This window comes from Olleya sediminilitoris, from assembly GCF_016785945.1.
GTDB classification, from domain to species: domain Bacteria; phylum Bacteroidota; class Bacteroidia; order Flavobacteriales; family Flavobacteriaceae; genus Olleya; species Olleya sediminilitoris.
Window position 1 is genome coordinate 57672 of record NZ_JAEMEF010000002.1, and the last position, 115343, is coordinate 173014.

General features: G+C 31.0%; 108 protein-coding genes and 1 other RNA gene (2 of these 109 cut by a window edge). 57 read left to right on the forward strand and 52 right to left on the reverse strand.

What is annotated here, in order from left to right; all coding sequences use genetic code 11:
* Together JAO71_RS02615 and JAO71_RS02620 are read left to right on the forward strand one after the other, a co-directional pair.
* A protein-coding gene (locus JAO71_RS02615; protein WP_202998620.1) for an NAD(P)/FAD-dependent oxidoreductase crosses the window boundary here: on the forward strand, positions 1–446 show its 3' portion. Its footprint begins 1012 nt before the window's first position; only the last 446 of its 1458 coding nucleotides appear in the window; its start codon lies off the left edge, out of view; it ends in the stop codon at positions 444–446.
* Positions 447–547: 101 nt separating this feature from the next.
* Complete coding sequence (locus JAO71_RS02620; RefSeq protein ID WP_162874836.1) at positions 548–685, forward strand: hypothetical protein; 138 nt, start codon at positions 548–550, stop codon at positions 683–685.
* Positions 686–708: 23 nt separating this feature from the next.
* Here JAO71_RS02620 and JAO71_RS02625 read toward each other — a convergent pair whose 3' ends face one another.
* The gene (locus JAO71_RS02625; RefSeq protein WP_202998622.1) at positions 709–1707 is read right to left on the reverse strand and encodes a metal-dependent hydrolase; all 999 of its coding nucleotides are present in this window, start codon (positions 1705–1707) and stop codon (positions 709–711) included.
* Between the two features lie 276 nt (positions 1708–1983).
* Between JAO71_RS02625 and JAO71_RS02630 the strand changes: the two genes are divergently transcribed.
* From JAO71_RS02630 to JAO71_RS02655, 6 genes are all read left to right on the forward strand, one after another.
* Complete coding sequence (locus tag JAO71_RS02630; RefSeq protein WP_202998625.1) at positions 1984–3291, forward strand: TolC family protein; 1308 nt, start codon at positions 1984–1986, stop codon at positions 3289–3291.
* Positions 3292–3402: 111 nt separating this feature from the next.
* Positions 3403–4479 (forward strand): efflux RND transporter periplasmic adaptor subunit, encoded by a 1077-nt coding sequence (locus tag JAO71_RS02635; RefSeq protein WP_116822971.1) that lies wholly within the window; start codon positions 3403–3405, stop codon positions 4477–4479.
* Positions 4480–4651: 172 nt separating this feature from the next.
* Positions 4652–7846: an efflux RND transporter permease subunit gene (locus JAO71_RS02640; protein ID WP_202998627.1), complete on the forward strand. Its 3195-nt coding sequence runs from the start codon at positions 4652–4654 to the stop codon at positions 7844–7846.
* A gap of 161 nt (positions 7847–8007) precedes the next feature.
* Positions 8008–8217: a YgaP family membrane protein gene (locus JAO71_RS02645; protein WP_116822969.1), complete on the forward strand. Its 210-nt coding sequence runs from the start codon at positions 8008–8010 to the stop codon at positions 8215–8217.
* A 93-nt stretch (positions 8218–8310) separates the two neighbouring features.
* Positions 8311–8865 carry a YeeE/YedE family protein gene (locus JAO71_RS02650; protein WP_202998629.1) on the forward strand — a complete coding sequence of 185 codons (555 nt, stop codon included), beginning with the start codon at positions 8311–8313 and terminating at the stop codon, positions 8863–8865.
* Positions 8866–8867: 2 nt separating this feature from the next.
* Positions 8868–9281, forward strand: a complete 414-nt coding sequence (locus JAO71_RS02655) for a DUF6691 family protein (RefSeq protein ID WP_202998631.1) — start codon at positions 8868–8870, stop codon at positions 9279–9281.
* Positions 9282–9340: 59 nt separating this feature from the next.
* On the opposite strand, the gene JAO71_RS02660 is transcribed toward JAO71_RS02655, so the two are convergent.
* On the reverse strand, positions 9341–11098 hold the full coding sequence (locus JAO71_RS02660; protein ID WP_236011145.1) for an alkaline phosphatase D family protein: 1758 nt from the start codon (positions 11096–11098) through the stop codon (positions 9341–9343).
* 156 nt (positions 11099–11254) lie between these two features.
* Here JAO71_RS02660 and JAO71_RS02665 point away from each other — a divergent pair, with 156 nt between their 5' ends.
* The 6 genes from JAO71_RS02665 (at position 11255) to JAO71_RS02690 (ending at position 20035) form a co-directional block, all read left to right on the forward strand.
* Positions 11255–11593, forward strand: a complete 339-nt coding sequence (locus tag JAO71_RS02665; RefSeq protein WP_028291002.1) for a DUF4870 domain-containing protein — start codon at positions 11255–11257, stop codon at positions 11591–11593.
* 180 nt (positions 11594–11773) lie between these two features.
* Complete coding sequence (locus JAO71_RS02670; RefSeq protein ID WP_236011147.1) at positions 11774–14626, forward strand: sensor histidine kinase; 2853 nt, start codon at positions 11774–11776, stop codon at positions 14624–14626.
* A gap of 7 nt (positions 14627–14633) precedes the next feature.
* Entirely contained in the window at positions 14634–15386 is a 753-nt protein-coding gene (locus tag JAO71_RS02675; RefSeq protein WP_202998635.1) for a LytR/AlgR family response regulator transcription factor, read from the forward strand.
* Positions 15387–15502: 116 nt separating this feature from the next.
* Positions 15503–16726, forward strand: coding sequence for a hypothetical protein (locus JAO71_RS02680; protein WP_202998637.1), 1224 nt, complete (start codon positions 15503–15505; stop codon positions 16724–16726).
* 189 nt (positions 16727–16915) lie between these two features.
* Positions 16916–19453, forward strand: a complete 2538-nt coding sequence (locus JAO71_RS02685) for a T9SS type A sorting domain-containing protein (protein WP_202998645.1) — start codon at positions 16916–16918, stop codon at positions 19451–19453.
* Positions 19454–19480: 27 nt separating this feature from the next.
* Complete coding sequence (locus JAO71_RS02690; protein ID WP_202998647.1) at positions 19481–20035, forward strand: hypothetical protein; 555 nt, start codon at positions 19481–19483, stop codon at positions 20033–20035.
* 68 nt (positions 20036–20103) lie between these two features.
* Here JAO71_RS02690 and JAO71_RS02695 read toward each other — a convergent pair whose 3' ends face one another.
* The 7 genes from JAO71_RS02695 to JAO71_RS02725 all read right to left on the reverse strand — a co-directional run bounded on the left by JAO71_RS02695 (position 20104) and on the right by JAO71_RS02725 (position 25937).
* On the reverse strand, positions 20104–20490 hold the full coding sequence (locus JAO71_RS02695) for a hypothetical protein (RefSeq protein ID WP_028290996.1): 387 nt from the start codon (positions 20488–20490) through the stop codon (positions 20104–20106).
* A 153-nt stretch (positions 20491–20643) separates the two neighbouring features.
* Entirely contained in the window at positions 20644–21762 is a 1119-nt protein-coding gene (gene dnaN, locus JAO71_RS02700; protein WP_028290995.1) for a DNA polymerase III subunit beta, read from the reverse strand.
* 85 nt (positions 21763–21847) lie between these two features.
* Positions 21848–23527: a gliding motility-associated ABC transporter substrate-binding protein GldG gene (gene gldG, locus JAO71_RS02705; protein WP_202998649.1), complete on the reverse strand. Its 1680-nt coding sequence runs from the start codon at positions 23525–23527 to the stop codon at positions 21848–21850.
* Positions 23508–23993 (reverse strand): hypothetical protein, encoded by a 486-nt coding sequence (locus tag JAO71_RS02710; protein WP_028290993.1) that lies wholly within the window; start codon positions 23991–23993, stop codon positions 23508–23510. The genes gldG and JAO71_RS02710 overlap by 20 nt, the downstream gene beginning before the upstream one ends.
* A gap of 1 nt (position 23994) precedes the next feature.
* Positions 23995–24708 (reverse strand): gliding motility-associated ABC transporter permease subunit GldF, encoded by a 714-nt coding sequence (gene gldF, locus JAO71_RS02715; protein WP_202998651.1) that lies wholly within the window; start codon positions 24706–24708, stop codon positions 23995–23997.
* A gap of 67 nt (positions 24709–24775) precedes the next feature.
* Positions 24776–25072, reverse strand: coding sequence for a putative quinol monooxygenase (locus JAO71_RS02720; RefSeq protein WP_028290991.1), 297 nt, complete (start codon positions 25070–25072; stop codon positions 24776–24778).
* A gap of 10 nt (positions 25073–25082) precedes the next feature.
* Positions 25083–25937, reverse strand: coding sequence for an SAM hydrolase/SAM-dependent halogenase family protein (locus JAO71_RS02725; RefSeq protein ID WP_054851241.1), 855 nt, complete (start codon positions 25935–25937; stop codon positions 25083–25085).
* A gap of 109 nt (positions 25938–26046) precedes the next feature.
* Here JAO71_RS02725 and JAO71_RS02730 point away from each other — a divergent pair, with 109 nt between their 5' ends.
* Both JAO71_RS02730 and JAO71_RS02735 read left to right on the forward strand, forming a co-directional pair.
* The gene (locus JAO71_RS02730; RefSeq protein WP_116822960.1) at positions 26047–27000 is read left to right on the forward strand and encodes a PhoH family protein; all 954 of its coding nucleotides are present in this window, start codon (positions 26047–26049) and stop codon (positions 26998–27000) included.
* 67 nt (positions 27001–27067) lie between these two features.
* A complete protein-coding gene (locus JAO71_RS02735) occupies positions 27068–28015 on the forward strand; it encodes a phosphoribosylaminoimidazolesuccinocarboxamide synthase (RefSeq protein ID WP_202998653.1) in 948 nt (315 codons plus the stop codon).
* Between the two features lie 263 nt (positions 28016–28278).
* Here JAO71_RS02735 and JAO71_RS02740 read toward each other — a convergent pair whose 3' ends face one another.
* From JAO71_RS02740 to JAO71_RS02770, 7 genes are all read right to left on the reverse strand, one after another.
* On the reverse strand, positions 28279–28962 hold the full coding sequence (locus JAO71_RS02740; RefSeq protein ID WP_202998662.1) for a haloacid dehalogenase type II: 684 nt from the start codon (positions 28960–28962) through the stop codon (positions 28279–28281).
* An 11-nt stretch (positions 28963–28973) separates the two neighbouring features.
* Positions 28974–29639 carry a peroxiredoxin-like family protein gene (locus tag JAO71_RS02745; RefSeq protein ID WP_202998664.1) on the reverse strand — a complete coding sequence of 222 codons (666 nt, stop codon included), beginning with the start codon at positions 29637–29639 and terminating at the stop codon, positions 28974–28976.
* Positions 29640–29679: 40 nt separating this feature from the next.
* Positions 29680–30324: a DsbA family oxidoreductase gene (locus JAO71_RS02750; RefSeq protein ID WP_202998666.1), complete on the reverse strand. Its 645-nt coding sequence runs from the start codon at positions 30322–30324 to the stop codon at positions 29680–29682.
* Between the two features lie 2 nt (positions 30325–30326).
* On the reverse strand, positions 30327–30641 hold the full coding sequence (locus JAO71_RS02755) for an EthD family reductase (RefSeq protein ID WP_054851235.1): 315 nt from the start codon (positions 30639–30641) through the stop codon (positions 30327–30329).
* Between the two features lie 79 nt (positions 30642–30720).
* Positions 30721–31269: a carboxymuconolactone decarboxylase family protein gene (locus tag JAO71_RS02760; RefSeq protein WP_054851234.1), complete on the reverse strand. Its 549-nt coding sequence runs from the start codon at positions 31267–31269 to the stop codon at positions 30721–30723.
* A 74-nt stretch (positions 31270–31343) separates the two neighbouring features.
* Entirely contained in the window at positions 31344–31907 is a 564-nt protein-coding gene (locus JAO71_RS02765; protein WP_028290982.1) for a TetR/AcrR family transcriptional regulator, read from the reverse strand.
* 85 nt (positions 31908–31992) lie between these two features.
* Positions 31993–33081: a heparan-alpha-glucosaminide N-acetyltransferase domain-containing protein gene (locus tag JAO71_RS02770; protein WP_202998667.1), complete on the reverse strand. Its 1089-nt coding sequence runs from the start codon at positions 33079–33081 to the stop codon at positions 31993–31995.
* A gap of 65 nt (positions 33082–33146) precedes the next feature.
* On the opposite strand from JAO71_RS02770, the gene JAO71_RS02775 reads away from it, so the two are divergent.
* Positions 33147–34523 carry an alanine/glycine:cation symporter family protein gene (locus JAO71_RS02775; protein WP_054851232.1) on the forward strand — a complete coding sequence of 459 codons (1377 nt, stop codon included), beginning with the start codon at positions 33147–33149 and terminating at the stop codon, positions 34521–34523.
* A gap of 130 nt (positions 34524–34653) precedes the next feature.
* Entirely contained in the window at positions 34654–35727 is a 1074-nt protein-coding gene (locus tag JAO71_RS02780) for a right-handed parallel beta-helix repeat-containing protein (protein WP_054851231.1), read from the forward strand.
* Positions 35728–35957: 230 nt separating this feature from the next.
* Here the strand turns inward: JAO71_RS02780 and JAO71_RS02785 are convergent, their stop codons facing one another.
* Positions 35958–36878 carry an AraC family transcriptional regulator gene (locus JAO71_RS02785; RefSeq protein ID WP_202998669.1) on the reverse strand — a complete coding sequence of 307 codons (921 nt, stop codon included), beginning with the start codon at positions 36876–36878 and terminating at the stop codon, positions 35958–35960.
* A gap of 173 nt (positions 36879–37051) precedes the next feature.
* Between JAO71_RS02785 and JAO71_RS02790 the strand changes: the two genes are divergently transcribed.
* From JAO71_RS02790 to acs, 10 genes are all read left to right on the forward strand, one after another.
* Complete coding sequence (locus JAO71_RS02790; protein ID WP_202998671.1) at positions 37052–38551, forward strand: aldehyde dehydrogenase family protein; 1500 nt, start codon at positions 37052–37054, stop codon at positions 38549–38551.
* 68 nt (positions 38552–38619) lie between these two features.
* On the forward strand, positions 38620–38973 hold the full coding sequence (locus JAO71_RS02795) for a DUF779 domain-containing protein (RefSeq protein ID WP_116822951.1): 354 nt from the start codon (positions 38620–38622) through the stop codon (positions 38971–38973).
* Positions 38974–39134: 161 nt separating this feature from the next.
* Positions 39135–39554, forward strand: coding sequence for a transposase-like zinc-binding domain-containing protein (locus tag JAO71_RS02800; RefSeq protein WP_028606281.1), 420 nt, complete (start codon positions 39135–39137; stop codon positions 39552–39554).
* Between the two features lie 106 nt (positions 39555–39660).
* On the forward strand, positions 39661–40908 hold the full coding sequence (locus JAO71_RS02805) for a hypothetical protein (RefSeq protein WP_202998673.1): 1248 nt from the start codon (positions 39661–39663) through the stop codon (positions 40906–40908).
* A 12-nt stretch (positions 40909–40920) separates the two neighbouring features.
* Positions 40921–41181: a DUF4212 domain-containing protein gene (locus tag JAO71_RS02810; protein ID WP_054851225.1), complete on the forward strand. Its 261-nt coding sequence runs from the start codon at positions 40921–40923 to the stop codon at positions 41179–41181.
* Positions 41182–41214: 33 nt separating this feature from the next.
* Positions 41215–42981, forward strand: coding sequence for a sodium:solute symporter family protein (locus JAO71_RS02815; RefSeq protein ID WP_202998675.1), 1767 nt, complete (start codon positions 41215–41217; stop codon positions 42979–42981).
* 355 nt (positions 42982–43336) lie between these two features.
* Positions 43337–46027 (forward strand): sensor histidine kinase, encoded by a 2691-nt coding sequence (locus JAO71_RS02820; RefSeq protein WP_202998677.1) that lies wholly within the window; start codon positions 43337–43339, stop codon positions 46025–46027.
* Positions 46028–46044: 17 nt separating this feature from the next.
* Positions 46045–46410 (forward strand): response regulator transcription factor, encoded by a 366-nt coding sequence (locus JAO71_RS02825; protein ID WP_028606278.1) that lies wholly within the window; start codon positions 46045–46047, stop codon positions 46408–46410.
* 292 nt (positions 46411–46702) lie between these two features.
* Positions 46703–48598: an acetate--CoA ligase gene (locus JAO71_RS02830; protein ID WP_202998685.1), complete on the forward strand. Its 1896-nt coding sequence runs from the start codon at positions 46703–46705 to the stop codon at positions 48596–48598.
* 17 nt (positions 48599–48615) lie between these two features.
* Positions 48616–50523, forward strand: a complete 1908-nt coding sequence (gene acs, locus JAO71_RS02835; protein WP_202998687.1) for an acetate--CoA ligase — start codon at positions 48616–48618, stop codon at positions 50521–50523.
* Positions 50524–50686: 163 nt separating this feature from the next.
* On the opposite strand, the gene JAO71_RS02840 is transcribed toward acs, so the two are convergent.
* Positions 50687–51301, reverse strand: a complete 615-nt coding sequence (locus tag JAO71_RS02840; RefSeq protein ID WP_202998689.1) for a fumarylacetoacetate hydrolase family protein — start codon at positions 51299–51301, stop codon at positions 50687–50689.
* Positions 51302–51443: 142 nt separating this feature from the next.
* Here JAO71_RS02840 and JAO71_RS02845 point away from each other — a divergent pair, with 142 nt between their 5' ends.
* Genes JAO71_RS02845 through JAO71_RS02855 form a run of 3 tightly spaced genes read left to right on the forward strand, consistent with a single transcriptional unit; the run spans position 51444 to position 54093 of the window.
* The gene (locus tag JAO71_RS02845; RefSeq protein ID WP_054851218.1) at positions 51444–52016 is read left to right on the forward strand and encodes a Crp/Fnr family transcriptional regulator; all 573 of its coding nucleotides are present in this window, start codon (positions 51444–51446) and stop codon (positions 52014–52016) included.
* A 60-nt stretch (positions 52017–52076) separates the two neighbouring features.
* Positions 52077–52811 (forward strand): acyl-CoA desaturase, encoded by a 735-nt coding sequence (locus JAO71_RS02850; protein WP_028290964.1) that lies wholly within the window; start codon positions 52077–52079, stop codon positions 52809–52811.
* A gap of 55 nt (positions 52812–52866) precedes the next feature.
* Positions 52867–54093, forward strand: a complete 1227-nt coding sequence (locus JAO71_RS02855; protein WP_028606273.1) for a class I SAM-dependent rRNA methyltransferase — start codon at positions 52867–52869, stop codon at positions 54091–54093.
* Positions 54094–54329: 236 nt separating this feature from the next.
* Here JAO71_RS02855 and JAO71_RS02860 read toward each other — a convergent pair whose 3' ends face one another.
* Entirely contained in the window at positions 54330–56231 is a 1902-nt protein-coding gene (locus JAO71_RS02860) for a DUF294 nucleotidyltransferase-like domain-containing protein (RefSeq protein WP_116822941.1), read from the reverse strand.
* A gap of 153 nt (positions 56232–56384) precedes the next feature.
* On the opposite strand from JAO71_RS02860, the gene JAO71_RS02865 reads away from it, so the two are divergent.
* Positions 56385–57017 (forward strand): MarC family NAAT transporter, encoded by a 633-nt coding sequence (locus JAO71_RS02865; protein WP_116822940.1) that lies wholly within the window; start codon positions 56385–56387, stop codon positions 57015–57017.
* Between the two features lie 4 nt (positions 57018–57021).
* On the opposite strand, the gene JAO71_RS02870 is transcribed toward JAO71_RS02865, so the two are convergent.
* The 8 genes from JAO71_RS02870 to JAO71_RS02905 form a co-directional block, all read right to left on the reverse strand.
* Entirely contained in the window at positions 57022–58233 is a 1212-nt protein-coding gene (locus tag JAO71_RS02870) for a multidrug effflux MFS transporter (RefSeq protein WP_116822939.1), read from the reverse strand.
* Positions 58234–58368: 135 nt separating this feature from the next.
* Complete coding sequence (locus tag JAO71_RS02875) at positions 58369–59910, reverse strand: acyl-CoA carboxylase subunit beta (RefSeq protein WP_202998691.1); 1542 nt, start codon at positions 59908–59910, stop codon at positions 58369–58371.
* Between the two features lie 60 nt (positions 59911–59970).
* Complete coding sequence (gene accC / locus JAO71_RS02880; protein ID WP_028290958.1) at positions 59971–61413, reverse strand: acetyl-CoA carboxylase biotin carboxylase subunit; 1443 nt, start codon at positions 61411–61413, stop codon at positions 59971–59973.
* Position 61414: 1 nt separating this feature from the next.
* Positions 61415–61900 (reverse strand): acetyl-CoA carboxylase biotin carboxyl carrier protein subunit, encoded by a 486-nt coding sequence (locus JAO71_RS02885; RefSeq protein ID WP_202998693.1) that lies wholly within the window; start codon positions 61898–61900, stop codon positions 61415–61417.
* Positions 61901–61966: 66 nt separating this feature from the next.
* Positions 61967–62644 carry a PrsW family intramembrane metalloprotease gene (locus tag JAO71_RS02890; RefSeq protein WP_202998695.1) on the reverse strand — a complete coding sequence of 226 codons (678 nt, stop codon included), beginning with the start codon at positions 62642–62644 and terminating at the stop codon, positions 61967–61969.
* A gap of 9 nt (positions 62645–62653) precedes the next feature.
* Positions 62654–63205: an NUDIX hydrolase gene (locus JAO71_RS02895; protein WP_202998697.1), complete on the reverse strand. Its 552-nt coding sequence runs from the start codon at positions 63203–63205 to the stop codon at positions 62654–62656.
* A complete protein-coding gene (locus tag JAO71_RS02900; RefSeq protein WP_202998699.1) occupies positions 63206–64372 on the reverse strand; it encodes an aminotransferase class V-fold PLP-dependent enzyme in 1167 nt (388 codons plus the stop codon).
* Between the two features lie 70 nt (positions 64373–64442).
* On the reverse strand, positions 64443–65534 hold the full coding sequence (locus JAO71_RS02905) for a M42 family metallopeptidase (RefSeq protein ID WP_054851210.1): 1092 nt from the start codon (positions 65532–65534) through the stop codon (positions 64443–64445).
* A gap of 124 nt (positions 65535–65658) precedes the next feature.
* On the opposite strand from JAO71_RS02905, the gene JAO71_RS02910 reads away from it, so the two are divergent.
* Together JAO71_RS02910 and trhA are read left to right on the forward strand one after the other, a co-directional pair.
* A complete protein-coding gene (locus JAO71_RS02910) occupies positions 65659–66330 on the forward strand; it encodes a DUF4294 domain-containing protein (RefSeq protein WP_028290952.1) in 672 nt (223 codons plus the stop codon).
* Positions 66331–66334: 4 nt separating this feature from the next.
* Positions 66335–66961 (forward strand): PAQR family membrane homeostasis protein TrhA, encoded by a 627-nt coding sequence (gene trhA / locus JAO71_RS02915; protein WP_202998708.1) that lies wholly within the window; start codon positions 66335–66337, stop codon positions 66959–66961.
* Here the strand turns inward: trhA and JAO71_RS02920 are convergent, their stop codons facing one another.
* From JAO71_RS02920 to JAO71_RS02955, 8 genes are all read right to left on the reverse strand, one after another.
* Entirely contained in the window at positions 66962–67564 is a 603-nt protein-coding gene (locus JAO71_RS02920) for a short chain dehydrogenase (RefSeq protein ID WP_202998710.1), read from the reverse strand.
* Positions 67565–67582: 18 nt separating this feature from the next.
* A complete protein-coding gene (locus tag JAO71_RS02925) occupies positions 67583–68293 on the reverse strand; it encodes a flavodoxin family protein (protein ID WP_116822931.1) in 711 nt (236 codons plus the stop codon).
* A gap of 84 nt (positions 68294–68377) precedes the next feature.
* A complete protein-coding gene (locus tag JAO71_RS02930; RefSeq protein WP_202998719.1) occupies positions 68378–69052 on the reverse strand; it encodes an aspartate/glutamate racemase family protein in 675 nt (224 codons plus the stop codon).
* Positions 69045–69995, reverse strand: coding sequence for an L-histidine N(alpha)-methyltransferase (locus tag JAO71_RS02935; protein ID WP_202998721.1), 951 nt, complete (start codon positions 69993–69995; stop codon positions 69045–69047). Before JAO71_RS02935 ends, JAO71_RS02930 begins: the two co-directional genes overlap by 8 nt.
* 1 nt (position 69996) lies before the next feature.
* The gene (gene egtB / locus JAO71_RS02940) at positions 69997–71145 is read right to left on the reverse strand and encodes an ergothioneine biosynthesis protein EgtB (RefSeq protein ID WP_202998723.1); all 1149 of its coding nucleotides are present in this window, start codon (positions 71143–71145) and stop codon (positions 69997–69999) included.
* Between the two features lie 280 nt (positions 71146–71425).
* The gene (locus JAO71_RS02945; protein WP_028606256.1) at positions 71426–71854 is read right to left on the reverse strand and encodes a DUF4268 domain-containing protein; all 429 of its coding nucleotides are present in this window, start codon (positions 71852–71854) and stop codon (positions 71426–71428) included.
* A gap of 40 nt (positions 71855–71894) precedes the next feature.
* A complete protein-coding gene (locus tag JAO71_RS02950; RefSeq protein WP_202998724.1) occupies positions 71895–72566 on the reverse strand; it encodes a ZIP family metal transporter in 672 nt (223 codons plus the stop codon).
* Between the two features lie 8 nt (positions 72567–72574).
* On the reverse strand, positions 72575–73306 hold the full coding sequence (locus tag JAO71_RS02955; RefSeq protein WP_202998725.1) for a class I SAM-dependent methyltransferase: 732 nt from the start codon (positions 73304–73306) through the stop codon (positions 72575–72577).
* 169 nt (positions 73307–73475) lie between these two features.
* On the opposite strand from JAO71_RS02955, the gene JAO71_RS02960 reads away from it, so the two are divergent.
* The 3 genes from JAO71_RS02960 to JAO71_RS02970 are packed head-to-tail and all read left to right on the forward strand — an operon-like array spanning position 73476 to position 77346.
* Positions 73476–74639 (forward strand): THUMP domain-containing class I SAM-dependent RNA methyltransferase, encoded by a 1164-nt coding sequence (locus JAO71_RS02960; RefSeq protein ID WP_054851203.1) that lies wholly within the window; start codon positions 73476–73478, stop codon positions 74637–74639.
* Positions 74639–76273 (forward strand): phosphoethanolamine transferase, encoded by a 1635-nt coding sequence (locus JAO71_RS02965; RefSeq protein WP_202998726.1) that lies wholly within the window; start codon positions 74639–74641, stop codon positions 76271–76273. Before JAO71_RS02960 ends, JAO71_RS02965 begins: the two co-directional genes overlap by 1 nt.
* A 2-nt stretch (positions 76274–76275) precedes the next feature.
* Positions 76276–77346: an acyltransferase family protein gene (locus tag JAO71_RS02970; protein WP_202998727.1), complete on the forward strand. Its 1071-nt coding sequence runs from the start codon at positions 76276–76278 to the stop codon at positions 77344–77346.
* Position 77347: 1 nt separating this feature from the next.
* Here the strand turns inward: JAO71_RS02970 and JAO71_RS02975 are convergent, their stop codons facing one another.
* The 3 genes from JAO71_RS02975 to rlmD are packed head-to-tail and all read right to left on the reverse strand — an operon-like array spanning position 77348 to position 80018.
* Entirely contained in the window at positions 77348–78109 is a 762-nt protein-coding gene (locus JAO71_RS02975) for a DUF6048 family protein (protein ID WP_116822925.1), read from the reverse strand.
* The gene (locus JAO71_RS02980) at positions 78075–78593 is read right to left on the reverse strand and encodes a DUF6452 family protein (protein WP_202998728.1); all 519 of its coding nucleotides are present in this window, start codon (positions 78591–78593) and stop codon (positions 78075–78077) included. Before JAO71_RS02980 ends, JAO71_RS02975 begins: the two co-directional genes overlap by 35 nt.
* 12 nt (positions 78594–78605) lie before the next feature.
* A complete protein-coding gene (gene rlmD, locus JAO71_RS02985) occupies positions 78606–80018 on the reverse strand; it encodes a 23S rRNA (uracil(1939)-C(5))-methyltransferase RlmD (protein WP_202998729.1) in 1413 nt (470 codons plus the stop codon).
* A 184-nt stretch (positions 80019–80202) separates the two neighbouring features.
* On the opposite strand from rlmD, the gene rocD reads away from it, so the two are divergent.
* From rocD to JAO71_RS03000, 3 genes are all read left to right on the forward strand, one after another.
* Positions 80203–81483, forward strand: coding sequence for an ornithine--oxo-acid transaminase (gene rocD / locus JAO71_RS02990; protein WP_202998730.1), 1281 nt, complete (start codon positions 80203–80205; stop codon positions 81481–81483).
* A gap of 118 nt (positions 81484–81601) precedes the next feature.
* Positions 81602–81817 (forward strand): hypothetical protein, encoded by a 216-nt coding sequence (locus tag JAO71_RS02995; protein ID WP_202998732.1) that lies wholly within the window; start codon positions 81602–81604, stop codon positions 81815–81817.
* Entirely contained in the window at positions 81814–82374 is a 561-nt protein-coding gene (locus JAO71_RS03000; protein ID WP_202998734.1) for a Smr/MutS family protein, read from the forward strand. The genes JAO71_RS02995 and JAO71_RS03000 overlap by 4 nt, the downstream gene beginning before the upstream one ends.
* On the opposite strand, the gene JAO71_RS03005 is transcribed toward JAO71_RS03000, so the two are convergent.
* Entirely contained in the window at positions 82371–83303 is a 933-nt protein-coding gene (locus JAO71_RS03005; protein ID WP_202998736.1) for a hypothetical protein, read from the reverse strand. The two genes, JAO71_RS03000 and JAO71_RS03005, sit on opposite strands and share 4 nt — an antisense overlap.
* Positions 83304–83414: 111 nt before the next feature.
* On the opposite strand from JAO71_RS03005, the gene JAO71_RS03010 reads away from it, so the two are divergent.
* Together JAO71_RS03010 and JAO71_RS03015 are read left to right on the forward strand one after the other, a co-directional pair.
* On the forward strand, positions 83415–84557 hold the full coding sequence (locus JAO71_RS03010) for a cysteine desulfurase family protein (RefSeq protein ID WP_116822919.1): 1143 nt from the start codon (positions 83415–83417) through the stop codon (positions 84555–84557).
* 39 nt (positions 84558–84596) lie between these two features.
* Positions 84597–85385, forward strand: a complete 789-nt coding sequence (locus JAO71_RS03015) for an alpha/beta fold hydrolase (protein ID WP_116822918.1) — start codon at positions 84597–84599, stop codon at positions 85383–85385.
* Here the strand turns inward: JAO71_RS03015 and JAO71_RS03020 are convergent.
* The 4 genes from JAO71_RS03020 to JAO71_RS03035 form a co-directional block, all read right to left on the reverse strand.
* Complete coding sequence (locus JAO71_RS03020; RefSeq protein WP_036598169.1) at positions 85382–85552, reverse strand: Lacal_2735 family protein; 171 nt, start codon at positions 85550–85552, stop codon at positions 85382–85384. The genes JAO71_RS03015 and JAO71_RS03020 overlap by 4 nt on opposite strands.
* Before the next feature lie 60 nt (positions 85553–85612).
* A complete protein-coding gene (locus JAO71_RS03025) occupies positions 85613–85999 on the reverse strand; it encodes a DUF2306 domain-containing protein (RefSeq protein ID WP_116822917.1) in 387 nt (128 codons plus the stop codon).
* Between the two features lie 95 nt (positions 86000–86094).
* The gene (locus tag JAO71_RS03030) at positions 86095–88560 is read right to left on the reverse strand and encodes a TonB-dependent receptor (protein WP_202998745.1); all 2466 of its coding nucleotides are present in this window, start codon (positions 88558–88560) and stop codon (positions 86095–86097) included.
* 11 nt (positions 88561–88571) lie between these two features.
* Positions 88572–90260, reverse strand: coding sequence for a M23 family metallopeptidase (locus JAO71_RS03035; protein ID WP_202998747.1), 1689 nt, complete (start codon positions 90258–90260; stop codon positions 88572–88574).
* 174 nt (positions 90261–90434) lie between these two features.
* On the opposite strand from JAO71_RS03035, the gene JAO71_RS03040 reads away from it, so the two are divergent.
* From JAO71_RS03040 to rny, 4 genes are all read left to right on the forward strand, one after another.
* Complete coding sequence (locus tag JAO71_RS03040) at positions 90435–90725, forward strand: hypothetical protein (RefSeq protein ID WP_028606247.1); 291 nt, start codon at positions 90435–90437, stop codon at positions 90723–90725.
* A gap of 16 nt (positions 90726–90741) precedes the next feature.
* The gene (locus tag JAO71_RS03045) at positions 90742–91035 is read left to right on the forward strand and encodes a cell division protein ZapA (protein ID WP_054851190.1); all 294 of its coding nucleotides are present in this window, start codon (positions 90742–90744) and stop codon (positions 91033–91035) included.
* A gap of 59 nt (positions 91036–91094) precedes the next feature.
* Positions 91095–91220, forward strand: a non-coding RNA gene (ssrS, locus tag JAO71_RS03050) — 6S RNA.
* A gap of 50 nt (positions 91221–91270) precedes the next feature.
* A complete protein-coding gene (gene rny, locus JAO71_RS03055) occupies positions 91271–92842 on the forward strand; it encodes a ribonuclease Y (protein ID WP_028290929.1) in 1572 nt (523 codons plus the stop codon).
* A 32-nt stretch (positions 92843–92874) separates the two neighbouring features.
* On the opposite strand, the gene JAO71_RS03060 is transcribed toward rny, so the two are convergent.
* The 3 genes from JAO71_RS03060 to xerD form a co-directional block, all read right to left on the reverse strand.
* On the reverse strand, positions 92875–93990 hold the full coding sequence (locus JAO71_RS03060) for a sensor histidine kinase (RefSeq protein WP_202998755.1): 1116 nt from the start codon (positions 93988–93990) through the stop codon (positions 92875–92877).
* 137 nt (positions 93991–94127) lie between these two features.
* Positions 94128–95261, reverse strand: a complete 1134-nt coding sequence (locus tag JAO71_RS03065) for a PAS domain-containing sensor histidine kinase (protein ID WP_202998757.1) — start codon at positions 95259–95261, stop codon at positions 94128–94130.
* Between the two features lie 88 nt (positions 95262–95349).
* Positions 95350–96246 (reverse strand): site-specific tyrosine recombinase XerD, encoded by an 897-nt coding sequence (gene xerD, locus JAO71_RS03070; RefSeq protein ID WP_054851186.1) that lies wholly within the window; start codon positions 96244–96246, stop codon positions 95350–95352.
* Positions 96247–96757: 511 nt separating this feature from the next.
* Between xerD and JAO71_RS03075 the strand changes: the two genes are divergently transcribed.
* From JAO71_RS03075 to JAO71_RS03085, 3 genes are all read left to right on the forward strand, one after another.
* The gene (locus JAO71_RS03075; protein WP_028290925.1) at positions 96758–97354 is read left to right on the forward strand and encodes an outer membrane beta-barrel protein; all 597 of its coding nucleotides are present in this window, start codon (positions 96758–96760) and stop codon (positions 97352–97354) included.
* A 78-nt stretch (positions 97355–97432) separates the two neighbouring features.
* Positions 97433–97849, forward strand: coding sequence for a type II 3-dehydroquinate dehydratase (gene aroQ / locus JAO71_RS03080; protein WP_202998759.1), 417 nt, complete (start codon positions 97433–97435; stop codon positions 97847–97849).
* A 168-nt stretch (positions 97850–98017) separates the two neighbouring features.
* A complete protein-coding gene (locus JAO71_RS03085; protein ID WP_202998761.1) occupies positions 98018–98659 on the forward strand; it encodes a porin family protein in 642 nt (213 codons plus the stop codon).
* 69 nt (positions 98660–98728) lie between these two features.
* Here the strand turns inward: JAO71_RS03085 and lpdA are convergent, their stop codons facing one another.
* On the reverse strand, positions 98729–100105 hold the full coding sequence (gene lpdA / locus JAO71_RS03090; protein WP_028606241.1) for a dihydrolipoyl dehydrogenase: 1377 nt from the start codon (positions 100103–100105) through the stop codon (positions 98729–98731).
* 117 nt (positions 100106–100222) lie between these two features.
* On the opposite strand from lpdA, the gene JAO71_RS03095 reads away from it, so the two are divergent.
* Positions 100223–101506 carry an NAD(P)/FAD-dependent oxidoreductase gene (locus JAO71_RS03095; RefSeq protein ID WP_202998763.1) on the forward strand — a complete coding sequence of 428 codons (1284 nt, stop codon included), beginning with the start codon at positions 100223–100225 and terminating at the stop codon, positions 101504–101506.
* A 4-nt stretch (positions 101507–101510) separates the two neighbouring features.
* Here JAO71_RS03095 and JAO71_RS03100 read toward each other — a convergent pair whose 3' ends face one another.
* Genes JAO71_RS03100 through msrB (JAO71_RS03110) form a run of 3 tightly spaced genes read right to left on the reverse strand, consistent with a single transcriptional unit; the run spans position 101511 to position 102907 of the window.
* On the reverse strand, positions 101511–102041 hold the full coding sequence (locus JAO71_RS03100) for a DUF1572 family protein (protein WP_202998765.1): 531 nt from the start codon (positions 102039–102041) through the stop codon (positions 101511–101513).
* Entirely contained in the window at positions 102034–102429 is a 396-nt protein-coding gene (msrB, locus tag JAO71_RS03105; protein ID WP_028606238.1) for a peptide-methionine (R)-S-oxide reductase MsrB, read from the reverse strand. The genes JAO71_RS03100 and msrB (JAO71_RS03105) overlap by 8 nt, the downstream gene beginning before the upstream one ends.
* A complete protein-coding gene (gene msrB, locus JAO71_RS03110; protein WP_054851181.1) occupies positions 102422–102907 on the reverse strand; it encodes a peptide-methionine (R)-S-oxide reductase MsrB in 486 nt (161 codons plus the stop codon). Before msrB (JAO71_RS03110) ends, msrB (JAO71_RS03105) begins: the two co-directional genes overlap by 8 nt.
* Before the next feature lie 132 nt (positions 102908–103039).
* Between msrB (JAO71_RS03110) and JAO71_RS03115 the strand changes: the two genes are divergently transcribed.
* The 7 genes from JAO71_RS03115 (at position 103040) to JAO71_RS03145 (ending at position 113418) form a co-directional block, all read left to right on the forward strand.
* Positions 103040–104443, forward strand: coding sequence for a glycogen synthase (locus JAO71_RS03115; RefSeq protein WP_202998767.1), 1404 nt, complete (start codon positions 103040–103042; stop codon positions 104441–104443).
* Positions 104444–104449: 6 nt separating this feature from the next.
* On the forward strand, positions 104450–105715 hold the full coding sequence (locus JAO71_RS03120; RefSeq protein ID WP_054851179.1) for a glucose-1-phosphate adenylyltransferase: 1266 nt from the start codon (positions 104450–104452) through the stop codon (positions 105713–105715).
* A gap of 3 nt (positions 105716–105718) precedes the next feature.
* Entirely contained in the window at positions 105719–107629 is a 1911-nt protein-coding gene (glgB, locus tag JAO71_RS03125; RefSeq protein WP_116822907.1) for a 1,4-alpha-glucan branching protein GlgB, read from the forward strand.
* 180 nt (positions 107630–107809) lie between these two features.
* Entirely contained in the window at positions 107810–110215 is a 2406-nt protein-coding gene (locus JAO71_RS03130; RefSeq protein WP_202998769.1) for a glycoside hydrolase family 31 protein, read from the forward strand.
* A 132-nt stretch (positions 110216–110347) separates the two neighbouring features.
* Positions 110348–111178 (forward strand): M48 family metallopeptidase, encoded by an 831-nt coding sequence (locus JAO71_RS03135; RefSeq protein ID WP_202998771.1) that lies wholly within the window; start codon positions 110348–110350, stop codon positions 111176–111178.
* 91 nt (positions 111179–111269) lie between these two features.
* The gene (locus JAO71_RS03140; protein ID WP_202998773.1) at positions 111270–112571 is read left to right on the forward strand and encodes an MFS transporter; all 1302 of its coding nucleotides are present in this window, start codon (positions 111270–111272) and stop codon (positions 112569–112571) included.
* 34 nt (positions 112572–112605) lie between these two features.
* The gene (locus JAO71_RS03145; protein WP_116822903.1) at positions 112606–113418 is read left to right on the forward strand and encodes a hypothetical protein; all 813 of its coding nucleotides are present in this window, start codon (positions 112606–112608) and stop codon (positions 113416–113418) included.
* A gap of 68 nt (positions 113419–113486) precedes the next feature.
* Here the strand turns inward: JAO71_RS03145 and JAO71_RS03150 are convergent, their stop codons facing one another.
* Positions 113487–115028: a polyamine aminopropyltransferase gene (locus JAO71_RS03150; protein WP_202998775.1), complete on the reverse strand. Its 1542-nt coding sequence runs from the start codon at positions 115026–115028 to the stop codon at positions 113487–113489.
* A gap of 5 nt (positions 115029–115033) precedes the next feature.
* Positions 115034–115343 carry the end of a hypothetical protein gene (locus tag JAO71_RS03155; RefSeq protein WP_202998777.1) on the reverse strand. Its footprint extends 458 nt past the window's final position, so the window shows 310 of its 768 coding nt (coding positions 459–768); its start codon lies beyond the right edge, outside the window; its stop codon occupies positions 115034–115036.

Consider the following 115343-nt stretch of genomic DNA (forward strand, 5'->3'; position numbering starts at 1 on the left):
ATAAAAATATTTTTGCTCCAGGAATTGCATTTGCGCCTCCACACGCCATTTCTAAGCCAAGAACTAGCAAAAACGGAACAGTTATTTCGCCAGCACCTCCACGTACAGGTATGCCCTCTGGTATTACTGCCAAATTGGTCGCAGATAATATTATTGACTCTATTAAAAGTGGATCAGAGTCATTACATCACAAGGGAAGTTTAGGTAATATGGGAGCAGCATGTATTGCTTCTGCTGGTTACGGAATGACAAAGGGAAGTGGCGTTAGTATTACCACGTTTCCTATTGTTCCTGACTACGAAAAATATCCAAAAACACAAGGTAGACAATTAGGAAAAACTTTTGGAGAAATTGGTTTAGCAGGACATTGGTTAAAACTAGTATTGCACTATGCGTTTATCTATAAAGCAAAAATGAAACCTTTTTGGTGGTTGATTCCAGAATAAGCAAAGTGCACTTTTTTTTTTGCTATATATCACTTATTGTGAAAATTTAAGAAGAGATGTAGGATTAAATGAAAATTTATAAGAATTAAATAATTACTAAAATGACAGAAAGAATATCAAAATATCAAAGATTTAAAATGATGAATCCAATCATTCAGTTTTTTAAATTCATTTATTTAAGTATAAAAATAATGGTTGTTGTAGCAGGAGGACATGGTGGTACTAGAAAAGTTAACTGATTTGGTTATCAGTTTTTCCTTTTTTAATTCCCTTTCACACGTTGCCAAAGTTCTGATAACAGCTTTTTACCGTCATTAGAATCTTTTGGAGCTTCAATAAATGAAACTTTACCAGAAGGATCAACATCTAATTTGTATTTAAAAACAAAACTGTCTGATTTTGGTTTTAAACTTAATAATCCAAAACGTAAATCGTTAAAATAAAGGGTGTTTTCTGTTTTAGTAATTGTGTACCAACCTTCCGTAATGGCAATCATTTGCTTTACACTTTTATCTTCAACAAGACTACCTAATAAGTAGTGTTTTTTTGGATAGCTTTCAAAAGTGATTGGTTGGCTGTCAAAAAACGAATAATTCCCCAATAAATAAGCATCTTCAGTTTGCACATTAGCGCTCCAAAGTATGGTATTTAATGCAGATGGTCTAGTATCAATATCTAAATAAGCTATGTTTTGGTCTTTTAAAGCAGATTCAAATTTTGTGTAAGCTGCCCATTTTATAAGTAGCGTAATGGCTAAGTACGTCGTACTTATTATTAATCCCATATTGTTATAAAAACGTCGTTTTGCAGTGGTCCGTTTTTGACGCATCGCCAAAATTAAAAATATCAGAAAAGGGACTGTGTACAATGGGTCAACTACAAATATGTTTTTAAAGGCTAATCGTAAATCAAAAGGCCAAAATAGTTGTGTTCCCCAAGTAGTGTGTGCATCTAATATAGGATGAGTTACAAAAGCTAAAAAGAATAGCCAAGTCCAGTTTTTAAAGTTTTTATAGGTTTCGTAACGCGTGACAATCCAAGTTAAAATAGGGGCAAACAGCACAGAAAACACAATAGAATGCGTAAATCCACGATGTACATAAAGTGCTGTAACACTGTCCGTAAAAAAAGAGGCTAAAACATCTAAATCCGGAATGGTTCCTGCAATAGCACCATAAAGCATGGCTTTATTTCCAATTTTTCTACCTAAAACAGCTTCGCCTACAGCTGCTCCTAATACTATTTGTGTTAATGAATCCATATAGCATGCAAAAGTAAGAGATACTAATTTATTTATAACAAGACTTCGGTTTTATGTTGTTTTTTGGGTGCTTAATAAAAATTAATCATTAGTGTTGTTTGTGCAATTGTTTAACAGTCAGTGTTTTGTATGATAATTATCAGTGTGTATACTTTTCATTTATTCTAAATTTATAACTATTGAAGGTGTCTTATTTCAAATTACTTTTCTTAAGTAACCTATGTTACTAACTAAAGTAAATTCCTGAACTATTTTTGTACTGTAAATTATTGATAAATGAAAAAACACATATATATAGTCGCTTTACTTTTTGTTTTCAGCATGTCTGTAAAAGCACAAGACTTGGTGCCCATTGCAAAATCTGATGTTTTGTCAAAGGTATCTGAGAATAATACTAGTATAAAAATTTCTGAAGAAGATTTTAATGCAGCCAAAGCAGATTACAGGCAAACCAATGCAGTGTTTTTGCCAAACATTACAGCAAGTCACACTGCAATGGCGACGACTAATCCTTTGATGGCTTTTGGTTCTAAATTAAATCAGGAGATTTTAAGCTCAAACGATTTTAATCCTGCATTATTAAACGATCCTTCGAAGATTGAAAACTATGCTACTAAATTCGAAATTCAGCAACCATTAATTAATTTAGATGGTATTTACCAACGTAAAGCTGCTAAGTCAAAAATGGAAGCCATGTCTTTAAAGACAGAACGTACACAAGAGTATTTGGTGTTTGAAGTGGATAAAGCCTACATGCAATTACAATTAGCCTATAAAGCGGTAGACGTGTTAGAAAAAGCATTAGAAGCTGCAAATGCTAATAAAAAATTAGCTGATGACAGTTTTAAACAAGGGTATTTACAACGTGCAGATGTACTGAATGTTGAAGTACGTGTTACTGAAGTTCTAAATCAATTACAAACAGCTAAAAGTAATGTGCAAAATGCCTCTAATTATTTGTCTTTTTTAATGAATGATGATGCTTATGTTGTGTATATGCCAAGTGATGAATTGTCCATTGCAACGTTTACTTTAGACGATAATAAGGTTTCAGAAAATCGTTCTGACATTAAAGCCATGCAATTAGCAACCAATGCTTATGAAGCGATGAATAAAGCAGATAAAATGGCGTTTTTACCACGTTTAAATGCGTTTGGAAGTTATGAGTTGTATGACGATCAAATTTTTCAAGGAAGCGCTAATGGTTATCTATTCGGAGCACAATTAAGTTGGGATATATTTCAAGGGTCTAAACGTATTGGTAAAGCTCAAAAAAGTAAATCAGAATTCGAAAAATCTAAATTAGAATACAAGCAATATGTATCTAAAAGTAAATTAGAATTAAACAAAGCTAAACGCGCTTTTATAGATGCTGATAATAAGTTGAAATTAAAAACTTTAGCATTGCAACAGTCAGAAGAATCTTTACGTATTAGAACCAACAGATTTAAAGAAGGTCTAGAAAAAACATCCGATTTATTAATTGCCGAAACGCAATATGCACAAAAGCAATTGGAATATTACCAAACCATTTTTGAATACAATTACACACAAGCATATTTACAATTTTTAACTAAAGAATAAAAAAGATACAAGAATATAGAACCAAGAATCAAGATTAATTTCCGAGAGTTCTTAATTATAAAAATGTCACACTAAGCGCAGTCGAAGTGTCTTAAATAAAAAATAATAACCATGAAAAAAATATATACAATTCTTACACTTTCTATAGCGATATTTGTAGCCAGTTGTGGTAACGAAGACAAAAAACCAGTGGTAGATAATTCGCCAGCAATTAGTGTAAAAACTAGTCAAGTTACAGCAAATACCAACAGTCCTTTTTTATCGGTTAGCGGAAAAATTCAAGCTACAAATAGTGCAGATTTAAGTACTAGAATGATGGGTTATGTTAATAAAGTACATGTTAACGTTGGCGATAAAGTGCGTAAAGGACAATTATTAGTCTCTATTAATAATAGCGATTTACAAGCTAAAAGAGCTCAGGTTAATGCAGGAATTACAGAAGCTAATGCAGCTTTAAATAATGCGGAAAAAGATTATAACCGTTTTAAAAACTTATTTGCAGACAATAGCGCCTCTCAAAAAGAAATGGATGATATGACTGCAAATTACGAAATGGCTAAGGCTAGAGTAAAAGGTGCCAATCAAATGAAAAACGAGATTAACGCACAGTTTGCTTACAGTAATATTACTGCACCTTTTAGCGGAACCGTAACTAGTAAAAATGTAGAAGCTGGTAATATGTCAAATCCTGGTGTGCCATTAATAAGTATAGAAACACCTGGAAATTTTGAAGTGATGGCAATGGTACCTGAAACTGAAATTTTAGAGATTAAATCAGGAACTTCAGTAGATGTTTTGGTTAAATCGATTAACAAAACTTTAAAAGGAAAAGTAAAAGAAGTAAGTACATCAGCCAAAAATACTGGAGGACAGTATTTAGTGAAGATTGATTTAGATAAAACAGAAGCTAATATTTTATCAGGCATGTTTACAACAGTGCAATTTCCTGTAGAGAGAAAAGCAACGTCATCAATGGTTTTAATACCTACTGAAGCTATTGTTACAAACGGACAATTATCCGGAGTTTATACAGTAAGCCAAAGCAATACAGCATTATTACGATGGTTACGTTTAGGTAGAACTTTTGGAGATCAAGTGGAAGTGTTATCTGGTTTAAATGCAGACGAAGCATACATTGTTTCTGCTGAAGGAAAATTATTTAATGGCGCTAAAATTTCAATTCAATAACTAATAAGTCGCGTTAAGGATAGAAGTGGAAATCCTTTTTACGTCAGTTCGAGTGAATTTGCCTAAGCAAATTTGTATCGAGAACAAGTAAAAAGATTGCAACGGATAGCCTGTTAAAACGCCCAAAATATAAAGATTTCCATTGTCTTGGGAATGAAAAAAAGTAATAATTATGAAAGAAGGAATCGCAGGTAAAATTGCCAAAGTCTTTATGCAATCGAAGCTTACAGTGCTTTTAATGATTGTATTTATGGTAGTTGGTGTGTACAGTTCGTTTTTAATTCCGCGTGAAGAAGAACCGCAAATTGATGTGCCTATGGCAGACATTTTTGTGGGTTATCCTGGAGCAAGTCCTACCGAAGTGGAGTCGCGTGTAATAAAACCTTTAGAGCAATTAATTTCGAATATTAAAGGTGTAGAATATGTGTATTCTACGTCCATGAAAGAGCAAGGAATGGTCATCGTACAGTTTTATGTTGGCGAAGATATTGAGCGTAGTTTCGTTAAATTATACAACGAAATTAACAAGCATATGGATCAAATGCCTGAAGGTGTTACGTTTCCGTTAGTAAAAACGCGTGCGATTGATGATGTGCCAATGTTAGGGTTAACGTTGTGGAGTGAAAATTATGACGATTACCAATTAAACCAAATGGCTCAAGAGTTAGAAGCTGAAATTAAGAAGATAAACGATGTGGCTATTACGCATAAAATTGGTGGTAGAGATCGCCAATTACGTGTGGTTTTAGATAAAGATAAATTGGCTGCAAGTGGTTTGGATTTCTTGTCGGTTTCGGAAATGATTAAAGCAAATAACAGCCAATTAAGTGCTGGTAGTTTTGATAAGAATGATACTGAGTTTTTAGTAAATACAGGTGCTTTTTTAGCTTCGGTTACTGATGTTGAAAATCTGGTGGTTGGTGTGCAACAAAATCAACCAATATATTTAAAGCAAGTCGCTAAAATCATTGATGGACCAGAAGTACCACAAAATTATGTGAGTTTAGGTTACGGAAAAGGAAGTGTAAAATCGGCTGATTATAAGTCGGAATATCCTGCAGTCACCATTTCGGTTGCTAAACGTAAAGGTGCAGATGCCATGAAAATTGCAGATGTGATTATTGATAAAGTAGATCACTTACGTAGCACTTTAATTCCGGATGATGTACATGTAGAAATTACAAGAAATTATGGTGAAACAGCGTCTCATAAAGTGTCAGAATTACTTTGGCACCTTATTGGGTCTATCTTTGCAGTTACACTTGTAGTGATGTTAGCCATGGGTTGGCGTGGTGGATTGGTCGTGTTTTTATCGGTTCCAATTACGTTTGCATTGACCTTACTAAGTTACTACATGATGGATTACACGCTAAACCGAATTACTTTATTCGCGTTAGTATTTGTAACAGGAATTGTAGTGGATGATTCCATTATTATTGCAGAAAATATGCACCGACATTTTAAGATGAAACGTTTGCCATTTAAAGAGGCTGCTTTATATGCAATAAATGAAGTTGGAAACCCAACCATTTTAGCAACATTTACTGTAATAGCATCAGTTTTACCTATGGCTTTTGTATCAGGATTAATGGGGCCATATATGGCACCAATGCCAATAGGAGCATCCATTGCTATGATATTATCCTTATTTGTAGCTTTAACTATTACACCTTATTTAGGTTATATTTTTTTAAGAGAAAAAGATAAAAAAGGCGCAGAAGAGAAACCGGAAAAACCAGTTGAAGACACACTTATTTATAAGGTTTACAACAAGTTTGAACGTCCTTTATTAGAAAGTAAGAGCAAACGTTGGTTGTTTTTAGGATTGACTTTTATGGGTTTAATGTTAACAATAGTGTTGTTTTTTACCAAATCGGTTGCTGTTAAAATGTTACCTTTTGATAACAAGAATGAGTTTCAGGTGGTTATTGATATGCCTGAAGGTACCACACTAGAACGTACAGGAGTTGTAGCACAAGAAGTGTCGCAATACTTGTCAACACGACCAGAAGTGGTTAATTATCAAAATTACGTGGGTACGTCTGCACCAATTACGTTTAACGGTTTGGTACGTCATTACGATTTACGTGGTGGATCTAATATGGCAGATATCCAGGTGAATTTAATTGATAAAGGCGAACGTGATATTCAAAGTCATGGTATTGCTAAATTAATGCGTCCAGATATTCAGAAAATTGCTGCAAAGTATAATGCCAATATTAAATTGGTAGAAGTGCCACCAGGACCTCCTGTATTGTCAACGATTGTTGCAGAAGTATATGGACCTGATTATAATGAGCAAATTAGGATTGCTAATAGCGTTCAAGAGATTTTAAAAAATACAACTGATGTGGTGGATATTGATTGGATGGTGGAAGCGGATCAAACCGAATATCAATTTGATATTAATAAAGAAAAAGCCATGTTGTATGGTGTTGCACCACAACAAATAGCATACACCATGAATATGGCATTGTCTAACAGAGCTATCACTAATTTATATGATGAAGATGCTGTAAACCAAGTAGGATTAGTATTGACTTTAGATGAAAAAGAAAAATCTACAATTACTGATATTTCGCAATTAAAGGTGAAACCTAAACAAGGTAATATGGTGCCTATTGCAGACTTGGTAACTATTACCGAAACCATAGCTGCAAAAAGCATTTACCGTAAAAATCAAAAACGTGTCGTTTATGTTATGGCAGATATGGCTGGAGAATTAGAAAGTCCTGCGTATGCTATTCTTGGAATGGAAGAAAAGTTAAAACAGATTCCGTTGCCAAAAGGCTACGAGTTAAACGAAATGTATTTAGGTCAGCCAGACTTTGAAGATAATTATACGGTAAAATGGGATGGTGAATGGCAAATTACGTTGGAAGTTTTTAGAGATTTAGGTATTGCCTTTTTAGGAGCTATTATCTTAATATACATCTTAATTGTAGGATGGTTTCAAAACTTTAAAGCACCAATTGTTATGATGGTGGCAATACCATTATCGTTAATCGGAATTATTTTAGGACACTGGATTATGGGAGCATTCTTTACCGCAACGTCGTTTATTGGGATGATTGCTTTAGCAGGAATTATGGTTAGGAATTCGGTTTTACTTATTGACTTTATAAATTTAAGAACAGCGGAAGGTGTGCCACTAAAACAAGCGTGTATTGAAGCAGGAGCAGTGCGTACAACACCAATTTTATTAACAGCAGGAACGGTTGTTATTGGAGCATTTGTGATCCTGTTTGATCCGATTTTTCAAGGATTGGCAATATCATTAATGGGAGGGACTATTGTGTCTACAGTATTGACTTTACTGGTTGTGCCTCTTGTTTATTATATGATAGAGAAGAAGAATTATAAATAATGGGAAACTGTGTTGTTAATAATGAGATTCTGAAATGAATTCAGAATGACGAGCGGTTTGCAGATAAGATTGGGTAATAAAAAGAAAGTTGAGTTGTGAATAATTAGGTTCTGAAATACGTTCAGAATCACATGAATATTAAATTTTAAAAAAGAATAAAGATGTTGAATACATATTTTAGAGTAATTGTTGGTGTAATGGTATTGTTAAGTGTGGTGCTTTCTGTTTATGTAAGCCCAAAATGGATGTGGTTTACTGTATTTATTGGCGTTAACTTAATACAATCAGCTTTTACAAAATGGTGTTTGTTAGAAACTATATTAGTAAAGTTAGGTGTGAGGAAAGAAAGCGCAGGTTGTAGCGTTAAATAGCATTAGTTTTATAATAGGTTAATTCCTATAAAATTAGTAGACTAAAAGTCCATAAATTGATTTGTAGCACGTATTTTTGCGCAAATTTAATTTATGGATTTTTTATTTCAACCTTGGCATTGGTTTGTCTCTGGTTTTTTGATAGCACTAACAATGCTAATTTTATTATTAATGGGAAAAAGGTTTGGAATGTCTTCCAATTTAAGAACCTTTTGTGCTGCTTGTGGAGCAGGAAAAGCTAGTGCTTTTTTTAGATTTGATTGGAAGTCTGACCAATGGAACCTACTGGTTGTTTTTGGAGCAATGCTTGGTGGTTTTGTGGCATCTCATTATTTATCTGCTGCAGAAATGCCTGCTATTAGTGAAGCTACAAAAGCATCCTTATCAAGTATACAAGTTTCGGTTGATAATAAATACTTACCTGTCGAGCTATTTTCAATTTCCGCTTTAAGCGATATAAAAACTATCGTAATTTTAGTTATTGGTGGACTTTCAGTTGGATTTGGAGCACGTTACGCAGGAGGTTGTACGTCTGGTCATGCTATTTCTGGATTAAGTAATTTACAATTACCGTCGTTAATTGCTGTTATTGGGTTCTTTATAGGAGGATTAGTAATGGTACATTTATTATTCCCTTTAATTTTTTAATGATGAAACAAATACTTTTTATATTAATTGGGTTTTTCTTCGGAATTATTATGTTTAAATCTGAAGCTGCTTCATGGTTTAGAATTTATGAGATGTTCCGTTTTGAAGCGTTTCATATGTACGGAATTATTGGTACTGCTTTAGCTTTTGGAATTTTGTTTGTACAAATTATAAAACGTTATAAAATAAAATCCTTTGATGGAAATGAAATAAAAATTGCTCCTAAAGACAAATCGTTTTCAAGATACATGTATGGTGGAATTATTTTTGGTTTAGGTTGGGCTTTAGTTGGCGCTTGTCCAGGACCAATTTTTGTATTAATAGGAGCTGGATATTTACCTATAATAATTGTGTTTTTATCGGCAGCTTTAGGTACTTTTTTATACGGTGTAGTTAAAGATAAATTACCTCATTAAAAGGTAAAACCCTAAATGTTTTAAAAACACTTAGGGTTTTATTATTAAGTTAAGTTATTTTATGCTGTTATAGTTTGTCCTGTTTGTGCTGAAAAAGAGTCAGAAAAAACAGTGTCTACAAATATCCAATTAGAAGTTGCACTTCCTGGAGCAAAGGTTACTTGCATGTAACCACGTTGGGCTGAGTCAAAATAATTTAAGTCATCAATTAATATAGTAATTGCATCTTGAAAAGCGCTTACAAAAGCAGGTTCAGAACCTAAATAGGTGTCAAAACCAGGTGATGATACAGATGATGTTGCAAACTCGGTTGCGGTAACGTTTCCGCTATTGGATACAATCTGACTAGACCAAGCATTGTGTGTATCACCAGCTAGAACTACTAATTTTTTACCAGCAAAAGCTTCTAAGATAATTTCCCTTTCGGTTGGATAGCCATCCCAAGCATCTAAATTGTATGGTAAAACTGTATTTATTCTAGCTAATTCTTGAGGAGTTAATGTAGGATCGTTATTTAAGACTCTTACTTTTAACTGAACTAATTCTGTTAATTGTTGTTGGAATGCTGCCATAGAAGCGTCTGATGCAGATCCTGTTGCGCTTATTTCTGCTATAATTGTACCTAATGCATTTAACAATTCTGCAGGAACCATCATTTTACCCATTAATACTTGTTGACCTAATACTTGCCACTCTGCTGTGTTACCAGACACTTCTCCTAATAACCAATTTTTTTGTGTTGTACCTAACATAGTTCTACTAGGATCTAACCATTCTTGTTGGTAAGTTGCTGCATCAAAATTACCTGAAGGATCAAAATAATCAGTAATACTTAGCTGTTTATCACGACCTACTAAACGTGTGTCAAGCATAATTAAGTTAGCTAAATCACCTATTTGAAAGCTTCTATAAATAATGCTAATATCATTTGTCATAGCAGGAAGATACTCGCTGTAAGCTTGTAAAGCACTTTGTTTTCTAGCTTCAAAAGACCCTTCGTCTTCTTGGTGGTTTTCTGCTCCGTTTACATACGTATCGTTAGTGATTTCATGATCATCCCAAACCGAAATAAATGGCTTTTTCTGGTGTAATAACATTAAGTTTTCATCACTTCTGTATTGCTTATAACGGGTTCTGTAGTCGTCTAAAGTAATAATTTCGTGTGTTGGATTGTGTGTTCTTCCTAGTGTTTCGGTATATTGATTAGTACCATATTCGTTTTCTCCATATTCATATATATAATCGCCTAAATGCACTACAATATCTATGTCAGAATTAGCCATAGCATTATAAACATTAAATAAACCTGCAGCATAATTAGCGCAAGAGGTAACACCAAGTTTTACTTGATTAACACTACCTGTAGGTAATGTTATAGTCTCTCCAATAGGTGAAACAGTTTGATCATTTAGATTAATAAAACGATAATATAATTTTTGGTCTGCTTGTAAATCTTGTACTTCTACAGCAATAGTAAAATCACGAGAGCTATCTGTTGTTACTTCTCCACTTCTTACTAAAGTATTAAAAGAAGAATCTGTAGAAATTTGCCACACTAAAGTAGCATTTGCATTTTCAGTAGAATATCTGGTCCAAATAATAACTTGAGTTTGGGTAGGGTCAAAACTAGCTACACCAAAGTCAAAATTAGATTGGTTTAAGTTTTCTGGAATTAAAATTTGATCACTTATATCGTCATCGTTGGAACAACTAATAAAATTAGGAATTAGAATAATTCCTCCAGTTGCTAATAATGAATTTTTTAAAAAAGATCGTCTGTTAAATTGTTTAGCCATGATACGTTTTATGTTATGCATGCATAATTAATTTAATAATGTTATTTGATGGTTATAGAGTTGTTAAGAATAAATTAAATAATTAAAAATTGTAACATTTTGAAGTTTAACGCGTCATATATGTGTAAGTCAGTAATAAGATTTGCAAAATCAATCATCAATTTAAATCAATCATCAATGAAAACAGATAGACAATTATTAGTATTAACCCATTTAAGTCAATTAGTAACTTTATTAATAGGTTGTGGTAGTTTAATATTACCATTTATATTATGGATAACGCAAAAGGACAGAGTATATCAAATGGATACACAAGGTAAAGCAATTGTTAATTTTCAATTAAGCTTAGTTGTATTATATATTGTTTGTGTACCTTTAATACTGTTATTTGGATTAGGATTATTAGGCTGGTTTGTTTTAGGATTAGTATCTATCATTTATCCAGTCTTAAATGCAATAAAAGTAAGCAACGGTCAAAACCCAGAATACCCTTTATCTTTTAATTTTATTAGTTAGTTATATTAATTTGATAAAGAAAAAAACGCAACCTGTAAGGGTTGCGTTTTTAGTTTAGAAAAAAAAAAGAGACCTACAGAAAAAAATAAAACAGAATATGTGATTAAATATTAATTTTGTTAATCAGTCATTATGTCTCGTTTTATTTTTTACATATTATTTTTAGTAAACATTTGTTTTTTGCAAGCACAAAACCCTGTTTTTGTGCCTATGTCTAATGTTTCTAAACTTCCAGATGTTGAGTTTTATGATGTAATAGAAGATAAACAACACTATATATGGTTAGCAGCAGATAAAGGTTTGTACAGGTATAACGGAAAAAATTACAAGCATTTTAGTCATCCTAAACAAAAAGCAAACTCCTTATTTCAGTTAAAACTTGATAGTAATGGAACTTTGTGGTGTAATAATATTTATGGACAAATATTTTATGTAGAAGACAATAGCCTGAAACTTTTTCACGATGCCAGTAAATTAGTAATTGGTCAATTAGCACCTTTTACAATACACGAAGACTATATCAGATTATTTACTGTAACAGGTATTTATGATATTGATATTATAACAAAAAAAACAACTAAGTTTTTTGGTGCTATGTGTATTAGTAACTCTAATAGTAATACTACTAATTACACTTTTGCTATAAATTCTGAAGGAGATACAAAAGGACAGAGTATTTATAAATTCAATAAAAAGGAAAAGTCAAAATTATTTGAAATTACGAGTGTTAAAAATATACAATCGCCAAAACTTTTCGCCTTTAACAATGTCATATTTTTTACACACAAAAGTGAAAGTGGTAATATTATTTATTCTATTAACAAAACAAATAATTCAACAAAACAACTTAAAACACCATCAGAAATACGAAATGAAATCATTTACGGACTTCTAAAATTTAATGATGCATATTGGTTTTTAACTAGTTCAGGAGTGTTTATTTATGATTTTAAAAAAGAAGCGTTTATTTTTAGAGAACAACTTTTTAACACAGAATCTATCACTGATGTTGAAGTAGATTTTAATAATAATTATTGGTTTACAACTTTAGATAACGGTGTGTTTGTAGCTCCAAATCTAAATGTTAGACGTACAAATTTAGAGTTTGTAGAGGCTAAAATAACATCGTCTGTAGCTTTACAAAATAATAAATTTGTGTTAGGAACCAATAATGGGAAACTTTTGTTTTATAAAGAAAATAAGCTTTATAAAACACTGCAATTACCAGGAAAAAAAATTATAGGTAAATTATATTTTGATGAGCAAAAAAAACAATTAATAGTAAGTATTAACGCATCAGAATCTTTTGTGGTTAATTTAAAAACCAATAAAATTACAGATTTTAATAATAGGTTTTCGGTTGCCAAAACATTTTCTAAAATTAATGATAGTATTTTGTTTTATGGTAATTATCGTCAAGGTATTGTTTATAAAAATCCTTTTAATAAAACTGAAAAAATAATTATTAAAGACAGTCGTGTAAAAGCTTCAACAGTAATTGGTAAAACGCTGTTTGTATCTTATATAGATGGTTTTTATAAGTATAATACAGCATCTTATTCTTCAGAAGAAATACAATATAATTTTAAAAGTTTATTGGTTAATTGCATTACAAAAAGTAATGATGGTATATGGTTATCTACACAACATAACGGATTGCTTAAATTTAAAAATGATAGTTTAACAAAATTTGATCATAACTTACCAAATAACTTTCAAATAAACAATATACATTATGATGATGATGTATTATGGTTTTCATCCGATTCTGGCTTATTTCAGTACCAATTAAAAAACAACGCACTTAAATTATTAAGTACCCAAGATGGTTTAGATACAGCAGTTAATGATTTTTTAGTACTTAAAAATCAAATTATTATAATTCGTCCAAAAGCATTTTACACGCTTCCAAAGTCACAAAACTTATTTAAAACATTTAAAACAGCTAAGGTTAGGATAGAGACAGTGTCTATTAATGATCGTGATACATTGGTTAAAAGCAACTATAAATTACCTCACAATCATAATAAAATAGGACTAACTTTCAATTCTAACGGATTTCAATCTAATCAACATGTTAACTACCAATATCGTGTAAGAGAGATTGATACAAGCTGGCAAAATATACCTTTAAACACTCACTATGTAAATTTTAATAGTTTATCAAGTGGGACATATAAATTTGAGCTAAAAGCACAAAATATTAGTGCAAAACAGTCTGTTTATGCTGTTCCAATAACCTTTAAAATAGCAAAGCCATTTTGGCAAACCTATTGGTTTTATTGTTTGGTTGTATTGACTGTTTTTGGGTTGATTTGGTTGTATTTTAGATGGAGAATGAAACAAAAAGAAAGACAACGTATTGCAGAAATTGATAAAATTTTAATCGATAAAAAAATAACTAATTTACGTTTAGAAAATCTGCGTTCGCAAATGAATCCGCATTTTATTTTTAATGCTTTAAACTCTATTCAAGATTATATTGTGTCTAACGAAAAAGAATTAGCTAGTTCATACCTAGTAAAATTTAGTCGTCTAATTAGAATGTATTTAGACTACAGTCAGTTAAACGAAATAACTTTAGAAGAAGAATTTAATGCTTTAAAATTGTATTTAGAATTAGAAAAAGTTCGTTTTGAGGACGAGTTAGATTATAACATTACCATCGATGAACAGTTAAATACAAAACAAATAAAAGTGCCATCGTTGTTCATTCAACCGTATATAGAAAATGCTTTAAAACATGGGTTATTGCACAAATTAACCAATAGGGAACTAAAGGTTGAAGCTAATTTAATTGAGCAACACAAATTACAAATTACTGTAGAAGATAATGGTATAGGTAGACAAAAATCCGAAAAATTAAAACGTCCAAACCCACAACATAAACCTTTTGCAACCAAAGCCAACGAAGAACGTGTACATCTATATAAAAACAAATTAAAACGCGATATAACCATTGAAATTGAAGATTTATATAATGAAAATCAAAAAGCTTCAGGAACCAGAGTGATTATAACAATGCCAATTTAATATAACAATGAAAGCTATAATTATAGACGACGAAAAACGCGCCAGACATTTACTATCTAACCTCATAACCGAACATTGTAAAAGTGTTACTAGTATTGTCGAAGCACAAGATTTAGCGTCTGGTGTAGAATTAATAAAAGAGTCAAAACCAGACATAGTATTTTTAGATATAGAAATGCCAAATCAGTCAGGTTTAGATATCTTAGAATACTTCCCAAATCAAATCGATTTTAAAATCATTTTTGTTACTGCTTATAACCAATATGCAATTGATGCTTTTAAACTTTCTGCAATAGATTACCTGTTAAAACCAGTGGACACAAATGAGTTAAAAGAAGCTGTTGCAAAAGCAGAAGAAGCTATTAAAACTAATAATCTTACAGATCAACTTAATAAGTTGCGCGACTCGTTAAAGCAGTTGTCTTTAGATAAAATAGCATTGGAAATACCTAAGGGTATTATGTTTGCATCTCACAGTGATATCGTTTATTTTAAAGCAGATGGTATGTACACAAACGTTCAACTTATTGATGGTAAACAAAAAACCATTTGCAAGCCCCTAAAGCATTTTGTGGAGCAGTTGGAACAAAACACTATGTTTTTTAAATGTCATCGCTCATATTTAATAAATTTAAAATATGTGGACGAATTGGTTAAAGATGATGGTGATTATTTATTGATGAATAATCAAAAACGTATTCCAATTTCAAAATCTAATCGCGATCAATTTTTAGATGTGATTAAGGAAACGTTTATGTGATTCTTCATTTATAATTTTTAAAATTCATTTAGAAAAAAAAACATCATTTTCAGAAAAAAACAAATTAAGAATGGTTGTTAAGTACTTTATTTTGAGGTCTATCAAACACAATTCTTATGAAAAAAATAGTATTATTATTTGTTTTAGCATTGTGCTACAATACGTCGCACGCACAATTTGGTAAATTGCTTAAAAAGAAAGCTAAAGCAGCTGTAGAAAAGAAGATTAATAAAAAGGAAGATACTAGTTCATCTTCAAACTCGCAAAATGCTTCAGGAATGGTTGGAAACACTTCATCTTCCTCCAAAAATTCATCAAAAACAGAATATACCGATGAAGAATTTAAAGCGGAATTAGCTAAAAAATATCCTAACGACCAAGCGAAGCAAGATTTATACTATCAAAAATATCTTGAAAAAAAGCAACAAGAAGCAGAAGCTAATAAACCCCAAAAAGCCAATGCAATAAGTGACGACTTTTTATATATGTCTTATCCTTTTGCGATGACTAAAGGCATGAGCTCAGTTGGTGTAGATCGTGTAAAATTAAGACGTCAGATGACAGATATGGGTGACAATGTAGATATATTACCTGCACAAGATCCAGAATATGCTTGGTTACGTTTTTTAACAACACCAGAGTTAGAAGCCATGTCTCCAGAAGGTTATATTGGTTACGAGCTGGTTTCAGGAATGTTTACAACCAAAGTTGGCGCAGACAGATCACAAACTTTAGAGCTTGGTACAGGTATGCCAATTTTAGTAAGAGGTATGTTAATTGCAGACGACGTGTTTGTTATTTATGCAGCATCTCATCAAGGTGGACACGCATTTAACGTACCATCATATATGCACCAAAACGATATTACTATTTTAAATGTAATTGGTAAAGGCGAACAACAATTTCATTTAGACTGGTTAGAAAAAGCAAAACCAATTGTAAAAGAATTTGAAGCGACGTTAAAAACCAATTACGATGCTGCTGCAAAATCAACTATGGATGCTATAAAAATGACTAAAGCTGGTGGTATGAATAGTAATGCATCATTAGTGAGTTTTGCTAAAAATAATGTTTCTAAAACTATTGCAAAAGATGGCGCAAAACTATTAAAACTTAATATAGAGTCTAACGATTGGAGTATTGTTAAAAATAAATACACAGGTCACATTTTATATCGATGGATAAAAGGTGCATTCACTGAAAAAAATAAAAATAACGACTGCTATTTGCAAGGTTTTTTAATCAAGCAGCAGTATAATGGTAGTGGTTATGGTAGCTCTCAATTTGGAGGTGTTATTCATGGACAAATGCCTTATGGGCAAAAAATGAATTGCGAATAATTAAAATGTTTTTTGGTTATAGTTTTTTAAAGTCTGCTTGATTAAGCAGGCTTTTTTTATGAAATAATCGTAGGGATAATTTTAATAAATCATTTAGAAAGAAATTAAAGTCATTCAGAAAAAAGCAAATTAAAAACCTTTAGTGTTGCTGTTATTTTGTAGATGAAATTAATATTAATCTTAACTACAATGAAAAAAACTTTACTCTTATTATCCTACTTAATGATAACTACATGGTGTAGTATTATTGCGCAAAACGTAAATATTCCGGATGCTAACTTTAAAAACTATTTGTTGGCAGATTCAGCAATTAATACAAATTCAGATTCTGAAATTTCTGTTGCAGAAGCACAAGCGTTTTCGGGCGAATTATTAATAAATGGTTTATCTATTTCAGACTTAACAGGTATTGAAGCTTTTGTTAACATTACAAGATTAGATTGTTATAGTAATAATTTAACCACTTTAGATGTAAGTAATAACACTGCATTAACACGTTTACACTGTGCAGCTAATCAAATTGAAACCTTAGATATTAGTGCAAATACATTAATTACAGATATACAATGTCATAACAATGGAGTCTTGTATGAATTAAACTTAGCTAACGGAAATAATAGCAATATTAACTGGATGAAAGCCTATGGAAATAGTTTATCATGCATTCAAAAAGATGCTGGTTTTACACCACCAGCAGATGCAGGAATATACAGCCAAGGTTGGACTAAAGGTAACTCTGCAATTTATGGCGACGATTGCGCAGCGTTAAACCAAATAGTAAATATTCCTGATGCTAATTTCAAAAGTTTTTTAGTAAACGATAGTAGTATCAATGTAAATAATGATACTGAAATTACAGTGGCTGAAGCACAAGCTACAACAGAGCTTCTTATCAATGGTCTATCTATTGCAGATTTAACAGGTATTGCAGCTTTTACCAATTTAACACGTCTAGATTGTTACACAAATAATTTAACAACTATAGATGTAAGTAATAACTTAGCCTTAACGCGTTTACATTGTGCTGATAATCAAATTGAAATATTAGATATTAGTGCCAATACACAGATTACAGACATACAATGTCATAATAACACTGTTTTATACGAATTAAATATAGCTAATGGTAATAACAGCAATATAAATTGGATGAAAGCTTATGGTAATCCAAGTTTAACTTGTATTCAAGTTGATGCAGGCTTTTCGCCACCAGCAAACAGTGGTTTGTACGTGGCAGGTTGGACTAAAGATAATCAAACAAGTTATAGTGAAAACTGTATACCAACAGTTTATTATGTAGATGCAAATGCAACAGGCGTAAACGATGGTAGCTCATGGACAGATGCTTTTACAAACGTAGAAGACGCTTTAGCACTTACAAATTTAAATGATGCTGTTTGGGTAGCAAAAGGAACGTATACATTAGTAGACAAAAATACACCAATAGCTGTTAGTACAAACGAAGTAGATATCATTGGTGGTTTTGCAGGAACAGAAATGACTCTAGCAGATAGAGATTTAACAGCTATTCATACCACAAATGCAACCATTTTTACGGGAGATATTAATGGTGATGATATTGATGGAGATTTTACCTCAAACAAAACCGATAATGCGGAACGATTATTTGAGTTAAGAACAAGTAACGTGACCTTTGATGGTATTATTTTTGAAAACATTTACGACACATCACAATCAGGTGGAGTAGAAGAGAATGGTGTGATATTTATACCAAATAATTTAAATGCAAATAATTTAAAAATTAAAAATTCGATATTTAGAAGTAATTATTCAAATGGCTATTTACTTAAAATTAGAAAATTTAATCAAGGATTACTTATTGAAAACACCAAGTTTATAAACAACACCATTGTTAATAAGGGATTGGTTCTCGTAGTATCTGATAGTACAAACGGATATATTTTTACACGTTGGGCAAATGTATTGGTAGCAGATAACGATATCAATCTTACAGCCTTAGATATCTACAGAGAAGATTGGAATAACGGAAGCACTTTAGATGTTGTAATTAATAACAGTACATTTATAAATAACGACTATAATAGTACTTATGGTAATACAATTACAGCTTCAGGTAATGGTAGTGTAAATTTAAATATCAATAATGTTATTTTTTGGCAGAATACAACTAATGGCACAGCAGCAACTAGAGATATTTCCGACGGTTTAAATTCTACATACGATGTGTTTATTAGAAATTCTATTGCAAATGTATCATCAAACGCAGGAACTTATGGGACATTTAATGCTACAAACGTAACCACTTTAGATCAAGCAACAGATAACTTAAATTTAGATAGTGAATATAAGCCAACATCAGCTTCAAATTATATTGTTGATCAAGGAGATAACGCATACTACGATGTAGCTTTATTTGGTGATGTTGATTTATCAGGTAACGTTAGAATATTTAACACCACGATAGATTTAGGTGCTTATGAGTTTATTTCTACATTAAGTGTTGACGATATTTCTTTAAGTACAAATTCAGTAAGACTATATCCTAATCCTGTAAACGATAAATTATTTATTAAATCAGATAATGCAATAGATTCAATAACAATTTATAATGTTAGTGGACAAATAATTAAACAAACAGAGATATTTTCTAATCTAATAGATGTTTCTGGTTTAAATGCAGGTTTATATTTTATAAATATTAAATCAGATAACAGAGAAAATATTAAAAAGTTTATTAAAAACTAAAAATTATTAACTAAAAGAAATAAAAAAATGAAAACAATTAAAATTTTATATCTAAGTCTATTAGTTGTCTTTTTTACAGCTTGTTCATCAGATGATGATAATAATTCAATTGAAGACAATACAGTAACAAATAAAATAACAGTAGGCGATTCTGAGTTTGAAATGAAAACAGCAATTGTAGAACCTACATTAAATAATTCGGTGTTTTTAAGTTTAACAAATAATACACAAGCACAAATTGAAGATTCTTATAATGGTACTACACTTAATAATGTAGATTACTTTTATGCTAGAATAAACCATTCAGATTTGACATCTAATGAAACTTATGATTTGTCTGAAATATCAAGTTTAGAGTTTATCGTAAATGGAGATATTATTGATGCAGAATACGAAAATGGTTTTATTCAATTTTATAAAAGTGGTAGTAATCCAGATTTAGAAGTCACCCAAGGTAGTATTACTGTAACTAACTATTCTACAGATAATTTAACCTTAACGTTTAATTTTGTTAGAAATGATGGTACAGAGATTTCAGGAAATTATAATGGTATACTTTTGTCTTTAGATGATCAAGAATAAAAAACTATTATAAAAAAAAGCGCAACTTGTAAGGGTTGCGTTTTTTAGTTTATAATCTTAAGTTATTCTTACTGCTTTATAAAATAATGATCTGATATGTTAGCCAAAATAATCTTTTCATTATCTATAAACTGAACAGTACTTGTCATTTCTGTATCATCGTTTAATGACATATGTAACATATTATCACTAACGTACCAAGTAATTTGATTAGCACTGGATATTGTACCTTGATCGGTAATTTGTAAATCTGTTATTATACCATTGCCATCTGTATCTAACAAGGTTATTTTATATTCTATATTGGGATTAATAAGATTATCAGATCTTAGCCATTCTCCTACTAATGCACTATTAGTTTCTGATGGAGTAGAGGTAGTATCATCATCATTATTACAAGACCATTGACTTAAGCAAATTACAGTTATAACTACTAATTTAATTAAATGCTTCATTGTATTGATTAATTAATATGTCTTAAAAATTTAAAAATCAGTAAATTGTTTAAGATAAATAGTCTTCAAATGTAATCTTTTATTCTGATAAGGGTCAAAAAAAAAGCAATTCAAAGATGAATTGCTTAATTTATTGGTTAAAGTGTATAAGTTTTAGCTATTAAGCATCACTGGCATTACTAACATTGTTACATGTTCACCTTCTTCTAAATCGTCAATTGGTGTTAAAATACCAGCTCTGTTTGGCATGCTCAACTCTAGTTGTACATCATTAGATCCTAGATTGTTTAACATCTCTGTTAAAAATCTTGAGTTAAACCCTATTTGCATGTCGTCACCTTGATAATCACAAGTTAAACGTTCTTCTGCTTTGTTAGAGTAGTCAATATCTTCTGCAGAAATGTTTAATTCTGCTCCAGCAATTTTTAATCTAATTTGATGTGTTGTTTTATTTGAGAAAATACTAACACGACGTACAGAGTTTAAAAACTGTGTACGATCAATGGTTAATTTATTTGGATTTTCTTTTGGTATTACAGCTTCGTAATTAGGGTATTTACCATCAATTAAACGACAGATTAAGACTGTGTTTTCAAAAGTAAACTTAGCATTAGAATCATTATAATCAATAGTGATTTCTTCTTCACTAGCTCCTAAAATTCCTTTTAATAAGTTTAAAGGTTTTTTAGGCATAATAAACTCGGCTACTTGAGAAGCTTGAACATCTTCTCTTGTGTATTTTACTAATTTGTGTGCATCAGTAGCAACAAAGGTTAAACCTTCAGTTGAAAACTGAAAAAAGACACCACTCATTACTGGTCTTAAATCATCATTACCAGCAGCAAAAATAGTTTTATTTATTGCTGTTGCTAATACGTGACCAGGCATTTTTGTACTGCTTGGATCCTCTAAACTTACAGCCTTAGGAAACTCGTTTCCGTCAGCATAAGCTAAGGCATACTTACCATGATTAGAGCTAATTTCAACAGTGTTGTTTTCTTCAATAACAAAAGTTAGAGGTTGCTCTGGAAAAGTTTTTAAAGTATCTAAAAGTAATCTTGCAGGAATAGCTACGCTACCTTCGTTATCACTTTCTACATCTAATACTGCAGACATAGTCGTTTCTAAATCACTTGCCGAAACGGTTAATTTTGTTCCGTCTAATTCAAATAAAAAATTATCTAAAATTGGCAGTGTATTCGAGCTGTTTATTACACCTCCTAAAACCTGTAGTTGTTTTAGTAAGTATGTACTTGATACAATAAATTTCATTTATATATGGAAATTAATACTATTAATAATTAGTCTTACAAATATATCGTTAATGTCTTAAATTATGAAACAAACTTATCAACACTTATTTTGCGTATTTTTTCTTACGTAAGTAGTTAAAAATAAAACCAAAAACAGCTAATAAAACCAATGGTAACAAGATGTTTATAAGTTGCCATTTTGTTTTTTGTATGGCAATTTTTTCAGGATTTAAAAAGGCTACAGCTATTTCTTTGGACCTAATGTTTATAAGTCCTGTGTCGTCTAATAAATAATTTGCAGCATTTACTAAAAACTCTTTGTTACCAAAGGTCTGTCCAGTATATTTATCAAAACCAAGCTCTTCAACACCATTACGACCAACATCATTTTTAATAACATCACCATCAGATATTACAATCATTTTGGTTGGATTACTAGTGTCTTTTACAGCGTCTAAAGTTACTGGTTTCACTCGGTTTTTATAAGCCGACGTAAATGTACCTTCTAATAATACTGCTAAGGTTTGTGGTCCTTTATTAAATGTTTTGGGATCTAATTGGTTGCTAACCATATCCAAACTTATCTCTCTAGGTGTACCTTCAATTTTACTTAAAGGTGCACTTTGTAGTAAAATAGTTTTTTTAGTGCTACTTTTTATAGTATCCATTGGGTTTGCAAAATCAAACTTTAAAAAGTCTAAATTATGCACAATTGGATGTCTGCTGTTTCCTTTTGCTAAAGGAGAATAGGTCCAAGGATAACTTTGAAATTGACTATTACTACCTTCTCCAGATGCTAATGTAATTGGAGCAGAGTACATGGAGCTTACAATTAACGGATTAATTCTAACACCATATTTAAAGAAAAAATCGGTCAAATTAAGATCCATTGGTATTGCCACATTTTTTCCTAAATCGTTGTACAAACTATCTTTGTCCATTGCGACTTGTTCTAGCAACCAAAGACTTTTTCCGCCATTCATAGTATATTGGTCTAGTACAAATTTTTCTTTTTCGGTAAAAGCTTCAGTAGGTTTAGCAGATATTACTAAATCGTATTCATTTAGTTTTTTTAATGTGCTTGTTGCATGATTAGCGACGCTATCTAACGTAAAAGGAGCAATAAAATAGTAGTCTCTAATAGATTTTATATAATCTGCAATGTATTTATTTTCTAGTTGACCATTACCTTTTAAAACAGCAATTTTGCGTCGTTTAGGGTTAACCAATTTACTTAATCCATCTGCAAAAGCATATTCTAGTTGTTGTACAGAGTTTGTAACTAGTTGTTGTTGTGTGGCTCCAATAGTATTTTTAACTAAAGGAATTTTAACTGTTGTATCATTAAAACTTGCTAAAGCCCAAGGAAAAATAACTGCTTGGCTAGTTTTTCCGTTTTCCTTGACATTTAATTGCATTGGTGTTAACCCTCTTGCGTTTAGCTGTTGTATGCTTTGATCGCGAGTGGCTTCATCCTCAATTGGATTTATAAAGCTGAAACTAATATTACTATTGTAAGCTTTAAATTCTTCTAACAATTGTCTGGTTTCTAATTGAAGCTTTCTAAATTCTGACGGAAAGTCTTCCCCTTCTAAAAACACATCAATTATTATAGGCGAATCTGCTTGGTCTAATATCGCTAAAGCGGAAGGATTAAGCGTATAACGTTGATCTGTAGTTAAGTCAAAACGTTTGTAAACCTTTTGAGATACAACGTTAAGCAGAATTAAACTAACGACAAGAATTACGATATGTTTGATAGATTTATTCAAAAGTTTTTTCAAGTTGATAGATTTTTAATGCTGCTAATGTGTCTTTTTTAAACTGAAACTCAATGCATTCTTGTTGCTTATTAAAAGCACCAGGTTTAAAGCCCATATTATAGTTCCATTGGTCTTTGCTGTTGGCTTTGATGCTGTCATCCCAACCATACCATTCAGCAGCTCCAAAGTCTTTTTTTATTTCAGATTTAGTTTTACCAATTAATTGTTTATTGTTATAAACTTGATCCATCATTTCAAAACGTAATTCAGGATACTCTTTCCAATTTTCTGCATTAAAATGCTTTTGATGATAGTAGTCAGAAAAGATATTGACAATAGGATAAAACAAATAAAAATAAAGTAGAGGAGTAGCTACTAAAGTAATTAGAAGGCTAATCCATTTATTGTCACCAATTGTTTTTATAAATAGCCAAGCTAATATAAAAACAATAATAAAAGATATAATTAATATAGGTGTAATTACCATGTTATTGCTTTTTAATGTTTAGTTTAGTTAAGGCTATAAAAAGTACAGTGATACTTAAAAAATAAATAATATCACGAGTGTCTAAAACTCCACGACTGATACTTTTATAGTGTGCATTTATACCTAAGTTTTCGATAATATTACTTGATGTTACGTCTGCAATACCCTCAAAACCTATGTAAAAAAACAAGCATAAAAAAACAGCAATTATAAATGCTACAATTTGATTGTCTGATATTGTTGAGGCAAATAGACCAATTGCAGTATATGTAGCCACCAAAAATAACAAACCAAAATAAGAGCCTAATGTGCTACCAAAGTCTAAATTCCCTGTAGGATTACCTAATTTATATACTGTGTATACGTAAAGTAATGTTGGTAATAAGGCTATTAAAATAAGTACTAAAGCACCAAAATATTTACCTAAAACTAGCTGTAAGGTACTAATCGGTTTGGTTAATAAAAGCTCTAAAGTACCTTGTTTTTTCTCGTCACTAAAACTACGCATAGTGACAGCAGGAATTAAAAATATTAAGATCCAAGGTGATAATAAGAAAAAGGACGATAAGTCTGCAAATCCATTATCAAGGATATTAAACTCGCCTTTAAACAACCATAAAAATAGTCCATTTAGTAGTAAAAATATGGCAATGACAAGATAACCAATAGGAGATGCAAAAAATGAGTTGATTTCTTTTTTAAGTATGGCTAGCATTATTGGGTTATTTGTTTTTGTTTGATGTCGTTATATATTTCACTTTTCACTTTTCACTTTTCACTTTTCACTTCAGCGAAGCTAATTTATCTACACTCCAAGCTTCAGGTTTTGCATTAAATAAAGGTTTCGTTTTAGCCCAAATCCCTTTAAATAGTTCCGAGTTGCGGTAGTTTTCTAAATCGCTTTCTTTGGTCCAATAACTATACGTAAAAAAGACATTACTATTGTGTTTGTCTTGATAAAGCTCTAGTAATTGGTTACCTTCAAAGCCTCTTATTTTATGTTTTATAGTTTCAAAGTTAGCTAAAAAAGTCTCTATGTTTTCTTCAGCAAAACTTAATTTTACAATTCTTACAAACATATAGTTTATATTAAAAATTATTAGGTACAGTTTCTTTTTCAAAGTTAATGGTTACAGTGTCACGTAAACCTAAACCCATTAAACTACTGGCACTTCCAACAGATTGGTTGTTGCTTTTATAGATAGCGATTTCTAAATAATTAGAGCTGTTAAAAACAACTAAACCACGACCTTCGTCATTACGTTTGTCCTCAGGTGTGTCAAATTTAACAATGTCACTATACTTTGTATTAATTTTTTTGAATTTATAATTTCTTGCAGATACCTCATAAGGTCGTCCTTTTTGAAGAGTTTCAAAAAAAGACTTTTTAATGTTGGTTACCACATTTCCATAATTATCAATATAAATAATACTACCTATAATTTGTGTTTGTTCCTCATTAACATAAGGCACTAAATTTTTTATAGGCTTAATATTGTTTATAGTTTTTCCAATAACATCTAAAGTACCACCTCTGGCTATATGACAAGCTACTTTTACAAATACATCTAAAACAGGAAAACTAGTTTCGATTTTATCATGTATGTTTATTTCTACTAACTTTGTGTAGGCTATTTCATTGGCAATCATACTCATAATTCCGTTGTTAGCACAAACAAAATAATGTTCGTCTAATTCAACTGCTATATGCTTGTTTTCTGGATTGATTTCAGAATCAATTCCAATAACATGAATGGTACCTTTAGGAAAACTACTGTAAGCATTTTGTATAATATAAGCAGCTTCAGCAATATTAAAAGGTGATACAGAGTGTGAGATATCAACAATTCTTACGTCAGATAATTCTGAGTAAATCGCTCCTTTTATTGCGCCAGCAAAGTGATCTTTCTCTCCAAAATCTGTAGTAAGCGTTATAATTGGCATGTAGTATTGTTGATATTTTTTTAACCTATAACACACAAAAAATGTGTAAGTTTGTTAGGTACACAAAACTAATAAATTTGTATAGATTAATTTAATAAATGCTACGCTTTTGAATGAAATAATTATTGAACTTGAAGAGATCTCTCCAAAAGATTTTTTTGGAACAGGTAATGAGAATATTACATTATTAAAAAAATACTTTCCTAAATTAAAAATAGTTGCTCGAGGAAATAAGATTAAAGCTTACGGAGACGAGGATTTACTTGAAGAATTTGATTTAAGATTAGGTATGCTTTTTAAACATTTTGCTAAATATAACAAACTAGACGAAAATGTTATTGAGCGTGTATTAACAAGCAATAGTAGCGATGATTATTCGACTTCAGAACAAAGCGGAGAAGTTTTAGTACATGGCTCTAACGGTAAGCCTATTAAAGCCATTACTGCAAACCAACGTAAAATGGTAGAGCTAATGCGTAAAAACGATATGGTTTTTGCTATTGGTCCAGCAGGAACAGGTAAGACTTATACAGGAGTCGCATTAGCAGTTAGAGCTTTAAAAAACAAAGAGGTAAAACGCATTATTTTAACACGTCCTGCTGTAGAAGCTGGTGAAAATCTAGGATTTTTGCCAGGAGATTTAAAAGAGAAATTAGATCCATACATGCAACCAATTTATGATGCATTACGCGATATGATTCCTGCTGAAAAATTAGCACAATACATAGAAAATGGTACCATACAAATTGCACCTTTAGCTTTCATGCGTGGACGTACTTTAGATCACGCATTTGTGATTTTGGACGAAGGACAAAACACGACACATGCCCAAATGAAGATGTTTTTAACTAGAATGGGGAAAAACGCAAAGTTTTTACTAACAGGTGATCCAGGTCAAATAGATTTACCACGTCGTACAATTTCTGGTTTAAAAGAAGCTTTACTAATTTTAAAAGGAGTAGAAGGTGTAGGAATGATATTTTTAGATGATAAAGATGTTGTCAGACACAAATTAGTTAAAAAGATTATAGCTGCTTATAAGAATATTGAAAACAGAGAATAATAATAAGTTTTCATAGATTTGCACCATATAGCAAATAACACAATTTACCCATCAACAACACAACTAAATGAGTAATACAATAATTGATACTAATTTTAATTTTCCAGGACAAAAAAGTTTGTATAAAGGAAAAGTAAGAGCAGTTTATAATATTAATGAAGAGGAGCTTGTCATGATTGCAACGGACAGGCTTAGCGCTTTTGATGTCGTGATGCCAAAAGGAATTCCTTATAAAGGACAAATCCTTAATCAAATTGCAACAAGCATGATGAAGGCAACCGAAGATTTAGTTCCAAATTGGTTAACAGCCACACCTGATCCTAATGTAGCTGTTGGGCATTTATGCGAGCCTTTTAAAGTAGAAATGGTGATACGTGGTTACATGTCTGGTCATGCAGCACGTGAGTATAAAGCAGGTAAACGTATGCTTTGTGGTGTAGCGATGCCTGAAGGTATGAAAGAAAACGATAAGTTTCCTGAACCTATTATCACACCTGCAACCAAAGCGGAAATGGGTGATCATGATGAAGATATTTCTAGTGAAGACATCCTTAAAAAAGGAATTGTAACTGAAGAAGATTATATTGTTTTAGAAGACTATACGCGTAAATTATTTGAAAGAGGAACAGAAATAGCAGCGTCTAGAGGTTTAATATTAGTAGATACAAAGTATGAATTTGGAAAAACCAAAGACGGAAAAATTGTATTAATTGACGAAATACATACACCAGATTCTTCACGTTATTTTTATGCGGAAGGGTATCAAGAACGTCAGGATAACAATGAAGCGCAGAAACAATTGTCAAAAGAATTTGTTAGACAATGGTTAATTGCTAATGATTTTCAAGGTTTGGAAGGTCAAACAGTACCAGTGATGTCTGATGAATATATTGAAACAGTTTCGGAACGTTATATTGAATTATACGAAAACATTATGGGAGAACCATTTGTAAAAGCAGATGTGACCAACATACAAGAACGTATTGAAACTAATGTTTTAGCGTATTTAAAATAATATTTAGAGAATTATTAAGAACATAAAAAAGAGCTTGCTTTTGCAAGCTCTTTTTTTATAAAATATAGTTTCAATAGCAAAATAAGCACTTACTAATATTAATAGATCTAGGTGAGTATCTCTTTTTAAATTTAATATAATAATGCCTTTTTAAAATCTAAGTCCATTTCGATTTAAAACTTTTAAACAAAATTTTACTGTTTAGTATATTTTAAAAATAAACTAAAGTTGTTTTATCTAAAAATGTATTTATTTAAAAAGTACTACTTATAGGTAACTAAAATGTCAACTACCTTTTGCAAATCATTTTCATTAATTTCCGTTTCTGGAGCCAAAGGAAATTGTTGTTGTCCAGGTCTGCTTATAAAAGCAGCACGCCAATCAGCCCAAAGTGCTCCTGCAACATCCCAACCATGTGCAGCAATTAGCATGCAGTCTTCAGGTTTTACGTTCATTTTATTTGAAGCCCAATTATAAACCTCTGTAAAAGGTTTAAATTTTCCAACCGATTCTATACTCAACAAGTCATCAAAATATTGAGCTAATCCAGCATTTTTAATTTTGGTTTTAAGACTTTCGTCATTTGAATTTGTTAGCGCTACAAGTGTAAAACCTTCATTTTTTAATGTGTTTAAGGCGTTTTTTACCTCAGAATGTGGTGGTAAATCTTGTAAAGCATTTACGACAATATGTCTTGCGTTTTCTTCTGTAATTGTAATGTCATTATTGGCAGCAACCATTTGTAAGGCAGCAGCACCAATTTGCCCAAAAGATTTGTATTGTCCACTTGCCGAAACCACTAATGAGTATTGCAATAATGTTGTAAACCATAATGATAGCAAATGGTCTTGACCATTTAGCACGTATTTAACTTCCTTTTTTAAAGGTTTTAAATCTAAAAGAGTTTCGTTTACATCAAAAAATAATACTTTGGGTCTGGTTTTCATTAGTGTAGATTTTATTTTAATTGTTTTAAAGCGGATAATATCTCTAAAGGTTCTGCACGCTGTGTATAATCTGCGTCTAAAAAGGCATATGTAATTGTTCCGTTTGTGTCTATAACATAGGTTGCAGCTAAAGGTAATTGGTTACTTGTGTCTCCATTAACTTTGTTTAGCCCAAAACCAGCATTGTAAATAGTAGCAACATCATCTGTTAATGTAAAAACTACACCATATTGTTTACCAACAATGTTTTTTACATCACTTAAAACAGTAAACTCAAGTTCATTTTTTTCTGATGTGCTTAGTGAGTTATCAGGCAATTCTGGAGTTAAAGCTAAAAGCGTAGCTCCTTCTTGTTTAAATTCTGGTAATTTATCTTGTAAAGCGTGTAAAGTGATGTTGCAATATGGGCACCAACCACCTCTGTACCATGTTAAAACTACTGGTCCATTTTTTAATTGGTCGTATAATGTGACGGATTTATTTAATGCATTTTTTAAAGTGAAATCATGCGCTTTGTCTCCAACTTTTAAAGCAGAATCTAAAACTCCTGAGTTTGCTACACTAGAAATGCCATCTGCATATATTTGTTTCTTTTTGTCTGTAAATTTTGCTGCTCCTGATTGACGTACTTCATCTAATAATACATCTAATTCGCCTTTATTATTTTTGTTTTCCATGAGTTATACTTTTACAGTTGGTTTTTTATTAAACCAAAGATTATTCATTTAACAGCTCTGATAATACTTGTTTAAAAGTATCTATTGGTTGTGCTCCTGTAACAGCACTTTTACGATTAAAAACAATGGTTGGCACAGAGTTTACTCCCATGTTTTTCCATTGATTTTGTATGCTTCTTACTTGGTAACGTGCTTCCTCATTATCTAATTTAGCTAAAGCTTCGTCAGCATTTAAACCAACTTCTAAAAGAGCTTCTTTTAAAACCTCTTTTTTCGAGACGTCTTTTCTATCACTAAAAAAGGCTTTAGTTAAAGTCATTTTTAATTCGGTTTGTTTTCCAAAGTCTTTGGCGTATTCTAATAACACATGTGCGTCAAAAGTATTAACCATACGCATATCTTTAAAGTAGTCGAATTTAAAACCTAAAGCATCACCAATATGAGTCATGCGTTGCTGAGATTCTTTTTGTTGCTCTAAGGTAGAACCATATTTTTCGGAAATGTGTTCTGTTACATTTTGACCTTCAGCTGGCATATTAGGATTTAGCTCAAAAGGTTGCCATTCAATGTCAATTTTATCTTCTACGCCTAAGTCTTTAATTGCTTTTTCTAAATGTTTATAGCCAATGGTACACCATGGACAGACTACATCTGAAACTATATCTATTTTTAATTTATCTGCCATAATTACAATGTTATTAATTCGCTAATTTGAAGTACACCTTGTACATTACTGTAATTTTTTACATCTGCAGCAAAGGTTTCTCCATGTGGTCCAAAGGATTCTTGAAAAGCTTCAACGCTGTCAAATTTTAAATGCGCAATAGCTACATAAGGAGCCAATTCTCCTGGAGTTCTGCTTGCTAAACCTAAGTCTAGTTCTAATCCTTTTAATGCGTCACCAACTAATTTTGACACCATTGGTAAGTGTTTGTTTTGATAATAATCTGCATCAAACTGTACATTTTTACTGTTTGGATACATTACTGATACTTTTATCATTGTATTTGTTTTATAAAAATAAACCTTCTGTAAAGATAACAGAAGGTTTACAGCTAATTAATCTAATTTAGGGATAGTATTATTTTTTCCAAGCAAATTTCTTGAACGCCTCATCTACAGGTGTGTTTGCGATGTGGTTTGTATAATTACTTATTGTTTTTTGAGATAATCCTAAGATGATATCTAAAACGTGTTTTTCTTCATATCCAGCAGCATAAAAAGCATCTAAATCGTCTTGCGAAACATTACCACGATTTCTAACTATTGATAATGTCATAGTACGTAATGCTTCAAGTTTTGAATCTGCTAAAGGTTTTTCGTTACGTAATGCTTCAGTAATATCTGCGTCTACTTTCATCATATGTGCAATACCTGTATGTGCTGGTACACAGTAATGACATGCATGCTCAACATTAATAGCTTGCCAAACTACAGTTAATTCTTCTTCGTTAAATGAAGATTGTGTAAATAACTCGTGTAAGGTTTGGTAGGCTTGTAATAATTGTGGAGAAGCTGCTAAAACTCCGTGTAAACCAGGAATCATTCCGTATGCTTTTTGTGAGTTTTCTAATAATGATTTACTTCCTTCTGGAGCAGTTTCGATGTTGTGAATTTTTAATGTTGTCATAATTTTTGTTTTTATTTAATGTTTTGTTAATCTTTTCTAAACGTTCGTTTAGTTATTGTGTAAAAAAAATGTTTTTATAGGTTTTTAAAAGTCATTTCGATATAATCTTCAATTTCTTGCTTTGTGTTTACTCTAGCTGCTGCAGCTAAACCATGTTTTGCTAATAATAAATAATTAGCTTGTTTGGTTACTGTGTCTTCAGATTTAGAAGGATCCATTTTTAACTTTTCAATAATTATAGATTTTAAATTGTCCATAAATTGATTCATTTGTTTAGTAATGCATTCATCTTGTTTTTCTGAAAACTCATTATAAGTATTAGTTACAAAGCAACCTTTTACTTTGTCGTTTTTAAAACTTGAACTTACAGAATCGTAGAAAAATTGTTTAATATCTTCAATTCCGTCATGCCCTTTTTTTAGTTTTTCTAAAACCTTATTGACATTAGATTGGTAAAGTTTTAAACTTTCTAAAAATAAACCATGTTTATTACCAAAACTAGAATATATCGAAAACTTATTAATGCCCATTGCTTTTTCAAGCATTTGCATAGAAGTAGTTTCATAGCCATTTTTCCAAAAAAGGGTCATTGCTTTTTCGACTACTTCAGTTTCGTTATATTGTTTTGTTCTTGCCATTTTTAATTTCCGTGTAAACGGTAATATCTAATTACTCTGCAAATCTAACCAATCGTTTAGAAATAAAAAAACTATTAACATAACTTTAGTTTTTTAATTTTAAATATAGGTTTCTGATTTTGTTATATAGATAGGTGTTGGTTTTGACATAGTAAAAAGAAATAAAACAAACAACAACAATAAAAAGTAATGCTCCAAAGATAGCTTGCGTAGGGTTTAAGCTTTTGTAAAAAAACTGTTTTAAGCTAACTCCTGTAAAACTACCATATATAATCATAAAATGAATAACGTAAATAGACAGTGTCTTTTGACCAATTTTAGTAATTATAGCTTGTTTTAAATAGGTCTCAAAAGTATAAAACAATCCAAATATTAATAAGACATTGCCTAGTCTACTAAACAAATAATTATAATTGGCACTTTTTGTAAATAATGGTAAATTAAACCAATGGTCTAATGTTTTTAAAATGGCACTGGAATAAAACATTAGTATAACTCCAACAGTATAAAAGCTAATTATTTTAAATGTTTTGTAATTGTTTTTATGTCCATATTTATTAAATAATATCGCTACAAATCCACCAAAAGCGACATAGCCAAACCAAGGGATTATATTAAAAACAGAACCATTTTGTGTGGTAAGGTAATTAACAAATAGTGCTGGAGCATTTTCAATTTTTAAACTTCTGTATAAAGGCTCAGAAACAAAAATAACAAAGCATAATATTAAAAATAGGATAGCTAAAACCCATTCGTTTTTTAAACAGATTTTATATAGCATAATTAATAAGATTAGTGATAATCCAATACATTGTAAAACGTCAACTTGTAAAAAACTCATATTGACTTCACCATACATCAAACTCCAAAACGAAAACCGTAAAGCATAGCCAAGTCCAATTAATAAAAATCCTCGATTTATTCCTTTTTTTATACGTTCAGCATCTGTTTTTTTTGCTTTAGCTTTTAATAATAAATACACAAAAACTAAACCTGTAATTGTAAAAAAAGTAGGAGCAGTAATCCCTCTAAAGTAATTCCAAATATTATAAATAGTGTTATTTGTATCTCTGTAAATTGGATTTAATAAGGTATCAATAAAGTGACCTTGAAGCATCATTAAAATAGCAAATGCACGTACAGCATCAAGAAAAAATAGACGAGTTGGTTTCAATAGATAATAGTTGTTAGTGATGTAAAGATAATGGTTATATTTAAAGTCTAAAACTTTGTGTTTGTATGTACCATAAAATAAACGACTTTATAGCAGATTTTGCCACTTTTGTTTGGGGTTTACCATTATTAATTTTATTAATTGGTGGTGGATTATATCTGCTTATTCTTTCTAGATTTTTACCATTTAGATATCTAGGACATGCCATACAAGTGCTAAGAGGTAAATATGACAATAAGGATGACGAAGGCGAAATCACCCATTTTCAAGCATTAACAACAGCATTATCCTCTACCATTGGTATGGGTAACATTGCAGGAGTGGCAGTTGCTATTTCAATAGGTGGTCCTGGAGCAGTATTTTGGATGTGGATTAGTGCAATTGTAGGTATGTCAACCAAATTTTTTACTTCTAGTCTAGCCATAATGTACAGAGGTAAAGACAGTGCAGGTAACATACAAGGTGGACCAATGTATTTTATAATGGAAGGTTTAGGTAAACAATGGAAACTTTTAGCAGTCTTATTTAGTTTTTGTGGATTGATTGGTGCTTTGCCAGTGTTTAACGTTAACCAATTAACTCAAGCCATAAATGATATTGTTTTAATGCCAAACGGAATTATTGTCAATTTCACCTCCAATTTAATCATTGGACTAATATTAGTAACTATTACATCTATTGTTATTTTAGGTGGTTTAAACAGAATTAGTAAAGTAGCATCCAAATTAGTACCAAGTATGGTATTGCTATATTTTGTGTTGATTCTTATAATTTTATTCGCTAATGCGGAAGTCGTGCCAACGTATTTTAAACTTATTTTTACAGATGCTTTTGCAGCAGAAAATTATAAAGGTGATGCATTTTTAGGTGGTCTTTTAGGCGGATTGATAGTTTTAGGAATCCGAAGAGGTGCGTTTTCAAACGAAGCTGGTATAGGTACAGCACCTTTAGCTCACGGAGCAGCAAAAACCAACGAGCCAATTCGTGAAGGTTTAGTGGCTATGTTAGGACCAGCAATAGACACCTTAATTGTTTGTACACTAACAGCTTTAGCAATTTTAGTTACAGGTGTTTGGCAAACCACAGAGGCTAACGGAGTAAGCTTAACAGCCAATGCTTTTGGAGTAGCAATGCCAACTTTTGGTAGGTATTTATTACTACTATGTATTGTAATTTTTAGTGTATCATCATTATTTTCTTATGCATATTATGGCGGAAAATGTCTGTCGTTTTTAATAGGAGACAAATACAAACACTATTACAACTATTTTTATATTTTAAGTATAATTCTTGGAGCAACAACCTCTCTAGCATTAATGATTAATTTAATTGATGGTGTATTTGCCTTAATGGCAATTCCAACCATGACAGCTACATTAATTCTAGCTCCTAAAGTTTTAAAAGAAGCCAAAGCATATTTTAAAAGGATGAGAGAATCATAAATATAGTTATTAATAATCTAGATTTTTTATGTTAAAATAATAGTTATTAAAAGTTTTTTTTGTTAAATGATCCAAAAAGTAAACTTCATACGTACATAATGTTTAATTAATCCTTTACATTATATTCTGTATGAAACAATTATTTACTTTTCTGTTTTTATTATCATTTGTCAATGGTTTTTCTCAAGTTAAACCCGATTTAACAAATACAGGGACAACTGGTACATTAACAGCATACACAGGAACAACCACAATAACTACAGATAATTTTATTTTGGAGAATGCAATTATTTCAGGTTCTTTAAATATTAAAGCAAATAATGTCACCATTAAAAATTGTTTAATAGAAACTGGTGGTTATTATGGTATACGTTGTAACTACAAAGACTCTAATGGTAATGATTATACTAATTTATTAATAGAAGATTGTGAAATTAGAGGAATGCAAAGTGCAGCTATCTATGGAGATAATTTTATTGCAAGAAGATGTAATATATGGAATAGCGGAAATGACGGATTAAAGCCTGTTAGTAATTTTTTAATTGAGTCCTGCTATATTCACGAGTTAGGTTATGCAGATGGTGCTCATGCAGATGGAGTACAAATGGTAAACGGTGGAAATGGTATTATGAGATGGAATAATTTTGATATGCCTTGGAACAATCCTACTTATGCAAATAGTCAGTGTATTATTATGTCTACTAACGTAGGTACTATAAATAATGTTTTAATTGAAGACAACTGGATTAATGGAGGAGGTTATAGTGTGCAGATAATAGATAAAGGTAATGGTTTAGGTGTTCCTACAAACGTTTCTGTTTTAAATAATTTATTTGGTAGAGACCATGAATTTGGTCCTCAAAGAACAGATGCAGGTGTCGTTTGGCAATGTAATACGTATGAGGATGATGGTGAAGCTATTGGTGAGTGTCCTTCATTAACAGTAGAGAGTTTAACTACTTCTAAAGGAATTAAAATGTATCCAAATCCAGCGTCAGATAATTTAAACTTTAATTTCTCAATTGATTTTTCTGGTATGTTATTTATGTATGATGTAACGGGAAGACAAGTGCTAGAGTTAACACTTGAAAATACTTTAGACAAGACAGTTTCTGTAAATTGTTCAGAATTTATTCCTGGAATGTATTTTGTTAAAATGAATAGTAAAAACAAATCGTATGCTACTAAAGTTCTTATTGAGTAATTAGCTTATGTAAACGATAGGAGAATATTTATTACTGAAGGCTTGATAGCTTGTCAAAGTTTACAATAAGTATCATAAATAATAAAAAGGCTACATATATTTATAACGTAGCCTTTTTTAATTATAATATTATTAAATTTTTAAAAAAGGGTTTTCATGAGTAAATTGTAAGGCTTCTTCTAAACTATTAACTAATAGCGGTTAATCTTTTTTATAACAAAAGAAATAATTTAGCCTTTATTTATCGAAGCTTTAAACTGTTGAGGCGTCATTAGTTCCATTTTTTTAAATTGCCTGTTAAAGTAACTTGTGTTATTAAAACCAGATTTAAAAGCAATTTCTGACATTCTAAAATCTGTAGATTCTTTAATTAATTTTTTAGAAAACTTAATTTTTTCAGAGTTTATATAATCAATAGGAGAGATACCTAAGGTGTTTTTAAATTGCTTATGGAAGTGAGACGTGCTCATGTAGGCTTTTTTAGCCAGTAGGTCTACACTAATATCTTTATTGGTTAAGTTGTCTTTAATAAATTTTATAACGGTTCCAATTCTAGTATCGTGAAAAATATGATTAAGATCATTCATAATTAAAGACTTTGCTTTAGTTTGAAGTAGTCTGACAATCAATTCCTGTATCATCAAATCCAATAAAACGTCCTTAGATTTATTGTTATTGGTAAAAGTATAGGTTAACCTTTCTATTAAATGGTTAACGTCTGTGTTATTTATTAAATGCGAAGTGCTTTGGTCTAAATCCCAACTGTTATTCTCGTTTTCTATGGCTACATGTTGGTTAAATTTTTCGACAACTTCATCAATTTTAAAAGCATCAATGCCTAGGGCTAAACATTGGGTTGGCTGTTGCTTAGTGGCAATAGGAAAATCAATAACCATTTCCTTGTTAGTTGGCATGACTACAGATTCACCTGGAAAAAAATCAAAAGCTTTAAAACCATCTATATGCATAACTTTCTGCCCAGTTAGCATACTTGCTATTATCGGAAAGTTAAAAGTTAATGACACTTTTTCTGCAAAAGCGTGGGTTTCATATATGTTAAGTTCTGCATAATCTGCATTATACGTTGTTCTATTTTCCACTAAAGTGGTCAGTTTTCGGCTACTTTTATGATAATTTAATAAGGACTGCATATTCAATACTACAATAAAATTTGAACATACATTTGTTAATAATAGATATGTTCAAGATTATGATAATTCTGTTCAATATAATTAGAATATGATAAAATAACTTTATCAAAAATAAAGATAATATATTTTTTAAACTAAAAAATTATCTATTCACTAATTTAATAAGAAATTATATGAGTTATTCTAAACCTAAATTTAAAGAAAAATATGGCAATTTTATAAACGGAAAATTTGTTGATCCTATAGATGGTCAATATTTTGAAAATACGTCTCCAATAGACAATAGTTTAATAGCTAAATATCCAAGATCACAAAAAGAAGATGTCGAAATGGCTTTGGATGCAGCCAATGCAGCAAAAGAATCTTGGGGAAACACCTCAGCAACTGAAAGAGCAACGTTGTTAAATAAAGTAGCAGATATTATTGAAGCTAATTTAGAGGAATTTGCTATTATGGAAACCTGTGATAATGGAAAACCTATTCGTGAGACCTTAAACGCAGACTTACCATTATGTGTGGATCATTGGCGTTATTTTGCAGCTTGTATTAGATCTGAAGAAGGTAGTGCAACCGAGTTAGACCAACACACATTATCCATGAATATTAAGGAACCATTAGGTGTGGTTGGACAAATTATTCCTTGGAATTTCCCATTACTAATGTTGTCTTGGAAGTTACCTCCAGCTTTAGTTACAGGAAATTGCGTGGTTTTAAAACCAGCCGAACAAACACCTTCTACAGCGACATTGTTAATGGAAAAAATAGCTGATGTATTTCCTCCAGGAGTTGTAAATATTGTACATGGTTTTGGACCAGAAGCAGGTAAACCTTTGGCATCAAGCTCTAAAGTAGATAAAGTTGCGTTTACAGGCGAAACTACAACAGGACAATTAATCATGCAGTACGCCTCTAAAAATTTAAATCCTGTAACAATGGAATTGGGTGGTAAATCACCAAATGTTTTCTTTAATTCGGTTATGGATCATGACGATGCTTTTTTAGATAAAGCAATTGAAGGTGCTGTTTTATTTGCCTTTAATCAAGGGGAAGTGTGTACCGCACCTTCTAGAATTTTGGTTCAAGAAGATATTTACGATGATTTTATGAAACGTGTGGTTGAAAGAACAAATGCCATAATACAAGATAATCCATTAGATGTAAATACAATGGTTGGTGCACAAGCGTCTAAAGATCAATATGAAAAAATACAATCTTATATAGAAATAGGAAAAGAAGAAGGAGCAAAAGTATTGGCAGGAGGATCTGCTAATAAATTATCCGGTAATTTAGCTGAAGGGTTTTACATCAAACCAACAATATTAGAAGGTAATAATAAAATGCGAGTATTCCAAGAAGAAATTTTTGGGCCAGTCGTTTGTGTTACAAAGTTTAAAGATGAAGCCGAAGCTTTAGAAATTGCTAATGATACACTTTATGGACTCGGAGCAGGAGTATGGACCAGAGATGCACATCAATTATATCAAATACCACGAGCGATTAAAGCTGGTCGTGTATGGGTGAATTGTTATCATTCTTATCCTGCACATGCACCATTTGGTGGTTATAAAAAATCTGGTTTTGGTAGAGAAAACCATGTGATGATGCTTAATTACTATCGTCAAACTAAAAACATGTTAATCTCTTACGATAAAAATAAATTAGGTTTCTTTTAGTAGAAATAAAGTATTAGTATTTAAGGCTGAGTTATTAAGTAATTCAGCCTTTATAATAAATTTAAATTATGAAAAGAGTAGCAATTACACCAAAAGCAGCAAAAGTTTTAGACCAATTAAAAGCAAAGCATGGCGATTTAATTTTTCATCAAAGTGGAGGCTGTTGCGATGGTTCTGCTCCTATGGTATTTGAAAAAGGTGATATGTATTTAGATGAAAGTGATGTTTTGTTAGGAACTTTAAATGATGTTAATTTTTATATGAATCAAGACCAGTTTGAATATTGGAAACACACGCACTTAACAGTAGATGTTACTGAAGGTCGAGGTGCAAGTTTTTCATTGGAAATTCCTTTAGGATTACGTTTTTTAATTCATTCAAGATTATTAACTAAAGATGAAGAAGCGTTTTTTAATGGTTAATACTGTGTAAATCTATTGTTTTTGTTATTTTAATAATTTAAGCTTTAAAAACTAGTGTTATTCACTATTTTAAAGCTTTTTTTGTGGTTAATATTTAAATATTTAACTAATTTATATAATTTTTATTGCTAAAATGATATATTTATGCTAAATTAATATATATGACCGTAGATTTATGTCCCAATTGTGGATCAGACCATTACATTAAAAGTGGAATTGTTAATAATAGACAGCGTTATAAGTGTAAAAAATGCAACTATTTTTTCTCTGTTAATAAGATAGGTAAGAAGATAGACGACTACTACGTTAATAAATCGTTACAATTATACTTAGAAGGATTAACCTATCGAGAAATTGAACGTATTTTAGGGATCTCTCACGTTAGTATCATGAATTGGGTCAAAAAATACAATATCAAACGTCCATATAACTCTAATTATCACCCAACTTATAAGATTTTAAACGCTTCAGAATTAGCAGTTTATTTCAGTAATTCAAAAAATATTAAAGGCGCAGGTGTCGTAGTTACAGAGTTAGGGGATAAGTTTATGTTAATAAAATGGGAGCGTTTTAAAGATTAGTATATTAAATTAACAGATAAATATATTAATTTTCTGTTAACACATTGTTTTTAAGAGCTTAGTAGTGCACACAAAATCAATTAACTACTAATTAATCCCTTAAACAATGAGAAAACATACACTATTATTGGCAGGACTCTTTTTAATGTCCTTTCAGTATATGAAAGCTCAAGGTTCTCTTGATTATGATGGAGGTCTTAAGTTTAAATTTAACGAAGATGGATCTAAATATCTTCGACTTATTTCTTGGGCTCAAGTCCAAGCTAATTACAATACAGATGATACTTTTGATGCTAACGGAAAGGAGAACAGTAAATTAAATTTCAATTTACGTCGCGCTCGTATATTAATGTTTGCACAAATAAACAAAGACTTTTTAATCGTTTCACACTTCGGATTAAACAGTTTAACCAGTTCTACATTAAGTCCAACGGGAAAAGGAGATGGGGCTCAACTCTTTTTTCATGATGTTTGGGCACAGTACAATTTAGGTAAAGACCACACTGTTGGGGGTGGTTTACATTATTTTAATGGAATTTCTAGATTAAATAACCAAAGTACACTTAACATGATGACCTTAGACAACAATCGTCAATCTTGGGCAACCATTGGGTTGTCAGATCAATTTGCACGTCATTTAGGTGTTTTTGCAAAAGGAAAATTTGATAAGCTCCAATATCGTGTTGCTATTAATGATGCATCTGTATCTACTTTAGATGCTCGTACTACTGTTGCAGGAGGAGAAGCAGTGTATAACGGTCGTGCAACTCTAGGTTCTAAAGATGCTGGTAAAACATACGCTGGTTATTTTGATTATAATTTCTTAGATCAAGAATCTAACTTCCTGCCTTATAAAGTAGGTAGTTATTTGGGAGGAAAAAAGATTTTTAATGTTGGAGCGGGTTTCTTTTTACATCCTAAAGGCTCTGTAATAGATACTGGTACAGCATTAACACCAAATTTAGAAGGTGAGGATGTTTCAATCTTTGCTGTGGATGCCTTTTATGATGCTCCAATTGGTGATAACGGAAGCGCAATTACAGCCTATGCAGTGTATCAAAATAGCGATTATGGTAAAAACTATTTGTACAGTGCTTATGGTACAGGAAGTATGATTTACGGTCATGTTGGTTATGTATTTAAAGGTGATGTTGCAAAAACAAGGTTTCAACCTTATATAAGTTATGGCACGCATAGTTATGATGCGGTAAGTGATGACAGATCTACTTTAGGTATTGGTGTAAATGCTTACATGAGTGGGCATAATTCAAAATTAACTTTAGAATATAAAAATCAAGAATTTGGAGCTTTAGATGCAAATACAATTTCGCTTCAAGCTATGATTTATCTATAAAAATTAACAACTATGAGTGATAAACAAAAACACGCATCAGCGTATTGGAAAGAAAATATTAAATATTTAGCAATATTACTTGTCATATGGTTTGCAGTGTCCTTTGGATGCGGAATCTTATTTAGAGAAGAATTAGATCAATTTAGATTAGGTGGTTTTAAACTAGGTTTCTGGTTTGCACAACAAGGCTCAATATACGTATTTGTAATATTAATATTTGTATACGTAAGATTAATGAATAAACTAGATAAAAAATACGGTTTTGACGATTAGTCTTAACTAATAACTTTAAAAAACAATAATATTATGAGTGTACAATTTTGGACATGGTTATTAGTAGGACTTACTTTTGCCTTATATTTTGGAATAGCAATTTGGGCTAGAGCAGGCTCAACTAAAGAATTTTATGTTGCTGGTGGAGGTGTTTCTCCCTTAGCAAATGGTATGGCTACTGCAGCCGATTGGATGAGTGCAGCTTCTTTTATTAGTATGGCTGGTATCATTTCCTTTTCGGGTTATGATGGATCGGTTTACCTTATGGGTTGGACTGGTGGATATGTGCTTTTAGCGCTATTATTAGCACCATATTTAAGAAAATTTGGAAAGTTTACTGTTCCAGATTTTATTGGAGATAGATATTACTCCAATACCGCAAGAACAGTAGCTGTAATCTGTGCATTAATTGTATCGTTTACTTACGTTGCAGGACAAATGCGTGGTGTTGGTATTGTATTTTCTCAATTCTTACAAGTGGATATTAATATAGGTGTGATAATAGGTATGGCTGTGGTTTTAACCTTTGCTTTATTAGGAGGAATGAAAGGTATTACATACACACAAGTGGCTCAGTATTGTGTATTAATATTTGCATTTATGGTGCCTGCATTTTTTATATCAATGCAAATGACAGGAAATATTATTCCGCAAATAGGAATGGGAAGTAAGGTTGAAGGTGGTGCATTTTTACTAGATAAATTAGATACTTTACACACTCAATTAGGTTTTAACGAATATACAAGCGGAACCAAAAGTACTTGGGATGTTTTTGCAATTACCTTAGCATTAATGACAGGTACAGCAGGATTACCGCACGTAATTGTACGTTTTTTCACTGTTCCAAAAGTGAAAGATGCACGTAAATCTGCTGGTTATGCTTTATTTTTAATAGCTATTTTATACACAACAGCTCCTGCAATTGCAGTGTTTTCTAGAACTAATTTAATAGAAACCGTTAGTAATAAAGAATATAAAGAAATTCCAGAATGGTTTAAAAATTGGGAAAATACAGGGTTAATTGCTTGGTCAGATAAAAATGGAGATGGAAAAATTCAATATGTCGCAGGAAATGCTTTGTCAGGTAAAAAACCAGAATATACTGATGCACGAGGAGCAAATGGAGAACGTGTGGTTGCTAATGTAAGTGATGCTTCAAACGAGTTGTATGTTGATAGAGATATAATGGTATTGGCCAACCCAGAGATTGCTAATCTACCTAATTGGGTAATTGGCTTAGTAGCAGCAGGAGGATTGGCAGCAGCATTGTCAACAGCAGCAGGATTATTATTGGTAATTTCGACATCTGTATCTCACGATTTAGTTAAAAAACAACTAAAGCCTGATATTTCTGATAAAGACGAATTAAAAGTGGCTAGAATAGCTATTTTTGTAGCTATCTTAATTGCAGGTTATTTTGGTATTAATCCACCTGGATTTGTAGCTGCAGTCGTCGCGCTAGCATTTGGTTTAGCAGCAGCCTCCTTTTTTCCGGCTATTATTTTGGGTATTTTTGATAAACGTATGAATAGTCAAGGTGCCATCTCTGGTATGGTCGTAGGTATTGTACTAATGCTATTTTACATGATGAAATTTAAACTAAACATGTTTGGTGGTGGTACAAGTGCAGATTGGTGGTTTGGTACCTCTCCAGAAGGATTTGGTACTATTGCAATGTGTGTAAATGTTGTAATATCATTAATCGTTTCTAGATTAACACCAGCTCCTCCTCAAGATGTACAAGATATGGTTGAAAGTATAAGAATTCCTTCAGGAGCAGGAGAAGCTCACGATCATTAAGGCTTTGAGTTCTGTCTGAGTGTTTTTCTGCGAAAGCGAAAAGCATATTGAACTTAATTTAAATTTAGTTAGTTAGGAAGTCAGCATTACATTTTGTAGTGCTGATTTTCTTATATTAGTAACGTTATAAATTTTTTGCTTTCGCGGAAAAGAAATTCCATAAACCAAATGAAAAAAAGACATGAACAAAAGCTAGTAGTATTGTCTATAGCATTATGTTTAATTTTTAATGTTCCATTCATCCTTATTTTTAATTTTGAAGGAGCTCTTTTTGGTATTCCGACTTTATATTTTTCAATATTTTCAATTTGGTTGCTATCCATCGTTATTTCATATATTGTATTAAAACGCCATTATGAATAACTACCTATTAGTAATCATAATTGTAATGTATTTAGCAGTGTTATTTTACATTGCTTTTCTTGCTGAAAAAAAACGACAAAGTAAGTGGGTAAATAATCCATATGTGTATACCTTATCTTTAGCAGTCTATTGTTCTGCTTGGACGTATTATGGTAGTGTTGGTATTGCTGCCAATTCTGGTATAAATTTTTTACCAATCTATTTGGGTCCTATTATAGCAACACCTTTGTGGATTGTTGTACTTAGGAAGATTATTAGGATTTCTAAACAGCATAAAATATCATCTATTGCAGATTTTATTTCATTACGTTATGGTAATAGTCGGTTTCTTGGTGCTTTAGTAACCATAGTTTGTTTATTCGGTACCTTGCCATACATTTCATTACAATTAAAAGCAGTTTCAGAAACTTTCGAAATCATGTCTGACGACACCAGCTATGTTTCCACTACAGTAATAGACGATTCTACATTTTACGTAGCATTATTATTAGCCATATTTGCTACTTTTTTTGGAACACAAAATGCAGATGCTTCTGAAAAACATAAAGGTATTATTGCTACAGTAGCGTTTGAGTCGGTTTTAAAACTAGTGTTTTTTTTAGCAATTGGTATTTATGTGACCTTTTATTTGTTTGATGGTACAACTGATATTTATAACCAAATTTCAGTTACCGAAAACTTTAAACAGCTCACTACACTTAGCGGAATAGAAGATGGTTTTAACTGGTTTTTCTTAATTGGTTTATCCTTTATGGCCATATTTTTATTACCAAGACAATTTCAGGTTTCAGTTTTAGAAAACAATAGAGAAAAGCATTTAAAAAAAGCTATTTGGTTGTTTCCGTTGTATCTTTTATTATTTAATTTGTTTGTTATTTTTATTGCTTGGGCTGGTAAATTAACCTTTGGAGAGACGCAAAACTCAGAGTATTATTCATTATTACTTCCTTTAGAAAACAGAAATTCATTTCTAGCCACACTCGTTTTTTTAGGTGGTTTTTCGGCTGTTATTTCTATGGTTATTGTCTCTACTTTAGCATTGTCTACTATGGTAAGTAACAACTTAATTATACCGTATGGTTTTTTAGAGAAGTTTATAAAAAACCAACCAGAACGAAATTCTAAATACATTAAAAATATTCGTCGTATTTCTATTTTTACCATCATAATAACTGCATATTTCTTTTATGTAATTTTTTCAAAAGAATTATCATTGTATTCTATTGGTTTAATATCATTTGTAATTATATCACAATTAGGACCATCTTTTTTTATTGGTTTATACTGGAATCGTGGGTCGTCTAAAGCAGCAACAATTGGTATATTGGTTGGTTTTTTTATAGCAATATATACTTTGATATTACCATTTACATTACAAGTCTATACTGGAACAGATAATTTTACACAATTTGGGTTGTTTGGTATTTCAGCTTTAAAACCTTACGCTTTATTTGGTATCGATTTTTTAAGTCCACCTGCACATGCTTTTTTCTGGAGTATGACGTTTAACATCATGAGTTATTTAGTGTTTTCATTAACCTCAAAAGGAAATTACCGAGAACGTAATTATGCAGAGATGTTTGTAGATAGCAACAATTTTACAACGCTTCAGGATAGTGCATTGGTCTGGAAAGGAGAAGCCCATGTGGCAGATATTAAAAATGTTTTGATTCGTTTTTTAGGTGAAAAACGAGCCACTCGAGCATTAAAAATTTTCTTTACAAAATATAAGTTGCCTCAAGACACCCAATTAGCAGACGCAAGATTAATTAATTTTTCAGAAAAATTACTAACAGGAAGTATTGGTTCGGCTTCAGCCAAAATATTAATTGCAAGCGTTGTTAAAGAAGAACAAATAAGTCTGGTAGAAGTATTAAAAATTTTAGAAGAGTCTAAAGAAAACATTGTTAGCAATAAGGTACTACTAGAAAAGTCTAATGAATTATCTAAACTGTCTTCAAAATTAAAAGATGCTAATGAAGAGTTACTAACCAAAGACAAACAAAAAGACGAGTTTTTAGACACAGTAGCACACGAACTTAAAACACCAATTACAGGTATTAGGGCAGCTACAGAGCTTTTGATGGATGAAGACGATGAGATGCCAAAAGACATTAAAGCTCAGTTTTTAAAAAATATACTACAAGATTCAGATCGTTTAGGACGTTTGATACATAATATTCTTGATTTTGAAAAACTAGAAACTGGTCGTTTACATTTAGATATGCAGTATCAAGATCTTCAAAAAACTATAACTAAAGCCATTAGTAGTATCTCGCAAATTGCTAGTAAAAAAGAAGTGAAAATAATTAATAATAATCGTCATAGTTTTAAAACTAATTATGACGAGGATCGTATCCTGCAAGTATTAACCAATTTACTGTCTAATGCTATAAAATTTTGTAATCCTAAAACTGGACAAATTATCGTTGATTTAAAGTTAGGTAATGCTTTAGTCGAAATTTCTGTAAGCGATAATGGTAAAGGGATTCCAGAGGAAGATCAGGATTATATTTTCGATAAATTTTACCAGTCTAAACATCAAAATACTATTAAGCCAGAAGGTAGCGGATTAGGTTTAGCAATAACAAAACAAATAGTAGAAAAGCATAACGGGAAAATTTGGGTAAAAAAGGACGTTAAAAAAGGAGCAACATTTGTTTTTACCATACCTTTTAAGTAAATTGTTATCTAGAAAGTATGAAGAAGAAAATTTTAATTGTAGACGACGAACCTAATATTGTAATGTCGTTAGAATACACTTTTAAAAAACAAGGTTTTGAAGTGTTTATAGCAAGAGATGGAAGTGAGGCTTTAGAGATATTAAAACATCATATTCCTAATGTGATTTTGTTAGATGTTATGATGCCAAATGTAGATGGTTATCAAACACTGACACATATAAAAAATACGGACAGTTTAAAGGCAACCAAAGTGGTGTTTTTAACAGCTAAAAATAAAGCTTCAGATATTGAAAAAGGTTTAAAACTTGGAGCAGATAAATATTTAACAAAACCTTTTTCAGTAAAAAAAATAGTTTCAGAAATATTGGAACTAGTGACTTAAAACAGTTTTTTAAGTTTATTTAAAATTGGTTTTGTGTGCAAACAAACTAAGTTTAATTAAAGTTTAAAGACATGAAATTTCACATCAACCCATTAGCGTCAGATATTATAATTAGCATTTATACTATCGTTACGCTTTATCTTAGGTTTAAATTTGAAAGTCAAACCTATACAAGTCCAATGCTATCCATAGTCTTGGGACTTTGTTTTGTGCTTATAATCTATGCACTTGTCAAATTAAAAGTACTTAATCCCAATTGGTTCGGCTTATTTAATTCTAAAAAAGCCTAACTATGTTTTATCATCAATTTTACAGAAAAAGCATAGATCAACCTGAGCAATTTTGGCTTGAACAAGCCAATAATTTGGAGTGGTTTAAAGTACCAAAAAGCATATTGTCTAAAGATAAATATGTCTATGATCAATGGTTTAAAGATGGAGAACTTAACTTAAGTTATTTGTGTGTTGACAAACATATCAAAGAAGGATTTGGAGATCAAAATGCAATTATTTACGATTCTCCAGTTACCAATACAAAACAGCACATTACCTTTAATCAATTACATCACGAAGTGTCAAAACTTGCAGGTGGATTACAACGTTTAGGATTGCAAAAAGGAGATACGTGTATCATTTATATGCCTATGATTCCGCAAGTATTATATGCTATGTTGGCATGTGCTAGAATAGGTGTTATACATTCGGTTGTGTTCGGAGGTTTTGCACCACATGAATTAGCTATTAGAATTAATGACTGTAAGCCAAAAGCAATTATCACAGCTTCAAATGGAGTCGAAATCCAGAAAATTATTCCATACAAACCATTTGTAGATCAAGCAATCGCTAAAGCGGAAGTAAAGCCAGAACATGTCATTGTTTTTGATAGACAATTAGGTGTTGAGATTCCGAAGAAAAACTACGATGTTGATTATCAAACGTTAGTCGACGAGGCTCCATCAATCGAAGCGATTTCGGTAAATTCCACACATCCTTCTTATATATTATACACTTCAGGAACCACAGGAACTCCAAAAGGAATTATTAGAGATACAGGTGGTTATGCAACCGCTTTAAAATTTTCTATGAAATATATCTATGGCGTAAACGAAGGTGAAACCTTTTGGGCAGCAAGTGATGTTGGTTGGGTAGTAGGACACAGTTTTATAGCTTACGGACCATTATTAAATAGAAATACAACAGTACTTTTTGAAGGAAAACCAATTAAAACACCAGACGCATCAACGTTTTGGCGCGTAATTAATGAACATAATGTAAAAGCCATGTTTACAGCTCCAACAGCTATCAGAGCTATTAAAAAAGAAGACCCTAAAGGTCAGATGTTAAAACGTTTCGATTTGTCTTGTCTAAAATATTTGTTTTTAGCAGGAGAGCGTTGTGATGTTGCAACTCTAAGTTGGACAGAAGAAAAACTTCAAATTCCTGTAATTGACCATTGGTGGCAAACCGAAAGTGGATGGCCAATGATTGCAAATATGGTAGGTGTTGCTTTGCAAGACATAAAACCAGGTTCGGCTGGATTACCTGTATCAGGTTACGATGTTAGAATATTAAATGAAGAAGGAGAGGAAGTAGAATCTAGTGTAGAAGGCTACGTTGCTATTAAATTGCCATTACCACCAGGAACATTAAGTAATCTCTGGAAAAACCCAGAACGCTTCAAATCTGGTTATTTAGATCGTTTTCCTGGTTATTATTTTTCAGGAGATGGTGGTTACAAAGACGAAGATGGTTATATATTTATAACAGGTCGTGTAGACGATATTATTAACGTTGCTGGACATCGTTTATCAACAGCAGAAATGGAAGAAATTGTATCCTCACATAAATCTGTTGCAGAATGTGCAGTATTTGGTGTGCATTGTCAGCTTAAAGGTCAAAAGCCACTAGGATTGGTTGTTTTAAAAACAGAAACTTCACTTAATCATCATACCATTCAAAATGAAATTATACAAGATGTTCGTCGCGAAATTGGTGCTGTAGCTTCCTTTAGAGAGGTTTTTGTAGTAAACCGATTACCAAAGACAAGAAGCGGAAAAATTCTTCGTAAATTGTTACGTAATATAGCAGATCAACAACAGTATAATATACCATCCACAATTGATGATGATAGTATTATAGAAGAAATAAAATTAATATACAAAACCAACAAAGTTGGGATTCATAAATAAAATTTAATCAAAAAAACATGAGTAATTATCACATAAAACATTTAGAAGAATACTACCAAGTATACCGTAAATCCGTCCGTAATCCAGAAAGTTTTTGGGAAGAAATTGCCGAAGAACATTTTATGTGGCGAAAAAAATGGGATAATGTGTTAAGTTGGGACTTTTCAAAACCAGAAGTTAAGTGGTTTGAAGGTGCCAAACTAAATATAACCGAAAACTGTATAGATAGACATTTATATACAAGAGGTGATAAAACAGCTATTATTTTTGAACCTAATAATCCAGACGAAGAAGCGCTTCATATTACCTACAGAGAATTACATGATCGCGTCTGCAGATTTGCAAACGTATTAAAGGAAAACGGAATAGGTAAAGGAGATAGAGTTTGTATCTATTTACCAATGATTCCAGAATTAGCAGTTTCTGTTTTAGCATGCGCAAGGATTGGTGCAATACATTCTGTTGTATTTGCAGGATTTTCTGCCACAGCTTTAGCAACCAGAATTAAAGATAGTGATTGTAAAATGGTAATAACATCAGATGGTTCTTATCGAGGTGCAAAAACAATAGATTTAAAAGGTATTGTGGACGAAGCGCTTTTGGAATGTCCTGGTGTAAACAATGTATTAGTAGCAAAACGTATTAATTCAGAGATTAATATGCAAAAAGGTCGTGACCAATGGTTACAACCATTATTAGATGAAGCCTATCATGACTGCGTACCAGAAATTATGGATGCAGAAGATCCATTATTTATTTTATATACCTCAGGATCTACAGGTACACCAAAAGGTATGGTACATACCACAGGAGGATACATGGTATATTCTGCATATACTTTTAAAAATGTATTTCAATATCGCGAAAAAGATGTCTATTGGTGTACAGCAGACATTGGTTGGATTACAGGACACAGTTATATTGTATATGGACCATTATGTAATGGTGCAACCACAGTAATGTTTGAAGGTGTTCCTAGTTATCCAGATTTTGGACGTTTCTGGGAAATTATAGAAAAACATAAAGTCAGTCAATTTTACACAGCACCAACAGCAATTCGTGCATTAGCAAAAGAAGGTGTAGAACATCTAGAAAAGCACGATTTATCTTCACTTAAAGTATTAGGTACCGTTGGAGAGCCAATTAACGAAGAAGCTTGGCATTGGTACGATGATAACGTTGGTAAACGTAAAGCGCCAATTGTAGATACATGGTGGCAAACCGAAACTGGAGGTATCATGATCACACCAATAGCCTTTGCAACACCAACCAAACCAACCTATGCAACCTTACCATTTATTGGTATCCAACCAGCATTAATGGACGAGCATGGTAAAGAAATTAAAGGTAATCAAGTAGATGGTCGTTTATGTATAAAATTCCCTTGGCCAAGTATGGCAAGAACCATTTGGGGTAATCACCAACGTTATAAAGACACCTATTTTTCAGCCTACGATAATAAATACTTTACAGGAGATGGAGCATTACGTGATGAGGTTGGATATTATAGAATAACTGGTCGTGTAGACGATGTTATCATTGTCTCTGGACATAACCTTGGAACTGCACCAATTGAAGATGCTATTAACGAGCATCCAGCTGTCTCCGAAAGTGCAATAGTAGGGTTTCCTCATGACATCAAAGGAAACGCATTGTATGGTTATGTAACCCTTAAAGAAACAGGTGAAAGCAGAAAGCACGATAATTTGCGTAAAGAAATTAATCAACTTATAACAGAGCAAATAGGACCAATTGCTAAACTAGATAAAATACAGTTTACAAACGGATTACCTAAAACACGAAGCGGAAAAATAATGCGTCGTATTTTACGTAAAATTGCCAGTAATGACACAGGTAATCTTGGAGATATAAGTACTTTATTAAATCCAGAATGTGTTGAAGATATAATGGATAATGTATTGTAAATAAGTATTTGGGCATTACACTTTTCCGCTTAAGCTACAAAGTGTCGGGCTTTCACTACTCGCTCTCTGCGAGGAGCTCAAACAGACTGTTCAATCCCTAATGCAAAAACAAAACAGGCAACCTTTTAGGGTTGCCTGTTTTGTTTTAAATATGTTATGTAAATTAGATTACTTTAAAATCTAACAATAATTCTCCTTCAATATAAGCCTGTAAATGGTCACCTTTAACACTTTCACCAGTACCAAAAGCAGGAGTACCTGTAAAGATTAAATCTCCAGGATTTAAAGTCATAAATTGGGATGTAAACGCAATGATTTCAGCAAAATTGTAAATCATAAAATCGGTATTTCCTACCTGTTTTTCTTCATTGTTAATAGTTAAGCTAAAGTTTATGTCGTTTAAATCTTTAAAATTAGAGACAGGTAAGAAACCAGATATAGGTGCAGCTCCATCAAACCCTTTAGCTAACTCCCAAGGACCTTTACCTTCACGTACTTGGTTTAATACATCTTTGGCAGTATAATCAATACCAATAGCAATATCTGATATATAGTCAGAAGCATCTGTAATGTTTATGTGTTTACCAGTTTTTCCTATTTTAATAACTAATTCAGCTTCATAAACCAATTTTGAAGTAAATTCAGGATAAACTAAATCTTTATTATTAGTTAATAAACTAGATTCAGGTTTAGAAAAAATCATCTGAAACCCTTTGTCAATTGCTTCAAGTTCTGACTTGTCTTTAATATAGTTTTTACCAATAGCTAGTATCTTCATTTTATTTGTTTATTGATTAAAGATTTAAAAGTAGTTTATTATAATAAGTAATTAGATTTTTATTAAAATAAAAAATAGAGTATTATTAGATAATTGTAATCACTGTTAATTTAAATAACGTTCTTTGCAATAAGCTTTACACATGAAAAATATTAGAGATTATATAGAAAAAACGGTTGTGATATCTGACGAGGATTGGCAACTTTTTTCATCTAAATTAAAGAATAGAGTGTTTAAAAAAAAGAGCATAATTCTTGATGTAGGTGAAACAGAAAACTATATATCTTTTATAGAAAGTGGTATTGCTAGGTTTTTAATTCCTAAAGAAGATAAGGATAAGGACATTACGTTTGGCTTCTGTTTTAAAAACGAATTTGTAAGTGCATATGATTCTTTTTTGACCAGAAAACCTTCATTATATAGACTACAAGCTTTGTCAGATATTTCTATGTGGAGCATTTCTTACTCAGACTTACAAGAGGTTTACGCAAAGAGTTTTGCTGGTAATGTTATAGGACGCTTGTCTTCAGAACGATTATTTTTAATAAAATCAAAACGCGAACAATCGTTACTAAATCACACTGCAGAAGAGCGTTACCTTAAACTATTTACAGAGCGACCAAATTTAATAAAAGAGATTCCATTAAAATACGTTGCTTCTTATATTGGTGTTACTGCACAAGCATTAAGCAGGATTAGAAAACGTATTTCTTAACCTAGGTTCATTTTAATTGACTTTAAGTATATAGACCTTTGTAAAATTAAAGCAAAGACTATGACAATTTTAATATTTATAATTATTCTGTGGTATACAGGATTATTTTTTCAAACCTTTTTTTTACATCGTTACGCAGCACACCAAACGTTTACAATGTCAAAAGTAACAGAACGTGTGTGTTTTGTTTTAACATGGGTATTTCAGGGTAGTAATTACTTAAGTGCTTATGGTTATGGTGTAATGCACAGAATGCATCATGCTTACGCAGATACAGATAAAGATCCACACTCACCTAAATACGATTCTAATGTGTTTTCTATGATGTGGAGAACAAAAAACATATACCAAGACATTAACAAAAAGCGTATTGCAGTAGCGGACAAGTTTACTAAAAACGTTCCACAATGGAAAAGTTTTGACAAGTTTGCAAGCTCTAGAGTATCGCGTTTAACTTGGGGAACAGCCTACACCATATTTTTTATTGTATTTGCAACCGCTTGGTGGCAATGGTTATTGTTGCCAGTAGCCTTTTTAATGGCTCCGATACATGGTGTTATTATTAATTGGTTTGCTCATATTTATGGATACCGTAATTTTAAAGTTAGTGATACCTCAAAAAACCTTTTACCAATAGATATTTTAATGATGGGAGAAGGGTATCATAATAACCATCATTCACACAGTGGACGCGCTAATTTTGGAGTACGTTGGTTTGAAATAGATTTTACGTATTTAATAATGGTGGTTTTAGACAAGCTTAAAATTATTAAAATTAAAAAAACAGCAGTATAGTTTAATGTTGGTAAAACATGTAAAGCAATCTTAAAAAAATACATAATTTTGTGACATGAATTTATCAAACGCAATACCATCCAATTTAAAGCCAAAACGCTTAGCAGTAAAACTAACAGCAAATGGCGAGCAATATGTACACCAAGGTCATCCTTGGGTATTTTCGGATAGTATTGTTAAGATAAATAAAGACGCTAAAACAGGTGACTTAGCCATCATTTTTGGTAAACGAAAAAACGCAATGATTGGTATAGGTTTGTATGATGCAAACTCGCCAATACAAATAAAAATGATTTATAATAGCACAGCATCAGTGGTAATTGATGCTGTGTTTTTTAAGCAAAAAATACAAACAGCCTATTCCAAGAGGCTACCATTACTACAAACTAATACAAATAGTTATAGACTATTATTTGGTGAAAATGACGGATTTCCATCTTTAATAGCAGACGTCTACGCAGACGTGTTAGTTGTAAAACTATATTCCGAAATTTGGTTACCCTACATTCACACCATTTTAGAAAGTTTAATAGAAGTCTCTAAATGCAAAACCGTAGTTATGCGTTTAAGTAGAGGATTACAAAACTCTAAAACCCATCAATTAGAAGATGGAGCAGTCGTTTATGGTACACTTAAAAATGAAGTTGTACAGTTTATTGAGCATGGTGTAAACTTCTCGGCTAACGTAATAAAAGGGCATAAAACAGGTTATTTTCTAGATCATAGAGATAACCGTAGGCAAGTAGGTTTGTACAGTAAAGGTAAAACCGTTTTAGATGTATTTAGTTATGCAGGTGGATTTTCGGTACATGCATTAGCCAATCAAGCTACAGAAGTAACAAGTTTAGATATTAGTGCACAAGCCCTAGAAATAGCTAAACAAAACGGAAAGTTAAACAATTATACAGGAAAACATCACACCATTGCTGATGATGCTTTTAAAGCCTTAAAACAGTTAGTCAAAAAAGGCGTTGTTTATGACGTGGTTGTTATAGATCCACCAAGTTTTGCTAAACAACAAACCGAAATTGACTTAGCCAAAAAAAAATACGCTCAACTGGCACAATTAGGAGAGCAGTTAACAGCCAAAAACGGATTATTAGTTTTAGCAAGCTGTTCTAGTCGTGTAACAGCACAAGTATTTTATGACATTAATACAACAACATTAAACGCTAGTCAAAGGGCTTTTAAAACCATAAAAACCACACAGCATGATACAGATCATCCAATAGGTTTTCCTGAAGGTGCCTATTTAAAATGTGGTTATTATCGTTTAGATTAAATGGTAGTTAATAAGTATTAGGGCATTCCCTTTTGCCTTTTTTATTAAGGCAAAACGTCAGGCTGTCCGTTATATCTTTTTTAAGAAAAATAAAAAAGGATGCCACTTCCATCCTTAATGCAAAAACAAAAACACAACTTTAGGGTTGTGTTTTTTGTTTTAAGTTAGATTTTCAATTTAAAGTAAACCTTATTGTAAGCACGTAAAGTGTTTTCCGCGAAAGCGATATTTATAACCTATGGCAACTGAGATAATTTATACCTACCATGCAACAATTCTTGAATATCTTTAATAGGTTTAAAACAACCCTTAAGTTTAAGTTTATTGTTTTTACTTAGGTTTTTGACATCAACAAACTGTCCAGAATCGTTGTGTTTTAACCCTTGTTTGGTCCTAAAACGCAATAAAATTCTAAAGGCATTAATACAAGAATTGTATAAAGCTTTATGCTGAGGTTCTAGTTCAGATAGTTTTTTAAACCTTGCAATAGTACTATTAATATCCTTTACGTGATGTGATAAAAGTAACACTCTAGCTGCATCTACAAGAGGCATTATGGCTCTAGATTTAATATCGAATTGGTTTTTATGTTCTCCAGAAATTTCAACCAAAAACGTTTTAAAAAAGCTTAAAGGTGCAGGTTTTTTTATGGCATTACGACCCATATAAGTTAAAAATATCGGATTTGTTTCTAGGGTTTCAAACACGTAATCAGACATGCTGCTTACTAAATTCTGATTTCCATAAACATAATTATAATCAAAAAAGATATTAAATAATGCCATTTTATCCTGGTCCGCATGGGTAATCCAATTGCTAAATTGTGCTTGCCAATCAGAAACGGTTAAACACCATTTTGGGTTGCTAGCCATCATGTTTGCAGGACATAACTTAAAACCAACAATAGCTAGTTTTTGGTTTACAGCTTCGGCTAATTTTAAAAAATAAGTTTTGGTTTTGATGTCCTCGGTAGAGTCTTCATAGACTAAAGCATTATCTTGATCTGTATATAACAATTGCTCTTTTCTACCTTGACTACCAATAGCTAACCAAGCAAAAGAAACTGGTGGTTCTTGATTAAATTCGGCAATAGACAAATCAATAATTCGTTTAGTAATAGCTTCATTTATTGCAGTTATTATTTTAGAAATAAAACCAATTGGTATACTTTGTTTTAAATATCCTTTTAATAAATCTTGAGCTTTAGCACGAATGTATTTTAAACTTTCGGCAGAATTAGCACGTTTGATATCCTTTATTAAAACCGAAGGATTATTACCATTAACTACAATAATATCTTGCTGAGATAGTATACCAATTAATTCTGAGTTTGGTGTACCATCTTTAGTAATACATAAGTAAGTTAAATCGTTTTTTAATAAACCTATTTGTGCTTCTGCAACAGAGATGTTTTTTGGAAAAGTAAAAACAGGAGCATACATAATAGTCTCTACAGGCTCTGTAATAGCATGAATACCTGTTGCTACTTTATGTCTTAAGTCTTTATCTGTAATAATTCCTATAGGCTTTTTATTATCTGTAATAACTATAGATCCTACTTTATTTTGACTCATGATAATGGCAGCTTCTTTAATACTTGTGCCAGGTTCGCAAACTGAAGGATTTGTAGAGTATTTAGCCGATTGGATTTCGGTAAAATTTGAAGTTTCAGGTTTTAATATTCCAATATTTGCAAATAAAGTACCTTTATCCTCATCACTATAAGGGTTACGAGTATTGGTTGCAAAACTGGCTATTAAAAACTGATTCGCTTTAGGATTATTTATTATAATGTCTTCTAATAATTTAGAAGGAATACTATACAAAATACTATCTTCAATAGCTTTAGCATCTAACAAGTATTGATCTTTACGGATTAATGCTCGTAGTCCAAAAACATCTCCAGTATCACATTTGTCAACCAAATCTGATTGTCTAAACACGCCAATTGCACCATCCTTAACCACGTAAAAATAATCGTGTAAAGGTTCATTTTGTTTAAAAATAAAATTATCTTTTTCTAAATATAATACTTTAACTTCTTGAGCAATAGTCTGTAATTGCTCGTCTGTTAAAGCATCAAAAGGAGGAAAGCTTTTTAAAAAGTGTAGTATTAATTGGGCATTGGTTTGTTTCATAGCACTAAATTATTGAAATGAAATTGAAATGACTTCATTTTTATAAATTTCTTAATAAATAGTTATGGTTTCTATTTAACTTTTCGGTAAAGTATAAATAACCATTAGGCAACTTTGTAATGTTTAAAATTCACGGAATTTGCAAAAAAAACAATGGAGTTATTTTTAGTCGCTTTTGGCGCATTATTTTCGATTATGAATCCCTTAGGAACCGTTCCTGTTTTTGTTGCATTAACACAAGAGCACACTAAAAAAGAACGCGCTTTAACAGCATTTTGGACAGCCATAGATGTGCTTGTTATTTTGATGTTATCGTTTTTTGCAGGTAAATACATTTTATCTTTTTTTGGTATTAGTTTAAATGCTTTGAAAATTGCAGGAGGTATGATTATTACGTCTTCAGGTTTTGCTTTGTTAACTGGTAAGTTTAGAGAACATAAAGGTATGAAGCGTCAAAAAGTACAAGACGATATTCATTCTAGAGAAGGTATTAGTTTGACACCTTTGGCAATACCAATGTTAGCAGGACCAGGTACTATATCTTTATTAATAACCTATAATCAAGAATTTGTTTTAACCAGCCAAATTTTAACTATTGTTGGATCAATATTATTAGCAGCAGTTGCAATTTATATTATTTTAAAAAGTGCACATTTTATAGTTAAGTTTTTAGGTGCTTCTGGTATTAATGCTTTATCAAGAATTATTGGTTTTATAGTTATAGCAATAGGTGTGGAGTATATTATATCTTCAGTAGTTGATATTTTGACAAATATTGATTTTTAGTCCATTACGCTAATATTTTTTTCTTTTTAGTCATTTTTACATAAGTAAAAATCAAAAAAGAGAGTGTCCCAAAAACAGTAAAACCTATAAATAAAGGTAATGCTGTTTTATGAACAAAACTACCAATGTAATTAGCAATTGGTACAGCCATTATTGTGGATATAAAACCTGTAAGTGCAGCTCCAATACCTGCTATATGACCAATAGGTTCCATCGCTATGGCTCTTAAATTTCCAAAAATAAAGCCAATAGTAAAAAACTGAATAGCCATAAAAAATAAAATAACTACTAAAGAAGGATTGCTAGTTGCATTCCAAAATAACAGAACATAAAGAAATGCATTTAGACTAAAGGTAATAATAGCAATGTAAGATAAACGCCACATTCCTAGTCGCATTACAAAGCTTCCGTTTAAAAAAGTAGATAAACCAACACCAGCAGCTAAACCAGCAAAAATATATGGAAACTCTTCAATCAAGCCATATTGGTTTTCAAAAATAACTTGTGAAGCACTTAAATATACTATAAAAGCTCCAGAAATAAATCCAGATATAATTGTAAAAGCAATAGTTTCTTTGTGCTTAATAAGTTCTTTTATACCATCAATAAAAACATGTTTACTAAATTTAATTTTATATTCAGGTTTAAGGGTTTCTGGTTGTCTTTTCCAAAACCAAATACTGACAAGTATAGCCATTATTAATTGTACATAAAAGATACCTGACCAATGGTAATGGTTTAAAATAAATTTACCCATTACAGGAGCAATAACAGGAACTAATATGAAAAATGTGGTTACAAAAGACATGATTTTAGCCATGTAATCTCCTTTATACATGTCTCTAATTACAGCAATAGCAATGGTACGTGGAGCAGCTAAACCAATACCTTGAAGTATACGTCCTAAAACCATAATTGCTAAGCTACCAGATAATACGCAAATGATGCTACCTATAGCAAACACTAAAAATCCAATGTATACAATAGGTTTGCGTCCAAAACTATCTGATAAAGGACCAAATAATAATTGCCCAAAACCTAAACCTAAAAAAATCATTGTGATTAACAATTGGTTGTTATTAGTATCTAAACTGTTTATTGATACGCCAATATGTGTCATAGCTGGTAAAATAGCGTCTATTGCTAAAGCTACAATGGACATTAATGAAGCCATTAAAGCAATAAATTCTAATCTTACAGTTTGGTTTTCTTGCATTCTGCAAAAATAGTGTAAATTTAAGTTTTGATTAGTTTTATACTTGTAAAATAGATGTTAAATTAAAGTGTTTATTAAATGTTTAAACAAAAAAAAGAGCCTTTTTTAAGGCTCTTTTTTTATGTTTTTTTGCTTTTATAATGGAATATTACCATGCTTTCGGTTTGGTAATACTTCTTCTTTATGTTCAAGCATTGTAAACGCTTTAATTAATTTACGTCTCGTATTTTCAGGCAGGATAACTTCATCTATAAAACCACGTTCTGCAGCTTTATAAGGGTTAGCAAACAAGTCTGCATATTCAGCTTCTTTTTCTAGTAATTTATCCTCAGGATTATCGGCTGCTTGTATTTCTTTTCTAAAAATAATTTCACTAGCACCTTTAGCTCCCATTACCGCAATTTCAGCACTTGGCCAAGCATAATTAAGATCTGCTCCAATGTGTTTAGAGTTCATGACATCATAAGCTCCACCATAAGCTTTACGTGTAATAACGGTAACTTTTGGGACAGTAGCTTCACTTAATGCATATAATAATTTTGCACCATGGACAATAATTCCGTTCCATTCTTGATCTGTTCCAGGTAAAAAACCAGGGACATCAACTAATACTAAAAGGGGAATATTAAAGGCGTCACAAAAACGTGTAAAACGTGCTGCTTTACGTGAGCTGTTAACATCTAAAACTCCTGCTAAAAACAAAGGTTGGTTAGCAACTATACCAACACTTTTACCACCAATTCTTGCAAATCCTACAATAATATTTTCGGCAAAGTCTTTATGTATTTCAAAAAAGCTATCCTCATCTATTAAACCTTTTATAACATTATGCATGTCGTATGGTTTATTAGCATTGTCAGGTATGATTGATTTTAGTTCATCTCTAACTTCTTCGCCTAAAGTGTAAGGTAAATCTTTTGGTTTTTCAAGGTTGCTTTGTGGTAAGTAACTTAAAAGACGCTTAACATCTTCAAGACAATCTATATCATTAGATGAAGTGACATGAGCAACTCCAGATTTAGTCGAGTGTGTACTTGCACCTCCTAATTCTTCGCTTGTTACAGCTTCATTAGTTACTGTTTTTACTACGTTTGGACCAGTTACAAACATGTAACTGGTATTTTCCACCATCATAGTGAAATCTGTCATTGCAGGACTGTAAACAGCACCTCCAGCACATGGACCCATAATTGCTGAAATTTGAGGAATTACTCCTGATGCTTTTACATTACGATGAAAAATATCTGCATAACCACCTAAAGATCTTACACCTTCTTGGATACGTGCTCCACCAGAGTCATTTAATCCAATTAATGGAGCGCCAACTTTTAAAGACAAGTCCATTATTTTACAGATTTTTTCGGCATGTGTTTCTGATAATGCACCACCAAAAACGGTAAAGTCTTGTGCAAAAACATAGACTAAACGTCCATTAATAGTACCATAACCAGTAATTACACCATCACCATAAAATTTTTGATCTTGCATACCAAAGTCTACGGTTCTGTGTGTTACTAAAGCACCAATCTCTTCAAAAGACCCTTCATCCATTAAATAGGTGACACGCTCTCTTGCTGTTAATTTTTTCTTTTGGTGTTGTTTATCTATTCTAGCTTGTCCTCCTCCTAATTTGGATAGTTCTAGTTTTTCGTTTAAAGTTTTTATTTTGGATTCCATAAGGTTTCAATTAATAAACATTAACATTATTAATCTTTTACTATCATTAAATAGTTAAGATTAGTAGTTAGGTAGTCTAAGTTGTTTTTGATCTTCTAAATATTGTTTAACAGCTATCATTGCAGCAATTTTAGCTTCTGCTTCTGAGGCTTCATGTAAAGCTTCAGGTGAGTAATGTTTTTTAACAAAATGAGTATCAAAATTTCCAGATTTAAAAGCCTCATGATTACAAACAAATGTACCAAAAGGTAAAGTGGTTTTAATCCCTTCAACTTGATAATCTGCAATAGCTTTAATCATAAGTTGTATGGCTTCTTCACGAGTTTTTCCGTAGGTAATTAATTTAGCCAACATTGGATCATAATAGATAGGGACATCCATACCTTGCTTAAAACCATTGTCTACCCTTATGCCTTTACCAACAGGAAGTTTATAAACATCTAAATGACCAACACTTGGTAAAAAGTCGTTTAAAGGGTCTTCTGCATACACACGTAACTCTAAAGCGTGTCCATTAATTTTTAAATCTTCTTGTTTGATATTTAATGCCTCACCACGAGCTACTTTTATTTGCAATTCTACTAAGTCAACACTAGCAATAATTTCTGACACAGGATGCTCAACTTGTAGTCTTGTATTCATTTCTAAAAAATAGAAGTTTTTATTTTCGTCTAATAAAAACTCGACCGTACCTGCACCAACATAATCACAAGCTTTAGCAACTTTTATAGCAGCTTGTCCCATTTCTTCTCTTAATTCAGGGGTTAAAACAACACTTGGCGCTTCTTCTACAACTTTTTGATGACGACGTTGAATACTACATTCGCGTTCAAAAAGATGAATAACATTACCATGTGTATCTGCCATAACCTGAATTTCGATATGACGAGGAGATCCAACGTATTTTTCAATAAAAACCGAACCATCACCAAAAGCATTAACAGCTTCACTAATTGCACGATTCATTTGAGATTCAAACTCTGATTCTTTTTCAACAACACGCATTCCTTTTCCACCACCTCCAGCAGACGCTTTTATAAGAATAGGAAACCCTATGGTTTTAGCTATTTTTTTTGCTTCAGGAATATCTGTTATGGCTTGGTCTGTTCCAGGAACCATAGGTATATCATAGGCTTTTACAGCTTCTTTTGCTGCTAACTTGCTTCCCATAACTTTTATGGCATGAGATTTAGGACCTATAAATTGGATGTTGTTTTTTTCGCAAAGTTCTGCGAAATCTGCATTTTCACTTAAAAAACCATAACCAGGATGTATACCATCTACATTTAAGTTTTTAGCGACTTCAATAATTTTATCACCTAATAAATAGGATTGATTAGAAGGTGCCTCTCCAATTAAAACAGCTTCATCAGCAAAAGTAACGTGAGGAGCATGTCTGTCTGCAGTCGAGTAAACAGCTACAGTTTTTATACCCATTTTTTTGGCTGTACTCATGACTCTTATTGCAATTTCGCCTCTATTAGCGACTAGTATCTTTTTCATGTTATTCAAATTCAATTAACAATTCACCTTTATCAACAGTGTTTCCTTTTGTACCAGAAACAGACTTTATAACTCCATCTCTGGGAGATACAATACTGTTTTCCATTTTCATAGCTTCTAAAATAAGTAAAGGTGTATCTACAGTAACTTGATCTCCAGCTTTAACCATTATATCCAAAATTAATCCTGGCATTGGTGCTTTAATGTCATTAACCATTTTTGAAGCACCAACTTCAAACCCTAAAGATTTGATTAAGGCATCTAAATCGTCTTCAATCTTGACAGTATAACTGTTGTTATTGACTTTAATAGTATAGGTTTTAGTATTAAAATTACTGTCTATAATTTGTATATTAGATGGTTTACTTTGTTCTAAAAGATGAAATAATTGAGGTTTAGTTTCAATTACATCAAGGTTTTTAGCAGATTCTGAATCAATAGTAAATTGAAGCGAATCATTAACTTTTGTGTTAAATTTTTGATTCATTAAAAGATGATGTTTAAAGGTATAAAGATAAACAACTATAACGTTTTAGTAAAATAGTTTTATCATTTATTCTGTTTTAAAGACAGAGTTGTTTTGATGATATTTTATAGCTTTTTTAGATAAGAATATTCCAATACCCAAGGATATAAAAGCACCAACCCAAATACCAGGAACAAAGTCTATAAATAGAAAAAAGTCATAAGCACCATGAAATAGTATTGCAAAGCATAAACCGACTAGATTTAAATATAATTTATTGGGCGCAAACTTGGCTTTTCCCATAAAATAACCCATTAAAATCCCAAAAGTAGCATGAGCAGGTACAGCTGTAAATGCTCTAGCTAGAGCAGTAGCAGGACCGCTTTGTAATACATACATTAGGTTTTCGGTAGCTGCAAAACCCATCGATACCATTACCGCATAGATAATTCCGTCAAAGGGTTCGTTAAATTCTTTATGACGTTGTGCATATAGAAGAACGATTAAAAATTTACTTAATTCTTCTGAAAAACCTACTACAAAAAAGGCTTGTTTAAACTGCTCCCAAATACTTAATTTATCTTGTAAAGGCACCAAAATATTAAAAACAGAGTAGAGTAGTGTTGTTATTATAATACTGACTATTGCTCCTAGTAAAAAGGAAGCAAATAGCAGTCTTTTGGGTTCTTTTTCATATTTATCTTTTAAATAAATATAAAATATGATGACAAAAATTGGCGCTAAAGCCATTATTATTAATTGCATAAAACTGAGTTAAGGTAATTTATTAGAGATAGCTTGGATGACTTTAAGGTAATATTCCGTATTTGTGGCTACAAAATGACCATTGTTTTTACTGTTTTTTAATAAGGATTTAAATTCTGATATTGTAACTAGTTTTAAAGCTTCGACTTCTTCTGGTTGTGTTTTTAAATTAGTAATATCAACTTCTAATGGTGTTATAAAAGTATTATGAAACTCGTTATCATTAATTCCGTTTAGATAAGATTGAAAACATTCAAAAACTCCAATTTTTTCTAGTTTAGATGTTTCAATTTGCAACCCAATTTCCTCTTTAATTTCTCTAATAGCACCATTTAAAACAGTTTCTCCAGCATCAATATGTCCAGCAACGGAAACATCCCAAAGTAAAGGATAAATTATTTTTGAGGCTGCACGTTGCGCTAACAATATTTGACCATTTGTTGTATACAGCCAAATGTGTGCAGTATTATGTAAATATCCTTTAGTGTGAATAATGGATTTTAATGCTGTTTGACCAGTTGGTTTACCATTGTTGTCAACAATATCTATTAGCTCGTCCATTTAGTTGTGATTAATTAAAGTAGAAAAAGTAGAGATTAAAGTTTTAAAATCTTTAGCAGTATTATATACATGACAAGATAATCTAATATAATTGCCTCTGTACGAAACATAAATGTTTTGTTTCGCTAAAGCGTTTTTAACGGTATTTATGTCAAGATTTTTAGGAAGTTTTATTCCAAAAAGATGGTGTGATCGATACTCATTATTTTCAATAGTAAAGCCTAATGCTTTTAATTGTTGTACAGCTTCAAGGGAAATGTTTTTACAATACTCTTGAATAGCTTCAGGAGTCCAGTCTAATATCTGTTGTAAAGCTGCAATTTGCATTTTGACGTTTAAAAAGGCAGCACTTTCACCAGCACAATACCTATTAGCCAAAGGTCTATATTGTTGTTTATAGTTAGTTAATTCAGAAAAATCATGACTATCTAACCTATTTATCCAATTTTCTTCAATTGGGTTTCCGTTGTCAAACGCTTTTCCAAAATAGGCATATCCACAACCATAAGGTCCAAATAGCCATTTATAACCAGCACATATTAAAGCATCAGGTTGTAATTCTTTTACCGAAAACGGCAGAGCTCCAATACTTTGACTTCCATCTATAATAAATAAACTATTATGTTGTTTAATTTTTTGTTGTATAGATTTTAAGTCAAACAAGGTGCCATTAGACCAGTGTATGTGTCCCATGGTTACCACAGCAGTATTACTGTTTATGGCATTAATTATGTCTAAATTCCATTGTTTACCAATGTCATTAGATTGGTTTGGAGCTTTAATAACTCTAATTTTGGCTTGATATTTATCGGCTAATTTTTTCCAGGAATAATAATTACTAGGAAATTGTTGGTCTATAATTAAAATTTCATCTGTTGGCTTTAAAACAATATTGTTAGTTACTGTAGCAATCCCATAAGAGGCAGATGGTATTAACGCAATACGATTATAATCTGAAGCTTTAATTAAATTAGCGAATAACGATTTTAGTGTTTTTACAGGTTCAAAATAATCAGACCCTGTTATCAGGTAAGGTTTTCTTTTTTGCATTAACCCTTCTAATCCAGCTTGATGTATACTATTAAAAGCAGGAGATTGAGAAGCGATATTTAAATATGTTACGTGTTCTGGTAAATCAAATAAATGTTTTTGATGTTTTAAAGCCATATTTACTACTATTAAAAAAGCCTCAAAATCGAGGCTTTTATGTTTGTTTTAATGCTTTTTAATGATGCCTTTACTTTTTAAAGTATGAAAAAGTTTCGCCATCTTCTATTTTAAGTAATGTTTCATAAATTAATTTAATCACATTTTCAACATCATCTTTATGTACCGTTTCTACAGTGGTATGCATGTAACGTAAAGGTAATGAGATTAAAGCCGAAGCAACTCCACCGTTACTGTAAGCAAAAGCATCTGTATCTGTACCAGTTGCACGAGAGCATGCAGCACGTTGAAACGGAATGTTTTTTTCATCTGCAGTATCTGTAATTAAATCTCTTAATTTTTGTTGCACAGCAGGAGCATAAGCAACAACAGGACCTTTACCATTCTCTACATGACCTTGTACTTTTTGATCTATCATTGGTGTAGTCGTATCATGTGTTACATCAGTAACTATAGCGACATTAGGTTTAATAGTTTCTGTTATCATTTGTGCACCACGTAATCCAATTTCTTCTTGAACCGAGTTTACTATGTATAATCCAAAAGGTAATTCTTTTTTGTTTTCTTTTAATAAACGTGCTACTTCAGCAATCATAAATCCACCCATACGATTATCTAAAGCACGACAAACAAAGTTGTTTTCGTTTAAAATATGAAACTCGTCTGGATACGTTATCACACAACCAACATGTACACCAAGTGCTTCAACTTCTTCTTTGGTCTTACAACCACAGTCAATAAATATATTGTTTGGTTTAGGCGCTTCTTCTTTAGATTTGTTACGTGTGTGTATTGCTGGCCATCCAAAAACACCTTTTACAATTCCGTTTTTAGTATGGATATTTACAATTTTACTAGGAGCAATTTGGTGATCACTTCCACCATTACGGATGACATAAATTAATCCGTTGTCAGAAATATAGTTAACATACCATGAAATTTCATCTGCATGACCTTCAATTACTACCTTATATTTAGCATTTGGGTTAATAACACCAACAGCTGTACCGTATGTATCTGTAAAAAACTCGTCAACATAAGGTTTTAAGTAATCCATCCATATGTTTTGACCATCCCATTCATAACCAGTAGGAGCTGCATTATTTAAATATGTTTCTAAAAAGTCCATTGACTTTTTGTTTAATATGCTTTTTGTTGCCATTTAATATATTTTTTTTGTCTAAAATAACAATAATAGGAGTTATATAGTAGTTAGCAATGTGTTAATTCTTAATTTTACAAGATAAAGTTTTTAGCTTTGGAATGATTTTAGTAGTTTTTGGATTATGAAATATATATATATTCTTTTTTTTAGTGTTCCTTTTATGTTGTTTTCTCAAGAAACAAACGAAACTGTACAAGACACCACGGACGTTGAATATGTGATAATTGCGGGAGACTCAATTGTGCAAAAATCTATTTATTTAGACGAAATTGTTTTGTTAGATAAATTGCGATTTAAAAATAAAGAGGGTAGAAGACGGTATTTAATTTTAAGACGAAAAACCCTTAAAGTATATCCTTATGCTAAATTAGCTGCTGATAGACTTAGAGCTTTAAATACCAAATTAGCAACTATTAGCAAAAAAAGACATAAAAAGAAATATGCAAAAAAAGTACAAAAATATATTGAAGAGCAATTTTCTGAAGAACTAAAAAAATTAACCAAAACCGAAGGTCAAATTTTAGTCAAATTGATACATCGCCAAACAGGTGAAACAGCCTTTAACTTGATAAAAACATTACGCAGTGGTTGGCGTGCTTTTTGGTATAACAGTACAGCTTACATGTTTAATATCTCTTTAAAACGAGAGTATAACCCTATGGAAGTAGAAGAGGATTATTTAATTGAAAATATTTTAATTAGAGCTTGGCAAGATGGACATTTAAAATTAGTAAAATCGCCTTTAAATTTTGAATATTTTAATTTAACCAATAAATGGGGAACTATATACTAGAATCATGAGAAAACAAACTCCGTTTGAAGAAAAATTAAATGCCTTAACCCATGGTATAGGAGCAGTTTTTGGTATTGTAGCTTTGGTGTTACTTATTGTTTTTGAAACAAAAAAAACAGAGTTTAGTTTATTTAGTGTTATTGTTTATGGATTGTCTATAATTATACTGTTTACTGCGTCCACATTATATCATATAATTACTGACGAGAAAAAGAAACATTACTTTAGAATTGTAGATCATGTTAGCATCTACCTTTTGATAGCTGGAACATACACGCCAGTTTTACTAATTACTTTAGAGCAAAGTTTGGGGTGGACATTGTTTTTTACTGTTTGGGGTATTGCTACTTTTGGAGTTGTTTTAAAACTGTTTTTTACAGGACGTTTTAATACGTTTTCTACATTACTATATTTAGTAATGGGTTGGTTAATTGTATTTGATTTTAGAAATTTATCTAATATAATGGATCCAAATGGTATTGTATTATTAATGACAGGAGGTTTACTGTATACCGTTGGGATTGTATTTTATGCTATAGAAAAAATACCATACAATCACGTTATATGGCATTTATTTGTACTTGGTGGAGCCATTTGTCATTTTTTTATGGTCCTATTGTATGTGGTATAATTAATCGTAAATTCTTATAATTTCTCCGTTTCCTTTACCTAAAACACTTCTTGCATAACCATTAACTACTTTGGTCATTGGGATAGGATTATGTCCAGGAAAATAATCTTTATACTTGTCATAAGCAGCTTCAACCATTCCAGAAGATACTACATTAACTCTAATATTATTTTCTATTTCTAAAGCAACTGCTTGCACAAAACTATGTATCGCTCCATTTACCATTGCAGCACTAGTTGTTTTTATAACAGGATCATCTGCAAGTATTCCTGTAGATAAAGTTATAGATCCTTTGTTGTTTAAAAAGTGTTGCCCAATTCTTACAAGATTGACTTGACCCATTAGTTTACTTTTAATTCCGATGTAGTAATCATCTTCAGTCAAAGCATTAAAATTATCCCATTTAGCTTCGCCAGCAATACAAATTATAGCATCCAAAGGACCTGTTTTTTCAAACATAGATTGTATGGACTTACTGTCTTCAATATTTACAGTTACATCTGCGTTGGTTCTACCTGCAATAATGATGTCATGCGAAGTTTTAAAATGAGACACTACTGTTTTTCCAATAGTTCCGTTACCACCAATAATTAAAATTTTCATTGTTGTTTGTTTAAATTGTTATCTGTATTCTGGATTATCAAAGCTCCATCTTGTACCATCGTCCCAACCTTCTCTAGAGTTTCCGTAAGCAGAATATCCTTTGTTTTGCTTAAGCATATTAGCTAAATGTAATAAATTATAAGTCATGAAGGTCGTATTTCGGTTAGTGAAATCGTTGTTTTTTGCATCACTAACTTCATCTAAATAACTTGGTCCAGGACCAACTTCTCCTATCCAACCAGCATCAGCTTGAGGCGGAATAGAATAGCCTACATGTTGTAACGCATATAAAATACCCATAGCACAATGCTTTACACCATCTTCGTTTCCTGTAATAATACAACCACCAACTTTTCCATAAAATAAATATTGGCCCTTATCATTAGTTTTACCGCTCATACTATATAACCTTTCGATTAGCTTTTGACAAACTGAAGATTTTTCGCCTAACCAAATGGGTGTACCAACAATAATAATATCTGCTTCAAAAATGCGCTCAAATAGTATTGGCCATTCATCTTTAGCAACACCTTCTTTAGTCATATCTGGTTGTACACCAAATGCGACATCATGATCTATAAATCTAATATCATCAACAGTGACGCCTTCGTTTTTCATGATGTTTTTAGAAACATCAATCAATCCTTGAGTATGACTTTGTCTTGGAGATTGTTTTAGTGTACAATTTATGTACACAGCTTTTAGTTTTGAAAAATCTGGAGTATTCATTATATGTTTTGCTTTAAGATTAGTGTTCTTAAAGTACAAAACATAAACGATGATTAGGTTTGGTTTATAAAGACTTTAACACCTTTAAATATAATTTTTGAGGGCTTTTTCTATTTGAAGTAAGGCCATGTCTATAACTATTTTAGAATCATATTTGGGACTCCAAATAGATAGTTCTGTACATGCAACAACAACACAACTCTCCTTATTGTATTTAGAAATTAAATAAGAATAGTTTGATTGGTCTGCGTCAGTTTCAGAATAATTATAAATCTGTTTACGACAATTGTCAATTGAAATTTGATCTTGTTTATTAGGAAAAGAAATAGAGATGTTTTCTTTTTTAAATAAGTCAGAAATATAACTTGACGTCATGGTGTATAAAGAACCAAATAAAGTTACCTTGTTAATGTTATGTGATTTGAGGTGTCTGATACACAAAGTAATTGGATGTATAATTGAAACAGGTGTGTGCAACTGATCAACGGTTTCATGCAAAGTGATATTGGGTATGATGCATGAAGAAATGTTAAATTGAGTTAAACGATTAAGATGTTTGGCGACAACTGGTTTTAATACGTCAAATTGATTTGGTAAATATGGGTTTATGGTATTAAAATCAACCGAATAAGTAATAGAAGGGAAGGTGTGATATTCTCCTTTTATAGCATGAAACTTATTGTTTAGTTGCTCAAGGTAAAATAAGGTGCTTCTGGTACCAAGTCCTAAAATGGCAATATTTGGTTGTGAATTACTCATCTTTATTTAAAATATAATCTGCAAAATATTGGTTGCTATCCATTAACTTATCAATGACTTTTAATGATGTTTTTTTTAAAAAACCATTTAAGATAGCGTCATTGTATTTTCTTGAAGTTTCAGTGTGGATACGCTCGCCTTCCATAAAATGGAAAGATTTATTTAAAGCTTTAATTGTTACGGTTTGTGATTTTGTACTCACTAAATAACTTCTAGCAATACCTTCATCTTCGGTATATTCTGGTTGATGTTTAAACGTGTCAATATCAAAATTGGCATCAAACTCTTTATTAATTCTTTCTAATAAATTTAAATTAAAACGTCTGGTAATTCCTTGACTATCATTATAAGCTGGTAAAACTATTTTTTCAGACTTTATAAGATCTAAACCTATACATAATTTGTCATTAGCTTGTAAACTATCTGCTAATTTTGTCAGAAAATCTTGGGCTAAAATATCGTTTAAATTACCTATGTTTGATCCTAAAAATAATATAACTTTTGGATGATTAGACTGTTTTAAAGATGATAGTACATTAAAATAATCTCCTTGTTTAGGTGTTGTATTTATATTTGGTAATTCACTGTTTATACTTGATTTTAATTGGTCTAATGCATTTTGAGAAATATCTATTGGTACATAATTAAAATTATAATTAGCGGTATCTAAAGCTTTTAAAAGTTGTTTGGTTTTGGTGCCATCACCAGCACCAAGTTCTATCAATTCAAAAAAAGTGTCTTTTCTAAGTTTTAAAGTTTCAATTAGATTTTGTGTTTGATTTTTAAAAATATCAAATTCTGCTCTGGTTAAATAATACTCAGGCATATTCATGATATCAACAAAAAGTGCGTCACCAATTTTATCATAAAAATATTTAGATAATAAATATTTAGGAGTATTACTTAGGCCTTTATCGACGTCGTTTAAAAATGTGTTATTCATATTATTTGGCTAGTCTAATTCCAGCGAATTGCCACTGTGTGTGAGATTGAAAAAAATTACGGTACGTGTGTCTACTATGGTTTTTAGAAGTTGCTACTGAGGCACCACGAAGTACCATTTGATTACTCATAAATTTACCGTTATATTCTCCAACAGCACCTTTAGCAATTTCAAAATTTGGATAGGGTAGGTAAGCAGAGTTGGTCCATTCCCAACGTTTTCCCCAATTTAAATGTTTGGAAGCGACTTCCCATTCAAATTCAGTAGGTAATCTCATGCCTTTATAAAAAGCAAAAGCTGCAGCTTCAAAATAAGAAATATGAGATAATATTGCATCAGGATTAACAGGTTTTAAGCCTGATAAAGTGTAATGATGCCAAGTGTTTTTTATTTTTATCCAATATAATGGTTGGGTTATTTTATTACTGTTTATCCAATGCCAACCTTCATCTAACCAATAGTTAGCAGTTTTATAACCATCTGCTTCAATAAATTCAATAAATTCTTGATTGGTTACTAATGCTTTATTGATGCTAAAGGGATGAATATATGTTTTATACATACCAAGTTCGTTATCAAAACAAAATCCATCAGTATCATGTCCAATATTGTAAACGCCTTCGGTTACATCTAACCAACCAGTATCTGTGTTGGTATCTTCTACAAAATTAAGATCTGTATATTTTGGACAAATAGGGTTTAACGAAAACGTGTATTTTAAATCTGTAAGTAGTAATTCTTGATGTTGTTGCTCATGATTAACTCCTAAAACGGTTAATGATTTTACAGTTTCATTCTCAGTAGTTTTTAAAAGTTGGGTCATGTGTTGGTCTACATAATCACGATATTTAAAAACAATATCAATATTTGGTCTTGTAATTAGACCTCTGTTGTGTCTTTCAATACGTTTTCCAATTGTATTATAATAGCTGTTAAAAAGATATGAATACTCATTATCAAAGATTTGATAATTTGGAGAGTAGGTTTTTAAAATCATTTCTTCAAAAAACCAAGTAGTATGCGCAATGTGCCATTTAGGTGGACTGGCAAAAGCTGCAGATTGAGGCGTAAAATCCTCGGTTTGTAAAGGTTTGCAAAGTGTATTAGTGTATTGTCTAGTTGTTAAATATTGGTTTAAAATGTCATCCATAGCTTCTCAAATATAATAAGGAAAAGGCTACAGATGTACTGAAAAGCCTAAATTTAATCTTATTTTAACTTTATTTAACCTTAATATTTAGGCTTTGTTTAAAGCTAAAAATGAAGAAAATAAAACATGAAATTAACCCCAAAGGGGTTGCTTAACTATTAAAATATAGTTTAATATTTTATAATCTAAAACGCTTTTAAAAGCTTTATTGGATGTAAGTCGTAACAATTAAAAATTCCTGACAGAGAAGGGATCGTTATTTTAATATAATTTATATTAATTAACCTTCAATAACCTCTTTGTATTCATCAAAAAAGGCTTCAAATAAAGACATGTGTGTATTAAAAAACACCATAACATCTTGCCAAGAGTTTTTATTATGGATAGATACTTTTTGCTCTAAAGGCACATAAATACGTGATATTTCTTTACCATTGTCCAAAATATATTCTTCGTTATAAATGGCTTCAGGAAGATAGTCGTCTAATAAAATAGCTTTTAAAGCAACTAATTTTTCCCAGTATTTAATACGATGTTCTAAATCATCCTCAACATCTAAAGCTACTAATGCAGTTTTATTATCAAAATGAAACTTAAAACTAAACCCTTTAAGCTTTGTATTGTATAGCAACCATTTTCTTGGAAAAGATTTACCAAAGCTGGTCCAGAAAAGCTCTTTTAGTTGTCTTGATTCTTCTTTACTAAACATGTTTTATTAACTTTTAATTATAAATAATAATTGGATAAAATTAAAGAAGATATGCTAAAACAATACCTAAAATAATGGTACTTAATTTAGCTAAATTAAATTTATGACCTTCACTACTTTCAAATAAAATAGTAGTACTAATATGTAAAAATATACCAATAACTAAAGCAGAAACCTCATAATAATAGTTTGCAAAAAACTCAAATTGCATAGATAAAAAGACACCTAATGGAGTCATTAAAGCAAAAAGAATTAAAAAAATAAAGCATTTAACTTTGCTTATATCTGAAGCTAAAAAAAAGGTCGATAAAATTATAGCAACAGGAAGTTTATGGATAATTATACCATATATTAAATGCTCATGCGCTTCAATAGGGATACCTTCTAAAACACTATGGATACTTAAACTTATAAATAATAACCACGGAAAATCTACACGAGATTTATCAATATGTACATGTCCATGCTCTGCACCTTTAGAGAAAAACTCTAAAATGATTTGTAGTAAAATACCAATCATTATAAATAAACCTACAGGTTTACCATGACTATTGTAAACTTCTGGTAAAAAATGAAAAACGGTTGTAGATAATAAAAACGATCCACTAAAAGCTAGAAGTAATTTTAAATTACGATTTTGTTTTGGCTTAAATAATAAGACAATTAAAAACCCTAAACCAACAGATAAAATTGGAAATAAAAAATTTTGCATCAATTAATTTATTTAAAAATCATAACCAAACGTTGTGATGTAGATTTGTCAAATTTACTTAATTTATAATCTCCAAAAACATCAAGTAAATATACACCAGCTTGTTCAAATAAGGCTTTAAAATCAGATAAGCTAAAAGACTTAACACGCTCTTGAAATTGATAATCTTCACCTTCAAAAGAAAAACTAATATCCTTAATTATATATCCATTTTCAACACGTCTTTGTTGTAAAAAGTCAATTCCGTCTACGGTTTTAACATCTTCATTAACAAGATTTTCAATTACGTAATCCGTATTCATAAAATCTATTACACCAAAACCAGAATCGTTTAAATTAGCTTTTATAGCTTTAATAGTTGCAAGATTATCAGCTTCGTTTTCAAAATAACCAAAGCTTGTAAATAAATTAAACACAGCATCAAAAGTTTCGCCGAAAGGCTCACACATATTATGAACTTTAAAATGCAAGGTGTTATTTTCAAACTGCTTAGCATGACTAATACTGTTTTCTGACAAGTCTGCACCAATCACATCATAACCAATAGCATTTAAATACACAGCATGTCTACCTTTACCGCAAGCTAAATCTAATATTTTTCCGTTTTCAGGTACATTAAGATACTCGGTTAAATTGGACATAAACTGTTCCGCTTCGTTATGATCTCTATCTTTATAAAGTATGTGGTAAAATGGACTATCAAACCATGATGCGTACCATTTTTTATCGTTTTTTTTCATATATTTTTTTTGGGGTTTAAACTTCCGCTTAAGCTCCAGTTTACCAGGCTCTCGCAACTCGCTCTCTGCGAGGAGCTCAGACAAATTGCTCCATCCTTAACCCATTTATTTGTAAAGGTCCTATTTTCGGCAAAAATAAAGTATTTTTGCAAGGTAACAGACGTAAAGAATGGAAGAAAATTTCAAGATGGTTGCCAAAACTTTATTTGGCTTTGAAGAATTACTAGAAAAAGAGCTTAAACAGCTTGGAGCACAACAGGTTAAAAAAGGTGTGCGAAACGTGACTTTTGTTGGAGACAAAGGCTTTATGTATAAAGCTAATATGGCTTTGCGTACTGCAACTAAAATTTTAAAACCAATACATAGTTTTAAAATAAAAACCGAACAAGATTTATATGACCAAGTTTATAAAATGGACTGGACGCCATATTTAAAATCTACAGGTAGTTTAGCAATTGATGCAACAGTAAACTCAACAGTGTTTACACACTCGTTATATATTTCTCAAAAAACTAAAGACGCCATTGTTGACAAGTTTAGAGATGAGACTGGTGAGCGTCCTAATGTTGATTTAAAATTTCCGGATGTTAAGATAAATGTACATATAGACCGTCAGTCTTGTAATATTTCTTTGGACTCTTCAGGAGACTCTTTACACAAGCGTGGTTATAAATTAGCAACCAATATTGCACCAATAAACGAAGTTTTAGCAGCAGGAATTATCATGATGTCAGGTTGGGATGGACAATCAGATTTTATAGATCCAATGTGTGGTAGTGGTACCATATTAGCCGAAGCAGCAATGATAGCTTGTAATATACCACCAAACTTGATGCGTAAAGAATTTGCTTTTGAACGTTGGTCTGATTGGGATGTTGATTTATTTGAAAAAATAGAAGAATCTTTGCTTAACAAAACCAGAGATTTTCATCATAAAATTATAGGTTATGATAAATCTCCAAGTGCTGTAACTAAAGCAAAAGAAAATATTGCTAATGCACATTTAGACGAGTTTGTTAGTATACAACATGAGGACTTTTTTAAGACACAGCGTGGAGGAGAAGCAAAATTACATATGGTATTTAATCCACCATATGGAGAACGTCTTGATATTGAAATGGAAAGCTTTTATAAAGATATTGGAGATACTTTAAAGCAAAATTATCCTAATACTAATGCATGGTTTATCACTTCTAACTTAGACGCTTTAAAACATGTTGGTTTAAGACCATCAAGAAAAATACATTTAATGAATGCAAAATTAGAGTCGCGTTTAGTTAAATATGAAATTTATGCAGGAAGTAAAAAAGGAAAGTATATGAATAAAAACTAATGGGTAAAAGTTTATTAACAAATATTAAATCGTTATTTAGATTAGCATTAGTTTTTAGTATTCCGTTTTTTGTATTGGTTATTTTAGGGTTCTTTAAAATTCCAGATACATTTGGTTATTTAAAAGAAGTAATTGGTTTTGTTTTTTCAACAGCACTCTTTTTTTGTGTTACGATATTGTTTTCTAAAGCAAAAATAAGACAAGTTTTATCTCTTATTTTTGTCGTTATACTATCTATTTTAGTATTTATCAAAATTAGTTTTTATCATAATTATAATGTTAAACTAAGTGCTTCAGCATTATTTGTAATATTTGAAACTGATACAACAGAAAGCGTTGATTTTTTATCTAATTACTTTGATGGTTTTGTAACAGTTTCTGGTGCTTTTATAGTTTTTGTTTTACCGTTATTTGTATATTTTATTTTAAAGTATATTACTATAACTGGCCAAATCAAGTTTTTAAAATTGATAGCATTAATCTTTTTTATTATTTTTAGTTTTATTATTCATAAACGCTTTAATTCTCAAAATTTAATAATTACTAGTTTTAAAAGTTACACAGAGTATAGCTCATTAATTAAAGATTTGAAGATTGATTTAGCAAAACCAATTTCGTCTTTTGTAGCTGTTGAAAAATCCGATGACAACCCAGAAACACATATTGTAATTATTGGTGAGTCAACCTCTAATTGGCACATGCAATTGTATGGTTATGATAGACCAACAAATCCAAAATTAACTAAAATTAAGGATCAATTAATTATTTTTGATAGTGTAATTTCTCCTAATGTACACACTATAGTGTCGTTAGATAAAATATTAACCTTTTCTGATATTAATTCACCTAACAAAAAAAATAACACGTCAATAGTTCAGTTGGCAAATGCAGCTGGATATGATACGTATTGGATCTCTAATCAACGACCTGTAGGAATGCACGAAAGGATATCTTCAATAGTAGGAAATGCAGCTACAGAAAAATATTTTATTGCAACTGATAATTATGACGACGTAATATATGACGAAACTTTGTTACCAGTTTTAGATACTGTTCTTAAAAAAAAAACAGAAAAGAAAATTATCTTTATACACTTAATCGGTACTCATGGTCGTTTTGATAGACGCTACCCAGAGAAGTTTAATTATTTTCAAACAAATAAACCTAATACAAAGTTTAATCATAAAAAAGCACTAAAATTAATTAATGATTATGATAATGCAGTACGTTATAATGATTATATAGTTAAAGAAGTTATAGATCGTGTTAAATCACAACAAACCTATAGTTTTGTGTTATATTTTTCTGATCATGGAGACGAGTTGTATGATACAATGGATTTAGTTGGTCATAATGAGTATTGGGCAACACGTCCAATGTATGAGATTCCATTTATAGCTTGGTTTTCTGATGCTTACAAACAAAGCAATATAAGTTTTGAAACTTTTTTGTCTTACAAAAACAGAGCCTATAATTTAGAGGATTTTATATACAGTTTTTCTGACTTAGCACAAATTAGATTTAAAGAGTTGGATAGCACTAAAAGTATTTTTAGTAAAGCATTTATAAGAAAGCCACGGTTAATTAAAGATGGAGAAGATTATGATAAAAGAGTTAAGCTGAAAGAAAATTAATCATGCTTACTAAAAAAGATACATTAATACTAAAAGGGTTAGGCATTTTGATTATTGTTTTACACAATTTTATGCACAGAATAAAACCAGTTTTTGGAGAGAATGAGTTTTATTTTGATGCTCAAACATTTGTAAATTACTATTCAAGTTTTATAAGTAATCCTCAACATTTTATACAATATTTTTTTTCTTATTTTGGACATTATGGTGTACAGATTTTTATTTTTTTAAGTGGTTATGGATTGTTGTTATCCTATGACGATAAAGAAATATCTTTTTTTAACTTTATTAAAAAACGACTAATTAAAATTTACCCAGTATTTATAATTGCTGTATTAATGGTTGTTGTTTTTAAATACATTGTTTTAAAGATACCTTTTAATAGCGAAGCAACTAATAATATATTAATTACACTAAGTTTAATATCTAATTGGATACCAGAAAAATGGTATGTGTTAAGTGGTCCATTTTGGTTTTATTCTATGATAGTACAATTGTATATATTATTTTATTTAATAGTACAATGGACTAAAAAGAGCACCAAACCTCTTTGGCTGATTTTAGTTTTAAGTTATATGATTATTTTTATTTCAGGCGTATATTTTGAAAGTATAAAAATAAGTCTTTACCTCAATTTTATGGGTAATTTGCCAGTATTCGTACTAGGTATGATTTTAGCAAAAAGTAAATTTAATTTTACTAAAACTTCAGTTTTTGTATGGTTGTTATTTGTGTTAGTTTTTATTTTAGGACAATTAAATAACTATTTTTGGTATATTTCTCAAGCGTTAGTTGTTATGATTTTTATACCATTATATGTTTGGTTAAAAAGTTATGTTGATAGTCTGAAATTAAAAAACTTTTTATTATTTACTGGACAATTATCTATGTACTTGTTTGCTGTAAATGGATTGCTAAGAGCACCATGGTTTTATTTGCTATCAAAGTTAGAATCCCAATGGTATCCATACTTATTAGCAATAGCACATTTTATTTTTGTTTATATAGTAGCTTTAATAGTAAGAATGTTTGAGCAATTTATAATATCATATTTAATTCCTGAAAGGAATTGAATTACTCTTTAATTTCTTCCTCTTCCTCTTCTTTTTTAGTTTTGTTTTTCTTCTTTTTAAAAATTGGTATCATATAAGATACGGTATAACTGTAACCTACACCAATACGTCCTGAGTCAAAAGTTTTATTAAAACCAGGAACGTATAAATTTTCAAATTCAACAGGTTGATCTTGAGTAATCATACCTTTAAGTTGTGTATTAATACCAAGATATAAATTGTTTAATACTTCTGCTTTAATACCAATAATTAATTCTACCCAAATAGCAGACAATCCTGAAGATTCTAAACTATCTGAAGAGCTATTTTGTGGTGTCCAATATTGGTCTGTAGAATATACAGTATAATTGGTTCTGGTTTGACTAAAAGTACTAGCACCAATTCTAAATCCAGCAAAAATCATATTATCTAATCCAGCCCAATTGTCATACATATTGTAATCAAAACCAGCTTTAAAATAGCTTCCTTTGGCTGTCACGCTTAAGAAGTCATTGGTTGTAGTTTTTTCTTCATTACCAATTTCTCCAGCAATAAACCAATTTTCTGTAAGTCTGTAATCACCATTAATTTCAAAACCAGTATAGTTATCATCTAAAGCAGTTCGGATTAGTTTACTAGCATCAGTACCTATACGTAATCCATATTGCAATTTTAAAGTGTCTTGCTTAATTTGAGTAGCTTCAACAGTGTTTTGCGCTTGAAGTGTACCATATAGGCACAACAAAAAGTTAATGATAAAAAAAGTAGTGTGTCGTTGTGTCATCTTCAATTATTAAATTATCATTTGCAGCTTCAGTAAAAATCACCCAATTACCATCTGTACCACCATCAATGGTTGCAACTACATTTTCAAAAGTTGTTTTATAACCACAAGCTCTTGATACGTAAACATCTTTTCTGGCGTAAGTAATTGTTAAAATATCAGTATTTCCTGATGTAATGTTTCCATCATCATCCAAGACAGTATTGCTGGTTATATTAAATGTAGTACTATCTTGATCTGAACGTAAAGGTAAGATTAACTGATTTACGTTTTCTAGATTATAACCTGTTAAAACCTCTTCATTGTCTTGACCAATAACATAAATATCCACTACGTTTTTTCGGCTATCTTGAGCATTGTTGTTGTAAAAATCAATAACAAAACTAGGAGTAGTAGGTGTGGTTTCTGGACATAAATCGTCACGTTCACAAGTTAAAAAACTTAAAGTTGTGACTAATAGTAAATACAGTTTTAGGTGTTTCATGTAATACAATTATTATTTCTTTTCTAAAAGTACAATATTTTCTACATGATGTGTCTGCGGAAACATATCTACAGCTTGTACTTTAGTAATATTATAGTATTCTTTCATTAACGCTAAATCTCTAGCTTGTGTCGCACTATTACAACTTACATAAACAACTTTTTGTGGTGCAATATTTAATATTTGTTGCACAACGTCTTTATGCATTCCGTCTCTTGGTGGATCTGTTATAATAACGTCTGGTTGACCATGAGTGTTTATAAATTCTTGGTTAAAAACATTTTTCATGTCTCCTACAAAAAACTCGCAATTTGTAATATTATTGCGTTCAGCGTTTTCTTTTGCAGCACTAATAGCATCAGGCACAGCTTCTACACCAACTACTTTTTTAGCTTTTTTAGATACAAATTGCGCAATGGTACCAGTACCTGTGTATAAGTCGTAAACAAGCTCGTCACCTTTTAAATCAGCAAATTGACGTGTTAATTTATACAATTCAAAAGCTTGATCAGAATTAGTTTGGTAAAAAGATTTAGCATTAATCTTAAACTTTAAACCTTCCATTTCTTCAAAAATATGATCTTCGCCTTTATAACAAATCACGTCTTGGTCATATATAGTATCATTAGCCTTTTGGTTAATAATGTATTGTAAAGACGTAATTTCTGGAAACGTTTCGGCTACAAAATTTAATAGTAACTCACGTTTTTCTTTATCTTCTTTAAAAAACTGAATAACAACCATAATATCTTTGGTTGAAGAGGTACGTATCATCATAGTACGTAATAATCCTGTTTGATTTCTAGTATTAAAAAATTCTAATCCATTTACAATCGAAAAATCTCTTACAGCATTACGGATTGCATTAGATGGATCTGCTTGTAAATGACATTTTTTAATATCTAAAATTTTGTCCCACATTCCTGGAATATGAAAACCAAGCGCATTACGATCTCCTAAATCTTCATCAGACTGAACCTCTTCTAAAGTTAACCATCTAGAGTCACTAAAAGAAAACTCCATTTTATTTCTATAAAAATACTGTTCGGCAGATCCTAAAATAGGCGTCACTTCTGGCAAGTCTAAATGTCCAATTCTAGTCAGGTTATTAGTGACTTCATTTTGTTTGTAATACAACTGGTGTTCATAACCCATGTCTTGCCATTTACAACCTCCACAAACACCAAAATGCTGACACTCTGGAGTAACACGTTTATCACTTAATTTATGAAAAACGGTTGCTTTACCTTCAAAATAAGCCTTACGCTTTTTAAAAGTTTGCACATCAACGACATCTCCAGGAACAGCGTTGGGTAAAAATATTACACGTCCATCAGGTGCTTTAGCTATAGTTTTTCCTTTAGCTGCAGCATCTAATACTTCAACATTTGTAAATATTTGTTTTCTTCTATTTTTTCTTGCCATAATTGCAAAAGTACTTTGTTTTTTTGTTAGTAAAAAACTACTCACAATTATTTTAATAACGCTTTTATTTACTAATTTGCAATTTCTTAGGGATGATTTCTTTCCCACGCTGAATTTTCGGAACTTTTCGAAAGGATAAAGGTAGATAAGGAATGGTTATTTTATAAATTTAAAATTATTAAAAATGGCTGTTTTAGACCAATTAACATCGCAAGAAGCGATGGACTTAGAAAACAAATACGGAGCACACAATTACCATCCATTACCAGTTGTATTAAGCAAAGGTGAAGGTGTATATGTTTGGGACGTAGAAGGAAAAAAATACTATGATTTTTTATCTGCATATTCTGCAGTAAATCAAGGACATTGTCATCCAAAAATTGTAGGAGCAATGGTAGAGCAAGCAAAAACATTAACGCTAACGTCACGTGCATTTTATAATGACATGTTAGGTAAGTTTGAAAAATTTGCTACCGAAACGTTTAATTACGATAAGTTATTACCAATGAATACTGGAGCTGAAGCGGTTGAAACTGCTTTAAAACTATGTAGAAAATGGGCTTATGAAGTAAAAGGTATTGATGAAAATGAAGCCGAAATTATTGTTTGCGAAAACAACTTTCATGGTCGTACCACAACAATTATTTCGTTTTCAAACGATCCTGTAGCACGTAAAAACTTTGGACCTTATACCAAAGGTTTTATTAAAATAGAATATGATAATCTTCAAGCACTAGAAGACGCATTAACTAATAATAAAAATGTTGCTGGATTTTTAGTAGAACCAATTCAAGGTGAAGCAGGTGTTTATGTACCTAGTGAAGGGTATTTAGCTAAAGCTAAAGCCTTGTGCGAAAAACACAATGTTTTATTTATTGCTGACGAAGTACAAACAGGTATTGCAAGAACGGGACGTTTATTAGCAACTTGTGGAGATTGTAGTTGTGCAGACAAACATTGTTCTGGTACACCAGAAGTTAAAGCAGACATCCTAATTTTGGGTAAAGCATTATCAGGAGGAGCTTATCCAGTAAGTGCTGTATTAGCAAATGATGAGATAATGAATGTTATTAAACCAGGAAATCACGGAAGTACATTTGGTGGTAATCCAGTTGCAGCAGCTATTGGAACAGCAGCTTTAGAGGTTATCAAAGATGAAGCTTTAGCAGATAATGCTTTTAATTTAGGACAAGTATTTAGAGCAGAAATGACTAAATACATCGAAACTTCAAACATTGTAAATGCTGTTAGAGGTAAAGGGTTATTAAATGCTATATTAATAAATGATACAGAAGATAGCGATACAGCTTGGAACATCTGTATGGCTTTACGTGATAATGGATTATTAGCAAAACCTACACATGGTAACATTATAAGATTTGCACCACCATTAGTAATGACAGAGGAGCAACTTATGGATTGTGTTGGTATTATTACCAAAACATTAAAACAATTTGAAAAATAGAAAACCAAAATTTCTATTACAATAAAAAAAGCTATCAAATTTGATAGCTTTTTTTATATCCAATCTTTATATAAATTGAAGTTTAAAATTTTATTTTTGCTTAAATAATTTAGATTTAGTGTTGAAAAATAAATATATATATTACCTATCAATTGTAATAGGTGGTGCAATAGCTATTTATGCTAATGCTTCAGAGCAACAAAATACTTTAATTTTAATATTAGGAATTGTCTTTTTGATGTTCGGTATTTTTAAAATTCAAAGTACAATTCCAAGTAAAAAAGAAAAAGAGACTTTTGTAGAGTCCGAACCTTTTGAAGACGAAGAAGAATGAAATTAAAAATAGGAGATACGGTTGATGTTTTAGATGATGTTTTATCAGGCCAAGTTACAGCAATAAAAGGCAATGTTGTGACTATTGAAACTGATGAAGGTTTTGAGCTTACTTTTAATGCTTCTGAATTAGTGAAAACTAAATCATCAACGTTAAGAAATAACGTATTTAATTCCGCTTCTTTAAAACAAGTTTTGTCTGAAAAAACAGAAAAAAAGCGACACAGTACTGTTAAGGTAAAAGCTAAAGAACGCTATCTACCAACAATGGAAGTAGATTTACATTTACATAAATTAGTAAACAATGAACGTGGTATGACTAATTTTGATAAATTAAGTGTACAATTGGATACTGCAAGACACAAACTAGAGTTTGCTATAAAAAAGCGCATCCAGAAGATTGTTTTTATTCACGGAGTTGGTGAAGGTGTTTTAAAAATGGAATTAGAAACCCTTTTTAGTCGTTATGATAATATAAAATACTACGAAGCTGACTATAAAAAATATGGACTTGGTGCTACAGAAGTCTACATTTTGCAAAACCCAAATAACCGTTAGTTAAAAGGAGGTGTAACAGGTCTTGAAGCTGACATTGAGCTATCTTCTAATGTACCAAAATTAGTGGTTTCATAAATAATTTCAGGAAAACTAACGTTTTGTAATAATAAAGTAACGGTAAAAGTTTGTTGTATGGTATGTGATCTAAAAGATGTTGGTGCATTGTTGTTAGTATCCACAATACTATTTAAATAATCTGCACCTACAGTACTATCTGTAACATCGTTAGTTGGATTATTGTCTAAGGTGTTAAATTCTTCATTTCTAGTTGGTACACCATCACCATCATCGTCATTATCTAAGTAATTTGGTATGCCATCTCCATCTGTGTCTAAAGCATTAGTTAAACCATCAGTTTCAGTATAATTAACATTTTCACTTGACGTTAATACGTTATCACCATCATCATCTACATCTAAAAAGTCAGGTAAACCATCACCATCAGTGTCATCATCATAGTAATCACCATTATTGTTTCTGTCTTCTAATTCAGCAGGAATACCATCATTATCGTCTTCTAATAAAGCCATTGTAAAATAAGCTTCTCCACTTGTAGAGGTATATTCTTCTGTAACTTCAATACCACTTGGAGGTACATCTTGACAGAAAAAATTTGAAGGATCACTAGTGTAACTTCTAAATTGTAACCTATTAGCAATAGAAAAAGAACTTGATTCTGCAGCCACTAAATTGACAAGTAAATCATTAGTTTCATCAGCTTCAGTTATAATTAAATCTGCAATTGTAAAATCAGGACTGCTTAATTGTATAGATAAACTTTCATTTGGATCTGTTTTTGTTTTATGAAATACTAAATCACCACAAGCTTCAAATGTATCGTCAAACTCAAGCTCAGTTGTTATTATATCTCCATCATCGCAAGATAATACACTTAATAAAACACTAAAAACAACTAAAAATTTACGCATAGTTTACAAGTTTAAAAAAACAAAAATAATAGAATTGTTAAACTTATAACGACGCTTAACACAATTAATTTTATTTAAAGTATTTTTGTGCTCAATTAGACCAAAAATCACATGAAATCTGTTTATTTTGATAACGCTGCAACTACGCAGTTACGTCCAGAAATTATTGAAAAAATGACGCAAGTCATGCATCAAAATTATGGTAATGCTTCCTCAACGCATAGTTTTGGTCGTGCAACTAAAGCTTTGATTGAGCAAGCAAGAAAAGCAGTAGCTAAATATTTTAATGTTACTGCTTCTGAAATTATATTTACAGCAGGAGGTACTGAAGCAGATAATTTAGCTTTAACAAGTGCAGTTAGAGATTTAAGTGTAAAACGTATAATTACTTCTAAAATAGAACATCATGCTGTTTTTAATACTGTTTTACAACTTAAAAAACAATACGGAATAAGTGTAGATTATGTTAATCTTGATGGGACAGGACAGATTGATCATTTACATTTAAAACAATTATTACAATCATCTAACGGTAAGACTCTAGTAAGTTTAATGCACGTTAATAACGAGGTTGGTAATATTCTAGACCTTAAACGTGTTGGTCAATTATGTGAAGATCATCAAGCATTATTCCATAGTGATACCGTTCAGTCTGTTGGACATTATATTATAGATTTACAAGATATTCCGTTGGATTTTATGGCTGTTAGTGCACATAAATTTCATGGACCAAAAGGTGTTGGTTTTGCCTTTGTGAGAAAAAAATCTGGTTTAAAGCCTTTAATTTTTGGAGGTGAACAAGAACGTGGTCTTAGAGCAGGTACCGAGTCTGTACATAATATTATTGGTATGGCTGAAGCATTAAAATTATCTTATTTTAATTTAGATGAAGAGAAATTTTACATCCAAAATCTAAAAGAGTACTTCATTGAGAGATTAAAAACCGAGATTGAAGGTGTTAAATTTAATGGTACTTCTTCAGATTTTGAAAAAAGTGCTTATACTGTTTTAAATGTTTGTTTACCATTTTCACCAGAAAAAGAGTCTATTTTGTTATTTCAATTAGATTTAAAAGGAATTGCTTGTTCTAAAGGTAGTGCTTGTCAAAGTGGTAGTCCTAAAGGAAGTCACGTATTATCTCAAATTTTAAATAATGAAGATTTAGAAAAACCATCGTTAAGATTTTCATTTAGTAAATACAATACTAAAGATGAGATAGATTATGTTATTGAGGTGTTAAAAGAATTTATTTAACATTGTTTATATCGTATTTTTGTATTTCAAAAAAAATAATTGCTAAACTATACTACTTATTTAAATCCCAATTCTAATCAATGGGTGACTTTTGTTCATGGAGCAGGAGGTAGCAGTGCTATTTGGTTTAAACAAATTAGAGCGTTTAAAGCAGAGTTTAATGTCCTTATTTTAGATTTACGTGGTCACGGAAGTAGTAAACCTAAATTAAAAGACGCTTTTAAATCCAAATATACTTTTGACGCAATAACTAATGATATTATTGAAGTTATTAACCATTTAAAAATTACCAATAGTCATTTTATTGGTATTTCTTTAGGTACAATTTTAATTAGAAATTTAGCAGAAAAACATCCAAGTAAAGTATTGAGTATGATTATGGGTGGAGCTATAATGAAACTTAATTTTAGGTCTCAAATACTTATAAAAGTAGGAGTTACCTTTAAAAGTATAGTACCTTATATGTATTTATATAAGTTGTTTGCTTTTATAATTATGCCTAGAAAAAACCATAAAAAATCAAGATTAATTTTTGTTAATGAAGCAAAAAAACTTTACCAAAAAGAGTTTGTAAGATGGTTTAAATTAACGTCAGAAATAAATCCTTTATTACGATTTTTTAGAACTAAAGATATTAACATTCCTACTTTGTACGTAATGGGAGCAGAGGACCATTTGTTTTTACCATCAATAAAAAAAATCACCGAAAAGCATTTAAAATCAACACTTTTGGTGATTGAAAAATGTGGACATGTTGTTAATATAGAACAGCCAGAAGTATTTAATACTAATACTATTCAGTTTATTAAAAACAGGTTGTTAGATTAGTTTTCTTTTAAAATTTCTATTTGCTCTAAAACTAGTTGTGCTTCAGCTTGTTTAGCATCACTTAAGCTTCGGTTGCTGGTAGATAATTTATAAGATTCTTCTAATAGTTTTTTATACTCGTCTTGTAGTTTTTCTAACTTACTTTTCTTTTTAAAAAATTTGAACATCGCTTTTTTATCAAAAATAATGAAATATTAGGTATTTAATTTTAAATACGATGTTAATTATTATCCAAAAACTAAGCTATGCATATAGCGTCCAGGCATAAAAGTGAAAGCGCCAGCAATTAACATGGCACCAACATATAAACCTATCATTTTGTACTTATGGCGTTTAATATGTCCATTTTTAACTGCAATATAGGCTGTTGGAACTGTGTAAATGGTCAAGAAACTAAAACAATGTATCCAACCAAAATGATTAAATAATCGAGGACCAACAAAAGAGGGCATAAACAAAGTAATGATGGCTGTGGTCAGCATTAAAACCATATAAACGCGACCTATATATTTGTGGGTTATTGTTCCTTTTTTTAAAATGAAACTAAGTGTTCCAAGTATAAAAGCAGGAAGGATGGTTGCTAAATGAAGGTACATTAAAGTTGTATAAGACATAGTTTTTTTATTTATGTCAAACTTAAATGAATATGGTTTTTAATAAAATTTAGCTTTACCGAAGTGTTGTTTAATTAAGACGATTTGTAATGAGTTTAAAATCGCATTGTGGTTCTAATATTAAATACACGAGGTGTTAAGTAGTTTGGTATAGCATACTGACGTTTGCTGTATACATCTCTTACCCAAGTATTGGTAATTGAGTTTTGTACATTAAATACATTAAATATTTCAAAACCAAAGGATAGTGCTTTAAATGGTTTTTTCCAACCACTATCAAATTGTTTATCTGCATCTACTAACACAAACTGAAAACCTATGTCAGCACGCTTATAATCTGGTAAACGACTCTGGAAAATATAAGGGTCTGCATAACTTGGTGATCCACCAGGTAAGCCTGTATTATAAACAAGATTTAAATACATTTTCATGCTTGGTATGTTTGGTACATAATCTTGAAACAAAGCAGCAAATTTTAAACGTTGGTCTGTTGGTCGTGCAATGTAACCTCTGTCATTAATGTTTTCTTCGGTTTTAAGATAGCCAAAACTAAACCAGCTTTCTGTGCCAGGAACAAATTCTCCGTTTAAGCGTAAATCCAAACCATAAGCATAGGCTTCAGCATTATTGGTAGCATTATATCTAATACGAACATTTTCCAAAGTATATGGATTGACATCTGTCATTTTTTTATAGTAAGCTTCACTAGTTAATTTAAAAGGTCTGTCCCACATTTTAAAACTATAATCGTTACCAAGTACAACATGCACAGATTTTTGGGCTTTAACATCAGCTTGTACAATTCCGTTTTGATCACGTAATTCTCTGTAAAAAGGAGGTTGGTAATATAATCCACCACTAAGTCTAAACAACATGTCGTTATCCCAATTTGGTTTGATAGCAAATTGAGCACGTGGACTAAACACGTTTTGTGATACATTTTTATTTGTAGCTTGGTCATCCACAGTCCAACTATGGTTTCTAACGCCTGCATTGTACCATACATCATGCTCTCCAATGGTACTACGTTTGCTCCATTGTAAGTAAGTTTGTAGTCTAGTTATGGTTGTATTATTTCTAGCTCTAACATTTTGATAGGCTTCCAAAGGACCTTCATAAGGTGTGTATGGTTGGTCATTAAACGCATCTGAACTAGGAGGATTAATTGAAAAACCTGCAGAATCCACAACTTCCCATTCTATTAGTCTATCTCTAATATCTTCATTTGTGTATTTAATAGAAAACTTAAATTCGTTTTCATTTTTAATATAAGTCCCTTTAGCTTCAATATTGGTTATTAAGGCGTCCAAATCATTACGACCATGATTAAGTTGACTTCCAATACCTTCAGCAAATTCAACCTCTCCTAAATTTTCATCTCCAATATTACTATTGACTTCACCTAATGCATATTGTGCAAGGATGTCAAAATATTCTTCTTCAGTAGTGTGGTAAGTGGATGTTACTAATGATAACGATAAATCATCATTAACTTGATAATTAGCACTTAAAGCACCAAAAAGCGTTTGGTATTGGTCTTTTTCTTGACCTTGGTATTGAACAATTAAAGCTTGTGGGTTGTCTAATGTCCCAAAATTGGTTTGACGCGTTAACGGTATGTAGTTGTATTTGTTAAGTGAAGCATTTCCTAAAAAACTTAATTCTAGTTTATCTGTAAACTGATAGGTTAAATAACTTTGTACATCTGCAAAAGTAGGATTAAAGTTTGTTTCGGTTTCTTTAGCATCAACCAGTAAGCTATTGTCTCTGTAACGTAATCCAACGATACCGCTAAATTTAGAATCTTTACTAATTGTTTCAAGTGCAACACTAGCACCTAACAGACTAGCATCAACAGCTATTGCTTTTTCAGTTGGTTTACGGTAAGTAATGTCTAAAACCGATGATAGTTTATCACCATACTTAGCCTGAAATCCACCTGCCGAAAAATCTACATTTTGCACTAAATCTGAATTAACAAAGCTTAAACCTTCCTGTTGACCAGAGCGTATTAAAAAAGGACGATATACTTCAATGCCATTAACGTAAATAAGGTTTTCGTCATAATTACCACCTCTAACCGAGTATTGTGTGCTTAACTCATTATTACTACTAACTCCAGGAAGTGTTTTAAGTAAATTTTCTACACCAGCTTGTGCTCCTGGTATTTTGATTAAAACAGCTGGATCTATATTTACAATACCTTGTACATCTTTTCGTTTACGACCATTAATAACTACTGTAGATATTTGTTCTACATTTTCTTTCATTACAGGATTAAACTTAAAGTTTTCTCCGTTTTTAAGATTAAATTTTGCAGTAATATTTTTATGAGATACATGAGAAAATACAACCTTTACATCAGTATTAGCTTTAATTTTTAGTTCGTAAAAACCATTGTTATTAGTTTGTGTTCCATAATCACCACTTTTGATGTTAACAGCATCAATGGGTTGGTTAAACTCGTTTAAAATAACTCCAGTTATTGTTCCTGTTTGTGCTAAACAAAACAAAGGAAATAAAAATATAAATGCTGTTAAGGTTAGGTTAGTTTTAGTCAAAAGTTGTCATTTTATTTTCTGAAAAAGCTTGCTTCAAATGTAGTGCTATTTCCAACATTATCTGTAACAATAACTTTTAAATTGTTTTTAGTATCAGTAACGACATTATCGCTAAAATCGTATATCAAGGTTTTCTTTTTGTAGTCGTATTCCATTAAAATCCATTTGCCATTAATGGTCGCTCTGTAATTACTAATTCCTGTATGTTTATCGTCAATTTTTAATTTTAAATAGCGATACTTACTTAACCATTGTTTGTCTTTAAAATTAATAGGTTTAATGGTTGGGTTAACGGTATCTCTTGCTAAACAATAAGTACCTAGGTTTTTGGTACGTGTGTAAAGTGTGTTGTCTTTTCTTTTGGTAGAGGAGTAGCTTAAGTAGTTGTTCCAGCCAACCAATCTAGCTATGTAAATCTGTTTTAAATCTTCTGGTGTGTAATTGCTAACATCATAAGAAATTGTAAAATATTTTTTAGCAGCACGATTATTTTTACCTAGATTTAAAGTATCCACATTTACACTATAATCTATAAAAAAGTCGTCGTAAAAGGTTTCTTTAGGAAATTCTACTTTAATATTGTTATCTTCTAAAACTGAAACATCACTTGATTGTATATAGTAAGGTGATGTAAAAGGAGCTTCAATATCACTAGGTTGTTTGTCTTCTCCTTTAATATTTATATCAATGTTTGTGGTGTTACCTTCAAAGTCAGTAATTTTAACTTTATAAACATTAGAAATGGTATCGTAAATAATTAAATAACCATCATCTATGATGTTGTCATACATACTTAAGGGATTATTACTATCTATAAATAATTTCTGTAAGCGCTCTTTTTCATCTTTATAATGTTTGTAATCAATTAGTCTGTTAAGATGTTTTGTTTCGGCAAACGAAAACTTTTTAAAATCTATTGTCAGATTTTGCATTCCGTTGTAAAACGTTTCAATTTTATAAACCCCATTTTTGTTAGCTGCTAAATCTTGTCTGTCAATAGAGTTTATAGCAAATCCAATTTTGCCATAAGCAGTTAAATCTTCAACTTTATAATCACCATTTTTTAAAGGGACTAATCTTAGTTTCTGTTTTAAATTTGACCCATTAATATGAGATAAGTCATCAATTGGATATGCATAAACACTGCGTACAATTGGTTTTTTAGAATCTTTTACTTTTAAACCAAATAACAAAGGATTAATTGGTCGTTCTTGATTATCTCTAATTTCAAAATGAAGATGTGGACCACCAGATCCACCAGTATTTCCAGAATACGCAATAACATCTCCTTTGGTTACAACCAAATCGTTAAGGTCAGGAAATAGTTCTATTTCAAAACTCTCTTTTTCGTATTGTTTAGCTTTAACATAAGCTTCAATTTTATCAGAAAAACGTTGTATATGGCCATGCACAGTTACATACCCATTAGGATGTGTAATATAAACAGCTTTACCATATCCATAATGCGAGACCTTTATACGACTAACATAACCACTTGCTGTAGCATAAATATTTAAACCTTCACTTTGTTTAGTTTTTAGATCTAAACCCGAATGAAAATGGTTGCTTCTTAACTCTCCAAAAGTACCAGAAAGGATTAGTTCTATGTCAAGTGGAGACCTAAAATAATCTTGTGGATAAATGCTTTGAGCTTGAGTGAAACTTGCAGTAAAAACTAGTAAAAAAAGTATGTGTCGCATAAATAAATGGTTACTGCTAAAATAGAAATAAGGTTTTAATTACCAAAGTAAAATTAAATACTAAGCCATATAATTGATAATGAGTTGAATTATTAATACTTAAAAAAATATTGAAAATTAATTGTAAAGTGTTACGGTTTGATTAACTTTGTAAGATAAGTATAGTATTAGTTAATGAGTAAGATTGAAAATATTGTTGATGCTCTAGAAAGTAAAATTAATAAAGTCTTAAATAGACAAAAAGATTTAAAACTAGAAAATACTAAGCTAAAAAAAGCTTTAGAACAATCTCAATCAAAATTAACTGCAAAGGATTTAGAATTAAAAACTTGGCAAGATAATTACAACACATTAAAGATGGCTAATACAATACTTGGCAGTGACAAAGATAAACGAGAAACAAAGCTCAAAATAAATACATTAATAAGAGAGATTGACCATTGTATTAGTCAATTATCAAGTTAAAGTTTAAATAGTTTTTATGGAAGACGTGCTAAAAATAAAATTATCTATAGCAAACAGAGTCTACCCTTTAACTATAACACCTAGTCAAGAAGAAGGGTTGCGTTTAGCAGCAAAGAAGATAGAGACTATGATAAATAAGTTTGAGCAAAGCTATTCTGTTAGAGATAAACAAGATGTATTAGCCATGTGCGCATTGCAATTTGCTAGTCAATTAGAACAGAAAGCCTTAGATAAAGACCATGTGGAAGAACACGTTCAGCAAAAGTTAGAAACTTTAAATGAATTGTTACAGTCACATCTTAGTTTATAATACGTTCATATAACATAATAAAATTAGGTTACTGCCTACATTAATTATTTTTTTGATAAACTCAACGTTGATTCTTTTAAAAAGGGTGAGTTCTAAGTTGTAAAAGCATGCTGCTAATAACATTTATGTTATTTAGGCAGACCCTTGATCAGCTTGTTAGCCCTAAACTTGATTTTAAGGAGTTTATACAAAACCAAAGTTAGTGTAGGCTTTTTTTATATATAAACAATCAATAATGGATAAAACAATTTTAATTATAGCAGGTGTTGCAATTGGAGCAATAATAGGCTTTGTTATTGCAAAAATACTAGAGCGTAACAATGCATCAAAGCTAATAAAAAGCGCAAAAAAATCTGCAGGTGCAATTCTAAAAGAAGCTAAAGTAGAAGGAGAAGGAATAAAGAAAGATAAAATACTACAAGCTAAAGAGAAGTTTTTAGAACTTAAAGCAGAGCATGAAAAAGTAATTTTATCTAGAGATAAAAAGATGGCTGATGCCGAAAAGCGTGTGCGTGACAAAGAGTCTCAAATTTCAAGCGAATTATCAAAAAATAAAAAGCTTAATACTGAGTTTGAAAGTAAAGTTAAAGACTACAATCACAGACTTGATGTATTAGATAAAAAGCAAGACGAATTAGATCGACTACACAAAAGCCAAGTAGAACAATTAGAGGTTATATCAAGCTTATCTGCTGATGAAGCAAAATCACAATTAGTAGAATCTTTAAAAGGAGAAGCTAAAAATGATGCTATGGCTTACGTCCAAGGTAAAATGGAAGAAGCTAAGCTTACAGCACAACAGGACGCTAAAAAAATTATTATAAATACAATCCAACGTATTGGTACAGAAGAAGCAGTAGATAATTGTGTGTCTGTATTTAATATAGAAAGTGATGATGTTAAAGGACGTATTATTGGTCGTGAAGGTCGTAATATTCGTGCAATTGAAGCAGCAACAGGAGTAGAGATTATAGTTGATGATACTCCAGAAGCAATTATCTTATCATGTTTTGATTCGGTTAGACGTGAAGTTGCAAGATTATCTTTACACAAGTTAGTAACAGATGGTCGTATCCACCCAGCACGAATTGAAGAAGTTGTTAGAAAAACACAAAAACAAATTGAACAAGAAATAATTGAAGTTGGAAAACGTACAGTTATAGATTTAGGTATCCATGGTTTGCATCCAGAATTAATAAAAATGGTTGGACGTATGAAATACCGTTCGTCATATGGGCAAAACTTGTTACAACACTCACGTGAAGTTGCAAAACTTTGTGGTGTTATGGCAGCAGAATTAGGTTTAAATCCAAAATTAGCTAAACGCGCAGGATTATTACACGATATTGGTAAAGTACCAGATGCCGAAGCAGACATGGAAACTCCACACGCTATTTTAGGTATGCAATGGGCTGAAAAATATGGTGAAAAGGACGAAGTTTGTAATGCTATTGGTGCTCACCACGATGAAATAGAAATGAAATCGTTATTATCTCCAATAATACAAGTTTGTGATGCTATATCTGGAGCACGTCCAGGAGCAAGACGTCAAGTATTAGATAGCTACATACAGCGTTTAAAAGATTTAGAAGAAATTGCTTTTGGATTTAACGGAGTTAAAAAAGCATATGCTATTCAAGCAGGTAGAGAATTACGTGTTATTGTTGAAAGCGAAAAGGTTAGTGATCAAAATGCATCTGACTTGTCATTTAATATTTCTCAAAAAATACAAACAGATATGACTTATCCAGGTCAGGTTAAAGTAACAGTAATTAGAGAGACTAGAGCAGTAAATATTGCGAAGTAATCTAAAAGATATAATTCATAAAAAAATCCAGCTTATAGCTGGATTTTTTTATGAATAGGAATTACTATTATAAATGTGGTTCCAATATTTACTTGACTATCTATATCAATAGTACCACCATAAGCTTCGATTTGATTTTTTATTAAATACAAGCCGACACCTTCAGCTTCTGGATTATTATGAAATGTTTTGTATAACCCGAAAATTTTATCCTTAAACTTACCTAAATCAATACCTAAACCATTATCTGATATTGTTAAAACTAAATTTTCACTACAACTTTCAGTTTTAATTTTAATAACAGGAGGTCTATCAGGATGTTTGTAATTAATAGAATTAGTAATTAAATTTTGAACAATGCTATGAAGGTAAGTAGAATCAAAATTGATTACACATTCTTCGTCTATATCATTATATATTACAGCACTGCTTTCTGAAATTATAAAATTAAGCTCTTCAATAACAGTATTAATCTCATGGCTTACATTAACCCTATTTTGGATAGAGTTTTTTTGTGTCTGTATACTAACGACTTGATTTAGGTTTTTAAGTGTTTTGGTTAACGACTTTGATATCGTTCTTAAATGGTAATATAATTCTTGTTTTTCTGTATCAGATTCGACTTCTTCATTTAAATTCAAGATACTCTCAAAATTTCCTGCATGAGATTTTAGATTGTGAGTCACAATGTGAGCAAAACTTTTTAGTTTATTATTCTGAGATGTTGTTAAATCTATTGACTTTTTTAAAGCTAATTCTGTTTCTTTTTGTTTTGTAATGTCAGTGTGTGTACCTATAATACGTGTAGGTTTTCCCTCAAAATCTCGCTCTACAACTTTACCTTTATCTAAAATCCATCTATATGAATTGTCCTTGTGTAATACTCGGTGTACATTTACATATTCAGAAATTTTACCATTTATATGGTTATTAAAATCTTCAAAATATTCTAATTTATCTTCACGATGTACTCGATCATCCCATTCTGAAGGTTTAGATCCTATTTCATGATCTTCAAAACCAAGTATTTTTTTTGATTCTTTAGAATAAAATACTTCGTTAGTTATTGAATTCCAATCCCAAACTCCAATTCCAGAATTTTCAAGAGCAAAGTGCCATTTTTGGTTTTTAATTGTTTGATTTTCCATTTTTTAGATTATGAGGTGTCTAACAAATATTAAAAACATTTATAATGTTTTAATGTTTTTTAGAGTCCCGAAAGCGTTACATCGACAAACTACTTAATTTGTAGTTAAAACGTTAGTTTTGGGTGATTATTGCACGTCTAATTTGGAATTTTAATCGTAAAAGTAGTGCCTATATTAACTTTACTTTTAATATCAATAGTACCATTAAAGGCTTCAATTTGATTTTTTACTAAATACAAACCAACACCTTCAGAGTCTGTATTATTATGAAAGGTTTTATATAATCCAAAAATGTCTTTCCCAAACTTATCTAAGTCTATACCACATCCATTGTCTGTAAATTCAATTTGAACCATATTACCTACTTGTTTGGAGCTTATTTTTATTATAGGATTTCTGTCTTTATGTCTATACTTTATTGAGTTAGTAATTAAATTTTGTGTAATACTTTGAAAATAAGAGGTGTTAAAATTAATAAAGCAATCCGTTTTTATCTCTGTAATTATGCTTGCTTTTTGTTCGTGTATGTAATAATCTAACTCTTGTAAGATTAAGTCAATTTCTTTACAGATACACAATTTATTTTCAGTATTCTTTTTTCTAGATTGAACTGTTACAATTTCGTTTAAATTATTGATGGTTTTTGTTAAAGATTTAGACAGTGTTTTAAGATAGTCAAGCATCTCTATCTTTTCGTCTTCGGTATTTGCTTCTTCGTAAAAGCCTAAAAGACTTTCAAAGTTACCAGCATGTTGCTTTAAATTGTGTGTTACAATATGTGCAAAATTTTGAAGTTTATTATTTTGTTTTACTACAAGGTCTAGAGTTTCTTCAACTTTTTTTTCAGATTCTGCAAATTCTGTAATATCAACGTGTGTTCCAATTATTCTAGAAGCTTCACCATGTTTATCTTTTTCAATTATTTTTCCTCTATCTAATATCCATCTATAAGATCCATCTTTATGGAGTACACGATGTTTGTTTTCGTATAATGGTTTTAAACCATTTAAATGGTCTTTAAAATCTTGATAATATTGCTGCCTGTCTTCTGGATGCACACGATCATTCCAATCTGTAGCATTTTTACCAAAGTTAATATTATCTTGTGTTCCAATTATGGTTTTGGAGGGTGTAGTAAATGATATTTGATCTGTATCAGAATTATAATCCCATATACCTACTTTAGATATTTCTAATGCAAGTTTCCATTTTTGTAGATCAAAATTTGAGGTATTTTGATTTAATCCAATACCTTTAATTAACTCAGACATAAAGTTCTGTTTTTATATGCTAGCAATTAGGGAGTCTTGCCTAAAACATTCAGTATGAAACAAATATAAATAAATTTAATAAATATAGTTATCGTCTTGGATGAAAATTATTTATAACATTTGTTAATTGGGTTTTGTCAACATGTGTATATATTTCGGTAGTTGTTATACTTTCATGTCCTAGCATAAGCTGTATGGCTCTTAAATCGGCTCCGTTTTCTAATAAATGTGTAGCAAAAGAGTGTCTAAATGTATGAGGAGAAATATTTTTATTAAGGTCTATTTGTTTAGCTAATCCTTTAATAATTGTAAATATCATTGCTCTAGTTAGTTGTTTACCACGTCTATTTAGAAACAAAATATCATTATGATCTGGATGAATGGTTAAATGATTTCTAATGTGTGTTTTATAAATAGTAATATATTTTTGTGTGTCTTCAAGTATAGGCACAAACCTTTGTTTATCTCCTTTTCCTGTTACTTTAATAAACCCTTCCTCAAAAAACAAATCTGATATTTTAAGGTTAGTTAACTCACTTACACGTAAACCGCAACTGTATAGCACTTCTATAATAGCTCTGTTTCGTTCACCTTGCGGATGACTTAAATCTATGGCTTGTATTAGGTTGTTAATTTCGTTTTCGCTTAGTGTATCAGGTAATTTTCGACCAATTTTTGGAGAGTCTATAGTATCTACAGGGTTATCTTGTCTGTAATCTTCAAATACTAAATAATTAAAAAAACCTTTTAAACCTGATATTAATCTGGATTGAGATCTTGCATTTAAGTTTTTTGCAGCTTCATAAATAAATTGCTTAATAGTCGTAGTGTCTATAACTATTGCATTTGTTTGTATAGCATTTGAGTCCAAATATTTTATTAATTTATTTACATCTAACACATAACTATTAATAGAGTTGTCGGATAATCCTCTTTCTATTTTTAGATATGATATGTAATCTTTAAGAGCTTGAGTCCAGGTCATAGGTTATAAATATAGCAATTGTTAAAAATGTCCATTTTTTTGTGTTAGAATAACTAAATTCAGCTTGTAATTATTAATAACAAACTTAATTAAATTCTGAGGTTGATTTTAGTATTCAAAATAACATTTTACAACTATCAGTTGGTTTTTTTTTGATTGTAACTGTAGTATTTTGATGTAATCTTTTTAATTTATTTACTAAATACAGAATAATTAGTGTTGCCATTATAATGGTGATTCTAATGTTTATTTAATGTTAAATAAGTGTTTTATTCTTTATTTTTGGTAATATATGCTTAATGTTAAATAATGCGTTAAAATTTGTTAAAGCCTATTATTTAATAGGTTTACAGTCTTTTTTTGTCAAAATAAAAAGTTAAAGTTTTATCTTAATAAGTTGAAAGTTAATATGGTACTTTTTGTTAAGTTTTTTTTATCAAAATTTACTTGTACACCTTTGCTTTAGCTTCTAATTTTGTAAGCTCAAATAATTTAAAATTTAAATTTAATTATGAAAAAATTATTATTTACAGCTGCAATTGCAGTATTAGGTTTTACAAGTGTTAACGCACAAGATGAAATGACTACAGTTGGTGGTTTTGAAGAAGGTGATGTTTTTATTTCTGGTTCAGTTGGATTTGGTAATGAATCTTTCGGAGATGAAAGTACAAACGTTTTTTCAATTGCTCCAAAAGCTGGATACTTTTTATCTGATAACATTGCAGCAGGTTTAAAACTAGGTTACACTTCTTTTTCAGGAGATAATGACGGAGTTGATTTTGTTGATGCAAGTGAATTAGCTATTGGAGTATTTGGAAGATATTACTTTACTGCAGATGATCAATTTTCTTTATTTACAGAATTAGGGGTTGATTATATTTCAAACGATGATAAATTAGCAGATGCTAAGAGTGATGGTTTTGATATTGCTTTTGCTCCAGGTATTAGCTACTTTGTTTCTGATAATTTTGCAATTGAAGCAACTGTTGGTGTTTTAGGATACTCTACAGAAAAAGCAGATTTTGATGGAGCAGAGTCTAGAAACAATTTTGATTTTGGTGTAAATTTTGCTGATATCAACTTTGGTGTTGTTTATAAATTTAACTAAGTATTAGTAAATTAAATATTTAAAACCGAAGCTTAATAGCTTCGGTTTTTTTATGCTCAAATTTTTTATCTTTACTTTATGAAAAAACTAATTATAATTAATGGTCCTAATTTAAATTTGTTAGGAAAACGTGAGCCCAACATTTATGGAAGTTTATCATTCACTGAGTTTTTGGATACAATTATTGAAAAATATCCGAATGTTTCTATAGAGCATTTTCAATCTAATATAGAAGGAGAACTAATAGACAAACTTCAAGAAGTTGGTTTTAGTTACGATGGTATTATACTTAATGCTGCTGCTTATACACATACCTCTGTTGGAATAGGTGATTGTGTAAAAGCTATTGAAACACCTGTTGTAGAAGTGCATATTTCAAATACTTTTGGAAGAGAAGAGTTTAGACACCAATCTTATATTTCGGCTAATGCAAAAGGTGTTATACTTGGTTTTGGATTACAAAGTTATGAGTTAGCTATTCAAAGTTTCTTGTAATTTGTTACTCTAAAAATTACAATATAAAATCTTTATTTAGATTAAAGATTTTTTAATTTTATTAAAGACTGTTAAAAGCTATAGTATTGTTGTTAAACCATGTTAATGTAACATCTACAACTTATTTTGACATCGTAGTTAGGGTATATTAACCTAAAAACAATTATGATGAAAAAAATAATTTTAAGTACTATAGTGCTATTTATTTCAGGAGTAACAATGTTAAATGCACAAGCAGATAGAAAAGATGTTCAAATAGGTGTAAAAGGAGGTATTAATTCCTCTACTATAAGTGGAGACGATTTAGGCGATTTAGAATCAAGAACTAGTTTTAACGCTGGTTTAGTAGCCGAAATACCTATTACTGAGCGTTTATTTTTTCAACCAGAAGTCTTTTATTCTGGTCAAGGTTTTGATGTACAAGAAATTGATCAAGACAATGTTTTTGATACAGATGATAATATCGAATACCAATTAGATTATATTCAAGTACCATTGTTATTAAAAGCCTATTTAGTAAAAGGATTAAGTGTTGAAGCTGGTCCACAATTTGGATTTAAAATTCATGAAGAATTTGACTCTCAACCAACAAGTGATGGAGGAGATATAGAAATTGATTCTGAAGACTCTTACGTTAAAGATTTTGACACTAGTGTTGCAGTAGGTGCATCTTATAAGTTTGATAGTGGCTTTTTCTTAAGCGGTCGTTATAATATTGGAGTTACAGATATTTTTGAAGATGATACACCATTTGAAAGTGTTGATGCCAAAAATAATGTTTGGCAATTTGGTTTAGGTTTTATGTTTTAAAACCTAACTTATATAACAAAAAAAGTTCCAGAAAATTCTGGAACTTTTTTTATTTAAACTATATAAGTTTTATAAATGAATTACCTCATCATAAGCATCTGCAACAGCTTCCATTACAGCTTCACTCATAGTTGGGTGTGGATGTATTGCTTTTAATACTTCGTGTCCTGTAGTTTCTAGTTTACGTCCTAAAACAGCTTCAGCTATCATATCTGTAACACCAGCACCAATCATGTGGCATCCTAACCATTCGCCATATTTAGCATCAAAAATTACTTTTACAAAACCTTCTTTGTTTCCTCCAGCACTAGCTTTACCAGATGCAGAGAATGGGAATTTTCCAACTTTAAGATCGTAACCTTGTTCTTTTGCTTGTTTCTCAGTTAAACCAACACTAGCAATTTCTGGAGTAGCATAGGTACAACCAGGTACATTACCATAGTCTAAGGCTTCAACATGCATTCCTGCAATTTTTTCAACACATAAAATAGCTTCAGCAGACGCAACGTGAGCTAAGGCTTGACCAGGAGTAATATCACCAATTGCGTAATATCCAGGAATATTAGTTTGGTAATAATCATTAACTAATACTTTGTCTCTATCAACAGCGATACCTACATCTTCAAGACCAATATTTTCAATATTAGATTTAATACCAACAGCAGATAATACGATGTCAGCCTCTAATACTTCTTCTCCTTTTTTTGTTTTAACGGTTGCTTTAACTCCTTCACCAGATGTATCAACACTAGTAACTTCAGCAGAAGTCATTACTTTTATACCGTTTTTCTTAAACGAACGCTCTAATTGCTTAGAGATATCTTCGTCTTCAACAGGTACAATTCTATCTAAATATTCTACGATTGTAACTTCAGTTCCCATAGAGTTATAGAAGTAAGCAAACTCAACACCAATAGCTCCTGATCCAACAACAATTAGTTTTTTAGGTTGCTTTGGTAATGACATTGCTTGTCTGTAACCAATTACTTTTTCACCATCTTGAGGTAAACTTGGTAATTCTCTAGAGCGTGCTCCAGTTGCAATAATTATATGATCTGCACTGTACTCTTTACCATCAACATCAATTTTCTTTCCTGTTTTTAATGTTCCAAAACCATCAATGACATCAATTTTGTTTTTTTTCATCAAAAACTTAACACCATTACTCATGCCTTCGGCAACACCACGACTACGTTTAACAACAGCATTAAAATCCTTATCGTATTCTTTAACAGAAAGACCATAGTCTTCTGCATGTTTTAAATATTCAAAAACTTGAGCCGATTTTAGTAATGCTTTTGTAGGTATACATCCCCAATTTAAGCATATTCCACCAAGATTTTCTTTTTCAATAATAGCAGTTTTAAAACCTAATTGAGATGCTCTAATAGCAGCTACGTAGCCTCCAGGACCACTACCAAGTACAATAATATCGTATTTACTCATTGTGTATTTTTTTGTAGTTTTAAGAAGTTACGAAGTTACAAAACCAAAATTGAATAAAGAATTTAGAATCTTAAAAAAATATATCTTTTAGTACCTTTGTGCAGCAAGTTTTAAAATATGAACATACCTAAGTCTAGTTTTCCACGAGTAATAATTATTGGTGGAGGTTTTGCAGGCATCGCTTTAGCAAAAAAATTATCAAAGCAAGAAGTACAAGTTGTACTTTTAGATAAACATAATTATCATACATTTCAGCCATTATTATATCAAGTGTCTACAGGTGGTTTAGAGCCAGATTCTATTGCTTATCCTATTCGTAAGGTATTGCAAGATTTTCCTAATTTTTTCTTTAGACTGGCTAATGTTTCAGAAATAAATACAGACAATAATCATGTGATTACTAATATAGGTGAATTAAAATATGATTATTTGGTAGTAGCTTCTGGATCTAAAACCAATTATTTTGGTAATAAATCTATTAAAGAGAATAGTATGGAAATGAAAACCATACCACAGTCTTTAAACTTAAGGAGTTTAATACTTGAAAATTTTGAAGAAGCCTTATTAACTTCAGATTTAAATGAAAGAAATGCTTTAATGAATTTTGTAATTGTTGGAGCAGGACCAACAGGTGTAGAGCTTGCTGGTGCTTTAGCCGAAATTAAAAAAGGAATACTACCTAAAGATTATCCAGATTTAGATACACGACTAGCACAAATTAACTTAATACAATCTGGAGATAAAATTTTAAAAGCAATGAGTACTAAAGCTTCTAAAAAAGCTGAAGACTTTTTAGAAGACTTAGGTGTACATGTTTGGAAAAATATTAGAGTTACTGGTTATGACGGAAAAACGGTCACCACAAATAGCGATTTAACTTTTGATGCTGCAACAGTAGTTTGGGCTGCAGGAGTAAAAGGAGCAGCTATTAAAGGTATAGATGCAGAACAGTTTGTAACTAGAGGAAATAGAATTATTGTAAATGAATTTAATCAAGTAAAAGGATTAGATAACATTTTTGCAATTGGTGATGTAGCCCAAATGGAAACTGAAGCAGTACCATCAGGACATCCAATGATGGCTCAACCTGCTATACAACAAGGTAAATTATTAGGAGAAAACTTACTAAAGTTATTAGAAAATAAACCAATGAAACCCTTTGTATATAATGATAAAGGATCTATGGCTACTATTGGTAGAAATAAAGCTGTTGTAGATTTACCAAAGTTTAAATTTCAAGGTGTTTTTGCTTGGTTTGTTTGGATGTTTGTACACTTGTTTTTCTTAATTGGATTTAGAAACAGAATGGTTGTTTTTATAAATTGGGTATACAACTACATTAGGTTTGACAGAGAAGCACGTTTAATTATTAGACCTTACAAAAAGGAATTAAAATCTTAAAAAATTATTGTTTAGCCTGACTAAACTTTTTAGCATTAAACTGACTGGATTGTCCTTTGGGTATTGATAGACTTTGCCAAGCTTCATTTTTAATAAGTTTACCAATATGTGCTATCTGCCCAATGTGATAACTATAATGTCCTAATTGTCTAAAAATAGCTTCGGCAACCAGATGGCTTTCATTTCTAATATATACAGTTCGATCCAAATCCTGATTGTTTAAAGGTGTAATAGCATTAAATAAGCAAGTCCATCCTTTATCCCAATCGGCTAATAACTGCTCTTTCGTAGTGTAAGTGGCTTCAAACTCTTGCTCACGTTGCCTCCATGTTTTTTCGCCATCTTCGGTTAAAAAGTTAGTCCAACGACTTAACATGTTACCAACCATATGTTTTACAATAATAGACACACTGTTGGAATTTCTATGGGATTGCCAATTCATTTCATTAAAGGATAACTGCTGGAGTGTTTTATCTCCAGCAGTTTTGTAATAGTTAAACTGTTTTATAATGCTTGTAAGGTGGCTATTATTCATTTTTAAAATCTACGCTTGCACTGTTTACACAAAATCTAGTTCCTGTTTCTGTTGGACCATCATTAAATACATGACCTAAGTGACCACCACAATTAGAACATACAATTTCGGTTCTAATCATTCCATGGGTTTTGTCTAATATGTTGGTGATACTTCCTGGAATGGCATCGTCAAAACTTGGCCAACCACAACTAGACTCAAATTTACTATCGCTTTCAAATAATTGCTGGTTGCATGCTGCGCAATGATATGCTCCAGACTCGAAATGTAAATTGTATTTTCCCGTATGTGGCATTTCGGTACCTTTTTTACGTAAAATACGATACTGCTCATCTGTTAGCTCGTTACGCCATTGTTCTTCAGTTTTATTGACTTTAAAATTACTCATTACTTGGTTTAAAATTTAATGCGACTCCGTTTATACAATGTCTTTTTCCTGTAGTTGCTTTAGGACCATCATTAAACACATGACCTAAATGACCACCACACGTTGCGCAATGTTCTTCATCTCTGGTGTATCCAATTTTAGTATCTGTCCCAAAGGCAACATTTCCTTTAATTTCTTGGTCAAAACTTGGCCAACCTGTTCCTGAGTCAAATTTGTCTTCACTTTTAAACAGTGGTGTGTCACAAGCAGCACAGTGATATACACCAGCTCTTTTTTCGTTGTTTAAGCTACTACTAAAAGGACGTTCTGTACCTGCTTTACGCAAAACATAATATTCTTTATCAGATAATTCAGTTTTCCATTCAGCATCAGTTTTACTGATTTCAAAAGTTTTCGAATCAGATTTTTTAGCTTCTTCTTGTGCGTTAGATTTACAATTAAATAGACATATTAAAAGTAAGAATGCAATTTTTTTCATAATTTTTCTTTTTTATAAAGATATCGTAAAATCTTAAAATAGAATTAATACAGACTTAATTTTAAATTAAAAATAACATTTCATTCTTTATAATTTAAAGTGTAACTTTAATCAATAAATTAAAATAAATAAATGAAAATTATACACATAAGTGCAGAGTGCTATCCAATTGCAAAAGTTGGAGGATTAGCAGACGTTGTTGGAGCTTTACCTAAATATCAAAATACTTTGGGTCATCCTTCCTCTGTAATTATGCCTTTTTATGATAATAAATATACTCAAGAACATACATTTGAAAAGGTTTATGAAGCCGAGTTTAATTTAGGTCCTAATTATTATGTTTTTAGTGTTTTGAAAACTAAAGATTCAGATTTAGACATTGAAGCTTATTTTATTGATATTCCTGAGTTATTGTATAAAAACTATGTGTATTCAGTAGACGATACTAAGCGTTTTATAGCATTTCAAATTGCTGCTTTAGATTGGATTAAAGTCCATAAGCAGCAACCAGATATTATACATTGTCATGATCATCACACAGGATTAATTTCTTTTATGTTGCAAGAGTGTTTTGATTATCAGGTTTTAAATACAATACCAGTAATTACTACTATCCATAATGCACAATACCAAGGTTGGTTTGGTTATGATAAACTACATTTAATTCCTGATTTTAATGAAGAAAAAATAGGATTGTTAGATTGGAATGGTTGTATAAATCCATTAGCAGCAGCTATTAAATGTGCTTGGAGAGTCACAACAGTATCACCAAGCTACATGGAAGAATTAAAACAAAATGCAAATGGTTTGGAAAGTTTATTAAGTCATGAAAGCACAAAATGTCAAGGTATATTAAATGGGATTGATACCCAAGTATGGAATCCAGAAACTGATGATTTTATTATTGAAAACTTTACCAAAGACACGATCAGTACAGGTAGAAAAGCTAATAAGAATTGGTTATGTAAAGAGTATAATTTAGATCCAAATAAACCCTTGTTTGGATTTATAGGTCGTTTGGTTTCAGAAAAAGGTGTCGAAATTTTCCCTGATGTTTTTAAAAATGTTTTAGAAACTGAAGCAGTATCTATTTTATTATTAGGATCGGGAGAAAAAGAAACTGAAAATACTTTAAAAAGCTTAAAACCAGTATATAATGGAAAATATAATGCGTATATTGGTTATGACGAAAGATTATCTCATATTATTTATGCAGGAACAGACTTTTTATTAATGCCCTCAAAAGTTGAGCCTTGTGGCTTAAATCAAATGTATGCTTTACGTTATGGTGCCATACCTATAGTTAGACGTATTGGCGGATTAAAGGATACAGTAATTGACATTGATCAAGATGGATTTGGAATATGTCATGATGATGTAAGTGTTTATGAAGTAGAGTATGCTATTAAAAGAGCTGTAGCATTATATAATGATAGTAAGAGGTTTAAAAAATTACAAAAACAAATAATGACAATTGACCATTCTTGGGATGTGTCTGCCAAAGCTTATATTAATTTATACCAATCCATAAACTAAAACACTATGATTAACGACAAAGTACTCTCCATTATTTTAGGAGGAGGTCAAGGCACAAGGTTGTATCCATTAACTGCTTCACGCTCTAAACCAGCTGTACCAATAGCAGGAAAATATAGATTGGTGGATATACCAATTTCTAACTGTATAAATTCAAACATCAAACGCATGTTTGTACTAACACAGTTTAATTCTGCGTCGTTAAATAGACATATTAAAAATACGTATCATTTTAGTTTTTTTAGTTCAGCTTTTGTTGATGTATTAGCAGCCGAGCAAACACCAGGAAACAAAACTTGGTTTCAAGGTACAGCAGATGCTGTTAGACAAAGTATGCATCATTTTTTAGAACATGATTTTGAGTATGCTTTAATCCTTTCTGGAGATCAATTGTACCAAATGGATTTTAACAAAATGATAGATGCGCATATTAATACAGGAGCAGATATATCAATAGCAACAATTCCTGTTAATGCAAAAGACGCGACTTCTTTTGGTATTTTAAAAACTAATGAGGATAACTTAATTACTTCATTTATTGAAAAACCAAATTCAGATTTATTACCAGAATGGACCTCACCTGTGAGTCCTGATATGGAAAAACAAGGTAAAAATCATTTGGCTTCAATGGGTATTTATATTTTTAATAGAGACCTTTTAGTAGATTTGATGAATGATCCTAAAACTATAGATTTTGGTAAAGAAATCATTCCACAATCCATTAATAAGCACAAAACGATTAGTTTTCAATATGAAGGTTATTGGACAGATATAGGTAACATAGATTCGTTTTTTGAAGCCAATATTGGTATCACAGATGATATCCCAAAATTTAATCTTTATGATATAGACCAAAGAGTGTATACACGTGCCAGAATTTTGCCAACATCTAAAATTTCTGGAACAAATTTAGATAAAACCGTTATTGCAGAAGGTTGTATTGTACATGCTTCTAAAATTGAAAAATCTGTAATTGGTATCAGATCTAGAATAGGTAAAGAAACTACAATTATTAATACTTACATGATGGGTTGTGATGCTTATGAGTCTTTAGAAGAAATAGAAGAAAATAATATTAAAATCTTATTAGGTATTGGTGAGCGTTGTTTTATTAAAAATGCAATTTTAGATAAAAATATCAGGATTGGTGATGATGTAAGAATTAATGGAGGAAGTCATTTAGAAGATAAAGAAACAGATACTTATGTTATAAAAGAAGGTATTGTAGTCATAAAAAAAGGTGCAATAATACCTAACGGATTTGTAATTTAATATATGGCAGAAGTAACAGTATTTAGCTTATTTACAGATTTTGATATAAATCTTTTTAAAGCAGGAAAGCATTATAAGTTATACGAAAAGTTAGGGTCACATATTATGACTTTAAACGCAGTACATGGGACTTATTTTGCTGTTTGGGCACCAAGTGCTAAACAAGTATCTGTAGTTGGAGATTTTAATTATTGGACAGAAGGAGAGCATCTTTTAAATGTACGTTGGGATGAAAGCGGAATTTGGGAAGGCTTTATACCAAATGTAGGTAAAGGCACATCTTATAAATATAAAATACAGAGCCACAATAATAATATAGTTACAGAAAAGGCAGACCCTTATGCAAGACGTTTTGAACATAACCCAAATACAGCTTCTATAATTTGGGATGATAATTATACTTGGCAAGATGATAAATGGATGTCTAATAGAAAACAAAACAATGCGTTAGATGCACCATATTCGGTTTACGAAGTACATTTAGGATCTTGGAGAAAACAAATTGAAGACAATCGGTTTTTATCTTATGTAGAATTGGCAGAAGACTTGGTAAATTATGTCAAAGAGATGAATTTTACACACGTCGAGTTAATGCCAATTATGGAATTTCCTTACGACCCAAGTTGGGGTTATCAAATTACAGGATACTTTGCGCCAACCTCTAGATTTGGCTATCCAGAAGAATTTAAATTACTTGTGGACAAACTTCATCAAAATAATATAGGAATCATTTTAGATTGGGTTCCATCACACTTCCCTGAAGATGCTCATGGTTTAGGCTTTTTTGATGTGTCATGTTTATATGAGCATCCAGACAAACGTAAAGGTTATCATCAAGATTGGAAAAGTTTAATTTTTAACTATGGTCGCAACGAGGTAAAATCTTTTTTAATCAGTAATGCAATGTTTTGGTTAGACCAATATCATGCAGATGGATTACGTGTAGATGCTGTTGCCTCTATGCTATTTTTAGATTACAGTAGGGAAGAAGGAGCATGGGAACCTAACATGTATGGAGGAAGAGAAAACTTAGAAGCGATAGCTTTTTTAAAAGAATTAAATACAGCAGTATACAGTAATTTTCCGGATGTTCAGACAATTGCAGAAGAATCTACAGCGTTTCCAGGTGTGTCAAAACCTGTTTTTTTAGGTGGCTTAGGATTTGGTATGAAATGGATGATGGGTTGGATGCATGATACATTGCAATATTTTAAAAAAGAGCCTATTTATAGAAAACATCATCAAAACGATATTACGTTTTCCATGACTTATGCTTTTACTGAGAATTTTATGCTACCCTTAAGTCATGACGAAGTTGTTTATGGTAAAAAATCCATCTTGGGTCGTATGCCTGGAGATGAATGGCAACGTTTTGCTAATTTAAGAGTCCTTTACGGTTATATGTTTACACATCCAGGAACTAAGTTATTGTTTCAAGGTGCAGAATTTGGACAAAGTGAAGAGTGGAATTTTCAATCCAGTTTAGATTGGCATTTATTGCAGTATAAGCCACATAAAGGTATGCAAGAGTATGTCAAAGCTTTAAATAAAGTTTATAAATCAGAACCAGCTTTATTTGAAAAACAATTTTCTTTTGAAGGATTTGAGTGGATAGATTATGGAGATGCAGAACATTCTGTTTTAGTATATATTAGAAAAGGTAATAAGCCAAAAGATAATTTAATTATTGCTTGTAATATGACACCAGTACCTTTAGAAAATTACCGAATTGGTTTGCCTAAAAAAGGACAGTTAACCGAAATTTTTAATAGTGATGATAGTTCCTATTTTGGAACAGGTGACTTTAAAAATCAAACTTTAATAAGTCAGTCAAAATTATGGCATTCTAGAAAAAATTCGGTTGAAATTACAATTCCGCCTTTAGGCATTTCAATATTAAAATATAAATCTTAAGCTAAATAAAATGATATTGAGTCAATATCATTTTATTAGTTTTAAGGTCTGAAAATAAAGCATTTAATAATTTTTTAAATCTAAAACGTTGTAGTTAATAATTTGTAAGAATTAACATTAGCAATGTTTTAGTAACAATATAATTTTCCGTTTTTTTACTATATATAATAATAGATAACTATGATTGTAAATACCGAATTAGAGCAAAAAGGGAATTTATTTCCATCAAGAATAATAAAGTTTCAAAAGGATGTTGATACATTATATTTTTATACCGAAAATAATGTCGTTCTTCAATTAACAGTTTTAAGAGATAGTGTATTAAGATTTAGATACACTACAACAGGTACTTTTGAAAATGATTTTTCATATGCAATTACTAAGTACGCAAGTACTGGTTATAATAAGTTGGAAATTACTGAGAATGATGATTTTTATACCATCATTACTTCAAAGTTAAAATGTGAGGTTTCTAAAAAAGATGGACGAGTAACTATTTATGATGTGCTTACAGACCAAATAATTAATCAAGATGAAATAGGGTTTCATTGGGAAGAAAGTTATGAGTTTGGAGGAAACATCGTTAAGATGAGTAAAACCGTTAATGAACGTGAAAGTTATTTTGGACTAGGTGATAAGCCAGAGCATTTAAACTTAAAAGGAAAGCGATTTCAAAATTGGGTTACAGACTCTTATGCATTTGGTAAGCACACAGATCCAATATATAAAGCTATTCCGTTTTTTACAGGTTTACACCATGGTAAGGCGTATGGTATTTTCTTTGATAATACCTTTAGATCTTATTTTGATTTTGGTCAAGAACGTCGTAATGTCACAAGTTTTTGGGCTCAAGGAGGAGAGATGAACTATTATTTTATCTATGGACCTAAAATGGAAACAGTTGTAGAAAACTATACAGACCTAACAGGTAAGCCACACCAACTACCACCTTTATGGGCTTTAGGTTTTCATCAATGTAAATGGAGTTATTATCCAGAAGCAGAAGTCAAAGCAATTACATCTAAGTTTAGAGAGCTTCAAATACCATGTGACGCTATTTATTTAGATATAGATTATATGGATGGTTTTAGATGTTTTACATGGAATAAAGACTATTTTCCAGATCCTAAACGCATGGTTAAAGAGTTGGCAGACGATGGGTTTAAAACCGTAGCTATTATTGATCCAGGAATTAAAATAGATCCAGAATATTCAGTATTTAAAGAAGCTTTAGACAAGGACTATTTTTGTAAACGTGCAGATGGTCCTTATATGAAAGGTAAGGTATGGCCTGGAGAATGTTTTTTTCCAGATTTTACTAAACCAGAGGTTAGAGATTGGTGGTCTGGATTATTTAAAGAGTTAGTAGAAGACATAGGTATCCAAGGTGTTTGGAATGACATGAACGAGCCTGCAGTTATGGAAGTGCCAAATAAGACTTTTCCAGATGATGTACGTCATGATTACGATGGTAATCCTTGTAGCCACAGAAAAGCGCATAATGTTTATGGTATGCAAATGGCAAGAGCTACTTACCATGGCATGAAAAAGTTTAACTACCCAAAACGTCCTTTTGTAATAACTAGAGCAGCTTATTCTGGTACTCAACGCTATACTTCTACTTGGACAGGTGATAATGTTGCTACTTGGGAGCATTTATGGATCGCTAATGTCCAAGCACAACGTATGGCAATGTCTGGGTTTAGTTTTGCTGGAAGTGATATTGGTGGATTTGCAGAGCAACCTCAAGGAGAGTTATTTACTAGATGGATTCAATTAGGTATTTTTCATCCATTTTGTCGTGTGCACTCATCAGGAGATCATGGAGATCAAGAACCTTGGGCTTTTGATGAGGACGTAACAGACGTGGTTAGAAAGTTTATTGAAATTAGATACCAACTTTTACCATATTTATACACTGCTTTTTGGAATTTGGTAGAGCATGGAACACCAATTTTAAAATCTTTGGTTATGTATGACCAAGAAGATAGTCAAACGCATTATAGAACAGACGAGTTTATGTATGGTAACCAAATACTAGTTTGTCCAATACAAGAGCCAAATGCCAAAGGACGTAGAATGTATATACCAAGAGGTACTTGGTATAACTTCTGGACTGATGAGGTTGTACAAGGTGGAAAAGAAAAATGGGTAGATGCAGAGATAGATAGTATGCCAATTTTTATTAAAGAAGGTGCTATTATCCCTAAATATCCAAAGCAACAATATGTAGACGAAAAAGTTATTGACGAAATAACCTTAGATGTGTATTATAAAAAAGGTAAAGAGTCTTCACAATTATTTGATGATGCTCACGATGGTTATGATTATACCAAAGGACGTTATAGCTTCAGGACATTTAAATTAACAGGAAAGTCAAACGAGTTGATTTTACAACAACACAAAGAAGGAAAGTATGAAGCGACCTTTAAAACCTTCAAATTAAATATTCATGGGTTACCTTTTGAAATAAAAGAAATTCAGTTGGATAACGAAACGATTTCTATAGAACATTTAAAAGTCGATGGCACAATAGCAATGGTAGTGGATAAAAAATTCACTGAAATTCATTTAATAGGAGCATAATTATGTTTTAAAAAGCACTTCAAAGTGTTTTTGTGTATTTAATCGATAATCTAGGTGGTCTTTATACTGTGAAATATGTTAAATTTGCCTAAGTTTTTGTAGCTTTATAGAAAGAAATAATTAAAAATAATCATGAAATTAAAAAAATCCATAGTTGCAACATTAGTTTTACTTTTAGTAATGTCTTGTGCAACTAACCCATTTACAGGAAAAAAAACTTTAGCATTTGTATCTAATGCACAATTATTTCCTACAGCTTTTGCACAGTATAATCAGGTACTAACAGAAAGTAAAGTAGAAACAGGAACAACTCGTGCAGATATGATTAAACGTGTTGGACAACGTATTGCAGTTGCTGCAGAACGTTGGTTAAATGCCAATGGACAACAAGGTTACCTTAATGATTATAAATGGGAATATAACTTAATTGAAGAAGATGTTGTAAACGCATGGTGTATGCCTGGAGGAAAAATAGTGTTTTACACAGGTATTTTACCAGTAGCAGCTAACGAGACTGCTGTTGCAGCAATTATGGGTCATGAAGTTGCACATGCTTTAGCTAACCATGGTCAACAACGTATGAGTGCTTCTTACATTCAGCAAGGTTTAGCTGTTGCAGGAAACATTGCCATTACAGATGATAACCAACGTAATGCTTTTAATCAATATTATGGAGTAGGATCTAATGTTTTAGGAATGTTACCATTTAGTAGAAGTCATGAAACGGAAGCAGATCGTATTGGTTTAATATTAACAGCAATAGCAGGATACAATCCAGATGAAGCTGCAAACTTATGGAGACGTATGGCTCAAGCTAGTGGTGGATCTGCACCACCAGAGTTTTTAAGTACGCATCCAGCTAACCAAACACGTATAGATAACTTAACTGCATTGTCACCTACAGCTAAAGCAGAAGCTAAAAAGTTTGGTGTCTCTAGCTTTAGACCTTTAGGTCAATATTAAGTTAGTATTAATAATATTAAATTACTTTACAAGCTGTTCTTGATATCAAGAGCAGCTTTTGTATTTTTAGGCACTAACTAATCAAAATTAAATGGAACATCTTAAAAAAGGAAGTAAAAAGTTATTGAATGCTTGGGCATTTTATGATTGGGCAAATTCAGTATATACCTTAACTATAGCATCGTCAATATTTCCTTTGTTTTATGGAACTTTATTTACCTCTGAAGATGAAACAATAGCTGCTTTTGGATTTGTAATGAAGCCAACAGTGTTAATTTCAATTATTACAGCTTTTACTTTTTTAGTCGTAACTTTTACATCACCAATTTTATCTGGTATTGCAGATTATGTAGGGAATAAAAAAAACTTTATGAAGTTTTTTTGTTACTTAGGTAGTTTTGGTTGTATTGGACTGTACTGGTTTTCAAAAGAAAGTATTTATGTTAGTTTATTATTCTATTTCATGGGACTGTTAGGGTATTGGGGAAGTTTAGTATTCTATAATTCCTATTTACCAGATATAGCTTTTGATGATCAACAAGATCAAATTAGTGCCAAAGGATTTTCTTTAGGTTACATTGGTAGTGTTATATTACTTGTGGCTAATTTAGGGATGGTTATGACTCAAGAAACTGGAGCCGAAAAAGTTGAAATGATGAGGTATTCTTTTATAACCGTTGGTATTTGGTGGTTAGTATTTAGTCAATACACTTTTTATGTATTACCAAAAGGAGTTTCTCAAGGACATAAAGTAACAAAAGACGTATTATTTAATGGATTTAAAGAGTTGAAAATGGTTTGGTTTCAACTGAAACAAAATTTAAGATTAAAACGCTATTTATATGCCTTTTTCGTGTTTAGCATGGCTGTGCAAACTATAATGTTAATGGCAGTTTATTTTGGTGAAAAAGAAATTGCATGGTTAGATGATGCCCAAAAAACACAAGGTTTGATTGTAAGTATATTAGTCATTCAACTTGTGGCAATATTAGGAGCTGTTTTAACCTCTAAAGCATCGGCTAAATATGGTAATATTAAAACATTAATTGTTGTTAATATCATATGGATGCTATTATGTTTTTACGCCTATTTTATGATTACACCTGTTCAGTTTTATATAGCAGCAGGATTTGTAGGTTTAGTTATGGGAGGTGTCCAAAGTTTAGCAAGGTCTACTTATTCAAAATTTTTACCAGATAATACTGAAGATACAACATCATATTTTAGCTTTTTTGATGTAGCAGAAAAAATAGGTATTGTTATAGGTATGACTGTTTTTGCTGTTGTAGACCAAATTAGTACGATGCGAAATGCAATTTTGTTTTTATTTATCTTTTTTTTAATTGGAATTGTATTGCTTTTTAGAGTACCAAAACACGGAGAATTAAATTAATTATCTTAAGTTTAATGTCTAAAACTTATAAAACATGAAAAAAACTTTATCGCTATTATCCTTATTATTAATTGTATTTAGTTGTGAAAACGAAGCGTTAGAAGGTTTTGACCTTGAGTCAAACAGTGATTCACCATTTGAGAATAACGATGTTATTGGAGAATCTGGAGGTGAGTCTACAGGTGACTATTGGCCAATGGCTACAGGAAATAAATGGACTTATGATAATTATATTGATGGACAACAAGAAGACGACGGTATTATGGAAATTTCTTTACAAGAAGATTATTTAGGTTTTCCTTCTTATTTATATAGTTCTTTTTTGCCAAGTTCAACTAGTACAGATGGCTCTGTAACAGGAGATGTAGAGATCAATGCTTATTCTAGTAAAAATGGAGGGGATTATCACATTAGTGTAGCTAGTACTTCTTTTGAAGTTAGTGGTGTTTATCAAATTTCTCAATCGTCTTACAGTTTTGTAATGTTAAAGGACTATTTAGAAGTTGGAGAGACATGGACCAGTAATTACAGTATAACGACTTCTACAGAAGTATTAATGGATGGTTTACCTGATGTCCCAGACACTAACATGAATGTAACTTACAATAACGAAATTATGGAAAAAGGTATAAGCGTTGAGGTTAATGGTACTACTTATAGTCCAGTAATTAAAGTTAAAGCAAACTCTACATACCAAGTAGCTGGATTACCAGATAGTTCAGCTGAATACTTTTATTATTTTGCAGAAGATGTAGGTCTTATTAAATACGAAGGAAGTGTTTACGATGGTGATGATAGTATTACAACTTCTATTTTAGCAGAACTAAACGAAGTTATTTTAAACTAAAATAGTATAATTAGAAAAAAGAAAGCCACTATTTAATAGTGGCTTTCTTTTTGTAATAATATTGGTATTTAGTATAAATTCCAATTCCCTTCTTTATAGTAAGTATATAATTTAGGATTAAAAATAGTGTTTATTTTAATGTTTGTTGTATCTGACAAAGGTTTACCAAATGAAGTTAGTAAGTTTATAGATTTATTATTTAACCATTTTAAAGAGTCAATTTTAGATACATCTATATTTTGTATTTGTTGGCTAGAAATCTTTTGTTTACCACCTATAATCCAACCCCATTCTCCAAGAGTTAAAATTTGATTGTGCAAAGGTATAGTATTAAAATTAGCTGCTTGCATAGTTTTTTCAATACAATAAAAAGCTTTAGTTGCATAGTATGGACTGCCACTTTGAGTAATCATTATTCCATTTTTGGTTAATCTTTGACTGCATAAAAGATAAAACTCTTTGGTGTATAGTTTATTTAGATCAACATTATTAGGGTCAGGAAGATCAACAAAAATCACATCATAATCAATTGTTTTGTTTTCTAAAAAAGTAAAAGCATCTGCAGCAATTGTTTTTATTTTAGAGTTGTTTAAAGCGTTGTTGTTTATTGATTTAAAGGTTTTGTTGTTTTTCCCTAAATCCAACATAACTGGATCTAAATCTACTAAAGTTATTGTTTCAATATTATCATATTTTAAAACCTCTCTAGCTAAACAGCCATCTCCACCACCTAAAATTAAAATATTATTTTTTTTTTCAGCTAGATTCATAGTCACGTGAGCCATAGGTTCATGATACATAAATTCGTCAAAAGAAGATAATTGCTGATTACCATTTATGTATAAGGAGTGCCATTCTTTCCATTTAGTAATTACAATTTTTTGGTATTTTGTTTGTTGGCTAAAAACAATTTTATCCTTGTATTTTGCTTGTTCTCCATATTGTATAATAGGATTAGCAAAATAGATACCTAAAGCAATACAGCTTGTAACAACTATGTATGCTAAGATTAAGGTTTTTTTTATTTTAGTTGAAAAAGTATCTTTTAAAACTACAAATAGCCAAAATGATACACTTAGGTTTAGAAAACCTAAAATAAAAGGAGTGTAAGTTAAACCTAAGTAGGGTAGACCTACAAAAGCAAAAAACAAGCCTCCAATTAAACTTCCAAAATAGTCTTTTTCTAAAATATTAGAGATGTTAAGACGAAGCTCTTCGTAATCATCATTGATACGAGTAGCAAGAGGTATTTCTAAACCAATTAACAATCCAATAAGTATGGAAAACATATATATTATCAACCATGAAAAATCTGTATAACCATAAATTAAATAACAAATTATAGCTGAAAAAGATATAAATACAGATAATATCAGTTCAGTAATTACAAACGATAAGACGACATTACCAGTAAATAGTCTAGATAGTCGACTACCTAAGCCCATTGCAAATAACATAATTGAAACAATTAAAGTAAATTGCAATATTGCGTTACCAATAAAGTATGATGCTAAAGTAGATAGTATATATTCTGCGACAATACCACTTAATCCTGTTGCAAATAATGCAATTTTTAATGCAAATGATTTTTGCTTTTTTGTGTATCCCAAAATATCTATTTTCCTATTCCTCCTGATCTAGATCGTGTACTTGATCCTGATTTATATCTAGAAGAGCTTCTACTTGTTCTTTTTTCAAGATTATTCCAACTGGTAGAGTTTTGACTTTTTCTTGTAAAAAATGAAGGTCTTGATTTTTTTTGATAACTACTTCTAGTACCATGAGTATAAGTATTATTGTTATTTTGCCCATAATAACTTCTTCCAGTGGTATTATACGTTCTGTAATTATTATAATCATTTCTAAAAAAACTTCTTCTTGAGCCTAACCATAACCAGAAGAAAGGACTAGTAGAATGAGTTCTC

Coding starts and splice junctions, on each gene's coding strand:
- JAO71_RS02820 (WP_202998677.1), top strand. CDS start 43,337: ATGAATAACTACCTATTAGTAATCATAATTGTAATGTATTTAGCAGTG.
- JAO71_RS02875 (WP_202998691.1), bottom strand. CDS start 59,910: ATGGAATCCAAAATAAAAACTTTAAACGAAAAACTAGAACTATCCAAA.
- JAO71_RS02790 (WP_202998671.1), top strand. CDS start 37,052: ATGAGTTATTCTAAACCTAAATTTAAAGAAAAATATGGCAATTTTATA.
- JAO71_RS03115 (WP_202998767.1), top strand. CDS start 103,040: ATGAAAATTATACACATAAGTGCAGAGTGCTATCCAATTGCAAAAGTT.
- JAO71_RS03035 (WP_202998747.1), bottom strand. CDS start 90,260: ATGCGACACATACTTTTTTTACTAGTTTTTACTGCAAGTTTCACTCAA.
- JAO71_RS02870 (WP_116822939.1), bottom strand. CDS start 58,233: ATGCAAGAAAACCAAACTGTAAGATTAGAATTTATTGCTTTAATGGCT.
- rny (WP_028290929.1), top strand. CDS start 91,271: ATGGATAAAACAATTTTAATTATAGCAGGTGTTGCAATTGGAGCAATA.
- JAO71_RS02850 (WP_028290964.1), top strand. CDS start 52,077: ATGACAATTTTAATATTTATAATTATTCTGTGGTATACAGGATTATTT.
- JAO71_RS02845 (WP_054851218.1), top strand. CDS start 51,444: ATGAAAAATATTAGAGATTATATAGAAAAAACGGTTGTGATATCTGAC.
- rlmD (WP_202998729.1), bottom strand. CDS start 80,018: ATGGCAAGAAAAAATAGAAGAAAACAAATATTTACAAATGTTGAAGTA.
- JAO71_RS03085 (WP_202998761.1), top strand. CDS start 98,018: ATGAAAAAAATAATTTTAAGTACTATAGTGCTATTTATTTCAGGAGTA.
- JAO71_RS03065 (WP_202998757.1), bottom strand. CDS start 95,261: ATGTCTGAGTTAATTAAAGGTATTGGATTAAATCAAAATACCTCAAAT.
- JAO71_RS03145 (WP_116822903.1), top strand. CDS start 112,606: ATGAAAAAAACTTTATCGCTATTATCCTTATTATTAATTGTATTTAGT.
- JAO71_RS02815 (WP_202998675.1), top strand. CDS start 41,215: ATGAGTGTACAATTTTGGACATGGTTATTAGTAGGACTTACTTTTGCC.
- JAO71_RS02780 (WP_054851231.1), top strand. CDS start 34,654: ATGAAACAATTATTTACTTTTCTGTTTTTATTATCATTTGTCAATGGT.
- JAO71_RS03045 (WP_054851190.1), top strand. CDS start 90,742: ATGGAAGACGTGCTAAAAATAAAATTATCTATAGCAAACAGAGTCTAC.
- glgB (WP_116822907.1), top strand. CDS start 105,719: ATGGCAGAAGTAACAGTATTTAGCTTATTTACAGATTTTGATATAAAT.
- trhA (WP_202998708.1), top strand. CDS start 66,335: ATGAGAAAACAAACTCCGTTTGAAGAAAAATTAAATGCCTTAACCCAT.
- JAO71_RS02945 (WP_028606256.1), bottom strand. CDS start 71,854: ATGTTTAGTAAAGAAGAATCAAGACAACTAAAAGAGCTTTTCTGGACC.
- JAO71_RS02805 (WP_202998673.1), top strand. CDS start 39,661: ATGAGAAAACATACACTATTATTGGCAGGACTCTTTTTAATGTCCTTT.
- JAO71_RS02935 (WP_202998721.1), bottom strand. CDS start 69,995: ATGAATAACACATTTTTAAACGACGTCGATAAAGGCCTAAGTAATACT.
- JAO71_RS02775 (WP_054851232.1), top strand. CDS start 33,147: ATGTACCATAAAATAAACGACTTTATAGCAGATTTTGCCACTTTTGTT.
- JAO71_RS02645 (WP_116822969.1), top strand. CDS start 8,008: ATGTTGAATACATATTTTAGAGTAATTGTTGGTGTAATGGTATTGTTA.
- JAO71_RS02625 (WP_202998622.1), bottom strand. CDS start 1,707: ATGGATTCATTAACACAAATAGTATTAGGAGCAGCTGTAGGCGAAGCT.
- JAO71_RS02720 (WP_028290991.1), bottom strand. CDS start 25,072: ATGTTTGTAAGAATTGTAAAATTAAGTTTTGCTGAAGAAAACATAGAG.
- JAO71_RS03005 (WP_202998736.1), bottom strand. CDS start 83,303: ATGCGTAAATTTTTAGTTGTTTTTAGTGTTTTATTAAGTGTATTATCT.
- JAO71_RS02925 (WP_116822931.1), bottom strand. CDS start 68,293: ATGAATACTCCAGATTTTTCAAAACTAAAAGCTGTGTACATAAATTGT.
- JAO71_RS02965 (WP_202998726.1), top strand. CDS start 74,639: ATGGGTAAAAGTTTATTAACAAATATTAAATCGTTATTTAGATTAGCA.
- JAO71_RS02955 (WP_202998725.1), bottom strand. CDS start 73,306: ATGAAAAAAAACGATAAAAAATGGTACGCATCATGGTTTGATAGTCCA.
- msrB (WP_028606238.1), bottom strand. CDS start 102,429: ATGAGTAATTTTAAAGTCAATAAAACTGAAGAACAATGGCGTAACGAG.
- JAO71_RS02970 (WP_202998727.1), top strand. CDS start 76,276: ATGCTTACTAAAAAAGATACATTAATACTAAAAGGGTTAGGCATTTTG.
- JAO71_RS02695 (WP_028290996.1), bottom strand. CDS start 20,490: ATGAAGCATTTAATTAAATTAGTAGTTATAACTGTAATTTGCTTAAGT.
- xerD (WP_054851186.1), bottom strand. CDS start 96,246: ATGACCTGGACTCAAGCTCTTAAAGATTACATATCATATCTAAAAATA.
- JAO71_RS02905 (WP_054851210.1), bottom strand. CDS start 65,534: ATGGCAACAAAAAGCATATTAAACAAAAAGTCAATGGACTTTTTAGAA.
- JAO71_RS02840 (WP_202998689.1), bottom strand. CDS start 51,301: ATGAAGATACTAGCTATTGGTAAAAACTATATTAAAGACAAGTCAGAA.
- JAO71_RS02690 (WP_202998647.1), top strand. CDS start 19,481: ATGAAAACAATTAAAATTTTATATCTAAGTCTATTAGTTGTCTTTTTT.
- JAO71_RS03120 (WP_054851179.1), top strand. CDS start 104,450: ATGATTAACGACAAAGTACTCTCCATTATTTTAGGAGGAGGTCAAGGC.
- JAO71_RS03100 (WP_202998765.1), bottom strand. CDS start 102,041: ATGAATAATAGCCACCTTACAAGCATTATAAAACAGTTTAACTATTAC.
- JAO71_RS02630 (WP_202998625.1), top strand. CDS start 1,984: ATGAAAAAACACATATATATAGTCGCTTTACTTTTTGTTTTCAGCATG.
- JAO71_RS02685 (WP_202998645.1), top strand. CDS start 16,916: ATGAAAAAAACTTTACTCTTATTATCCTACTTAATGATAACTACATGG.
- JAO71_RS02675 (WP_202998635.1), top strand. CDS start 14,634: ATGAAAGCTATAATTATAGACGACGAAAAACGCGCCAGACATTTACTA.
- JAO71_RS03025 (WP_116822917.1), bottom strand. CDS start 85,999: ATGTCTTATACAACTTTAATGTACCTTCATTTAGCAACCATCCTTCCT.
- msrB (WP_054851181.1), bottom strand. CDS start 102,907: ATGAAAAAAATTGCATTCTTACTTTTAATATGTCTATTTAATTGTAAA.
- JAO71_RS02980 (WP_202998728.1), bottom strand. CDS start 78,593: ATGAAACACCTAAAACTGTATTTACTATTAGTCACAACTTTAAGTTTT.
- JAO71_RS02745 (WP_202998664.1), bottom strand. CDS start 29,639: ATGGAAAACAAAAATAATAAAGGCGAATTAGATGTATTATTAGATGAA.
- JAO71_RS02735 (WP_202998653.1), top strand. CDS start 27,068: ATGAGTAATACAATAATTGATACTAATTTTAATTTTCCAGGACAAAAA.
- gldF (WP_202998651.1), bottom strand. CDS start 24,708: ATGCTAGCCATACTTAAAAAAGAAATCAACTCATTTTTTGCATCTCCT.
- aroQ (WP_202998759.1), top strand. CDS start 97,433: ATGAAAAAACTAATTATAATTAATGGTCCTAATTTAAATTTGTTAGGA.
- JAO71_RS02635 (WP_116822971.1), top strand. CDS start 3,403: ATGAAAAAAATATATACAATTCTTACACTTTCTATAGCGATATTTGTA.
- JAO71_RS02865 (WP_116822940.1), top strand. CDS start 56,385: ATGGAGTTATTTTTAGTCGCTTTTGGCGCATTATTTTCGATTATGAAT.
- dnaN (WP_028290995.1), bottom strand. CDS start 21,762: ATGAAATTTATTGTATCAAGTACATACTTACTAAAACAACTACAGGTT.
- egtB (WP_202998723.1), bottom strand. CDS start 71,145: ATGGATGACATTTTAAACCAATATTTAACAACTAGACAATACACTAAT.
- lpdA (WP_028606241.1), bottom strand. CDS start 100,105: ATGAGTAAATACGATATTATTGTACTTGGTAGTGGTCCTGGAGGCTAC.
- JAO71_RS02765 (WP_028290982.1), bottom strand. CDS start 31,907: ATGGCAAGAACAAAACAATATAACGAAACTGAAGTAGTCGAAAAAGCA.
- acs (WP_202998687.1), top strand. CDS start 48,616: ATGAGTAATTATCACATAAAACATTTAGAAGAATACTACCAAGTATAC.
- JAO71_RS02975 (WP_116822925.1), bottom strand. CDS start 78,109: ATGACACAACGACACACTACTTTTTTTATCATTAACTTTTTGTTGTGC.
- accC (WP_028290958.1), bottom strand. CDS start 61,413: ATGAAAAAGATACTAGTCGCTAATAGAGGCGAAATTGCAATAAGAGTC.
- JAO71_RS02895 (WP_202998697.1), bottom strand. CDS start 63,205: ATGGACGAGCTAATAGATATTGTTGACAACAATGGTAAACCAACTGGT.
- JAO71_RS02620 (WP_162874836.1), top strand. CDS start 548: ATGACAGAAAGAATATCAAAATATCAAAGATTTAAAATGATGAATCCA.
- JAO71_RS03010 (WP_116822919.1), top strand. CDS start 83,415: ATGAAATCTGTTTATTTTGATAACGCTGCAACTACGCAGTTACGTCCA.
- JAO71_RS03000 (WP_202998734.1), top strand. CDS start 81,814: ATGAAATTAAAAATAGGAGATACGGTTGATGTTTTAGATGATGTTTTA.
- JAO71_RS02760 (WP_054851234.1), bottom strand. CDS start 31,269: ATGACAACATTAAAAATTCACAACATCGAAACTGCTCCAGAAGGAAGT.
- JAO71_RS02830 (WP_202998685.1), top strand. CDS start 46,703: ATGTTTTATCATCAATTTTACAGAAAAAGCATAGATCAACCTGAGCAA.
- JAO71_RS02710 (WP_028290993.1), bottom strand. CDS start 23,993: ATGGTAATTACACCTATATTAATTATATCTTTTATTATTGTTTTTATA.
- JAO71_RS03075 (WP_028290925.1), top strand. CDS start 96,758: ATGAAAAAATTATTATTTACAGCTGCAATTGCAGTATTAGGTTTTACA.
- JAO71_RS02960 (WP_054851203.1), top strand. CDS start 73,476: ATGGAAGAAAATTTCAAGATGGTTGCCAAAACTTTATTTGGCTTTGAA.
- JAO71_RS03135 (WP_202998771.1), top strand. CDS start 110,348: ATGAAATTAAAAAAATCCATAGTTGCAACATTAGTTTTACTTTTAGTA.
- JAO71_RS02920 (WP_202998710.1), bottom strand. CDS start 67,564: ATGAAAATTTTAATTATTGGTGGTAACGGAACTATTGGAAAAACAGTA.
- JAO71_RS03140 (WP_202998773.1), top strand. CDS start 111,270: ATGGAACATCTTAAAAAAGGAAGTAAAAAGTTATTGAATGCTTGGGCA.
- JAO71_RS02740 (WP_202998662.1), bottom strand. CDS start 28,962: ATGAAAACCAGACCCAAAGTATTATTTTTTGATGTAAACGAAACTCTT.
- JAO71_RS03020 (WP_036598169.1), bottom strand. CDS start 85,552: ATGTTCAAATTTTTTAAAAAGAAAAGTAAGTTAGAAAAACTACAAGAC.
- JAO71_RS02810 (WP_054851225.1), top strand. CDS start 40,921: ATGAGTGATAAACAAAAACACGCATCAGCGTATTGGAAAGAAAATATT.
- JAO71_RS02900 (WP_202998699.1), bottom strand. CDS start 64,372: ATGGCTTTAAAACATCAAAAACATTTATTTGATTTACCAGAACACGTA.
- JAO71_RS03040 (WP_028606247.1), top strand. CDS start 90,435: ATGAGTAAGATTGAAAATATTGTTGATGCTCTAGAAAGTAAAATTAAT.
- JAO71_RS02930 (WP_202998719.1), bottom strand. CDS start 69,052: ATGAGTAATTCACAACCAAATATTGCCATTTTAGGACTTGGTACCAGA.
- JAO71_RS02640 (WP_202998627.1), top strand. CDS start 4,652: ATGAAAGAAGGAATCGCAGGTAAAATTGCCAAAGTCTTTATGCAATCG.
- JAO71_RS02665 (WP_028291002.1), top strand. CDS start 11,255: ATGAAAACAGATAGACAATTATTAGTATTAACCCATTTAAGTCAATTA.
- JAO71_RS02755 (WP_054851235.1), bottom strand. CDS start 30,641: ATGATAAAAGTATCAGTAATGTATCCAAACAGTAAAAATGTACAGTTT.
- JAO71_RS02825 (WP_028606278.1), top strand. CDS start 46,045: ATGAAGAAGAAAATTTTAATTGTAGACGACGAACCTAATATTGTAATG.
- JAO71_RS02800 (WP_028606281.1), top strand. CDS start 39,135: ATGACCGTAGATTTATGTCCCAATTGTGGATCAGACCATTACATTAAA.
- JAO71_RS03060 (WP_202998755.1), bottom strand. CDS start 93,990: ATGGAAAATCAAACAATTAAAAACCAAAAATGGCACTTTGCTCTTGAA.
- JAO71_RS02885 (WP_202998693.1), bottom strand. CDS start 61,900: ATGAATCAAAAATTTAACACAAAAGTTAATGATTCGCTTCAATTTACT.
- JAO71_RS02950 (WP_202998724.1), bottom strand. CDS start 72,566: ATGCAAAATTTTTTATTTCCAATTTTATCTGTTGGTTTAGGGTTTTTA.
- JAO71_RS02890 (WP_202998695.1), bottom strand. CDS start 62,644: ATGCAATTAATAATAATGGCTTTAGCGCCAATTTTTGTCATCATATTT.
- JAO71_RS02725 (WP_054851241.1), bottom strand. CDS start 25,937: ATGCCAATTATAACGCTTACTACAGATTTTGGAGAGAAAGATCACTTT.
- JAO71_RS02750 (WP_202998666.1), bottom strand. CDS start 30,324: ATGGCAGATAAATTAAAAATAGATATAGTTTCAGATGTAGTCTGTCCA.
- JAO71_RS03095 (WP_202998763.1), top strand. CDS start 100,223: ATGAACATACCTAAGTCTAGTTTTCCACGAGTAATAATTATTGGTGGA.
- rocD (WP_202998730.1), top strand. CDS start 80,203: ATGGCTGTTTTAGACCAATTAACATCGCAAGAAGCGATGGACTTAGAA.
- JAO71_RS02910 (WP_028290952.1), top strand. CDS start 65,659: ATGAAATATATATATATTCTTTTTTTTAGTGTTCCTTTTATGTTGTTT.
- JAO71_RS02860 (WP_116822941.1), bottom strand. CDS start 56,231: ATGAAACAAACCAATGCCCAATTAATACTACACTTTTTAAAAAGCTTT.
- JAO71_RS02650 (WP_202998629.1), top strand. CDS start 8,311: ATGGATTTTTTATTTCAACCTTGGCATTGGTTTGTCTCTGGTTTTTTG.
- JAO71_RS02655 (WP_202998631.1), top strand. CDS start 8,868: ATGAAACAAATACTTTTTATATTAATTGGGTTTTTCTTCGGAATTATT.
- JAO71_RS02660 (WP_236011145.1), bottom strand. CDS start 11,098: ATGCATAACATAAAACGTATCATGGCTAAACAATTTAACAGACGATCT.
- JAO71_RS03130 (WP_202998769.1), top strand. CDS start 107,810: ATGATTGTAAATACCGAATTAGAGCAAAAAGGGAATTTATTTCCATCA.
- JAO71_RS02785 (WP_202998669.1), bottom strand. CDS start 36,878: ATGCAGTCCTTATTAAATTATCATAAAAGTAGCCGAAAACTGACCACT.
- JAO71_RS02855 (WP_028606273.1), top strand. CDS start 52,867: ATGAATTTATCAAACGCAATACCATCCAATTTAAAGCCAAAACGCTTA.
- JAO71_RS02795 (WP_116822951.1), top strand. CDS start 38,620: ATGAAAAGAGTAGCAATTACACCAAAAGCAGCAAAAGTTTTAGACCAA.
- JAO71_RS02680 (WP_202998637.1), top strand. CDS start 15,503: ATGAAAAAAATAGTATTATTATTTGTTTTAGCATTGTGCTACAATACG.